The 110233-nt window shown below is 68.4% G+C and carries 109 protein-coding genes and 3 tRNA genes (2 of these 112 cut by a window edge); 57 read left to right on the forward strand and 55 right to left on the reverse strand.

Annotated elements, in window-relative coordinates; all coding sequences use genetic code 11:
• Positions 1-632: the 3' portion of a GntR family transcriptional regulator gene (locus J2P76_RS00275; RefSeq protein WP_207403659.1), read on the forward strand. It extends 91 nt beyond the left edge of the window; only the last 632 of its 723 coding nucleotides appear in the window; the start codon falls outside the window, past its left edge; it ends in the stop codon at positions 630-632.
• On the opposite strand, the gene J2P76_RS00280 is transcribed toward J2P76_RS00275, so the two are convergent.
• The 3 genes from J2P76_RS00280 to J2P76_RS00290 form a co-directional block, all read right to left on the reverse strand.
• Complete coding sequence (locus tag J2P76_RS00280) at positions 610-1182, reverse strand: TetR/AcrR family transcriptional regulator (RefSeq protein WP_207403660.1); 573 nt, start codon at positions 1180-1182, stop codon at positions 610-612. The genes J2P76_RS00275 and J2P76_RS00280 overlap by 23 nt on opposite strands.
• A gap of 125 nt (positions 1183-1307) precedes the next feature.
• Positions 1308-1646 carry a DUF4148 domain-containing protein gene (locus tag J2P76_RS00285; RefSeq protein WP_207403661.1) on the reverse strand — a complete coding sequence of 113 codons (339 nt, stop codon included), beginning with the start codon at positions 1644-1646 and terminating at the stop codon, positions 1308-1310.
• Between the two features lie 78 nt (positions 1647-1724).
• Positions 1725-2042, reverse strand: a complete 318-nt coding sequence (locus J2P76_RS00290; RefSeq protein WP_207403662.1) for a DUF4148 domain-containing protein — start codon at positions 2040-2042, stop codon at positions 1725-1727.
• A gap of 280 nt (positions 2043-2322) precedes the next feature.
• Here J2P76_RS00290 and J2P76_RS00295 point away from each other — a divergent pair, with 280 nt between their 5' ends.
• On the forward strand, positions 2323-3000 hold the full coding sequence (locus J2P76_RS00295; RefSeq protein WP_207403663.1) for a TetR/AcrR family transcriptional regulator: 678 nt from the start codon (positions 2323-2325) through the stop codon (positions 2998-3000).
• 21 nt (positions 3001-3021) lie between these two features.
• Here J2P76_RS00295 and J2P76_RS00300 read toward each other — a convergent pair whose 3' ends face one another.
• From J2P76_RS00300 to J2P76_RS00310, 3 genes are all read right to left on the reverse strand, one after another.
• On the reverse strand, positions 3022-3711 hold the full coding sequence (locus J2P76_RS00300; protein ID WP_347565276.1) for a GntR family transcriptional regulator: 690 nt from the start codon (positions 3709-3711) through the stop codon (positions 3022-3024).
• 237 nt (positions 3712-3948) lie between these two features.
• A complete protein-coding gene (locus J2P76_RS00305; protein WP_207403666.1) occupies positions 3949-5217 on the reverse strand; it encodes an NAD(P)/FAD-dependent oxidoreductase in 1269 nt (422 codons plus the stop codon).
• The gene (locus tag J2P76_RS00310; protein WP_207403667.1) at positions 5217-6881 is read right to left on the reverse strand and encodes a thiamine pyrophosphate-binding protein; all 1665 of its coding nucleotides are present in this window, start codon (positions 6879-6881) and stop codon (positions 5217-5219) included. Before J2P76_RS00310 ends, J2P76_RS00305 begins: the two co-directional genes overlap by 1 nt.
• Before the next feature lie 185 nt (positions 6882-7066).
• On the opposite strand from J2P76_RS00310, the gene J2P76_RS00315 reads away from it, so the two are divergent.
• The 5 genes from J2P76_RS00315 to J2P76_RS00335 all read left to right on the forward strand — a co-directional run bounded on the left by J2P76_RS00315 (position 7067) and on the right by J2P76_RS00335 (position 11486).
• Positions 7067-7813 carry a GntR family transcriptional regulator gene (locus J2P76_RS00315; protein WP_207403668.1) on the forward strand — a complete coding sequence of 249 codons (747 nt, stop codon included), beginning with the start codon at positions 7067-7069 and terminating at the stop codon, positions 7811-7813.
• A 40-nt stretch (positions 7814-7853) separates the two neighbouring features.
• Positions 7854-8777, forward strand: coding sequence for an NAD(P)-dependent oxidoreductase (locus J2P76_RS00320; RefSeq protein ID WP_207403669.1), 924 nt, complete (start codon positions 7854-7856; stop codon positions 8775-8777).
• Positions 8774-9124: a RidA family protein gene (locus J2P76_RS00325; protein ID WP_207403670.1), complete on the forward strand. Its 351-nt coding sequence runs from the start codon at positions 8774-8776 to the stop codon at positions 9122-9124. The genes J2P76_RS00320 and J2P76_RS00325 overlap by 4 nt, the downstream gene beginning before the upstream one ends.
• A 32-nt stretch (positions 9125-9156) precedes the next feature.
• Positions 9157-10386, forward strand: a complete 1230-nt coding sequence (locus J2P76_RS00330; protein WP_207403671.1) for a pyridoxal phosphate-dependent aminotransferase — start codon at positions 9157-9159, stop codon at positions 10384-10386.
• A 110-nt stretch (positions 10387-10496) separates the two neighbouring features.
• Positions 10497-11486, forward strand: coding sequence for a Bug family tripartite tricarboxylate transporter substrate binding protein (locus J2P76_RS00335; RefSeq protein ID WP_207403672.1), 990 nt, complete (start codon positions 10497-10499; stop codon positions 11484-11486).
• A gap of 120 nt (positions 11487-11606) precedes the next feature.
• Here J2P76_RS00335 and J2P76_RS00340 read toward each other — a convergent pair whose 3' ends face one another.
• On the reverse strand, positions 11607-12332 hold the full coding sequence (locus J2P76_RS00340; protein ID WP_207403674.1) for a GntR family transcriptional regulator: 726 nt from the start codon (positions 12330-12332) through the stop codon (positions 11607-11609).
• A gap of 199 nt (positions 12333-12531) precedes the next feature.
• On the opposite strand from J2P76_RS00340, the gene J2P76_RS00345 reads away from it, so the two are divergent.
• The 9 genes from J2P76_RS00345 to J2P76_RS00385 all read left to right on the forward strand — a co-directional run bounded on the left by J2P76_RS00345 (position 12532) and on the right by J2P76_RS00385 (position 20585).
• A complete protein-coding gene (locus J2P76_RS00345; protein WP_207403676.1) occupies positions 12532-13398 on the forward strand; it encodes a fumarylacetoacetate hydrolase family protein in 867 nt (288 codons plus the stop codon).
• Entirely contained in the window at positions 13391-14386 is a 996-nt protein-coding gene (locus tag J2P76_RS00350) for an ornithine cyclodeaminase family protein (protein WP_207403678.1), read from the forward strand. The genes J2P76_RS00345 and J2P76_RS00350 overlap by 8 nt, the downstream gene beginning before the upstream one ends.
• A gap of 71 nt (positions 14387-14457) precedes the next feature.
• Positions 14458-15558 carry a cupin domain-containing protein gene (locus J2P76_RS00355; RefSeq protein ID WP_207403680.1) on the forward strand — a complete coding sequence of 367 codons (1101 nt, stop codon included), beginning with the start codon at positions 14458-14460 and terminating at the stop codon, positions 15556-15558.
• A 103-nt stretch (positions 15559-15661) separates the two neighbouring features.
• Entirely contained in the window at positions 15662-16153 is a 492-nt protein-coding gene (locus tag J2P76_RS00360; protein ID WP_207403682.1) for an aromatic-ring-hydroxylating dioxygenase subunit beta, read from the forward strand.
• 21 nt (positions 16154-16174) lie between these two features.
• Positions 16175-17443 carry an aromatic ring-hydroxylating dioxygenase subunit alpha gene (locus J2P76_RS00365; RefSeq protein WP_207403684.1) on the forward strand — a complete coding sequence of 423 codons (1269 nt, stop codon included), beginning with the start codon at positions 16175-16177 and terminating at the stop codon, positions 17441-17443.
• A 2-nt stretch (positions 17444-17445) separates the two neighbouring features.
• Positions 17446-17766 (forward strand): non-heme iron oxygenase ferredoxin subunit, encoded by a 321-nt coding sequence (locus tag J2P76_RS00370; RefSeq protein WP_207403686.1) that lies wholly within the window; start codon positions 17446-17448, stop codon positions 17764-17766.
• Positions 17763-19007: an NAD(P)/FAD-dependent oxidoreductase gene (locus J2P76_RS00375; RefSeq protein WP_207403688.1), complete on the forward strand. Its 1245-nt coding sequence runs from the start codon at positions 17763-17765 to the stop codon at positions 19005-19007. The genes J2P76_RS00370 and J2P76_RS00375 overlap by 4 nt, the downstream gene beginning before the upstream one ends.
• A gap of 17 nt (positions 19008-19024) precedes the next feature.
• Positions 19025-19450: a nuclear transport factor 2 family protein gene (locus J2P76_RS00380; RefSeq protein WP_431603371.1), complete on the forward strand. Its 426-nt coding sequence runs from the start codon at positions 19025-19027 to the stop codon at positions 19448-19450.
• Positions 19451-19601: 151 nt separating this feature from the next.
• The gene (locus J2P76_RS00385; protein ID WP_431603372.1) at positions 19602-20585 is read left to right on the forward strand and encodes a Bug family tripartite tricarboxylate transporter substrate binding protein; all 984 of its coding nucleotides are present in this window, start codon (positions 19602-19604) and stop codon (positions 20583-20585) included.
• 10 nt (positions 20586-20595) lie between these two features.
• Here the strand turns inward: J2P76_RS00385 and J2P76_RS00390 are convergent, their stop codons facing one another.
• A complete protein-coding gene (locus J2P76_RS00390; RefSeq protein WP_207403690.1) occupies positions 20596-21063 on the reverse strand; it encodes a CopD family protein in 468 nt (155 codons plus the stop codon).
• Positions 21064-21214: 151 nt separating this feature from the next.
• Here J2P76_RS00390 and J2P76_RS00395 point away from each other — a divergent pair, with 151 nt between their 5' ends.
• From J2P76_RS00395 to J2P76_RS00410, 4 genes are all read left to right on the forward strand, one after another.
• Positions 21215-21697 (forward strand): YajQ family cyclic di-GMP-binding protein, encoded by a 483-nt coding sequence (locus J2P76_RS00395; protein WP_207403692.1) that lies wholly within the window; start codon positions 21215-21217, stop codon positions 21695-21697.
• A 159-nt stretch (positions 21698-21856) separates the two neighbouring features.
• A complete protein-coding gene (locus tag J2P76_RS00400; protein ID WP_207403694.1) occupies positions 21857-22237 on the forward strand; it encodes a COG4315 family predicted lipoprotein in 381 nt (126 codons plus the stop codon).
• 17 nt (positions 22238-22254) lie between these two features.
• Positions 22255-22770 carry a sigma-70 family RNA polymerase sigma factor gene (locus J2P76_RS00405; protein ID WP_207403696.1) on the forward strand — a complete coding sequence of 172 codons (516 nt, stop codon included), beginning with the start codon at positions 22255-22257 and terminating at the stop codon, positions 22768-22770.
• 1 nt (position 22771) lies between these two features.
• The gene (locus tag J2P76_RS00410) at positions 22772-23599 is read left to right on the forward strand and encodes an anti-sigma factor family protein (protein WP_207403698.1); all 828 of its coding nucleotides are present in this window, start codon (positions 22772-22774) and stop codon (positions 23597-23599) included.
• A gap of 69 nt (positions 23600-23668) precedes the next feature.
• Here J2P76_RS00410 and hutG read toward each other — a convergent pair whose 3' ends face one another.
• The 3 genes from hutG to J2P76_RS00425 form a co-directional block, all read right to left on the reverse strand.
• Positions 23669-24463: an N-formylglutamate deformylase gene (gene hutG / locus J2P76_RS00415; RefSeq protein WP_207403700.1), complete on the reverse strand. Its 795-nt coding sequence runs from the start codon at positions 24461-24463 to the stop codon at positions 23669-23671.
• A gap of 26 nt (positions 24464-24489) precedes the next feature.
• A complete protein-coding gene (locus tag J2P76_RS00420) occupies positions 24490-25194 on the reverse strand; it encodes an SDR family oxidoreductase (RefSeq protein ID WP_207403701.1) in 705 nt (234 codons plus the stop codon).
• 67 nt (positions 25195-25261) lie between these two features.
• Positions 25262-26107, reverse strand: a complete 846-nt coding sequence (locus J2P76_RS00425) for an EamA family transporter (protein ID WP_207409065.1) — start codon at positions 26105-26107, stop codon at positions 25262-25264.
• A 207-nt stretch (positions 26108-26314) separates the two neighbouring features.
• On the opposite strand from J2P76_RS00425, the gene J2P76_RS00430 reads away from it, so the two are divergent.
• Both J2P76_RS00430 and J2P76_RS00435 read left to right on the forward strand, forming a co-directional pair.
• Positions 26315-26890 (forward strand): chromate transporter, encoded by a 576-nt coding sequence (locus J2P76_RS00430; RefSeq protein WP_207403702.1) that lies wholly within the window; start codon positions 26315-26317, stop codon positions 26888-26890.
• On the forward strand, positions 26887-27417 hold the full coding sequence (locus J2P76_RS00435) for a chromate transporter (protein WP_207403703.1): 531 nt from the start codon (positions 26887-26889) through the stop codon (positions 27415-27417). Before J2P76_RS00430 ends, J2P76_RS00435 begins: the two co-directional genes overlap by 4 nt.
• A 33-nt stretch (positions 27418-27450) precedes the next feature.
• Here the strand turns inward: J2P76_RS00435 and J2P76_RS00440 are convergent, their stop codons facing one another.
• Positions 27451-29361, reverse strand: a complete 1911-nt coding sequence (locus J2P76_RS00440; RefSeq protein ID WP_207403704.1) for a bifunctional metallophosphatase/5'-nucleotidase — start codon at positions 29359-29361, stop codon at positions 27451-27453.
• A 187-nt stretch (positions 29362-29548) separates the two neighbouring features.
• Complete coding sequence (locus J2P76_RS00445) at positions 29549-30682, reverse strand: methyltransferase (protein WP_207403705.1); 1134 nt, start codon at positions 30680-30682, stop codon at positions 29549-29551.
• A 642-nt stretch (positions 30683-31324) separates the two neighbouring features.
• Here J2P76_RS00445 and J2P76_RS00450 point away from each other — a divergent pair.
• Positions 31325-32308, forward strand: a complete 984-nt coding sequence (locus J2P76_RS00450; protein WP_207403706.1) for an IS110 family transposase — start codon at positions 31325-31327, stop codon at positions 32306-32308.
• 326 nt (positions 32309-32634) lie between these two features.
• Here J2P76_RS00450 and J2P76_RS00455 read toward each other — a convergent pair whose 3' ends face one another.
• The 6 genes from J2P76_RS00455 to J2P76_RS00480 all read right to left on the reverse strand — a co-directional run bounded on the left by J2P76_RS00455 (position 32635) and on the right by J2P76_RS00480 (position 40522).
• Positions 32635-34296, reverse strand: a complete 1662-nt coding sequence (locus tag J2P76_RS00455; RefSeq protein WP_207403707.1) for an OFA family MFS transporter — start codon at positions 34294-34296, stop codon at positions 32635-32637.
• Positions 34297-34390: 94 nt separating this feature from the next.
• On the reverse strand, positions 34391-34645 hold the full coding sequence (locus J2P76_RS00460) for a formate dehydrogenase subunit delta (protein WP_207403708.1): 255 nt from the start codon (positions 34643-34645) through the stop codon (positions 34391-34393).
• A 4-nt stretch (positions 34646-34649) separates the two neighbouring features.
• Complete coding sequence (gene fdhD / locus J2P76_RS00465) at positions 34650-35480, reverse strand: formate dehydrogenase accessory sulfurtransferase FdhD (protein ID WP_207403709.1); 831 nt, start codon at positions 35478-35480, stop codon at positions 34650-34652.
• Between the two features lie 16 nt (positions 35481-35496).
• Positions 35497-38373, reverse strand: coding sequence for a formate dehydrogenase subunit alpha (fdhF, locus tag J2P76_RS00470; RefSeq protein ID WP_207403711.1), 2877 nt, complete (start codon positions 38371-38373; stop codon positions 35497-35499).
• Positions 38374-38390: 17 nt separating this feature from the next.
• On the reverse strand, positions 38391-39959 hold the full coding sequence (locus J2P76_RS00475; RefSeq protein ID WP_207403713.1) for a formate dehydrogenase beta subunit: 1569 nt from the start codon (positions 39957-39959) through the stop codon (positions 38391-38393).
• On the reverse strand, positions 39956-40522 hold the full coding sequence (locus J2P76_RS00480; RefSeq protein ID WP_207403715.1) for a formate dehydrogenase subunit gamma: 567 nt from the start codon (positions 40520-40522) through the stop codon (positions 39956-39958). Before J2P76_RS00480 ends, J2P76_RS00475 begins: the two co-directional genes overlap by 4 nt.
• Before the next feature lie 162 nt (positions 40523-40684).
• On the opposite strand from J2P76_RS00480, the gene J2P76_RS00485 reads away from it, so the two are divergent.
• A complete protein-coding gene (locus J2P76_RS00485) occupies positions 40685-41764 on the forward strand; it encodes a substrate-binding domain-containing protein (RefSeq protein WP_207403717.1) in 1080 nt (359 codons plus the stop codon).
• 39 nt (positions 41765-41803) lie between these two features.
• A complete protein-coding gene (moaA, locus tag J2P76_RS00490; RefSeq protein ID WP_207403718.1) occupies positions 41804-42916 on the forward strand; it encodes a GTP 3',8-cyclase MoaA in 1113 nt (370 codons plus the stop codon).
• 18 nt (positions 42917-42934) lie between these two features.
• Here the strand turns inward: moaA and J2P76_RS00495 are convergent, their stop codons facing one another.
• From J2P76_RS00495 to J2P76_RS00515, 5 genes are read right to left on the reverse strand one after another with little or no spacing between them, the layout of a single operon-like run.
• A complete protein-coding gene (locus J2P76_RS00495; RefSeq protein ID WP_347565277.1) occupies positions 42935-44410 on the reverse strand; it encodes a class I adenylate-forming enzyme family protein in 1476 nt (491 codons plus the stop codon).
• A gap of 19 nt (positions 44411-44429) precedes the next feature.
• Entirely contained in the window at positions 44430-45164 is a 735-nt protein-coding gene (locus tag J2P76_RS00500; protein WP_207403722.1) for a CoA-transferase subunit beta, read from the reverse strand.
• The gene (locus J2P76_RS00505; RefSeq protein ID WP_207403724.1) at positions 45161-45997 is read right to left on the reverse strand and encodes a CoA transferase subunit A; all 837 of its coding nucleotides are present in this window, start codon (positions 45995-45997) and stop codon (positions 45161-45163) included. Before J2P76_RS00505 ends, J2P76_RS00500 begins: the two co-directional genes overlap by 4 nt.
• Before the next feature lie 46 nt (positions 45998-46043).
• On the reverse strand, positions 46044-46766 hold the full coding sequence (locus J2P76_RS00510; protein WP_207403726.1) for an enoyl-CoA hydratase/isomerase family protein: 723 nt from the start codon (positions 46764-46766) through the stop codon (positions 46044-46046).
• Between the two features lie 5 nt (positions 46767-46771).
• Complete coding sequence (locus tag J2P76_RS00515; protein WP_207403728.1) at positions 46772-47932, reverse strand: CaiB/BaiF CoA transferase family protein; 1161 nt, start codon at positions 47930-47932, stop codon at positions 46772-46774.
• Positions 47933-48071: 139 nt separating this feature from the next.
• Here J2P76_RS00515 and J2P76_RS00520 point away from each other — a divergent pair, with 139 nt between their 5' ends.
• From J2P76_RS00520 to J2P76_RS00560, 9 genes are all read left to right on the forward strand, one after another.
• Positions 48072-49037, forward strand: coding sequence for a Bug family tripartite tricarboxylate transporter substrate binding protein (locus J2P76_RS00520; RefSeq protein ID WP_207403730.1), 966 nt, complete (start codon positions 48072-48074; stop codon positions 49035-49037).
• 67 nt (positions 49038-49104) lie between these two features.
• A complete protein-coding gene (locus J2P76_RS00525) occupies positions 49105-49875 on the forward strand; it encodes an IclR family transcriptional regulator (RefSeq protein WP_207403732.1) in 771 nt (256 codons plus the stop codon).
• A gap of 210 nt (positions 49876-50085) precedes the next feature.
• Positions 50086-51288 carry an enolase C-terminal domain-like protein gene (locus tag J2P76_RS00530; RefSeq protein WP_207403733.1) on the forward strand — a complete coding sequence of 401 codons (1203 nt, stop codon included), beginning with the start codon at positions 50086-50088 and terminating at the stop codon, positions 51286-51288.
• A 51-nt stretch (positions 51289-51339) separates the two neighbouring features.
• Entirely contained in the window at positions 51340-51681 is a 342-nt protein-coding gene (locus tag J2P76_RS00535) for a carboxymuconolactone decarboxylase family protein (RefSeq protein WP_207403734.1), read from the forward strand.
• A gap of 68 nt (positions 51682-51749) precedes the next feature.
• The gene (locus tag J2P76_RS00540) at positions 51750-52721 is read left to right on the forward strand and encodes a tripartite tricarboxylate transporter substrate binding protein (protein ID WP_207403735.1); all 972 of its coding nucleotides are present in this window, start codon (positions 51750-51752) and stop codon (positions 52719-52721) included.
• Positions 52718-54232, forward strand: a complete 1515-nt coding sequence (locus J2P76_RS00545; protein WP_207403736.1) for a class I adenylate-forming enzyme family protein — start codon at positions 52718-52720, stop codon at positions 54230-54232. Before J2P76_RS00540 ends, J2P76_RS00545 begins: the two co-directional genes overlap by 4 nt.
• The gene (locus J2P76_RS00550; RefSeq protein WP_207403737.1) at positions 54229-54975 is read left to right on the forward strand and encodes an enoyl-CoA hydratase/isomerase family protein; all 747 of its coding nucleotides are present in this window, start codon (positions 54229-54231) and stop codon (positions 54973-54975) included. Before J2P76_RS00545 ends, J2P76_RS00550 begins: the two co-directional genes overlap by 4 nt.
• A 90-nt stretch (positions 54976-55065) precedes the next feature.
• Positions 55066-56058 carry an MDR family oxidoreductase gene (locus J2P76_RS00555; RefSeq protein WP_207403738.1) on the forward strand — a complete coding sequence of 331 codons (993 nt, stop codon included), beginning with the start codon at positions 55066-55068 and terminating at the stop codon, positions 56056-56058.
• A complete protein-coding gene (locus J2P76_RS00560) occupies positions 56058-56669 on the forward strand; it encodes a cysteine dioxygenase (RefSeq protein WP_207403740.1) in 612 nt (203 codons plus the stop codon). The genes J2P76_RS00555 and J2P76_RS00560 overlap by 1 nt, the downstream gene beginning before the upstream one ends.
• A 9-nt stretch (positions 56670-56678) precedes the next feature.
• Here the strand turns inward: J2P76_RS00560 and J2P76_RS00565 are convergent, their stop codons facing one another.
• Genes J2P76_RS00565 through moaC form a run of 5 tightly spaced genes read right to left on the reverse strand, consistent with a single transcriptional unit; the run spans position 56679 to position 59616 of the window.
• Positions 56679-57884 carry a molybdopterin molybdotransferase MoeA gene (locus J2P76_RS00565; protein ID WP_207409066.1) on the reverse strand — a complete coding sequence of 402 codons (1206 nt, stop codon included), beginning with the start codon at positions 57882-57884 and terminating at the stop codon, positions 56679-56681.
• 8 nt (positions 57885-57892) lie between these two features.
• Positions 57893-58414 (reverse strand): molybdenum cofactor biosynthesis protein B, encoded by a 522-nt coding sequence (gene moaB / locus J2P76_RS00570; protein WP_207403742.1) that lies wholly within the window; start codon positions 58412-58414, stop codon positions 57893-57895.
• Entirely contained in the window at positions 58411-58899 is a 489-nt protein-coding gene (locus J2P76_RS00575; protein WP_207409067.1) for a molybdenum cofactor biosynthesis protein MoaE, read from the reverse strand. The genes moaB and J2P76_RS00575 overlap by 4 nt, the downstream gene beginning before the upstream one ends.
• A complete protein-coding gene (locus tag J2P76_RS00580; RefSeq protein WP_207403744.1) occupies positions 58896-59147 on the reverse strand; it encodes a MoaD/ThiS family protein in 252 nt (83 codons plus the stop codon). The genes J2P76_RS00575 and J2P76_RS00580 overlap by 4 nt, the downstream gene beginning before the upstream one ends.
• Entirely contained in the window at positions 59128-59616 is a 489-nt protein-coding gene (gene moaC, locus J2P76_RS00585; protein ID WP_207403746.1) for a cyclic pyranopterin monophosphate synthase MoaC, read from the reverse strand. Before moaC ends, J2P76_RS00580 begins: the two co-directional genes overlap by 20 nt.
• 128 nt (positions 59617-59744) lie before the next feature.
• On the opposite strand from moaC, the gene J2P76_RS00590 reads away from it, so the two are divergent.
• Positions 59745-63296, forward strand: coding sequence for a DUF748 domain-containing protein (locus J2P76_RS00590; RefSeq protein WP_207403748.1), 3552 nt, complete (start codon positions 59745-59747; stop codon positions 63294-63296).
• Positions 63297-63344: 48 nt separating this feature from the next.
• Here J2P76_RS00590 and J2P76_RS00595 read toward each other — a convergent pair whose 3' ends face one another.
• Positions 63345-63773: a hypothetical protein gene (locus J2P76_RS00595; RefSeq protein ID WP_207403750.1), complete on the reverse strand. Its 429-nt coding sequence runs from the start codon at positions 63771-63773 to the stop codon at positions 63345-63347.
• A gap of 183 nt (positions 63774-63956) precedes the next feature.
• On the opposite strand from J2P76_RS00595, the gene J2P76_RS00600 reads away from it, so the two are divergent.
• Both J2P76_RS00600 and J2P76_RS00605 read left to right on the forward strand, forming a co-directional pair.
• Positions 63957-64460, forward strand: coding sequence for a peroxiredoxin (locus J2P76_RS00600; RefSeq protein ID WP_207403752.1), 504 nt, complete (start codon positions 63957-63959; stop codon positions 64458-64460).
• A gap of 77 nt (positions 64461-64537) precedes the next feature.
• On the forward strand, positions 64538-65920 hold the full coding sequence (locus tag J2P76_RS00605; RefSeq protein WP_207403753.1) for an MFS transporter: 1383 nt from the start codon (positions 64538-64540) through the stop codon (positions 65918-65920).
• A 229-nt stretch (positions 65921-66149) separates the two neighbouring features.
• Here the strand turns inward: J2P76_RS00605 and J2P76_RS00610 are convergent, their stop codons facing one another.
• Both J2P76_RS00610 and bioB read right to left on the reverse strand, forming a co-directional pair.
• Positions 66150-67007: a DMT family transporter gene (locus J2P76_RS00610; RefSeq protein WP_207409068.1), complete on the reverse strand. Its 858-nt coding sequence runs from the start codon at positions 67005-67007 to the stop codon at positions 66150-66152.
• On the reverse strand, positions 67004-68035 hold the full coding sequence (bioB, locus tag J2P76_RS00615; protein ID WP_207403755.1) for a biotin synthase BioB: 1032 nt from the start codon (positions 68033-68035) through the stop codon (positions 67004-67006). Before bioB ends, J2P76_RS00610 begins: the two co-directional genes overlap by 4 nt.
• A gap of 442 nt (positions 68036-68477) precedes the next feature.
• Between bioB and J2P76_RS00620 the strand changes: the two genes are divergently transcribed.
• On the forward strand, positions 68478-69131 hold the full coding sequence (locus J2P76_RS00620) for a GntR family transcriptional regulator (protein WP_207403757.1): 654 nt from the start codon (positions 68478-68480) through the stop codon (positions 69129-69131).
• Between the two features lie 205 nt (positions 69132-69336).
• On the opposite strand, the gene J2P76_RS00625 is transcribed toward J2P76_RS00620, so the two are convergent.
• The 6 genes from J2P76_RS00625 to J2P76_RS00650 all read right to left on the reverse strand — a co-directional run bounded on the left by J2P76_RS00625 (position 69337) and on the right by J2P76_RS00650 (position 75303).
• A complete protein-coding gene (locus tag J2P76_RS00625; protein WP_207403759.1) occupies positions 69337-70818 on the reverse strand; it encodes an aldehyde dehydrogenase in 1482 nt (493 codons plus the stop codon).
• A gap of 10 nt (positions 70819-70828) precedes the next feature.
• Positions 70829-71704: a 4-hydroxy-tetrahydrodipicolinate synthase gene (gene dapA, locus J2P76_RS00630; RefSeq protein WP_207403761.1), complete on the reverse strand. Its 876-nt coding sequence runs from the start codon at positions 71702-71704 to the stop codon at positions 70829-70831.
• 76 nt (positions 71705-71780) lie between these two features.
• Positions 71781-73100: a TRAP transporter large permease gene (locus J2P76_RS00635; RefSeq protein WP_207403763.1), complete on the reverse strand. Its 1320-nt coding sequence runs from the start codon at positions 73098-73100 to the stop codon at positions 71781-71783.
• Positions 73100-73615 carry a TRAP transporter small permease subunit gene (locus tag J2P76_RS00640; RefSeq protein WP_207403765.1) on the reverse strand — a complete coding sequence of 172 codons (516 nt, stop codon included), beginning with the start codon at positions 73613-73615 and terminating at the stop codon, positions 73100-73102. Before J2P76_RS00640 ends, J2P76_RS00635 begins: the two co-directional genes overlap by 1 nt.
• Positions 73616-73636: 21 nt before the next feature.
• Positions 73637-74692 carry a TRAP transporter substrate-binding protein DctP gene (gene dctP, locus J2P76_RS00645; protein WP_207403767.1) on the reverse strand — a complete coding sequence of 352 codons (1056 nt, stop codon included), beginning with the start codon at positions 74690-74692 and terminating at the stop codon, positions 73637-73639.
• A gap of 302 nt (positions 74693-74994) precedes the next feature.
• On the reverse strand, positions 74995-75303 hold the full coding sequence (locus tag J2P76_RS00650) for a BrnA antitoxin family protein (protein ID WP_242697252.1): 309 nt from the start codon (positions 75301-75303) through the stop codon (positions 74995-74997).
• Positions 75304-75782: 479 nt separating this feature from the next.
• Here J2P76_RS00650 and J2P76_RS00655 point away from each other — a divergent pair, with 479 nt between their 5' ends.
• The 13 genes from J2P76_RS00655 (at position 75783) to J2P76_RS00715 (ending at position 88887) form a co-directional block, all read left to right on the forward strand.
• Positions 75783-76850: a TauD/TfdA family dioxygenase gene (locus J2P76_RS00655; protein ID WP_207403770.1), complete on the forward strand. Its 1068-nt coding sequence runs from the start codon at positions 75783-75785 to the stop codon at positions 76848-76850.
• Between the two features lie 41 nt (positions 76851-76891).
• Positions 76892-77767 (forward strand): ABC transporter substrate-binding protein, encoded by an 876-nt coding sequence (locus J2P76_RS00660; protein ID WP_207403772.1) that lies wholly within the window; start codon positions 76892-76894, stop codon positions 77765-77767.
• A 12-nt stretch (positions 77768-77779) separates the two neighbouring features.
• Positions 77780-78919, forward strand: coding sequence for an amino acid ABC transporter permease (locus J2P76_RS00665; protein ID WP_242697253.1), 1140 nt, complete (start codon positions 77780-77782; stop codon positions 78917-78919).
• A 15-nt stretch (positions 78920-78934) separates the two neighbouring features.
• Positions 78935-79684: an amino acid ABC transporter ATP-binding protein gene (locus J2P76_RS00670; protein ID WP_207403774.1), complete on the forward strand. Its 750-nt coding sequence runs from the start codon at positions 78935-78937 to the stop codon at positions 79682-79684.
• A gap of 121 nt (positions 79685-79805) precedes the next feature.
• Complete coding sequence (hutH, locus tag J2P76_RS00675; RefSeq protein WP_207403776.1) at positions 79806-81356, forward strand: histidine ammonia-lyase; 1551 nt, start codon at positions 79806-79808, stop codon at positions 81354-81356.
• 23 nt (positions 81357-81379) lie between these two features.
• Positions 81380-83107 carry a urocanate hydratase gene (hutU, locus tag J2P76_RS00680; protein ID WP_207403778.1) on the forward strand — a complete coding sequence of 576 codons (1728 nt, stop codon included), beginning with the start codon at positions 81380-81382 and terminating at the stop codon, positions 83105-83107.
• Positions 83107-83706 (forward strand): HutD/Ves family protein, encoded by a 600-nt coding sequence (locus J2P76_RS00685; RefSeq protein ID WP_207409071.1) that lies wholly within the window; start codon positions 83107-83109, stop codon positions 83704-83706. The genes hutU and J2P76_RS00685 overlap by 1 nt, the downstream gene beginning before the upstream one ends.
• Complete coding sequence (hutI, locus tag J2P76_RS00690) at positions 83706-84932, forward strand: imidazolonepropionase (protein ID WP_207409072.1); 1227 nt, start codon at positions 83706-83708, stop codon at positions 84930-84932. The genes J2P76_RS00685 and hutI overlap by 1 nt, the downstream gene beginning before the upstream one ends.
• 107 nt (positions 84933-85039) lie before the next feature.
• On the forward strand, positions 85040-85801 hold the full coding sequence (hutC, locus tag J2P76_RS00695; protein WP_207403780.1) for a histidine utilization repressor: 762 nt from the start codon (positions 85040-85042) through the stop codon (positions 85799-85801).
• A gap of 292 nt (positions 85802-86093) precedes the next feature.
• Entirely contained in the window at positions 86094-86855 is a 762-nt protein-coding gene (locus J2P76_RS00700) for an SDR family oxidoreductase (protein ID WP_207403782.1), read from the forward strand.
• 35 nt (positions 86856-86890) lie between these two features.
• Positions 86891-87388 (forward strand): DUF1097 domain-containing protein, encoded by a 498-nt coding sequence (locus J2P76_RS00705; RefSeq protein ID WP_207403783.1) that lies wholly within the window; start codon positions 86891-86893, stop codon positions 87386-87388.
• 20 nt (positions 87389-87408) lie between these two features.
• Complete coding sequence (locus J2P76_RS00710) at positions 87409-87915, forward strand: DoxX family protein (RefSeq protein ID WP_207403784.1); 507 nt, start codon at positions 87409-87411, stop codon at positions 87913-87915.
• A 63-nt stretch (positions 87916-87978) separates the two neighbouring features.
• The gene (locus J2P76_RS00715) at positions 87979-88887 is read left to right on the forward strand and encodes a LysR family transcriptional regulator (protein ID WP_207403785.1); all 909 of its coding nucleotides are present in this window, start codon (positions 87979-87981) and stop codon (positions 88885-88887) included.
• 86 nt (positions 88888-88973) lie between these two features.
• Here J2P76_RS00715 and J2P76_RS00720 read toward each other — a convergent pair.
• The 8 genes from J2P76_RS00720 to miaB all read right to left on the reverse strand — a co-directional run bounded on the left by J2P76_RS00720 (position 88974) and on the right by miaB (position 94952).
• A tRNA-Asp gene (locus J2P76_RS00720) sits at positions 88974-89050 on the reverse strand.
• A gap of 37 nt (positions 89051-89087) precedes the next feature.
• A tRNA-Glu gene (locus J2P76_RS00725) sits at positions 89088-89163 on the reverse strand.
• Positions 89164-89196: 33 nt separating this feature from the next.
• Positions 89197-89272, reverse strand: a tRNA-Ala gene (locus J2P76_RS00730).
• A gap of 145 nt (positions 89273-89417) precedes the next feature.
• Complete coding sequence (lnt, locus tag J2P76_RS00735; protein ID WP_207403787.1) at positions 89418-91052, reverse strand: apolipoprotein N-acyltransferase; 1635 nt, start codon at positions 91050-91052, stop codon at positions 89418-89420.
• Positions 91049-91945 carry an HlyC/CorC family transporter gene (locus J2P76_RS00740; protein WP_207403789.1) on the reverse strand — a complete coding sequence of 299 codons (897 nt, stop codon included), beginning with the start codon at positions 91943-91945 and terminating at the stop codon, positions 91049-91051. Before J2P76_RS00740 ends, lnt begins: the two co-directional genes overlap by 4 nt.
• Positions 91946-92027: 82 nt before the next feature.
• Positions 92028-92495, reverse strand: coding sequence for an rRNA maturation RNase YbeY (gene ybeY, locus J2P76_RS00745; RefSeq protein WP_207403791.1), 468 nt, complete (start codon positions 92493-92495; stop codon positions 92028-92030).
• Positions 92485-93513, reverse strand: a complete 1029-nt coding sequence (locus J2P76_RS00750) for a PhoH family protein (RefSeq protein ID WP_207403792.1) — start codon at positions 93511-93513, stop codon at positions 92485-92487. Before J2P76_RS00750 ends, ybeY begins: the two co-directional genes overlap by 11 nt.
• Positions 93510-94952 (reverse strand): tRNA (N6-isopentenyl adenosine(37)-C2)-methylthiotransferase MiaB, encoded by a 1443-nt coding sequence (gene miaB / locus J2P76_RS00755; protein WP_207403794.1) that lies wholly within the window; start codon positions 94950-94952, stop codon positions 93510-93512. The genes J2P76_RS00750 and miaB overlap by 4 nt, the downstream gene beginning before the upstream one ends.
• Before the next feature lie 236 nt (positions 94953-95188).
• On the opposite strand from miaB, the gene J2P76_RS00760 reads away from it, so the two are divergent.
• Positions 95189-95878, forward strand: coding sequence for a phosphatase PAP2 family protein (locus J2P76_RS00760; RefSeq protein ID WP_242697254.1), 690 nt, complete (start codon positions 95189-95191; stop codon positions 95876-95878).
• 649 nt (positions 95879-96527) lie between these two features.
• Here the strand turns inward: J2P76_RS00760 and J2P76_RS00765 are convergent.
• The 5 genes from J2P76_RS00765 to J2P76_RS00785 are packed head-to-tail and all read right to left on the reverse strand — an operon-like array spanning position 96528 to position 101162.
• On the reverse strand, positions 96528-97268 hold the full coding sequence (locus J2P76_RS00765; protein ID WP_207403798.1) for an ABC transporter substrate-binding protein: 741 nt from the start codon (positions 97266-97268) through the stop codon (positions 96528-96530).
• A gap of 17 nt (positions 97269-97285) precedes the next feature.
• The gene (locus tag J2P76_RS00770) at positions 97286-98056 is read right to left on the reverse strand and encodes an MBL fold metallo-hydrolase (protein WP_207403799.1); all 771 of its coding nucleotides are present in this window, start codon (positions 98054-98056) and stop codon (positions 97286-97288) included.
• A 3-nt stretch (positions 98057-98059) separates the two neighbouring features.
• Complete coding sequence (locus tag J2P76_RS00775) at positions 98060-99034, reverse strand: Bug family tripartite tricarboxylate transporter substrate binding protein (RefSeq protein ID WP_207403800.1); 975 nt, start codon at positions 99032-99034, stop codon at positions 98060-98062.
• A 54-nt stretch (positions 99035-99088) separates the two neighbouring features.
• Positions 99089-100135, reverse strand: coding sequence for an Ldh family oxidoreductase (locus J2P76_RS00780; protein WP_207403801.1), 1047 nt, complete (start codon positions 100133-100135; stop codon positions 99089-99091).
• Between the two features lie 34 nt (positions 100136-100169).
• Complete coding sequence (locus tag J2P76_RS00785) at positions 100170-101162, reverse strand: tripartite tricarboxylate transporter substrate binding protein (RefSeq protein ID WP_207409073.1); 993 nt, start codon at positions 101160-101162, stop codon at positions 100170-100172.
• Positions 101163-101285: 123 nt separating this feature from the next.
• Here J2P76_RS00785 and J2P76_RS00790 point away from each other — a divergent pair, with 123 nt between their 5' ends.
• Positions 101286-102218, forward strand: a complete 933-nt coding sequence (locus tag J2P76_RS00790) for a LysR family transcriptional regulator (RefSeq protein WP_207403802.1) — start codon at positions 101286-101288, stop codon at positions 102216-102218.
• 227 nt (positions 102219-102445) lie between these two features.
• Here the strand turns inward: J2P76_RS00790 and J2P76_RS00795 are convergent, their stop codons facing one another.
• Both J2P76_RS00795 and cadR read right to left on the reverse strand, forming a co-directional pair.
• A complete protein-coding gene (locus J2P76_RS00795) occupies positions 102446-103024 on the reverse strand; it encodes a nitroreductase family protein (RefSeq protein WP_207403803.1) in 579 nt (192 codons plus the stop codon).
• 108 nt (positions 103025-103132) lie between these two features.
• A complete protein-coding gene (gene cadR / locus J2P76_RS00800) occupies positions 103133-103567 on the reverse strand; it encodes a Cd(II)/Pb(II)-responsive transcriptional regulator (protein ID WP_207403805.1) in 435 nt (144 codons plus the stop codon).
• Between the two features lie 103 nt (positions 103568-103670).
• On the opposite strand from cadR, the gene J2P76_RS00805 reads away from it, so the two are divergent.
• The 4 genes from J2P76_RS00805 (at position 103671) to J2P76_RS00820 (ending at position 108322) form a co-directional block, all read left to right on the forward strand.
• Positions 103671-105905, forward strand: a complete 2235-nt coding sequence (locus J2P76_RS00805) for a heavy metal translocating P-type ATPase (RefSeq protein WP_207403807.1) — start codon at positions 103671-103673, stop codon at positions 105903-105905.
• 162 nt (positions 105906-106067) lie between these two features.
• Entirely contained in the window at positions 106068-106850 is a 783-nt protein-coding gene (locus J2P76_RS00810) for an amino acid ABC transporter substrate-binding protein (RefSeq protein ID WP_207403809.1), read from the forward strand.
• Between the two features lie 51 nt (positions 106851-106901).
• Entirely contained in the window at positions 106902-107582 is a 681-nt protein-coding gene (locus J2P76_RS00815; protein WP_207403811.1) for an ABC transporter permease subunit, read from the forward strand.
• Positions 107579-108322, forward strand: a complete 744-nt coding sequence (locus J2P76_RS00820; protein ID WP_207403813.1) for an amino acid ABC transporter ATP-binding protein — start codon at positions 107579-107581, stop codon at positions 108320-108322. Before J2P76_RS00815 ends, J2P76_RS00820 begins: the two co-directional genes overlap by 4 nt.
• Positions 108323-108354: 32 nt before the next feature.
• Here J2P76_RS00820 and J2P76_RS00825 read toward each other — a convergent pair whose 3' ends face one another.
• On the reverse strand, positions 108355-109362 hold the full coding sequence (locus tag J2P76_RS00825) for a Bug family tripartite tricarboxylate transporter substrate binding protein (protein ID WP_207403815.1): 1008 nt from the start codon (positions 109360-109362) through the stop codon (positions 108355-108357).
• Positions 109363-109425: 63 nt separating this feature from the next.
• On the reverse strand, positions 109426-110233 hold the 3' portion of the coding sequence (locus J2P76_RS00830; protein WP_207403817.1) for a citryl-CoA lyase. It continues 2 nt past the right edge of the window; the window shows 808 of its 810 coding nt (coding positions 3-810); its start codon straddles the right edge of the window (only 1 of its three bases is visible, at position 110233); its stop codon occupies positions 109426-109428.

Here is a 110233-nt window from a genome sequence, read left to right on the forward strand (position 1 = left end):
AGAACGCGCTGGCCGAAGAGTTCGGCGCCAGCCGGCATACCGTGCGGGCCGCCTTGCGGCAGCTGCAGGACCTGGGCCTGATCGCGCGGCGGCGCGGCAGCGGCACCACGGTCGAGGCCGCAAGCCCCAAGTCCGGATTCAGCCAGTCGCTGGCGTCGCTGGAAGACCTGGTCCAGCTGGCCGCCCGCACGCCGCGGCACATCCAGAAAATGCAGGAAATCGTGGCCGACATCGAGTTGGCCGCGCAGCTGCGCGTGGGCGCCGGCACGCGCTGGCTGCGCATCAGCTCCACGCGCGGCGAGACGGGCCAGCCGCCCATCGTCTGGACCGATCTATATGTAGACGCGCACTACCGGGGCATACGCAAGCTGGCGCAGCAGTTTCCCGACCGCCTGGTGTCGGAACTGATCGAAAGCCATTACGGGCGGCGCATCGCGGCGGTCGAGCAGACCATCGATGCGCGGGCGATTCCGGCCGCCATTGCGCGCGAGCTCGGCGTGCCGCCCGAGTCGCCGGGCCTGTTCATCTTGCGCCAGTATCGCGACCAGGCCGGCAAAGTGGTCGAAGCTTCTGTTTCGTACCACCCCGCCGGCCGCTACCAGTTTTCTTTCACGCTGATTCGTGAAGGCTGAGCGTGGCGGGCAGCAGGTCTTCCACGCGCTCGCTGTTCTTGAACAGGCGCGCGCTGACCAGGCTGCCCTGCAGCGCCGCGAAAGTCGAGCGCGCCGCGGTGCGCAGGTCGCCGGGCACGCGCAGGCTGCCCTCGCGCGCGCCTTGCTCCAGCACCTGGGCCAGCCAGTCTTCATTGGCGCGATAAAAATCCTGCACGGCCTGCCGCACGCCGGCGGGCAGTGAGGCCAGCTCGGCCGCCAGCGCGGCCGCCAGGCAGATGCGTTCGGTGCCGCAGAAGGCCTGCCGGTGCACGTCGACATAGGCGCGCAGCTTGGCGTCGGCGCTCAGGCCGGCGTCGATGGCCTGTATGGCCGCCTGCCAGCGCGCGTGGTATTGCTGCACAACGGCCATCAGCAAGTCTTCTTTCTGCGGAAAGTAATAGTGGATGCTGGATGTCTTGATGCCGATCAGCGCGGCCAGGTCGCGGTAGCTGAAGCCGTTGCAGCCGCGCTCCTGGATCAGGCGCTGGGCATGTTGCATGATCTGTGTGCGGGTGGTTTCGGTGTTCATGTCGGGAATGCTTCCGGGTGGCAAAGGGGCTGAAGGGCTCCTGTCAGTCAAAGAAAAGAAAAAGAACAAGGCGGGCCGCCATGCCGGGGGCAGGGCGGCGCCGCGGGGCGAAACATGCGCCGTCCTTAGCTGTTCGACGCGTCGAACGGGTTGTAGCTGGCCTGGTAGTCCTGTTCGCCGAACGCATCGGCACCGCTGTCGCGGGCGGCTTGCGCGTCGGCCCGCACTTCGGCACGGCTGGGAACGGGGCCGGCAGCGTAGGCGGCGGGCTGTTCCAGTTCGCCGAAGGTGACCTGGCCGGCGGCCTTGGCGGCCTGCAGTTCAGCCTGGATCTGGGCGCGCGTGACCGTGCTGGCGGTGTTCTGCACCGGCGGGTAATCCAGTTCGCCCGAGGGTTCGCCGGCGTAGGCGGCGGCGCCGATCATGGTCATCGACAACATCATGGCGGATACGAGGGTCTTCATGGCAATGCTCCAGAAAAAAGTGGCAGTATGTAAAACTATCTATTTATAGGTAGATGAACAAATAAAATAAAAAGCGGGTCAGGCGCCGGTGTCAGGGTAGCCTTCGCCACCGAAGGCGACCGGGCCATGTTCACGGGCAGCTTCGGCTTCGGCACGGACTTGTTCGCGGGTAACGGTGCTGGCGGCGGCCTGGATGGCGGGCTCTTCGGTTTCACCGAAGGTGACCTGGCCGGCGGCCTTGGCGGCTTGCAGTTCGGCCACGACCTGGGCGCGGGTCAGCGAGCTGGTCTGGCTGATGGCGGGCGGGTAGTCCAGTTCGCCCGAGGGTTCCTGGGCGTAGGCGGCGGTGCCGGCGAAAGTGGCGGAAATCAGCAGCAGGGAAGCAAGGGTTTTCATGATGGGTTCCTGATCGATTAAAGGTAAGTGGGAGCCTGCAAAACTATCTATGTATAGGTAGATAACCGGGGTCATAAAAACGCGCTTTTCGGCGCGGGTGGTTGGGAAATACTGCTTGCTCCCCATCCATGAGGCGTATCTTATCTACTACTAGATAGATGAGTCAAGTTCTTTTTGTGTGAATTTGTATCTGCAGGGGGGCAATAACGGATGGGAACACGGACGGTAAACGGAAAGTCGTATTTTCAGCGTGTACCATCCGCCTGTACTTGTGCCTTTCATGTCCGACAGTCACGTGTCTTCAGAACCCGCGATCGCTCACCGGCGGCCCCTTACCAAAGGCGCCCGCACCCGGCAGCGGCTGCTTGAAATCGCCAGCGCCGAATTCGCGCGGCACGGCTACGAGCGCACCCGCGTATCCGACGTTGCGGCCAAGGCGGCGGTTACCCAGCCGGTGTTCTATCAGTATTTCAGCAGCAAGAAGGCCATTTACGACGAGCTGGTGGAACTGTTCGCCAAGCGCCTGCGCGCCGCCGTGGAACAGGCCCGCATGCCGGACGATACGCCCATGGGCCGGGTGGATGAGCGGGTCCGCAACAGCGTGCACGGCATGCTGGCCATGCTGCAGGACAACCCCAGCCTGACCAAGATCGGCTTCCAGCAGTCGGCGCACGCCGAGGCGCTGAAAGACGAGCTGGTGGATCTGATCGCCGCGAAGGTCAAGAGCGAACAGCAGGCCGGCCTGCTGCGCCGCGATGTGTCGCCGTTCTGGTTCTCGCAGGCTTTCATGGGGATACTCGAACGCTACGCCATGCTGGAACAAAGCGCCGCCGACAGCCGCGACCTGGCGGTATTCATTGCCGATTTGCTGATGGACGGCATACGCGTGCCCGGCAGCCGCGCGGCCGCCAACGGCGCCGGCAGCCCCGGCGGCGCCGTGCGCCAGATCCGGCGCTAGCAGCGGCGGGCCGGCTGCGGGTCAGGCGGCCGCCTGGGCCTGCGCGCCCATATAGATCTGCGCGTAGCCTTCGCGGATGGCCGACGTGATCTGGTCCAGGCGCCGTTCGATGTGCTTTTCCAGCAGCGCCGCGCAGGCGGCTTCGTCGCGGGCCTGCAGCGCCTCTACGATGCGCCGGTGTTCGAGCTGGGAATTGCGCCGGTCGCCCCGCTTCATGTCGATCCAGCGCACGAAGCGGATACGCGCATTGATGTTGCGCAGCACGCGCAGCATTTCCGTGTTGCCGGACATGGCCAACAGGCTTTCATGGAAGCTTTCGTCCAGATCGACCAGTTCGGCCACGCTGCGGTCGCCGGGCTCGGGGCCGGTGGTGTCCAGGAAGTCCAGCAGCTTGCCGATGTCTTCGTCGCGGGCGCGCACGATGGACAGGCGCGCGCCGGCAACTTCCACGACCTTGCGCAGTTCGTACAGGTGGAAGATTTCGTGCACGTCGAGGTCGCGGCAGAAAAATCCCTTGCCGGGCTGGAAGCGCAACAGGCCCTCGATGCCCAGCCGGTTCAGCGCCTCGCGCAGCGGCGTGCGGCTGACTTCCATGCGCTTGGCCAGCGCGACTTCGTTCAGTTTTTCGCCGGGCTTGAACTCATAGCCGATGGCCATGGATCGCAGCTGGCTGTAGACACGGTCGACGGTGCTGTCGGATGCGGCGCTCACGGGATCTCCGAAAAGAGGGGCCGCCCTGGGTGTGGCGGCACGCGGCCGCGCCATGCCGCCTGGTGGGCCGGCCGGCGCGTCTTGTGATGCTGCGCCGCCAGCCGAAAGCGCGCGGCGGCTGGCCGGCATGGAACCCATGTGATCATCGAGTAGATGCCGTACACGGGCTGCCCGGTCGCGGCCCGCGGGGCGGCGGCGCAAGGGGGCATATTAGTACATTCGAGCACGATGGCGCGCTCAGCGGAAGCGCCGCGGGTCGAAGGGCGCCAGCGCGATCGACGGCGGCTGGCCCTGCAGCAGTTGTACAACCAGTTCGCCGGTGCGGGCCGACCCCACCAAACCCGTGTGCCCGTGGCCGAAGGCATGCACGATGTCGGCGCTGCCGGAGGCCGGGCCGATGCAGGGCAGCCCGTCGGGCATGCTGGGCCGCGCGCCCTGCCAGTAATCGACGCGCGTCTCGGGCAGCGCGGCCGGCAGCGCCGGGTAGATCGAGACCAGCAGGTCGCGCAGGATGTGGGCGCGCCGCCAGTCGGGCGCGGCGTCGATGGCGGCGATCTCGACCTGGCCGGCCACGCGCAGGCCGTCTTCCATGGTGTGGGCCACCACCTTGCAGTCGGCGAACATGGTGGAAGTGCGCGCGCCCGCTTCGGGCTGGCTGACGACGGCGTGGTAGCCGCGCTCGGCGGCCAGCGGCACCGCGTCGCCGGCCTGGCGGGCCAGCGCGCGCGAGCGCACGCCGGCGGCGATGACTGCCTTGTCGCAGGCGATGTCGCCGTCAGCGGTGCGCACGGCGCACAGGCGCCCGCCGCGGATGTCGAAACCGGTGGCGCGGGTGCGGCGCAGGTCGGCGCCCAGCGATTGCGCCAGCCGCACCAGCGCCGCCACATAGGCGCCGGGATTGCGGCAGTGGCCGGTTTCGGGCACCAGCACGCCGAAGGTGTAGCGCGGGTGCAGGTCGGGTTCCAGCGCGCGCAGCGCCTGCGCGTCGAGTTCCTGCCAGCGGATGCCTTCCTGGCGGCGGATGTTCCAGGCGCGGTGGTCGGCGCGGAACTGTTGCTCCGACAGGTAGGCATGCAGCAGCCCGCGTTGCTCGATCAATTGCGGCACGCCCGCCTGGCGGGCCAGCGCCTGGTGCAGCGCGGGGGCGCCGGCCAGCAGGGTGCGCAGGGCTTGCGCGGTGCGTTCCACGCGCGGCCAGCTGCGCGCCGCGGCCAGGTAGCGCACCAGCCAGGGCAGTGCGCGCGGCAGGTAGCCCCAGCGGATCGCCAGCGGGCCCAGCGGGTCTTTCAGCCACCGGGGCACCTGCTTCCAGGCCCCCGGCGCGGCCGGCGGCAGGATGGAGTGCGACGACAGCCAGCCGGAATTGCCGTAGCTGGCGGCCTGCGGGCCGCCCGGCTCGCCCGGTTCGACCAGCGTGACGCGCCAGCCGGCGTTCAGCGCCTGCACGGCCGTGGCCGCGCCGACCACACCGGCCCCGATGATGACGACGTGCCCGGGCGCGTTCATCAGCCTGCCGCCGGCGGCGTGAAGTCGCGCGCGTGCGACTGGGCGCGCGGGTCCAGCCGGCAGTGCAGAATGGCCGGCTTGCCCGACGCCAGCGCGCGCTCGAAGGCCGGCGCGAAATCTTCCGTGCGCTCGACCCGCTCGCCATGCCCGCCGAAGGCCACCGCCATGGCGGCGAAGTCCGGGTTGCGCAGCTGCGTGCCCACCACGCGGCCGGGGTAGTCGCGTTCCTGGTGCATGCGGATGGTGCCGTACTGGCTGTTGTCGAGCACGATCACAATGATGGCGGCCTGGTACTGGACCGCCGTGGCGAATTCCTGCCCGTTCATCAAGAAGCAGCCGTCGCCGGCGAAGGCCAGCACCGGGCGCTGCGGGAATTGCAGCTTGGCCAGCACCGCGGCCGGCACGCCGTAGCCCATGGAGCCGCTGGTGGGCGCCAGCTGGGTGCCGAACGTATGGAAGCGGTGGTGGCGGTGCAGCCAGCCGGCGTAGTTGCCCGCGCCGTTGCACACCATGGCGTCGCGCGGCAGGCGCTCGCGCAGCCAGGCCAGCACCTGGCCGTACTGGAAGTCGCCCGGCAGGGCGCGCGGCGTTTCGGTCCAGTCCAGATATTCGGCGTGCGCCTGGCCGGCGCTGCCCTGCCAGGCCGGCTGCGGCGGCACGGCCAGCTGCGCCAGCGCGGCGCAGAAGGCGCGCGGCCCGGCCTGGATGGCCAGCGCCGGCTGGTACACGCGGCCCAGTTCTTCGGCGCCCGGATGCACGTGTACCAGCTGCTGGCGCGGCACGGGGATGTCGAGCAGGGTGTACGACGAGGACGGCATTTCCGACAGCCGGCCGCCCACCAGCAGCACCAGGTCGGCCTGGGCCACGCGCGCTTTCAGGCGGGCATCCGGGCCGATGCCCAGGTCGCCCGCATAGCAGGGGTGATCGGCGGGGAACAGCGAGGCGCGCCGGAACGAGGTGGCCACCGGCAGGCCGGCGCGCTGCGCGAAATCGGCGAACTGCTCGCAGGCGGCGGCGTCCCAGCCCGAGCCGCCCAGCACGGCGATGGGGTTGCGGGCCTGCGCCAGCAGGCCTTCGAGCGCCTGCAGGTCGGCCGGGGCGGGCCAGGCCTGGGCCGGCTCGACGCGCGGCGCGTCGGCCACCGCGCAGGTGTCGACCAGCATGTCTTCGGGCAGGGCGATCACTACCGGGCCGGGGCGGCCCTGCATGGCCACGCGGTAGGCGCGGGCCACCAGTTCGGGAATGCGCTCGGCGCGGTCGATCTCGACCACCCACTTGGCCATCGAGCCGAACATGGCGCGGTAATCGATTTCCTGGAAGGCCTCGCGCTCGCGCATCGACCGGTCCACCTGGCCGATGAACAGCAGCATGGGCGTGGAATCCTGCATGGCGATGTGCACGCCGTGGCTGGCGTTGGTGGCGCCCGGGCCGCGCGTGACAAAGCACACGCCGGGCCGGCCGGTCAGCTTGCCATAGGCCTCGGCCATCATGGCCGCGCCGCCTTCGTTGCGGCAGATGACCACATCGACGCCGCTGTCATACAGCGCATCGAGAGCCGCCAGATAGCTTTCGCCGGGCACGCAGGTAACCCGTTCGACGCCCTGGCGCCGCAATTGATCGATCAGGATTTGCCCGCCGGTGCGGACGGGGTGGCCATTGGTCATGTGCAAGGTCTCGCTTTCAGGAGTGCGTTCGGAAATCGGCGCCCGCCGGGCTTGCCGGCGGGAAAAAGCAGTGTGCCGGCAGCATAACACTTGACTGTATACAAAACAATATTCATCATATGTGGACAATTTGGTGTACAAACAAGCCAGGCCATCAGACCGTTTCCGTGCCGCCCGCCACTGCAATGAATTCCGCGCTATCCGATACGCCCGCCGCGCCCAGCCATGTCTACGATCGCATCAAGGCCATGGCCACCACCTTTCGCCTGCGGCCGGGCGAACGGGTCAACGAGCTGGAACTGGCGCGCCAGCTGGGCGTCAGCCGCACGCCGGTGCGCGAGGCGCTGAACCGCATCGCCGCCGAAGGCTTCCTGGTGGCCACCCACCACCGCGGCTATACCGTGCGGGCGCTGGACGCCCAGCAACTGATGGCCCTGTACGAATACCGGGCCACGGTCGAACTGGGGGTGGTGCGGCTGGTGTGCGCGCGCGCGTCCGACCAGGCGCTGGCCGAACTGGCCCGCTACGTCGAGGGCAGCCGCGACGAAGTCGAAACCGACGCGCAGGCGCTGCGCCTGCTGTCGCGCGACGAGGCGTTCCACGAGCACCTGGCCGCCCTGGCAGGCAACCCCGAATTCCTGCGCTCGGTGCGCTCGCTGAACGAGCGCATCCGCTTTCCGCGCTGGATCGACCTGAAAGCCCGCCGCAGCCAGACGCGCAACGACCACCCCGACATCGTGCGCGCCCTGCAGGCGCGCGATGTGGCCACGGTACAGGCGCTGATGAGCCAGCATATAGACAAGCACCTGGACCACGTCGTCGAGCTGGCGCGCGCCGGCTTTGCCGAGATCTACATGGGCAACGCGCTGGCCGACTATGCCGAATCGCGCTTCATTCAGGCCAGCAACGAATCGGCCGCTGCCGCGCCCTGATCCTTTTCCGTCGAACCCTTACCCAGGATTCCCCTCCGCCATGAAAGCTATTTTTGTTGATGCCAATCCCACCCTGTCGGCCGTGGCCGAGCGGCTGCACCGCGCCGGCGACCTGCCGCTGACCATCAACCGCCAGCCCGACATCACCTCCGACCAGCTGCCGGGGGTGCTGGGCGATGCCGAGATTGCCATCATCGACCATACCCACCTGCCCACCGACATCGCGCGCCAGTGCGCCGGCCTGAAGCACGTGGTGTTCCTGGGCACCGGCCCGCGCTCTTATATGAACCCGGAAGAGCTGGCCGAGGCCGGCATCCAGGTGCACATCATCAAGGGCTACGGCGACACGGCGGTGGCCGAATGCGCCTACGCCCTGATGTGGGCGGCGGCCCGCGGCTTCGGCCGCATGGACCGCGGCATGCGGGCCGGCAACTGGCTGCGTTCCGACGCCGTGCAGCTTACCGGCAAGACGCTGGGGCTGGTGGGCTTCGGCGGCATCGCGGCCGAAGTGGCGCGGCTGGCGGGCGGCGCCGGCATGGACGTCATTGCCTGGAACCGCAGCCCCAAGTCGCATCCGGGCGTGCGCTTCGTCGAGCTCGATGAACTGCTGGCGGCCAGCCACGTGGTGTCGATGCACCTGCTGCTGACCGACGAAACGCGCGGCATCATTTCGCGCGAGCGCATCGCGCGCATGCGCGACGGCGCCATCCTGGTCAATACCGCGCGCGGCGCGCTGGTCGACGAAGACGCCATGATCCAGGCGCTGGAGTCGGGCAAGCTGGGCCATGCCGGCCTGGATGTGTACGTAACCGAGCCCATGCCCGCGGGCCACCCCCTGACCCGGCTGGACAACGTGACGCTGTCGGCGCATTCGGCCTTCCGCACGCCCGAGGCCAGCGACAACCTGATCCAGGCGGCGCTGAACCACTGCCGCCGCATCTCGGGCCAGGGAGAACAGCAATGACCGCCATCACCCGGCTGGACCAGAACGCCCGCCGTTCGCGCGCGGTCATCCATAACGGCACCGTGTACCTGGCCGGCCACACGGCCGACGACCGCGGCGCCGACGCGGCCGGCCAGACGCGCCAGGTGCTGGCCAAGATCGACGAGATGCTGGCCGCCGCCGGCACCGACAAGTCCAAGGCGCTGAACGTCACCATCTGGCTGCAGCGCATGGCCGACTTCCAGGCCATGAACGAGGTTTACGATGCATGGATCGCGCCGGGCCAGGCGCCGGCGCGCTGTTGCGGCGCCATCGAGCTGGCGGCGCCCGACATCCTGGTCGAGATCATGGTCACGGCCGCGCTGTAGGCGCGGCGGTTTTTCACACGGATCAAACAAGCATGTCCAACGATCTTTCACAGGTGCCCGCTTTCCGGCGGGCCGGCCGCATCGCCAGCATCGCGGTGTCCGAGATTCTGCGCATCGGCGCGAGCGCCGCGCAGCTCAAGCGCGAAGGGCGCGATGTCATCGTGCTGGGCGCGGGCGAGCCCGACTTCGACACGCCCGACAACGTCAAGGAAGCCGCCATCCGCGCGGTGCGCGCCGGCGACACCAAGTACACGCTGCTGGACGGCACCCTGGCGCTGAAGGCCGCCATCGCGCGCAAGTTCGAGCGCGACAACGGCCTGTCGTACGGCCTGGACGAAATCACGGTGGGGGCCGGCGCCAAGCAGGTCATCCACAATGCGCTGATGGCCACGCTGGATGACGGCGACGAAGTCGTGGTCGGCGTGCCTTACTGGACCTCGTACGCCGACATGATCGCCATTGCCGGCGGCAAGACGGTCGAGGTGGCCTGCCGCGAAGACAACGGCTTCCGCATGGCCGCGGCCGACCTGGAACAGGCCATCACGCCGCGCACGCGCTGGGTGATGCTGAATTCGCCGTCCAATCCCACCGGCGCGGCCTACGCCGAGGTCGACCTGCGCGCGCTGGCCGATGTGCTGCTGCGCCATCCGCACGTGTGGCTGATCTGCGACGACATCTACGAGCACCTGATCTACGGCGATTTCGCCTTCCGCACCATGGCGCAGGTCGAGCCGCGCCTGAAGTCGCGCACGCTGACGGTCAACGGCCTGTCGAAGGCCTACGCCATGACCGGCTGGCGCGTCGGCTACGGCGGCGGCCCCAAAGAACTGATCGGCGCCATCGCCGTGGTGCAGAGCCAGAGCACGTCGAACCCGTGCTCCATCAGCCAGGCCGCCGCCATCGAGGCGCTGGACGGCCCGCAGGACGTGCTGGCCGAGCGGCGGGCGTCGTTCCAGGCGCGCCGCGACCTGGTGGTTGACGGCCTGAACGCCATCGCCGGCCTGGCCTGCCGCCGGCCCGAGGGCGCTTTCTATACCTACGCCAGCTGCGCGGGCGTGCTGGGCCGCCGCACGCCGGGCGGCCAGCGCCTGGCCACCGACGCCGATTTCTGCCAGTACCTGCTGCAAGACCACGACGTGGCCGTGGTGCCGGGCACGGTGTTCGGGCTGGCTCCGTATTTCCGCATCAGCTATGCCACGTCGCAGGCGCAGCTGCAAACTGCCCTGGACCGCATTGCGCGGGCGGTGGCGCAATTGTCTTGATGGCCGCCCGTGCGGGCCTTGCGGCGCGCCGGGCCGCCGGCAACAGAAACCACTGCCTGCCCGTGGGGGCAGGCAGTTCATCGCAGCACAACTTCAAAAGGGGAATAACCATGTTGCGCATCTTAAGCATTGCCACCCTGGCCGCGGCCAGCCTGACGGCCGCCCTGCCGGCGGCCGCCCAGGATAAATGGCCGTCGCGGCCCATTGTCATTGTGGGCGGTTTCCCGAACGGCTCGGGCGTGGACCTGTACGCGCGCAAGCTGGGCCAGGGCATGACCGAGACCCTGGGCGTGCCCATCGTCGTCGAGGCCCGCACCGGGGCCGGCGGCAACGTGGCGTCCGATGTGGTGTCGCGCGCCGAGCCCGACGGCTACACCTTCCTGTTCGGCACGGCCGGCACGCACGCCATCAATGCCGCGCTGTACAAGAGCCTGACCTTCGACGTGTGGAAAGACTTCAGCCACATCGCACTGCTGGGCGACGTGCCCAACGTGCTGCTGGTCAATCCGCAGAAGCATCCCGACGTCAAGACCTGCAAAGACCTGCTGGCGCTGGCGCGCAAGAACCCCGGCAAGATGAATTACTCGTCCACCGGCAACGGCACGTCGGGCCACCTGGCCGGCGCGCAGTTCACCCACCAGGCCAAGGTCGACATCGTGCACGTGCCGTACCGCGGCCAGGGGCCGGCCATGACGGCGCTGCTGTCGGGCGAGGTGGATTTCTTCTTCAACCAGAGCGCGCCCAGCATCGCGGCCGTCAAGGCCGGCCAGGTGCGCGCGCTGGGCGTGACCACGTCCAAGCCGCTCGAAGCCCTGCCCGGCGTGCCCACGGTGGCCGAGGGCTGCGGACTGCCGGGCTATGAAAGCAGCACCTGGTACGGCCTGTTCGGCCCCGCCAAGCTGCCGGCCGACATCCAGAAGCGCTTCAGCGACGCGGTCATCAAGGAAATGTCCAAGCCCGAGTTCCAGCGCTGGCTGATCGACGTGCAGGGCATCACGCCCCCGGCCGACCCCAGCCCCGCGGCCTTCGAGCGCGTGCACAAGGCCGACATCAAGCGCTGGGCCGACGTGGTGAAACTGTCGGGCGCGAAGGTCGACTGAGAGAGCAGGCCCCCAGGTGTCTGACTCCCGCAGGGTGTCAGACACTGAACGATTGAGATAGCTGGCGTGCACTTCGGTGTCTGACACCCTGCGGGAGTCAGACACCTGGCAACACACTGCCTAATCGGATGGGGTTTGCGCGAGAACGCTGCGGTTCATGCGCAGGGTGGCCAGCAGGATGCGCTTGTTTTCGCGGCTGCGGTAGGCATGTTCGCGCATCAGGCTCTCGGCGCGCACCGCCTCGCGCCGCTCGATGGCGCGCAGCAGGTCTTCGTGGTCGGTCTGGGCGCGCAGCACGAAGGGGGTTTCCAGCTCGGAAGGAGTGGAAGGCAGCGTCAAGGCCGCGGGCCCGGCCAGCGGGGTCTTGTTGTTGTGTTCCAGCGCGGCGGTCAGCGCGCGGTTGCCCGCCGCGGCATACAGAATTTCATGAAAGCGCCGGTTGATGCGGCCCCATGAGCGCGCATCCACGGTGATGTTCGGGTCGTGTTCGGCCGGGGCCAGCAGCCTCTTGCCTTCTTCGACGGCCTCGCGCAGTTGGTCCAGCGTGGCCTGCGACGCGCCCCGTTCGGCCAGCAGCCGCACCGCCATGCCTTCCAGCACGCCGCGCACATCGACGGCGTCGGCGATTTCGTCCACGGTGAAGGCGCGCACCCGGAAACCGCGCGAAGGCAGGCGTTCGAGCAGGCCTTCTTTTTCCAGCTCGGTCATGGCGATGCGCAGCGGCGTGCGCGACACGCCCAGGCGTTCGGCGAACTGCAACTCGATGACGCGTTCGCCGGGCTGCAGTTCGCCTGACAGCACCAGGTCTCGGAGTTCGGAAATGACTTTGTCGATTTGTGCGGCCATAAGGCGGGGGTTCCTGAGCGGCGCTCCAGATTAAACAAAAATTGCATGCAATTTGCCATTTTGGTGGGGGCGCATGCTTGCGAAAGATCAAAATTGCATGCAATAATAATAAAAAACAGGCTTGCCACGGCAAATATTCCATGCAATGCATGCAATTATTGTTTTTCCGCGGCGGGCTTGTCTTTCACCAGGAGACAAGATGAAGCTGCTCAGCTTCCTGTACAACGGCCAGCCAGGGTGGGGCGCGCAGCAGGGCGATGAAGTGGCCGTGCTGACCGGCCGCTGGCCCGATCTGGCCGCCGCCCTGCAGGCCGGCCCGCAGGCCATCGCGCAGGCATTGCGCGGCGATGCGCCCCGCCTGCCGCTGGCGGGCCTGCAGTACCTGCCGCCTATCGTGGCGCCAGGCAAGATACTGTGCGTGGGCCTGAACTACGGCCGCCATGTGGCCGAAACCGGCCGCGAGCTGCCCGCGCATCCGTCCTTGTTCATCCGCTTCGCCGACTCGCTGGTCGGCCACCAGGCCGAGGTGTGGCGGCCCATGGCTTCGGCCAGGTTCGATTTCGAAGGCGAGCTGGCGGTGGTGATCGGCAAGGCGGGACGCCGCATTCCCGCCGCGCGGGCGCTGGAGCACGTGGCCGGCTACACCTGTATGGCCGAGAACTCGGTGCGCGACTTCCAGAAGCACAGCGCCCAGGTCACGCCGGGCAAGAACTTTGCGCGCAGCGGCGCGCTGGGGCCCTGGCTGGCCACCGCCGACGAGATTCCCGACCCCGCGGTCCTGCAGGTGGTTACCCGCCTCAATGGCGAAGTGATGCAGGACGGCCGGGTCGACGACCTGATCTTCCCGATTCCCGAACTGATTGCCTATATCAGCACGTTCACGCCGCTGGCGCCCGGCGACATCATCGCCACCGGCACCCCGGAAGGCGTGGGCGCGCGCCGCACGCCGCCGCTGTTCATGGCGGCCGGCGACGTGCTGGAAGTGGATATTCCCGGCGTGGGCCGGCTGGTCAACCCGGTGGCCGATGAGCCGGCCGCCTGTACTGAAGAGAACCCTCATGGCTGAAGCAATGCGATACCTGAGCGAGCAGGACGTGGTGTCGGTGCTGGACATGCCGCGCGCCATCGACGCCCTGCAGGACACCCTGGCCGCGCAGGGGCGCAACCAGGCGCGCAATCTGCCCAAGAGCCTGGCCACCTGGGGCGACGGCAGTTCGATGCACGCGCTGGGCTCGGTCATGACCGCCAGCGGCTATGCCGGTTTCAAGACCTGGGTGCACACCAAGGCGGGCGGCGGGTCGGTGTTCAGCCTGTTCGACGCCAATGCCGGCACGCTGCTGGCCATTATCGAGGCGCGCGCGCTGGGCATGCTGCGCACCGCCGCCATCAGCGGGGTGGCGACGCGCACGCTGGCGCCGCCGGCGGCGCGCACCGCGGCGCTGGTGGGAACCGGGCCGCAGGCGCTGACCCAGCTGGCTGCCCTGGCCGCCGTGCGCGACCTGCAGTCGGTGCGGGTGTACAGCCCCACGCCGGAAAAGCGCCGCGCCTTCGTCGAGCGTGTGGCGCCGAAGTACGCATTCGAGGTCGTGGCCGCCGACAGCCTGCCGCAAGCGCTCGACGGCGCCGAGATCGTCACCCTGATTACCCGCGCGGCCGAGCCGTTCGTGGCGGCCGCCGACCTGGCCGCCTGCAGCCACCTGAATGCGGTGGGCGCCATTCTGCCGGCCAAGGCGGAATTCGCCCAGGACGTTTTCGAGCGCGCCGATGCCGTGGTGGTGGACGATCTGGAAAACGCCCGCCGCGGCTCGCGCGAACTGCGCGAGCGCTATGGCGCCGACGGCGCGCCGTGGCAGGGCGTGACGGTGCTGAGCGAGCTGCTGGCCGCCGGCGCCGCGCGTCCGGCCGATGCGCGCCTGACCATTTTCAAGGGCATGGGCATGGGCCTGTCGGACCTGGCCATGGCCCGCGTGGTTTATGAAACCGCCTGCGCGCGCGGCCTGGGCCATGCCCTGCCGCGGCAGACGCGCGAGAACCTGTTGCTGGCGCAGCCCTGACCGCGCCGCAACCTTTTTTATCCATTGCGCCGGCGCCAGCCGGCATGGCACCAAACAGCCAGGAGACATCCATGTTCGTCGACGTCAGCGGGGCTTCGGCCCGGCCACAGCACCAATGGGACCCGGTGTTGATTTCCAGGGAAGAGATCGATCTCGAGATCGAGCGGCTGATCGCCGCGCCGCGCCCGGCCAACGGCCGGCGCGCCTCGCTCATCGTGCATCCGGCCGCGACCGCGCCGGGCCTGGGCCTGACGCCCGGCACCGATGTGACGATCAACGTGGTCAACCCGGGCGAGACCACCCTGAATCTGCGCAAGAATTCCAACATGCTCGAGATCTGTATCCGCGGCTCGGGCGTGGCGGTAGTAAGCGGGCGCGAGCTGCGCATCAACAAGTGGGACGTCTGGAACACCCCGTCGATGCAGGTGCACGCGTATCGCAACGACGGCCAGGAACCCTGGGTGCGCCTGTCGTATTCCAACGCGCCGCTGCTGGAAAAACTGGAAGTCCACTACGTTGAGGAATTCGAGGGCGATGTGCCGCCCGCCGACGCGAACACGCGCCGGCCCGAGCCCCGCGCGGCCGGCGCGGCGCGCGCGCGCGACCTGGCGCTGCGCGAACAGATCAGCCCCGATGGCGCCACCCTGCTGGGCTATGAATGGCTGATCGACATTGACGTGCTGGAATCGAAAGCGCTGCACTGGCCCTGGGAAAAAGTGGCGCGCCACCTGCCCAGCGTCGAAGACATTGCCAAGGGCTACAACGGCCGCCGCCTGTTCGTGCTGTACAACCCGGCCACCGAGCGCCGCATCGGCACCACGCACAGCTATTTCGCGACCATTTCGTCGTCGCCGCCGGACAACCACCACGTGCCGCACCGCCACAGTTCGGCGGCCATCAATTACTACCTGCGCGGCAACGGCTACAGCAAGGTGGGCAGCCAGCGCCTGGACTGGAAGGCGGGCGACCTGATTCTTTCGGCCCCCGGCTGGGCGATGCATTCGCACCATTCCGGCACCGAGACCACCTCGGCCCTGACGGTGCAGGACCATCCCCTGCAGATCGCGATGGAATCGCTGATCTGGCAGGAGCGCCTGCAGGAGCCCATCCTGGCGCTGGGCAGCCAGGGCGGCTTCGAAAGCAACCGCGCCCAGCTGGCGGCGGCGTCATGAACGCTGGCGCCAGGTGTCGGGCGCCGCGAGTGCCCGACACCGAGCGCCCGGCGCCGCTGACCGCCCACTGACGGCTTCCCTGAATTTTCGTTGGACTGATTTCATGACCGCTACCTCCGCCACCGACATGCCCGCCCTGCGGGCGCAGCTGCGCGATTTCTACGAAGACTACGCCGCCTGCCTGGACGACGGCCGCCTGGAAGACTGGCCCGCCTTCTTTACCGAAGACTGCCACTACCGCGTGCTGTCGCGCGAGAACTACGACGCCGGGCTGCCCATCGGGCTGATCTACTGCATGAACAAGAACATGGTGAAAGACCGTGTCACGGCGCTGCGCGAAACCACCGTGTACGAGCCGCGTTCGCTGCGCCATTTCATCAGCGGCGTGCGCGTCGCCCAGGCGGACGGTGACGAGATCGTGGCGCAGGCCAACTTCGCCATTACCGAAGCCCTGTCCGACCGCGAGCCCGTGCTGAACATGGTGGGCTGCTACATGGATGTCCTGGTGCGCAGCGGCGGCAGCTTCCTGCTGCGGCGCCGCGATTGCGTGCACGACAACTACCGCGTGCGCACGTCCCTGATCATTCCCGTCTGAATCTGCTTTGAAGGAACAGCCATGACCTGTCCCGATACCCCCATGCCCGAGGCCGCCGCGCCGGCGCCCATCCGCATCGAACGCCGCTGGCCCAAGGAAGGCCACACGCGCATCCCGAACTGGGTCTACACCGACCCCGATGTGTTCCGCAAGGAAATGGATGTGTTCTTCGGCGGCAAGACCTGGAACTACGTCGGCCTGGACTGCGAAGTGCCCGAGCCCGGCTGCTACAAGCGCAACTGGATCGGCGACCGCCCGGTCATCATGGTGCGCACCGAAACCGGCGAGGTCGCGGTGCTGGAAAACCGCTGCGCCCACCGCGGCGCGCAGATCTGCTGGCAGAACACCGGCAAGGTCAAGGACTTTACCTGCCCGTACCACCAGTGGAACTACGACCTGAACGGCAACCTGCAGGGCGTGCCATTCCGCCGCGGCGCCATGGGCAAGGGCGGCATGCCCAAAGATTTCGATCCCAAGCAGAATGGCATCCGCAAGCTGCGCAGCGTGAACCGCGGCGGCTCGGTATGGGCCACTTTTTCCGATGACGCGCCCAGCTTCGAAGACTACTGCGGCGCCGAAGTGCTGGCCGAAATCGACCACATGCTGCCGGGCAAGAAGCTGAAGCTGCTGGGCTACACGCGCCAGCTGATTCCCAGCAACTGGAAGATGTACCTGGAAAACCTGAAGGACCCCTACCACGCCACGCTGCTGCACACCTTCTACATTACCTTCGGCCTGTGGCGCGCCGATTCGAAATCGGAATGCATTCCCACCGGGGGCGGCGCGCACAGCGTGATGGTGTCGCACAACGAAGGCAAGAAGAAGACCGAAGCTACTTCCGAGATGAGCCGCTTCCGCGACGACCTGGAACTGCTGGACCTGGAAACCGTGACGCCGCGCGCCGAATTCAACCGCGGCCGCGTCGGCGGCGCCTGGGTGTTTCCGGCGGCGCAGTTCGGCATCCAGGCCAATTCGCTGAAGACGCGCCACGTCATTCCCCGCAGCCCCACCGAGCACGAGCTGGTGTTCACCTACTACGGCTACGAAGACGACGACGAGGAAATGACGCGCCTGCGCCTGAAGCACGCCAACCTGCTGGGCCCGGCCGGCTTCGTGTCGATGGACGACAGCGAAATGCTGAACCAGGTGCAGATCGGCGTGGGCGGCTATCCCAACGGGCAGGGCGTGGTCGAGATGGGCGGGCGCGACACGCAGCCGGCCGACTACATGGTGACCGAAGTGCTGATCCGCGCGTTTTACCAGTACTACCGCGAAGCAATGGGGCTGTAAGCATGGATACCTGGAAACCCGTGGCGGTGGTCAAGGACATTTCGCCCGACACGCATACGCTGCGCGTCATGCTCGATGGCGAGGCCGTGTGCCTGTATGACCTGGAAGGCGAGATCTGCGCCACGCAGGACCGCTGCCCGCATGGCAACGCCAGCCTGGCCGAAGGCTACCTGGAAGACGGCACGATCGAATGCCCGCTGCACCAGGGCGTGTTCGACATCCGCAGCGGCAAGCCGCAGTGCCCGCCCGTTACCACCGACCTGAAGCGCTATGGCGTGAAGATCGAGGGCGACACGATTTTGCTGCGGGCCGAGCCGGCATGAGCCGCGGCGCCATCGTGATCGTGGGCGCCGGCCAGGCAGGCGGCTGGGCCGCCCGCACGCTGCGCGACGCCGGCTATGGCGGCCGCGTGGTGCTGCTGGGCGCCGAACCCCATGCCCCGTACGAGCGGCCCCCGCTCAGCAAGGCCGTGCTGGCCGGCGAGGCGGCGCCCGAAACCACCGAGCTGTTTTCGGCGGACCAGCTGCGCGAACTGGATATCGACTTCCGGCCCGGCGTGGCGGCGCGCGCATTGCGCCTGGACGAGCACGTGGTGAGTACCGCCGACGGCCAGGACCTGGCCTACGACAAACTGCTGCTGTGCTGCGGCGGGCGCGCGCTGGTGCCGCGGCTGCCCGGCATCGACCTGCCCGGTGTGCACGTGCTGCGCACGCGCGACGACGCGCTGCGCCTGCGCCAGGCGCTGGGGCGGGGCAAGCGCCTGGCGGTGGTTGGCGGCGGCTGGATCGGCCTGGAAGTGGCAGCCACCGCGCGGCAGATGGGCTGCCAGGTCACGGTGATCGAGCAGGCCGAACGGCTGTGCGCGCGCAGCGTGATGCCCGGCGTGTCCGATTACCTGGCGGACCTGCACCGCGGGCAGGGCGTGGCGCTGCGGCTGGGCGCCGGGCTGCGGAGCATCGCGGCCGACGGCGCGGCGTTGGCGCTGGCCCTGTCGAGCGGGCCGGCCATCGCGGCCGACGCCGTGGTACTGGGCGTGGGCCTGCAGCCCAATGACGAACTGGCCCGCGCCGCCGGCCTGGCTTGCGACGGCGGGGTGGTGGTGGATGAATATTGCCGCGCCTCGGCGCCCGATGTGTACGCGGCGGGCGACGTGGCGGTGATGCCGGTGGCGGCCGCCGGGCGGCTGCTGCGGCTGGAATCGTGGCAGAACGCCCAGGACCAGGCCGTGGCCGCGGCGCGTGCGGCGCTGGGCCTGGGGGCGCCGTACGTGTCGTCCGGCGCCGTGTGGTCCGAGCAATACGACGCGATGATCCAGATTGCGGGATTTTTGCCGCGCGCGGCCGGCGAAGCGCTGCGGCCGCTGCCGGCGCAGCGCGGGTTGCTGTCGGTGGCCCTGGATGCCCAGGGGGGCGCGGTGGCGGCGGTGGCTGTCAATGCCGGCCGCGATTTCCGTCAGTTGCGCAAATGGCTGGCCGAGGGGGCCCGGCTGGACCCTGCCGTGCTGGCGCGGCCGGACGCCCCGCTGGCTACTGCATTGTGCCGCCCCGCCACGGCGGCGGCCTGAATCAGGATAAGGAAGACATGATGGAGCGAGACAACGATACCGCGGCGATCAAGGCCGCCTGTGAAGCGGTGGTGCTGGCGTTTTTCCATGCCCTGGACACGCGCCGCCACGAGGCGGTGGCCGCGCTGATGGCCGCGGACGGCGTCTGGCAGCGCCAGGGCAAGGCCCTGCGGGGCCCGCAAGCCGTGCTGCAGGCCCTGGACGCGCGCCCCGCCGGCCGCACGACCTGCCATGTGATCACCAATGTGCGGCTGCTTGAAGCGGCTGCCGACCGCGCCAGCCTGGGTTATTTTCTGACCGCCTACGAAAGCGTGGCGCAGGATGGCGCGCCCGGCGCGCCGCGCCTGGTGGCCATTCGCGATTGCCGCGATGCCCTGGTGCGCACCCCCGATGGCTGGCGGCTGGCCGACAAGCAGAGCCGGCGCCACTTGCCGCCCGAATGACCCCGGCGGCGTCCGCAAGCCGGGCGCTGCCGGACCGCAGCAGTAGTACCCCAGCAGTACCGCAGCACCACACATAACGAATCCTGCCTGGTGCCTGGCACCTGCAGCAAGCACAACCTCGATGTCGATTTCTATGAACAGGAGACAACCCATGAAAGCCACACGCACCCTGATGCGCTTCCTGACGGGGCTGCTGGCCGCCACCGCCGCGGTCGCCGGTCCGGCCCAGGCGGACAGCCCCTTCACGCACCCGCTGACCCTGATCGTGCCCTTTGCCGCCGGCGGCGGCGGCGACACGCTGGCGCGCCTGGTCGCCGATCCGCTCAGCCGCGAAGTGGGCCAGCCCATCGTGATCGAGAACCGCCCGGGGGCGGGCGGCAACATCGGCACCGCCATCGGCGCCCGCGCCAATCCCGACGGCTATACGCTGGTGTACGGCACCAACGGCACGCAGGCCACCAACCACTGGCTGTACAAAACGCCCGGCTATACGCCCAAGGATTTCGAGCCCATTTCCCGCTTCACCACCATCGCCGCCGTGCTGGTGGTCAATGGCAACGACGAGCGCTTCAAGTCGCTGTCGCAGCTGCTGGCCTATGCCAAGCAGCATCCCGGCGAGCTGACCTGCGGCTCGGCCGGCAACGGCACGTCGTCGCACCTGGCCTGTGAACTGCTCAAGCAGATGGCCGGCGTCGACCTGATGCACATCCCGTACAAGGGCGGCGCCGCCGCCATGACCGATCTGCTGGGCGGCCGCATTTCGCTGCTGATCGACGTGATGCCCAACGTGGCGGGCCAGATCGACGCCGGCAAGCTGCGCGCCCTGGCCGTGACCACGCCGCAGCGCGTGGCCTCGCATCCGGATATCCCCACCATCGACGAAAGCGGCGTCAAGGGCTACGGGTTCTTCGCCTGGGACGGCCTGTATGCCCCGAAGGGTACGCCGCCGCAGATGCTGGACGCCCTGAACGCCGCGGTGCAGCGCACGCTGCAGCGTCCGGAAGTGCGCCAGGCGCTGGAATCGCGCGGCGCCATGCCGGCCCCCACGTCGCGCCAGGAACTGGCCGAATTCGGCGCGGAAGAATACGAGCGCCTGGGCAAGGTGGTGCGCACCGCCGGCGCGGCGATCGACTGAGGCCCGAGGCTCAGCCCAGCACCACCGCGGCCACCGCCAGCAGGCCCAGGGCCAGGTTGACGGCCACCCAGGTCTTGATCGACCCCATGGCGGCGCCGGCGGCGGGCCACTGGCCGGCCTGCACGGCGTTCGCCAGGCGCGGGTACAGCGCGTAGCGGATGTGCCCGAAGATGACGGCCATGAGGATCCCCAGGGTGGCCATCGCCGTCCAGGACGGCGGCATGTGGAAGCTGCCGCCCGATTCGGCCGCCTGGCGGGCCGAACGGCCGATCATCCAGGCCCCGCTGGCCAGAACCACCACCACCGACCACAGCACGGCGTTCAGGAAGCGGCCCAGCACGCCGCGCATCAGCTGCAGCCGCTGGGGCGGTTCCAGCGCCGCGGCGGCCGGCCGCAGGAAACAGTACGCGAAAATCATCCCGCCCACCCACAAGATGACGGCCAGGATGTGCGCAAACTTCAATATGCTGTAGAACATGGGCCTTCCCGGTGAACGCGGCGCCGAAGGGGCCGCCTTGCCCGCATCATATCGCCGCCTGGCCCGGCGGCCGCAAATCGACATAAACTGCCAGGATATTGCCGGCGGCGGGAGGCCGCTGTTGATCCACCATTTTTCATAGGTTGCAGCCATGCCCAGTTTCGACGTGGTTTCCGAAGTGGACAAGCACGAACTCAGCAACGCGGTCGACCAGGCCAACCGCGAGCTGGCCACCCGTTTCGACTTCAAGGGCACCGACGCCAAGTTCGAGCTCGAGGAGTTCGTGGTGACCCAGATCGCGCCCAGCGCCTTCCAGCTGAAACAGATGCTGGACATCCTGCGCGGCCGGCTGTCGGCGCGCGGCATCGACCTGCGCTGCCTCGAGGTGGCCGATCCGCTCGAAAACCTGGGTGGCGCGCGCCAGAAAGTCACCGTGCGGCAGGGTATCGAGCAGCCCGTCGCCAAGAAACTGATCGCCGCCATCAAGGCGGCCAAGCTCAAGGTCGAAAGCCAGATCAACGGCGACAAGCTGCGCGTCAGCGGCAAGAAGCGCGACGACCTGCAGGAAGCCATCGCCCTGCTGCGCAAGACCGACGTCGACCTGCCCCTGCAGTACCAGAACTTCCGCGATTGAGTTTTTTTTTTGCCGCCGGGCCGCCCCAAGGCAAAAAGCGCCCCCTCGGGGGGCAGCAAGCGTAGCGCAGCGTGGGGGCTTTTTTTGCCTTGGAATAGGGAATAAACCGGCCGGCGCGGACGTCTGTAGCAGTGCAGTATCCCTTTTCAGGAGCCCACCATGACTGTCCGTATTGCCACCGCCCGCCGCGCCGCCATCCTGGCCGCCTGCGCCCTGTTCGCCGCCGCCGCCCACGCCCAGGCCCCCGTCAAGACGCAAGACGGCGTGCTGGCCGACCAGGCCGGCATGACCCTGTACACCTTCGACAACGACAGCGCCGGTAAGAGCGTCTGCAACGACAAGTGCGCCAAGGCCTGGCCGCCCCTGGCCGCCGCCGCCGATGCCAAGGCGCAGGGCGACTACAGCATCGTTACCCGCGATGACGGCGCCAAGCAGTGGGCCTACAAGGGCAAGCCGCTGTACCTGTTCGTGAAAGACACCAAGCCGGGCGAAAAGCACGGCGACAACGTCAAGAACGTCTGGCACGTAGTCAAGCCCTGACGCCGCCCGGCGGCCGCATGCGCGCCGAAGACGAGGCGCTGATCGTCGCCTGCATCCCCAGCCTGCGGCGCTATGCCCGCGGGCTGACGGGCGAGCGCGAGCGCGCCGACGACCTGGTGCAAGATACCCTGGAACGGGCCTGGAGCCGCTACTCGCGCTGGCAGCGGCGCGGCGAGCTGCGGGCCTGGATGTTCGGCATCATGCACAACCAGTTCATCGACAGCGTGCGCGCGCAGCGCCGCCAGGCCGATGCCCTGGCCGATGGCGAGCTGCCCGAGGTCGCCGTGCGGCCCACCCAGGCCGACGCGCTGGAAGTGCGCGACCTGGACCGCTGCCTGCTGCAGTTGCCGCCCGACCTGCGCGCGGTGATCCTGCTGGTGGGCGTCGAGGAATTCAGCTACCGCGAAGCGGCGCTGGCCCTGGGCGTGCCGGTGGGCACGGTGATGTCGCGCCTGTCGCGCGCCCGCGACCGCCTGGGCGCGCTGCTGCAGGCGCGCCCGGCCGCCGCGCCCGCCTTGCACCGGGTCAAATGATATGAACGACCAGACCCTGCCCCTCATGCCCGGCCCCGGCGCCCCGGTGACCGAGGCCGACCTGCATGCCTATGTCGACCGCCAGCTGCCCGACGAACGGGCCGCTGAAATTGCTGCTTTCCTGCAGCAGCACCCCGAGGCGCGCGAGCAGGTGCAGGCCTGGCGTGAACAGAACCGGATGTTGCGAGAGTGGCTGGCGCCGGTGGCCAACGAGCCGCTGCCATTGCGCCTGCCGCTGGCGCCGCCGGCCGCGCCGCGCCGCTGGGCCGCGCTGGCCGCGGCGCTGGCCCTGGCGGTGTGCAGCGCCGTGGCGGCCTGGTTCGTGCGCGGCGAGTTCGACAGCCGGCAGATGGGCGCCGTCCTGCAAGCCCGGGCCGCCGCCGCGGGCGAGGCCGCCTTCGCGCACCGCGCCGCCATTGCCCATGCCGTATATGCCGCCGACGCGCGGCGCCCGGTCGAGATCGGCGCCGACCAGGAACAGGCCCTGGTCACCTGGCTGACCAAGCGTCTGGGCGCTCCGGTGCGGGCCCCCGCGCTGGCGCAGGCCGGCTATGCGCTGGTGGGCGGGCGCCTGCTGCCCGGCGGGCAGGGGCCGGTGGCCCAGTTCATGTATGCCTCGGCCGAAGGCCGCCGCCTGACCCTGTACGTGACGCGCGAGGCGGCCGGCGGCAAGACGGCGTTCCAGTTCGCCCAGGAAGGCCCGGTCCGGGTGTTTTACTGGGTGGACGGCCGCTTCGGCTACGCCCTGTCGGGCGAAGTCGGCCGCGGCGAACTGATGCGGATCTCGACCGAAGTCTACCGCCAGCTGGATACCGCGCCGGCTGGTTGAGTCAGCTGCGGCTTGCCAGGTCCGTGCCAGGTGTCTGGCACCCTGCGGGAGCCAGACACCTGTCAGACCTCAAGGCCGCCAGGCCAGCAGGGCATCGACCAGGGCGCGCAGCACATGGCCCAGGGGCTCGGCGCGCTGCGGATCCCAGTTGAAGGGCTCGTCTTCGGTCATGTAGGCTTCGAGCGCCATTTCCAGCTGCACCGCATGGTAGCCGCGCTGCGGCTGGCCGTAGTGGCGGGTGATCCAGCCGCCCTTGAAGCGGCCGTTGACCACGTGGCTGAACCCGGGCGCCGTGGCCAGCGCGGCGGCCGCCGCCGCTTGCAGGGCCGGCGCGCAGCTGGCGCCGTCGGCCGTGCCCAGGTTCAGGTCGGGCAGCCGGCCCTCGAAGAAACGCGCGCAGCGCGAGATGATGGAATGGCCGTCCAGCAGCACGACATAGCCGTGCCTGGCATGCACGCGCTGCAGCTCGGCCGCCAGTTGCGCATGGTAGGGGTCGAAATACTGGCGGCGCCGCGCCGCCACGTCGAGCAGCGGATGGCCGGCCGCGCCCTCGTTCCAGATCGGGCCGCCATCGAAGCGCCCGGTGGGGCACAGTTCGGTGTTCGACGCGCCGGGGTACAGGTCGGCGCCTTCCGGGTCGCGGTTCAGGTCGACGACATAGCGCGAATGCGTGGCCGCCATCAGGGTGGCGCCGCGCTCGCGCGCGAAGTCGTACAGGCGGTCGACGTGCCAGTCGGTATCGGGCACGCCCAGCGCCGGGGCTGTCATGAGGGGGCGCAGTTCGGTGGGCACCCAGGTGCCCACGTGCGGGATGTTGATGACCAGCGGCGCATCGCCGCGGGTAAGGGTATAGAGCGTGGTCATGCGGTAAGGGATGTGGCTGAGGAAAATTAAACCGAGCGGGTGATGCCGCCGTCGATGCGGATGTTCTGCCCGGTGATATAGCCGGACTTGTCCGAGGCCAGGAAGGCGATCAGCTCGGCCACTTCGTCAGAGCGGCCGTAGCGGCCCATGGGAATGCGCTGGCGGCGGTCGTCTTTTTCGGGCAGGCTGTCGATGAAGCCGGGCAGCACGTTGTTCATGCGGACGTTGTCGGCCGCGTATTCGTCGGAAAACACCTTGGTGAAGGCGGCCAGGCCGGCGCGGAACACGCCCGACGTGGGAAACAGCGCTTCGGGTTCGAAGGTGGCGTAGGTGGAAATATTGACGATCGAGCCGCCGCGCTGCTGGCGCATGATGGGCGCCACCAGCCGCGTGATGCGCACGACATTCAGCAAGTAGTATTCCATGCCCAATTGCCAGTCGGCGTCGGGAATGTCGAGCAGCTTGCCCTTGGGGCCGTGGCCGGCGCTGTTGACGACGGCATCGACGCGGCCCCAGCGCTGCATGGCGCTGTCGACCAGCCGGGCGATGTCGTCGGGCACCAGGTTCGAGCCCGTCACGCCCAGGCCCTGCAGTTCGCCGGCCAGCGCTTCGCCCTTGCCGGACGACGACAGGATGGCGACCCGGAAGCCGTCGGCGGCCAGCTTGCGCGCCGCGGCGGCGCCCATGCCGCTGCCGCCGGCGGTGATCAGTGCGACTTTTTCAGTGGACATGTCGGATTTTCCTTTGCAATAAGACGGGGCGGCCCGGGGCGCGCCTGCCGCATCATGATAAACCCCGTCATGGGGCCTTGCCCGGCGCCGCCGCCTTGCGCGCGCGCGGCCGGGCAGGCTTGCCGCTGCCCGCGGTAATGCCGGCCGAGGCGGCCACGATGGCGGCCACCGCGGCCCATTGCATCAGGGTCAGCGTCTCGCCCAGGAACAGCAGGCCGGATACGGCCGCGAACACCGGCTCCAGGCTGAGCAGGGTGCCGAATACGCGCACCGGCATGCGCGCCAGCACGGTGATTTCCAGGGCATAGGGCAGCGAGCTGGACAGGATCGCCACGCCGACCGCCAGCGGCAGCAGGCCGGGCGAGAACAGGGCCGGCCCGGCCTGCGCCAGGCCGAACGGCAGCACGGCCAGCGCCGCCACCGACGCGGCCAGCGCGACGGTTTGCGTGCCGTGCCGCATGCCGGCGCGGCGGCCGAACACGATATACAGCGCCCAGCACAGGCCGGCGGCCAGGGCATACGCCATGCCGGCCGGGTCCAGCGTGCGCACGTCGGCGCCGTGCGGCACCAGCAGCAGCAGGCCGGCGGCGGCCAGCGCGATCCAGGCGAAATCGGCCAGCCGGCGCGACGACAGCAGCGACACCGCCAGCGGCCCGGTGAATTCCAGCGCCACGGCGATGCCCAGCGGAATGGTGCGCAGCGACATGTAGAACAGCAGGTTCATGGCGCCCAGCGACAGCCCGTAGGCCAGCACCACGCGCCAGCCCGAGGCCGGCAGGCGGACGTGCCAGGGCCGGAAATAGGCCAGCAGCATCAGCGCCGAAAACAGCAGGCGCAGCGCCGCCGTGCCCTGCGCGCCCACCGCCGGGAACAGGCTCTTGGCCAGCGAAGCGCCGCCCTGCATGGACACCATGGCGACCATCAGCAGCAGGATGGGATAGAGGGACGGCGAGGGCGGATGGGGGGCGGGCGTGGACATGCTGCGCGAGGGCCGGCCGCGGATGGCCGGCAGCCCCGCCATTCTACGGTACGGGCGCGCGCCGGCCGGCCGCCCGCGCCGGCCAATTGCGGTCCGGCGCGGGCAGGAGTAGGCTTTCGACCCTGTCACCGGTAGCCCGCCATGAATGCCCTGCTTCCCACTGATTCCGACGCCGCGCCCGACCCCGTCCCGCCCACCTCGTGGGCCTTGTTCACCGGCTTTTTCTGGCTGGGCCTCAGCGCTTTCGGCGGTGCGCTGCCGCTGGCCCGCCACATGGTGGTGGAAAAGAACCGCTGGCTGTCGCCCGAAGACTTCACCGAACTGCTGGGCCTGTGCCAGTTCCTGCCCGGCGGCAACATCATCAATATGTCGGTGGCCCTGGGCATGAAGTTCCGCGGCCCCAGGGGGGCCTTCGCGGCCATCATGGGGCTGATCGCCGCGCCCTCGCTGATCGTGATCTCGCTGGGCGTGGTGTACCAGCGCTATGCCGACGACCCGCGCATCCAGCATCTGTTCGCCGGCCTGGCGGCCGCCGCCGCCGGGCTGCTGATCTCGATGGCCGTGAAAATCGCGCGGCCGCTGCGCGGCAAGTGGGCCGCCATTGCCGTGGCGCTGGCCTGCTTCGTGTGCATCGCGCTGCTGCGCCTGCCCCTGCTGCCCACCATGCTGGTGCTGACGCCCATCAGCATTTTCGTTACCTGGAGGCTGGCGCGATGAGCGCGGTGCTGGTCTCGCTGTTCGTGATTTTCGCGCAACTGTCGCTGCTGGCTTTCGGCGGCGGCAACACCATCCTGCCCGAAATGCAGCGGCAGGTGGTCGAAGTGCACCAATGGATGTCCGATGCGGATTTCAGCGCGCTGTTCGCGCTCAGCCAGGCCGCGCCCGGCCCCAATCTGATGGTGGTGACCCTGGTGGGCTGGCACGTGGCCGGCTGGCAGGGCGCGCTGATCACCTCGATCGCCAAGTTCGGCCCGTCGTCGCTCTTGACCGCCGTGGCCCTGGGCCTGTGGGAACGCTTCAAAGACAAGCCCTGGCGCCGCGTGGTGCAGGCCGGCATCTTCCCCATGACGGTCGGCCTGATGGCGGCCAGCGCGTCGCTGATCACCGAGGCATCCGTGCATACCTGGATGCTGGGGATCATCACCGCGCTGGTGGCCGCGGTTACCATCTTCACCCGCGTGCACCCGCTGTGGATGCTGGCGGCCGGCGCGCTGCTGGGCCTGACCGGCATCGGGCAGCCCTGAGGCTGCCCGGCGCGGGCGGCGCGCGCCGCGCCGCTACTCGATATACGACTTGGTGCTGTACAGGTCCACCGACAGGCGGTGCAGCTCGGGCAGGCCGGCGGCATTCCTGGCCTGCATGTCGATGTAAGTCTGCAGCACGTCGGCATCCAGCACGCCGATGTCCTGCCGGCGCTCGGCGGGCACACCGGCCAGCGTTGCATAGCCGTCGCCGCCCGTGGCGTTGAAGCTCAGCACGAACAGCTTGTAGGTGCGGCCGGCATCCAGCGGCAGCCACTGGCTGGCGGCGGCGTCCCAGACTTCGGCGTTGGACACGCGGCTGCCTTGCGGCTGCAGGCTGTCCACATCGAAGCGCAGGCCGCCGGTGTAGGGGTACGGGCCGGTGGTGCCGCCCGGGCCATACACCGCCTGCAGGCCGTCTTCCAGCATGCTGCGCACTTCCGCGCCGGTCACGTCCAGGCGCCACAGCATGTTGCCGAACGGCAGCACCTCGATCACATTGGCAGCGGTCACGTTGCCCTGCAGGGGGATGCGCACGCCGCCGCCGCTTTGCAGCGTGATGTCGGCGCCGCCGTACTGCGCATTGGCCACTTCCAGGTAGGCCTGGGCCACCAGCTGCTGAATATCGCCGCCGCGCACATTGACGCTGCCTTCGGCGTTGCACGCCGCGCTGGAACGGCCGTAATCCACCGAGCCGGGGCCGCCCGGCACGCGGCGCGAGCACAGTTCCAGCGGCACCGAAGCCACCACGCTGCGGCTGTAGGCGTCGACCTGGTCTTTGTAGGGCTGCAGCACCGCGGCCGCGCCGGCGTCGGGTTCCTGCACCAACAGGAAGCCGGTGGCCGCGATCTCGGCGTCCATGGCCGCCTGGTCCGCCGCATTGGGCGCGGTGCCGCTCTGGGTCAGCGCGCTGCCGATCAGCACGTGCGGCGTGCCCGAGCATTGGGTGACATCGCCGTCGGCGTCGAAACTGACTTTCAATTCGCCCACCACTTGCGCGTATTCCCGCGCCTGCACCAGGCACACCTGCTTGCCGTCTTTGTCGGTCAGCAGGGTGGGGTAGGCGCCGGCCGGGGTGCCCACGCCGTACGTGGCCAGCGCGTCGGGGCCGAGCAGCGTGTGCGAGTCGCCCCCCACCACCACGTCCACCCCGCTGAGCCCGGCAATGACCTGCTGGTCGTAGCCGTAGCCGATGTGGCTGAGCACGATGATCTTGTTCACGCCCTGGGCGCGCAGCGCGTCGATCTGCTTTTGCGCGGCTTCGGTTTCGTCCGAGAACACGGTGCCGGGGTCGGGGCTGGACGACTGCTGCGTCTTGCCCGCAATGGTCAGGCCCACCAGGCCGATGGGCTGGCCGCCGCGCTGCAGCACGACCGAAGGCCGCACCCAGCCGGGCGCGCGCGCCGGGTTCAGCGGCGATGCGTCGGCAAACGTGACGTTGGCGCTCAGCACCGGCGTCTGGCAATCGCCCGCGTGCAGGAACTCGATGAAGCGGTGCAGGCCGCTGTCGCCTTTGTCGAACTCATGATTGCCCGCCGTCATGGCGTCGAAGCACACGGTGTTCATCATGGCCGCGTCGGCCTCGCCCGGTTCGCCGGCGCGGTTGAAATACAGCGTGCCGGTCATGGCGTCGCCGGCATGCAGCTTGAGCACGTTGGCCGACTGCCCGGCCAGTTCCTTGATGGCGGCGGCAACGCGCGGAAAACCGCCCGCGTCCACGCTGACATCCGTCACGTTGCCGGCGGCGTCTTTCAGCTGCAGCGTCCTGGCCTTGCTGTCCAGGTTCGAATGGTGGTCGTTGACGTGCAGAATGGTCAGGTCCATGGGCGCGCTGGCCACCGGCGGCGGCGCATCATCATCGTCGTCGTCGCTGCCGCTGCCGCAGCCGGCCAGCAGGGCCAGCCCGCTCATCATCAATACGCAGGTGTGTTTTTTCCAGCTTGCCATGGCGCCGCGTGCCTTCGGGTTTCGGAACCCGAATGATTGAAGAGGCAGATGACGGCGCGATGAATGCGCGATGAACGCATGATGAATGCGTAATCAGCGCGTCATGGACGCGCAATGAAGCGCATGGCGGCCACGGCCACGCGCTGCCGCGTGGCGCGGCGCCGGCCGGGAATGCGGCTTAAGGGGCTCAGCCGGCCGCGGCCAGCCGCCACAGCGAGGTGGTTTCAGCGGCGCGCGCGGCGTGCAGCGGGTCGTCGGGGTCGGAGGCGCGGGGGTGCGCGGGGCGCGTGTCCAGGCGGCCCGCCACGCGCAGGCCGGCATCGGCAATCCATGCCTGCAGTTCATCCGGGGCGCGCAGGCCCAGGTGCTCGGCCAGGTCGGACATGATCAGCCAGCCTTCGCCCTGCGGCGCCAGGTGCGCCGCCAGGCCTTGCAGGAAGCCGCGCAGCATGCGGCTGTCGGGATCGTAGATGGCGTACTCGACCGGCGCGCCGGGCCGGGCGGGCAGCCAGGGCGGGTTGCACACCACCAGGCCGGCGCGGCCATCGGGAAACAGGTCGGCCTGCGCGAGTTCGACCTGCTTGTGCAGGCCCAGGCGGGCCAGGTTTTCGCGCGCGCAGGCCAGGGCGCGCGGATCCTGGTCGGTGGCCACCACCCGCCGCACGCCGCGCCGCGCCAGCACGGCCGCCAGCACGCCGGTGCCGGTGCCGATGTCGTACGCCAGGGCGGGGGGCTGCCCGCCCGGCAGCGGCGCGCGCGCCACCAGGTCGATGTATTCGCCGCGCACCGGCGAGAACACGCCGTAGTGGGGGTGGATGCGGTCGTCCAGGGCGGCGATGGGCACGCCTTTCTTGCGCCATTCGTGCGCGCCGATCACGCCCTGCAGTTCGCGCAGCGACGCCAGGTACGGGCCGGGCGCCGGGCCATAGGCTTCCAGGCAGGCCTGCCGGGCATCGGGGGCGCGGCGCAGGGCAATACCGTGGTCGGCGTCGAAGGGCAGCAACAGGCTGCCCAGCAGGCGCGCGCGCTGCGACTGCGCCTGCCGGTGCCGGTTGAAGGCATCCAGCGCGCTGGCCGCGGGCTTGCGGGGCTTCTTGTCGATACGCCGCGCCAGCGCCTGCAGCAACTGCCGCGCATTGTGAAAGTCGCCGCGCCACAGCAGGTGCGTGCCTTCGCAGATCAGCCGGTACGCCGCATCCGCCGGCATCCGGTCGTCGGCCGCCTGGATGCGGGCGGGCGGCGGCGCGGCCGATTCCGAGCGCCACAGGGCGCTGAAGGCCTGGCCGGATTCGGTCCAGTGGACAGTGGGCAACGTGGGCATGCAGTGAAGGGGGGGCGAAGCTGAATAGAGTGGAATGTAGCAGCTTCTTTGGACGGGGCAGGGGTGGTTGTTCTTGCGGCGCCGCCGCGGTGTGGCATGGCTGCCTTGGCTTCACGAAGCCGTCCGGGCGCCCCGCGCGCCCGGGTCCGGCTCCGAGGCGCCGCGGCAGCCATGCCACACCACGGCGGCTCGCGCCAACGATCATTCGCCGCATCGCTGGGGCGAGCTGGGTTCTTGCGTTCTTGGGGGGCTGCGTCTGAGAAGAAAAAAATCGTGTGGGGCCGGCTGGTCCCGGGCGCCCCGCGCGCCCGCGACAGCCATTCGGGGTTGCCAGGTTGCCGGGTGGTGTCAGGTGTCAGGCTCCCGCAGGGTGCCTGACACCGTACGAGTGAGATAGCCGTGGCACACAACGGTGTCTGGCACCTTGTATCTTGGCACTTGTGGTGATTAGCTATCACCACAGCGGTTCCGGTGAGCTTGTTCTGGCACCGAAAGCGTGGACTTTGCTCCGCAGATGAAGCCCCGGAACCGCCCCCTGTAAGCCAGCTGAACACTGAACGGTAGCCTAGGGCCAGGACCCTGCATGTACAAGGTAAGTGGGCACAGTGGGTTGAGGGGATTCTTTTTGAGGAGCCCAAGTCTATGTTTTTTCTAGGAATTGACGTCTCCAAGGCGAAGCTCAATTGTGCCTTGCTGAGCGCCGAAGGCGACAAGCGCAAGACCAAAGTGGTGCCCAACACGGCCGCGGGCATCCAGGCCTTGGTGGGCTGGTGCGCCAAGCAAGGCGCTACACCGGAGCAATTGCACGCCGTGCTTGAGCCGACCGGCCCCTACCATGAGCAGGCCGGCACGGCATTGCACGACGCAGGAACCACGGTTTCGATGATCAATCCGGCACAGGCACGCGACTTTGCCCGCGCCTTGGCGGTGCGCTCGAAAACCGATGAGATCGACAGCTACATGCTGGCCCGCTACGGCCAGGTAGTGCGCCCACCGGCTTGGCAGCCCGCGCCGCTGCATGCGCGGCAATTGCGTGCACTGCTGGCCCGGCGTGAAGCCTTGGCCAAAGACCTGCAACGCGAGCTCAACCGCCAGGAGAAAAGCGAGTTTGGCCGCTCTCCGGAGCTGGTGGCCGGTTCGATCGCCAAGACCGTGGCGTTCCTGCGTGAAGAGATCAAGCGCCTGGAGCGCGCCATTGACGACCACATCGATCGCCACCCCGACCTGAAGGGAGACCGGGAGCTATTGAGCAGTATCCCGGCCGTTGGCCCGCAGACCGGCAATGCCATTCTGTCGATCATGCATAACCGGCGCATCGACTCACCGCAGGCGCTGGCCGCTTATCTAGGCGTTGTACCGGTGCAGCGCCAATCGGGCAGCAGCCTGAATGGCCGGCCTCGTCTATCCAAGACCGGCCCGGCGCGAGTACGGGCCACGCTCTACATGGCAGCGGTCGTCGCGGTACGGCACAACCCGCATATACAGGCGCTTTACGCTCGCTTGCTCAACGCGGGTAAAAGCAAAATGGCCGCGCTGGGCGCGGCCATGCGAAAGCTCGCTCACTTATGCTTCGGCGTACTCAAGAGCCGCACTCCATATCGCTCTGATTACGCCTTAAGCCCTTGACCGCCAAGACGGTATCTTCGGAGCCAGACACCTGCCCCAGCTCCAAACCTGCTAACCGCGCATTCCTTCATCGGAATGGCCGTCGAGGCCGCGCAGGGCGGCTTCGACGGCCGGCCCTGCGCGCTTTTCTTCTTTTCAGCCACCGTTGGCCAACATGCAAGAACTCAATCGGCCCCTGCGGCGCAGGGATATTGATTCAATGCAAGTCGTGGCGGGGTGGCGTGGATGCCGCGGCGCCTCGATGCCGGACCCGGGCGCGCGGGGCGCCCGGACGGCATCGTGAAGCCAAGGCGTCCACGCCGCCCCGCCGCGACGCCATAAGAAAACTAGAACAACACAGCCGTCTTGACCAAGGTAGTCCAGATCCCCCAGGCCAACGGAACCCCCACGCATGCCCAGGCGAAGAGCACCAGGGCCAGCGGGGTCTTGAAGGTGGAGGTCGATTCGCCGCGCACTTCGGCGGCTACGGCGCGTTCGTGGGCCAGGGCTTTTTCGCGTTCGAGCTCTTCGGGGCTCATGAAGTACTTGGGGTTGACCGGACGGATCGCCAGGTTGCACAGGAAGCCCAGCACCAGCATCCCGGCCAGGATGTACATGGTGATGTCATAGACCTGCGCGCGCGGCACGCCGATGGACAGCTGGTATTCGCGGATGTAGTTCACCAGCACCGGCCCGAAGATGCCCGCCGCCGACCAGGCGGTCAGGATGCGGCCGTGGATGGCGCCCACCATCTGGGTGCCGAACAGGTCGGCCAGGTAGGCCGGCACCGTGGAAAAGCCGCCGCCGTACATCGAGATGATGATGCAGAACGCGCCCACGAACAGCGCCAGCGCGCCCAGATGCGCCGACCACGGCACCGACGAATACAGCAGGAAGCCCAGCACCAGGAAGACGAAGTACGTCATCTTGCGGCCCAGCTTGTCCGACAGGCTGGCCCAGAAGAAGCGCCCGCCGATGTTGAACAGGCTGAGCAGGCCGGTGAAGCCCGCCGCGGTGGCGGCGATGGCGGCCAGCTGGGTCTTGTCGAGCTGGCCGTACAGCAGCTCGGGCTGGCCGAGCAGCGTGCCGCCGAACACTTCCTGCAGCAGCGGCGACGCCATGCCGATGATGCCGATGCCGGCGGTCACGTTCAGGCACAGCACCCACCACACCAGCCAGAACTGCGGAATGCCCCACACGCGTTTCACGTGCACGTGGCCCTTGGTGATCATCGCGTTGTTGGCGTGCTTGACCGGTTCGGTCCAGCCCTCGGGCTTCCAGCCGGTGGGCGGGATGCGGTAGCCCAGGGCGCCCGACACCATGAAAATGATGTAGATGATGGCCAGCGCCACGAAGGCCTGCCACACGCCCAGCCCTTCGGGAGTGGCGAAGTGGCGCATCAGCATGTCGGCCAGCGGCGCGCCGATCATTGCGCCGCCGCCGAAACCCATGATGGCCATGCCGGTGGCCATGCCGCGCCGGTCGGGAAACCACTTGATCAGCGTGCTGACCGGCGAGATGTATCCCAGCCCCAGCCCGATGCCGCCGATGACGCCCGAGCCCAGCCACATCATCCACATCTGGTGCAGCTGGATGCCCAGCGCCGAGATCACCAGCCCGCCGCACCAGCACAGCGCGGCCACGATGCCCGCCTTGCGCGGCCCGGCGCGTTCCAGCCAGCCGCCCCACAGCGCGGCCGAGCAGCCCAGCAGCACGAAGAACAGGGTGAACATCCAGCCCATGGTCGAAATGCGCCAGTTGCACTGGGTGGTGAACAGCTCCGCCACCAGGCTCATGTCGGCCGCGCAAGTGGCCGTGCCGGCGCCCAGCGACTTGGACAAGGGCAGCCAGAAAACCGAAAAACCGTAGGCCATGCCGATGCACAGGTGGATGGCCAGGGCCGCCGGCGGCACCAGCCAGCGGCTGAAGCCGGGACCCGCGATCGTGCGTTCCTTGTCCAGGAATCCCGGCTTGGCGCCGGGCAAATCCAATGTGGCGGTGTTGCTCATAGTGTCTCCTCTCAGGGCGGCGCAGGGGCCGGGAATGGGCGCTTGCGGGTCGTCCGCAGCTGCCTCTATGGTTGTCGGGGTGTTGTCGCGAGCTTCAGGCGGGCTGGGCGGGGGTGAGGCGCGCGCGATTGCGCGTCACCGCCTCCAGCACGATGTCATGCAGCCGGACGTCGCCGTCCTGTCCATCCGCATGCTGGTCCAGGAAATCCAGCAGCGCGGTGCGCATGCGGGGTTCCCAGGATTTGTGGATATGGTTGGCGATGCCTTCCAGCGCTTCTTCGCGGTCGGGCAGGGCCTCGAAAAAATCGCCGATGCGGTTGGCCATGCGGATCAGGTTGGCGATGTTCATCGTGTCAAGGTCGAAGGCGTTCGGGATGGGAGTAGATGGCGGCGTCGGCGTTGCGCACGAAGCCCAGCAGCGCCACGTTGGTGTTCTGGGCCACGCGGATCGCCAGCGCGGTGGGCGCCGAGACCGCCGCCAGGATGCCGATGCCGGCGGCGGCGCATTTCTGCACCATTTCGAAGCTGGCGCGGCTGGACACCAGCGCCATGCCGTTGCGCGGGTCGATGGCCTGGCGGGCCAGCGCGCCCACCAGCTTGTCCAGCGCGTTGTGGCGCCCGACGTCTTCGCGCACCAGGTGCACGTGCCCGTCGGCGTCGGCCCACGCCGCCGCGTGCGTGGCGCCGGTAATGTCGTGCAGCGCCTGGCTGCCGCGCATGGCCCGCATGGCGTGCAGCACGGCGGTCAGCGGCACCGGCGGCGCGCCGGCCACCGTGGGCACCTGGCGCAGCACCTCGGGCAGGGTTTCCACGCCGCACAGGCCGCAGCCGGTGCGGCCGGCCATGGCGCGGCGGCGCGTCTTCAGGCGCGCCGCGCAGGCGCTGGATATTTCCACCTGCATCACGATGCCGTTGAACTGCGGCACGACTTCGATGCCGCGCACGTCGGCCGGCCGGTCGACAATGCCTTCGGTCAGCGAAAAGCCCAGCGCGTAGTCTTCCAGGTCGGCCGGCGAGGCCAGCATGGTGGCATGGCTGATGCCGTTGTATTCCAGCGCCACCGGGGTTTCTTCGGCGACCCGGTCGATCTGCGTGGCGGCGCCCACGGCGCCGCCGCGCACGCGCAGCACCGCGGCGTCGGCGCAATCGGCGCGGCTGGGCGCGGGATGGTACAGGCGGTCCATGGCGCAGGTTCCGGCCTTATTTGCCGCTGAGCGTGGCCTCGGTTTCACGGGCGCGCTCGCGCAGCAGTTTCTGTTGCACTTCCGAGAAGCGCGACCACTGCCGCTGCCACTCGGAAGGCTGCGATACGCGCATCACCTGCACGGCCGTCACCTTGTATTCGGGGCAGTTGGTGGCCCAGTCGGAACTGTCGGTAGTAACCACGTTGGCGCCCGATTCGGGGAAGTGGAAAGTGGTGTACACCACGCCCGGCTGCACGCGGTCGGTCAGGGTGGCGCGCAGCACGGTTTCGCCGGAGCGGCTTTGCACGCCCACCCAGTCGCCTTCAGACACGCCGCGGTCCTCGGCGTCCTGCGGATGGATCTCGAGCACGTCTTCGCTGTGCCAGGCCACGTTGTGGGTGCGGCGGGTCTGCGCGCCCACGTTGTACTGCGAAAGGATCCGCCCGGTGGTCAGCAAGAGCGGGAACTTGCGGGTGCTGCGTTCATCCGAAGGCACGTACTTGGTGATCATGAATTTCCCCTTGCCGCGTACGAATTCGTCGATGTGCATGATGGGCGTGCCATCGGGCGCCGCATCGTTGCAGGGCCATTGCAGGCTGCCCATGCGGTCGAGCTTGGCATACGACACGCCCGAGAAGGTCGGCGTCAGCCGGGCGATCTCGTCCATGATCTCGCTGGGGTGGCTGTAGTTCATGGGGTAGCCCAGCGCGTTCGACAGCGCGGCGGTCACTTCCCAGTCGGACAGCCCGTTGCGCGGCTCCATGACCTTGCGCACGCGCGAGATGCGGCGCTCGGCATTGGTGAAGGTGCCGTCTTTTTCCAGGAACGACGAGCCGGGCAGGAACACGTGCGCGTACTTGGCGGTTTCGCTCAGGAACAGGTCCTGCACCACGATGCATTCCATGGCCGCCAGCGAGGCCGCCACGTGCTGGGTGTCGGGGTCGGACTGGACGATGTCTTCGCCCTGGCAGTACAGGCCCCGGAAGCTGCCGGCTATGGCGGCGTCGAACATGTTGGCGATGCGCAGGCCCGGCTCGGCCTGCAGGGTCACGCCCCAGTCGGCCTCGAACTGGGCGCGCACGGTGGAATCCGACACATGGCGGTAGCCCGGCAGCTCGTGCGGGAACGAGCCCATGTCGCACGAGCCCTGCACGTTGTTCTGGCCGCGCATGGGGTTCACGCCCACGCCTTCGCGCCCGACGTTGCCGGTGGCCATGGCCAGGTTGGCGATCGCCATCACCGCGGTCGAGCCCTGGCTGTGTTCGGTGACGCCCAGGCCGTAGTAGATCGAGCCATTGCCGCCGGTGGCGTACAGGCGGGCCGCGCCGCGCACCAGCTCGGCCGGCACGCCGGTGACCTCGGCGGTGGCTTCGGGCGAGTTTTCCGGGCGCGCCACGAAGTCGCGCCACTGGTCGAAGGCCTTGGCCTCGCAGCGCCGGGCCACGAAGTCTTCGGCAACCAGCTGCTCGGTGACGATGACGTGCGCCAGCGCGGTCAGCAGCGCCACGTTGGTGCCGGGGCGCACCGGCAGGTGGTAGTCGGCCTTGATGTGGGGCGAATCCACCAGTTCGATGCGGCGCGGGTCGATGACGATCAGCCGCGCGCCCTGGCGCAGCCGGCGCTTCATGCGCGAGGCGAACACCGGGTGGGCGCTGCTGGGGTTGGCCCCCATCAGGATGATCACGTCGGTGTGCATGACCGAGTCGAAGGTCTGCGTGCCGGCCGATTCGCCCAGGGTCTGCTTCAGGCCGTAGCCGGTGGGCGAATGGCACACCCGCGCGCAGGTGTCGACGTTGTTGGTGCCGAACGCGGCGCGCACCAGCTTCTGCACCAGCCAGGTTTCTTCGTTGGTGCAGCGCGACGAGGTGATGCCGCCGATGGCGTCGCGGCCGTGTTCGGCCTGGATGCGGCGGAATTCGGACGCGGCGTAGCCGATGGCTTCCTGCCACGATACTTCGCGCCACGGGTCGGTGATGCGCTTGCGGATCATGGGCTTGAGCACGCGCTCTTTGTGCGTGGCGTAGCCCCAGGCGAAGCGGCCTTTCACGCAGGCGTGGCCGCGGTTGGCCTGGCCGTCTTTCCAGGGCGTCATGCGCACCACTTCCTGGCCTTTCATTTCCGCCTTGAAGCCGCAGCCCACGCCGCAATAGGCGCAGGTGGTAATCGCGGAGTGCTCGGCCTGCCCCATCATGATGACGGTCTTTTCCTGCAGGGTCGAAGTCGGACAGGCCTGCACGCAGGCGCCGCACGACACGCACTCGCTGTCCAGGAAGGGCTGGCTCTGCCCGGCCGCCACGCGCGAATCGAAGCCCTTGCCCGAGATGGTCAGCGCGAAGGTGCCCTGGGTTTCTTCACAGGCGCGCACGCAGCGGTTGCACACGATGCACTTGGACGGGTCGTACGAGAAATACGGGTTGGACGCGTCGGTCTGGTCGTTCAGGTGGTTGGCGCCCTCGTAGCCGTAGCGCACCGCGCGCAGCCCCACCACGCCGGCCATGTCCTGCAGTTCGCAGTCGCCGTTGGCGGGGCAGGTCAGGCAGTCGAGCGGGTGGTCGGAAATGTACAGTTCCATGACGCCGCGCCGCAGTTCGTGCAGCTTGGGCGTTTCGGTGTACACCACCATGCCGTTTTCGGCAGGGGTGGTGCACGAGGCCGGATAGCCGCGCCGGCCGTCGATCTGCACCAGGCAAAGCCGGCACGAGCCGAAGGCTTCCAGGCTGTCGGTGGCGCACAGCTTGGGGATGTTGATGCCGGCCTCGGCCGCGGCGCGCATTACCGAGGTGCCTTCGGGCACCGAGATTTCCTGGCCGTCGATGGTCAGGGTAACGAGCTTTTCGGATACGCGCGCCGGCGTGCCCAGGTCGCGGTCGCGCTTGATGACGGTTTCGAGCATGGCGGGTCTCGCTCTGGTCAGGCCGGGTGCGCGGCCGCATTCGCGGCCACCCCGAAGTCTTCAGGGAAGTGGTTCAGCGCGGACAGCACCGGGTACGGCGTCATGCCGCCCAGCGCGCACAGCGATCCGCCCAGCATGGTGTCGCACAGGTCGCGCAGCAGGTGGACCTGCTGTTCGTGCTGCGCGCCGCGCGCCGCGATCTTGTCCAGCGTCTCGACGCCCCGCACCGCGCCGATGCGGCAGGGCGTGCACTTGCCGCAGGATTCCACGGCGCAGAATTCCATGGCGTAGCGCGCCATGCGGGCCATGTCGACGCTGTCGTCGAAGGCCACGATGCCGCCGTGGCCCACCATGGCCGAGATGGCGGCGTAGGCTTCGTAGTCCAGCGGCACGTCCCATTGCGACTCGGGCAGGTAGGCGCCCAGCGGGCCGCCCACCTGCACCGCGCGCAGCGGCCGGCCCGAGGCGCTGCCGCCGCCGTAGTCGTACAACAGTTCGCGCAGGGTCAGGCCGAAGGCCGCTTCGACCAGGCCGCCGTGCTTCAGGTTGCCGGCCAGCTGGAAGGGCAGCGTGCCCTGCGAGCGCCCCACGCCGTAGTCGCGGTAATAGGCCGCGCCGCGCGCCAGGATGATGGGCACCGAGGCCAGCGAAATGACGTTGTTGATGACCGTGGGCTTGCCGAACAGGCCGGCGATGGCCGGCAGCGGCGGCTTGGCGCGCACTACGCCGCGCTTGCCTTCCAGGCTTTCCAGCAGCGAGGTTTCTTCGCCGCAGATGTAGGCGCCGGCGCCCTTGCGCACTTCCAGGTCGAAGCGGCGGCCGCTGCCCTGGATGTCGCCGCCCAGCCAGCCGGCCTGGCGCGCGCGCGCGATGGCTTCGTTCAGCGTGGCAATGGCGTGGGGGTATTCCGAGCGCACATAGATATACCCACAGGTGGCGCCGACCGCCAGGCCGGCGATGGCCATGCCCTCGATCAGCACGTACGGGTCGCCTTCCATCAGCAGGCGGTCGGAATACGTGCCCGAATCGCCTTCGTCGGCGTTGCAGACGATGTATTTCTGCTCGGCCGGCGTGGTCAGCACGGTTTTCCACTTGATGCCGGTGGGGAAGGCCGCGCCGCCGCGCCCGCGCAGGCCCGAGGCGGCAACTTCGTCGACGATCTGCTGCGGCGCCATGGCCAGCGCGCGCCGCAGGCCCTGCAGGCCGTCGTGCGCCACGTAATCGTCGATGGACAGCGGATCGGTGATGCCTACCCGCGCGAAAGTCAGGCGCTGCTGCTTCTTCAGGTACGGAATGTCTTCGGTGGGGCCGTGGCACAGTGCATGCGGGCCGCCCTGCAGCCAACCGGCGTCGAACAGGCCGGGCACGTCTTCGGGCTGCACCGGCCCGTAGGCGATGCGGCCGGCCGGCGTGGCCACTTCGGCCAGCGGCTCCAGCCACAGCAGGCCGCGCGAGCCATTGCGCACCAGGCGCACCGCCACATTGCGGCGGCCGGCTTCCTGCTCGATGGCCCGCGCGACCGCGTCGGCGTCCATGGCCAGGGCCGCGGCATCGCGCGGCAGGTAGATGGTGACGGGCGCGTTCATGGCTGCACCTCGTCGCCTTGCGCGGCGCGGCTCAGCAGGCGGCCGAGCTTGTCGGGGGTGACCCGCGCGTGCGGCTGGCCGTCCAGCATCACGGCGGGCGACTGGGCGCACAGGCCCAGGCAATACACCGGTTCCAGCGTGAAGGCGCCGTCGGCCGTGGTGCCGTGGAAATCGCAGCCCAGCGATTGGCGCGCATGCTCGGCCAGGCGTTCGCCGCCCATGGCCTGGCAGGATTCGGCGCGGCACACTTCAAGCACGTGGCGGCCGGCCGGTTCGGTGCGGAAATGCGGGTAGAAGGTCAGTACGCCATGTACTTCGGCGCGCGACAGGTTCAGGGCCTCGGCGATGGCGGGCACCGCGTCGGCCGGAATACAGCCCAGTTCATCCTGCACGGCGTGCAGCACGGGCATCAGGGCGCCCGGCTGGTCGCGCAGGCGCTGCGCGGCGCGGGCCGCCGCGGCCACCGCGGCGGATTCGGAATGGCGCGCGGCCGACAGGGCCAGGGCGCCGCCGCGGGCGCCGGCGCTGCCGGGCGGATTTTGCTTTGCCTGGGGATTAGGCACGGCAGTCTCCTGGTGGCGGCCCCGGGCGTGGCGAGGCCGGCGTGATGTTGTTATTGCGGGCTGGCGCGATCAATAATATGCTGTTAAAAACATATAAAACGGCCGGCCTCGCTCGATGGCCGTACTCTAATCGCCAAATTTGCGCCGTTCAATAAGAAATTAATGACATATAAATTTCGCATCGGCCTGCGTCCCCAATGGCTGCTGGAAGGCAGCGCCGAGCAGCCCGGCCAGCCGTTGCACGACATGCTGTCGCTGCTGTCGGCCATCGACGCCACCGGCAACATCGCGGGCGCCTGCCGCGCCTGCGGCCTGTCGTATCGGCATGCCTGGGGGGTGCTGCGGCGCTTCGAAACCTTGTTCGGCACCCAGCTGCTGATTACCCGGCGCCGCCAGGGCACTGCGCTGTCGCCCTTCGCGCAGCGCCTGCTGTGGGCCAACCGCCGCATCGAGGCGCGCCTGATGCCCACGCTGGAAAGCATGGCGTCCGAATTGCAGGAAGAACTGGAAAAACTGCTGCCCGAAACTATCCCGCATTTGCGGCTGCACGCCAGCCACGGCTTCGCGGTCGAGGCCCTGATGCAGCACATGAGCGGCCATCCGCCCGGGCTGGAACTGCGCTATCGCACCGCCATCGAGGCGCTGGCCTCGCTGGAGCGCCACGAGTGCGACCTGGCCGGCTTCCAGGTGCCCACCGGCGCCTTCGAGGCGCCGATCATGGCGCGCTACGCCCAGTGGCTGGCGCCCGACGACTACCTGCTCATCCACCTGGCGGTGCGCAACACCGGCCTGTTCGTGGTGCCGGGCAACCCCAAGCACATACGCGGCATGGCCGACCTGGCGCGCCCGGATGTGCGCTTTGTGAACCGCCAGATCGGCTCCAGCACCCGCTACCTGGTAAGCCTGATGCTGGAACAGGCCGGCGTGTCGATCGGCGACGTGCAGGGCTACGAAACCAACGAATTCACGCACATGGCGATTGCCGCGCACATTGCCAGCGGCATGGCCGATACGGGCGTGGGGGTCGAGACGGCGGCCTGGCGCTTCGGGCTGGACTTCATTCCGCTGGTGCGCGAGCGCTATTTTTTCGCCATCCGCCGCACCTCGCTGGAAGCGCCCGCCATGCAGGACCTGCTGGGCATCATGCGCGGGCGCGAATACCTGTCTTATGTCCGCCAGCTGGTGGGCTACGACGCCACCGACACCGGCCGGCTGCAGACGCTGCAGGAAGCCTTCGGCTGAGCGCGCCCCGGCCGCGTTATTGCGCGATATGATGTACCGATGAGCAAAGTGATTTTTCTGGCCGACCGGTCCGCGCCGCGCGCGGGGCAACTGCCGCAGGCGCCCTTGCCGCCCGCCGGGCAGGCCGCGCTCGACACGCGCCTGCGGCCGATGCGCGACCTGCGCATCTCGGTCACCGACCGCTGCAACTTCCGCTGCACGTACTGCATGCCGCGCGAGGTGTTCGACGGCAACTACGCCTTCATGCCGCAGTCGGCGCTGTTGTCGTTCGAAGAAATCACCCGCCTGGCGCGCCTGTTGGCGCAGCTGGGCGTCGAGAAAATCCGCCTGACCGGCGGCGAGCCGCTGCTGCGCAAAAATATCGAAGACCTGATCGCCATGCTGGCCGGGCTGCGCACGCCGGCCGGCCAGCCGCTGGAACTCACGCTTACCACCAACGGCACGCTGCTGCATCGCAAGGCGGCCGCGCTGAAGCAGGCCGGCCTGACTCGCGTCACCGTCAGCCTGGACGCGCTCGACGCCGACATGTTCGCGCGCCTGAGCGACAGCACCTTCACGCCGGCCGATGTGCTGCGGGGCATCGACGCCGCCGCCGATGCCGGCCTGGCGCCCGTCAAGATCAACATGGTGGTGCGCCGCGGGCTGAACGATTGCCAGATCCTGCCCATGGCGCAGCGCTTCCGCCACAGCGGCCACGTGCTGCGCTTCATCGAATACATGGACGTCGGCACCACCAACGGCTGGAACCTGCAGGAAGTCGTGCCCAGCCGCGAAGTGCTGCGCCTGATCGGCGCGGCGCATCCGCTGCGGGCGCTCGACACCGACGCCATGGGCCGGGTGGCCGAACGCTGGGCCTACGCCGACGGCGGCGGCGAAATCGGCGTGATCTCCAGCGTCACCCAGGCCTTCTGCGGCGGCTGTACGCGCCTGCGGCTGTCGCCGGAAGGCAAGATCTTCCTGTGCCTGTTCGCCTCGCACGGCCACGACCTGCGCGAACTGCTGCGCGGCGGGGCCGACGACGAACACATCAGCCGCGCCGTGGCGGGCATCTGGGCGCAGCGCGACGACCGCTATTCCGAATTGCGCGGCCAGGGCGCGGCCCTGCCGCAGGCGGGCGAGCGCAAGGTCGAAATGAGCTACATCGGCGGCTGACAGCCGGGCGCGGCGGCTTCAGGGGCCGAACGAACGCGCCAGCGCCTTGCGGTCGACCTTGCCCACCGAATTTTCGGGCAGGGTTTCCATGAAAATCACCGCGGCCAACTGGTGGATGCGAGACAGCTGGCCGGCCACCAGTGCCTTGATGTCGGCATCGGTGGCGCGGGCGCCGGCGGCCGCCACGACGAACGCCACGGGCACTTCGCCCAGGTCGGCATCGGGCTTGCCGACCACGCAGCAGCTGTGCACCAGCGGGCTGGCGCTGATCGTCTGTTCGATCAGCGTGGGGGAAATATTCTCGCCGCCCCGAATGATCACGTCTTTTTGCCGGCCCGTAATGGTGAAGTAGCCTTCTTCGTCGCGCCGTCCCAGGTCGCCCGTGCGCAGTTCCGCCGGGGCGGCCTCCAGCACGCCGTTGCCTTGGGTGCCCAGGTAGCCCAGCATCAGGCTGTCGCCGGCGATGCAGATTTCCCCGTCGACGCCGGGCTGGGTGATTTCCCGCCCCTGGCTGTCGCGCAGCAACACACGCTGGCCGGGCAGCGCCTGGCCGATGGAGCCGATCTTGCGCTTGGCCGGCGGATTCATGGTGGACGTGCAGGTGGCTTCGGACAAACCGTACGAGACGATCAGCGGACGGCCCAGGAAGTGTTCGATTTTCGCGTGCAGTTCCCGCGTAATGGGGGCCGAGCCGCAGCGCGCGAAGCGCAGCGACGCCAGGCTGTCGGGCGGGAACGCATGGTCCAGCATGCGCGAATACATGGTGGGCACGCCGGTGATGATGCTGGGGCGGTGCAGGCGCATCAGGGCCGGCATGTCCTGGGCGCGGAAGCGCCCGCCCAGCACGATCGAGGCGCCCGCCAGCAGCGGGCTGAACAGCTGGTTGTTCAGCCCGTTGGTGTGGTACAGCGGCATTACGTGCAGCAGTTTGTCGTCGGCCGTCAGCCCGGTGGCCGCAATCACGCCGCGGGCGTTGTTCAGCAGGCCCCGGTGGCTTTGCAGCACGCCCTTGGGCCGGCCCGTGCTGCCAGAGGTGAACAGCAGCAGCCCGGGGTCGTCGGCGCCGGTGTCCGGGTTCCAGCAAGGCGGAGCGTCGGCCAGGGCGCCGGCGTCCAGGACCCGGATGCCGTCGACGGACGCAAGCGCGTTCAGGTCGGCGCCGTCGGCCAGCACCGTGCCGATGCCGGCCGTTTCGAACCGGGCCAGGATTTCCGGCCGGGTCAGCCGCGCTTCGAGCGGGCAGGGGCAGGCGCCGGCCGCCATGGCGCCCAGTATGGCCACCACGCTCGACAAGCTGCGTTCCATCGCGATGGCGACGCGTTCGCGCGGCGCGATGCCGGCCGCGCGCAGCCTGCCGGCCATGGCCGCCACGGCCTCGTACAGCTGCGGATAAAGAATGCGCGTGGCGCCTTGCGCGTCGATCAGCGCGCAGCGCCCGGCCCATTCGGGCGAGCGCCACAGGGGTCCGTAGGCGGCGAACAGGGTGGGGGCCACGGCTGCTGCTGTCCGGGTGCTAGCGCAAGGCGACGGCGGCATCGCGCTCGAATGCGCCTTGCGGGTCCAGCGCGGCCAGCGCCCGCTGTTCCCGCTCGGTGGGCAAGGCGGTGGGCGCCGCGCCGTCGTGCTCGAAGGCAAAGCCGGTGCGTTCCCGGACTTCCTGCAGGCTGGCGTCGGGGTGCCACGACTGCAGGGCCAGCCGGTCGTGCTTCTTGACGAATACCGCGATGGGCGTCACCACGCCGTGAAAGCCGCCCCACGAGGTGCGGAAATGCAGCTTGTCGACAAACGTGCGCGTGGAATGCTCGGTGCGCCAGGTGCAGGCGCGCCGCGCGGTGGGCAGCATCACCGCGCCGCCGCCGCCGCCGGGCAGGCGCACCTTGGGCTGGTGCCAGTCGCCGATGCACGAGTTGTTGGCGTTGCCTTCGCCGTCGATCTGCGCGGCGCCCAGGAAGGTCAGGTCCATGCGGCCCCGGCAGCACAGGTCGTAGAAGTCTTCGTTGTCGAAAATCGAGGCCGTGTGCTCGGCCAGCACCGGGTCCGAGCTGGACAGGGGCACCTTGGACGGCCGGGGGTCTACGCCGCCGGCCACGTTGATGTAGATGTAGTCCCAATCGTAGGCCTGCTTGGCCATCAGGCAGGCCAGCATGGGCAGGGTCGAATTCACGCCGCTGAAGGTGATTTCGTTCGGGCGGATGAAACGGGCCAGGTTGGTGACGATGTACGAAAAAGGCGACCAGCTCGTGCTCATGCTGCGTGCTCCTGCGAGACTTCGGGGGCGGCGTCCAGGTGCGCCTGCAAGGCATCGGCGCCGGGTTCGAGATACGCCTCGACGGCGGGGTAGTCGATCTCGTAATCGGGCCAGCACGACCCGGGCCAGGCGCCGTGCGGCGCGATGGCGTAGGCCTGCACCATGAAATACGGAATCAGCGTGACCTCGGGCTGCTTCTCGAAGACTTCAGCGGGCACCTGGCGTTCGGCCACCACCAGCACGCTGCGCGCCGCGCGGCTCATGATGCGGTCCCAGTGCGAAGTGCCCAGCACGCGCACGTTGCCGCGGCTGTCGACCTCGTTGGCGTGGATGACCGCGAAGTCGGGCTGCACGGCCGGGATCACCCACACGGGTTTGCCCGAGCCGTAGGGGTCGTCCAGGCGCTGCCAGCCGTTGATGTCGATGAGGTGGCTGCCCTCGATGCCCGCGCAGGGCTGGAACGGCACGCCGAAGGCGGCCGCCCGCAGGCCGGCCGTCAGGGTGGCGCAGGCGTGTTCTTCGAGCTGCAGCGCGCCGGATTCGATGGCCTTGCGATAGTGGGGCGCCAGCCCGAAATTGCCTTCCATGGCCACGATGCCGGTGCGCGCGCGCGTGGCCACGCCCGCGCGGCACAGCAGGTCGATGTCGTAGCCGGGCGATTGCTTGACGATTTCCAGCCCGATTTTCTTCTGCCGCACCAGTTCGCGCACCAGGGCGAACGGGCCCCGGTGCAGGAAGCTGCCGCCCAGCGCCACCGACGCGCCGTCGGGAATCAGCGCGGCCAGTTCCTGCACGGACAGTTGCTTGTCCTGTTGGTTGAATCCGGATGTCATGTGTGTCTCCTTGGTCGGGCGCGGCGCGGTTCTGCGTGGACGGGCCCTAGTCTTGCAGGTATTGGCGGATGCGCGCCTTCAGGCCCGGCCGCGATGCCGAGCAGGCCAGCGCGGCCATGTCGGCATCGGCCGCATGGGTGTCCAGCGCGCCGTACAGGGCGGCGCGCGTGGCCGCGTCCAGCGTCGCGGCGGCGTTGGCAGCCTGCTGAAGCAGGCCCGGCCATTCGGTTTCTTCGGCGGCCTGCGCCACGAAACCCATGCGTACGGCTTCGGCGGCGTCGAACGCGCGCGCGCTGCCCAGCACGGACAGCGCGCGCGCCGCGCCCACGATGTTGCGGAAGCGGCGGGTGCCCAGCACCAGGCCGAACTTCAGGCCCGGCATGCGGAAGCTGGCGGCGGGGCTGCAATAGCGCAGCTTGCAGGCCGCGAACAGGTCGACCCCCGCGCCGAAATTGCGGCCCTGCGCCAGCGCGACGGTCAGGCTGGGCGAGCCCGCCACCTGCTGCAGCAGGGTCTCGATGCGCACCATGCGCAGCAGCAGGTCGCCGTCGCTCTGGTCTTCATAGCCGGTGAAATCGAAGCCGGCGCTGAAGTTCTTGCCCATGCCCTGGAACACCAGCAGGGGAATCTGCCGGGCATGAGCCTGGTCGACCGCCTCGATCAGCGCCTCGACCAGGTCGGCGGACAGCGCGTTGCGCTTGTCGGGCCGGTTCAGGGTGAAGGTCCAGGCCTGCGCCTGCCTGTCGATTGCCAGCACGTCGTCGGACATGGCGTTTACTCCGGGGCGCAGGCGGCGAGTTCGGCCAGGACTTCGGCATTGTGCTCGCCCAGCGCGGGCGGGCGGCGGGCCACCTGCGCCGTGTGCCCGTCGAAGCGGATGGGCGAGGCAAACGTGCGGGTCTGCGCGCCGTTGGGCAGCGTCAGCCCCTGCACCCATTGCATGTGGTCGACCTGCGGGTCGGCCAGCACGTCGGAATAGTTGTTGATCGGCGCGCAGGGCACGCCGGCCTGCCTGAACTTATGCAGCCAGGTGGCGGCGTCGGCGCCGGCGAAGATGTCTTCCAGCAGGTCGCGCAGGGCTTCCTGGTTGGCGGCGCGCAGGCCGGTGTTGGCAAAGCGCGCGTCGGCGTGCAGGTCGGGGCGGCCGACTACGTCGCACACGGATTTCCATAGCGCGTCGTTGCCGGCGGCCATGCCGAAATAGCCGCCCTGGCAGCGGAACACCTGGTACGGCGCGTTGCGCGGATGGGCCGAGCCCAGCTTGACGGGATCGGCGCCGGTGCCGAAGAACTGCGAGGTCTGCAGCGCGGCAATGCCCAGCGTGGCGCCCAGCATCGAGATGTCGACATGGGTGCCCTGCCGGGTGGCCTGCGCGGTGCGCAGCGCGGCAACCACCGAGAAGGCGCCGTACAGCCCGGCCGCGAAGTCGCAGACCGGCACGCCGCACTTGACCGGCGCGCCGCCGGCTTCGCCCGTGACGCTCATCAGGCCGCTCATGGCCTGCAGGGTGAGGTCGAAGCCGCCTTCCTGGCTGCGCGGCCCGCTTTGGCCGTAGGCCGAGATCGAGCAATACACCAGTTTCGGGTTGGCCCGGGACATGGCCGCGTAGCCCAGGCCCAGGCGGTCCATGACGCCGGGGCGGTTGTTTTCGATCAGCACGTCGGCCTGGGCGATCAGTTGCGCGGCCAGGCGCTGGTCGGCCGGGTCTTTCAGGTTCAGCGCCACCGAGCGCTTGTTGCGGTTGAGCGAGGCGAAGTTCTCGCTGTAGCCGTCGGTAATGGGGGCCCAGCTGCGCAGGGTGTCGCCGGTGCCCGGAGGCTCGATTTTGACGACATCCGCGCCCATGTCCGCCAGTAGCATGCCGCAGAACGGGCCGGCGGCGACATTGCAGATTTCGATGACCCGCACGCCCTCGAGGGTGGATTGCTGCTTCATTCAGTGATGCTCCTGTGGGCCGGCAGGCGGCCCGATGCCGGATTTCGATTGACGTCTGGAATGTTATATGGGAGGCTATAAAAAATCAAATAATAGAATTTTCATCCCATTATTTGGGACAATCCACCGGAGACAAACCATGGCATCACTCTTTTCCCGCATCCTGGGCGCCCTGCTGGTCGTGGGTTGCGCAACGGCATCGGCGGCCACCTGGCCCGCCGCGCCCATCAACATGATCGTTCCGTACCCGCCCGGCGGCGCCACCGATTTCTCGGCGCGCGTATATGCCGAACAGTTGTCCAAAATCCTGGGGCAGCCGGTGGTGGTGGAAAACAAGGCGGGCGCGGCCGGCGAGATCGGCGCGCAGTTCGTCGTCAACGCCAAGCCCGACGGCTACACGGTGCTGCTGGGGGCCGTGGGCAGCCTGGCCATCAATTCGCTGCTGCCCTCGAAAAAGCAGCAGTACGAGTTTCCGCAGGCGTTCCGCGGCGTGTCGATGGCAACCGCCACGCCGCTGGCGGTGGTGGTGCGGGCGGACCTGCCCGTGCACAACATCCAGGAACTCATCGCGCTGGCCAAGAGCAAACCCGGCAAGCTGTCGTACGGCTCGGCCGGCTACGGATCGTCGCAGCACATGACGGCCGAGAAATTCCAGATCGCCACCGGCACGCGCCTGCTGCATGTGCCGTACAAGGGCAGCGGTCCGGCGCTGGCCGACCTGATGGGCGGGCAGGTGGACATGGTGTTCGACACCATGCCCACGCTGATGGCCCAGGTGGGCAACAAGAAGCTGCGCTTCATCGGTGTCACCACGCAGGCGCGCACGCCTTCGCTGCCCGATGTGCCGACCCTGCAGGAACAGGGCATCGCCGGCTATGACGTCAGCACGCGCTATGCGATGCTGGTGCCCAAGGGCACGCCCGACGATATCGTGCAGCGCCTGTCGGCGGCCATGAAGCAGGCCGCGGCGGTGCCGTCGGTGCAGAAGGCCATGGCCGGGCAGGGCGCCACCGCCACGCCCACCACGCCGCCGCAGACCGACAAGGCGCTGGCCGACGAGATCGCGATCTGGGCCGATGTGGTCAAGAACGCCAACCTGAAGTGACGGCGTCAGGCAAGGGGCGCCAGGGGGCAGGCATACAATGGCGTCCGTGGCAATCTGGTGACCGTACATGGACAAGACTCTACTGAAGGGATTGATGGTGCTCGAGACCGTCAGCAAGCTCGATGGCCGGGCGCATACGCTGGACGAGATCGCCAAAGTGTGCGGGCTGTCGCGCAGCAACACCCATCGAACCCTCCAGACCCTGGCCCATGCCGGGTATGTCGTGCGCGACCAGGATACGGGAAGCTACCGCAGCACGCTGAAGATGTTCGAACTGGGTGCGCGGCAACTGTCGAACATGGATGTCCGCGCCTATGCGCCGTCCTTCATGCGAGCCCTGGCGATACAGACCGGCGAGACCGTGCATCTTTCCGTGCTTGACGGCCTGGATGTCGTCTACATCGACAAGATCGACAGCCCCCAGCCCATCCGCGCCTATTCGGTCATCGGCGGGCGCGCGCCCGCCTATGCGGTTGCCACGGGCAAGGCCCTGTTGGCGTTCCAGCAGCTCGACTACATCTCGCACTACAAGAGCCAGCTGCATTCGCATACCCAGACCACGCGCGCCACCGAAGAAGTGCTCAAGCAAGAACTGGCCGAAGTCGCGCGCGCCGGCTATGCCATCAACCGCGGTGAATGGCGCGACGGCATCGGCGGCGTGGCCGCGCCCATCTTCAGCGGCCTCGAGCGGCCGGTGGCCGCACTGGGCCTGTCCGGCCCGCTGGACCGGCTGACCTCGGTGAAGATGGCCCAATATGTGCCCCTGATCCTCGACGCCGCCGAGGCCATCTCGCGTCAATTGGGATATTCCGGCCCCTACGCCCGGAAAGCCGGGTAGCACACCCTCCTTCTCCTGCAGCACCCCGTTTTCTTCCCGGCTGGTTCTTTTCATCGGCTGGCGAAGGCGTGCGCACGTTTGTGCGCATATCCCAAATAACAGGACATCATATTCAAAAAGTTGAACGCGAAAAATTTTGCGCGTAGTATTGCCTTCAATCCTGAATGAAAAGATATAAGTCCTAATATTTAGGAAATAAGGAGGCGTGGCGTGAAGATCGTGAATATCGAGACCCTGGCGTGCGATGCGGGGTGGCGCAATTACCACTTCCTCAAGATCCAGACCGACGAAGGTATCGTGGGCTGGAGCGAGTACGACGAAGGGTTCGGCTCGCCCGGGGTAAGCGCGGTCATCGCGCAATTGGCGCAAGGCCTGGTCGGGCAGCCCGTGCCTGGCCCGCAGCGCTTCTATGCCGAGGCCTACTGCCGCACCCGGCCCGCCGCCGGCGGGGTGGTGGGCGAGGGCATCGGCGCACTCGAAAATGCCCTGCTCGATGTCCGCGCGAAAGCGCTGGGCGTGCCATGCCACGAATTGCTGGGCGGCAAGGTGCGCGACAAGCTGCGCGTCTACTGGTCGCACTGCCCGGCGTGGCGCATCAACCATCCCAAGTACTTCGGCCCCGCCGTCACCGGGCTGGACGGGGTCAAGGCCATGGGCGCCGAGGCGCGCGAGCGCGGGTTCACCGCGCTGAAGACCAACCTGTTCCTGTTCGACGACGGGCCCGCGCACGCGTGGCGGCCCGGCTTCGCCGCGCCGTTCTACCCCGAACTGAACGTCGAGCGGCGCCTGATACGCAACTTGCGCGACAACCTCGAGGCGCTGCGTGACGGCGCGGGCCCCGACATGGATATCCTGCTGGATCTCAATTTCAATGCCAGGACCGAGGGCTATCTCAAGTTGCTGCGCTCCATTTCCGACCTGGACCTGTTCTGGGTGGAGATCGACAGCTACAGCCCGGATGCGCTGGCCTACATCCGCCAGCACAGTCCGCATCCCGTCAGTTCCTGCGAGACGCTGTTCGGCACCCGCGAGTTTCTGCCTTTCCTGCGCGCCAACGCGGTGGATGTGGCCATCGTGGACGCGGTATGGAACGGCGTATGGCAATCGATGAAGATCGCCGACCTGGCCGAGACCCACGAAGTGAACGTGGCGCCGCACAACTTCTACGGCCACCTGTGCACGTTCATGAACGCGCATTTCGCCTGCGCGGTGCCCAACTTCCGCATCATGGAAACCGACGTCGACCGGCTGGCCTGGGACGACGAGCTGTTCACCCATGCGCCCGAATACCGAGACGGGCACCTGATTGTGCCGGATCGGCCAGGGTGGGGCACCGACCCCATCGAAGAGGCGCTGCGCGCGCATCCGCCCAAGGCCGGCGGCGGATTGATACAGCCGCGCCCGCGGCACTGACCTCCGGGGGCCGCGACCGGCCGCCTTTACTCACGCAAGGAGACAAGCATCATGATGAACAACTGGAGCGACACGCTGACCAATCTGCGCAAGGCGGCTGGCGCCTTTGCCGACGCCAACCCGCCCGTGGTGGGCGCTTACCGCGGCTTGAACGAAGCCCTGGGCAAGGGCCAGGCGCTGGACGCCAAGACGCGCGAGCTGATCGCGCTGGCGGTGGCGGTGACCACCCGCTGCGACGGCTGCATCTCGTCGCACGCGTCCGCGGCGCAGCAAGCCGGCGCCACGGCCGAAGAAGTGGCCGAGGCGCTGGGCACCGCGGTCGCCCTCAACGCCGGCGCCGCCTATGTGTACTCGGTGCGCGCGCTCGAGGCCTTCGGCCAGTTCCAGCGCTGACCGGGAGCCGGGCCCTTATCCCCATAACCCACAACCGCCCCGCATGCACGGCGGCGGAGGAGACATCCATGAATACTGTTGTGCGCCGCCGCGGCGGCCTGCTGTTATCGCTGTTGATGATGGGACTGGCGCCGCTCGGCGCACACGCCGCCTGGCCCGAGGACAAGCCGATCCGCATGATCGTGCCGTACACCGCCGGCGGCGCGTCCGATACGCTGGGCCGCATGATCGCCGCGCGCCTGACCGAAAGCCTGAAGCAGACAGTCGTGGTTGAAAACAAGCCCGGCGCCGGCAGCATGCTGGGTTCGCAGTACGTGGCCCGCGCCGAGCCGGACGGCTACACCTTCCTGCTGGGCAGCATCTCCAACGTGCTCAACAATTTCTTTTATAAAGAACCGCTGTACGACCTGCGCAAAGACCTGGCGCCCGTGGCGCAGGTGACCTCGGTGCCGAATTACCTGGCGGTGGGCAACAAGGTGCCGGCGCACACGCTCGCCGAACTGATCGAACTGGCCAGGCGCAAGCCTGAATCGCTGAGCTGCTCGACCTCGGGCGTGGGCTCGTCGCCCTATCTGTCGTGCGAACTGTTCAAGGTCCTGTCGGGCGCGCAGATCATCAATGTGCCGTTCAAGGGCGGCACCCAGGCGATCCAGTCGGTGATCGGCGGACAATCCACGATGTTCTTCGCCAACGAGGCGCTGCCTTACATCTCGGCGGGGCAGGTGCGCGTGCTGGGCGTCACCACGCCGAAGCGGTCCAGCTATCTGCCCGACGTGCCGGCCATCGGCGAAGCCCTGCCCGGCTATGACGTGACGGCCTGGTACGGCGTGTGGGCGCCGGCTGGCACGCCCAAGCCCGTGCTGGAACGGGTCAGCGCCGACATCAACGCCATGCTGCAGACCGACGGGGTGCGCAAGACGCTGACTGCCCTGGGCGCCGAAGCCGCCGGCTCCACGCCCGAAGCCTTCGGCAAGTATGTCGAGGCGGAAATGCAGCGCTGGCAGAGCCTGACCCGGAAAATGAAGGTCGTGCCGCAATGACGGCGCCCGCGCCGAGCAGGCTGGCCGACTGCCTGGCCCATTGGGCACGCGCAACCCCCGCGCGGCCGGCGCTGTCCGATGCGAATGTCGCCTGGACCTACGCCGAGTTGGCGCAGCGCGTGCGGGACGCCGAAACGTTTTTGCGCGATCTCGGCCTGCGGGCGGGCGAGCGTGTGATGCTGGTCGGCGAAAACGGCGCGGCGCTGGCTGCGCTGATCCTGGCGGCAGGCCGGCTCGACTTGTGGGCCGTACTGGAGAACGCGCGCCGCGCGCCGCTGGAAGTCGACGCGGTGGCGGGCCTGGCGCAGCCGCGCCGCGTGCTGTATGCGCTGGACACGTCGCCCGATGCTGGCGCCCATGCCCGTCGCCGCGGCGCGCAGCAGCACGCCACCCCGTTCGGCGCGGTGGCGGCCGGCCCGGCCGATGCGGCCAGCACCGCCGAGCCCGTCCACGCCGACCCCGGCCGGCAGGTGGCCACCCTGATCTACACCACGGGCAGCACCGGCACGCCCAAGGGCGTGATGCTGACGCACGCCAATCTGCTGCACATCGGCAATCTGATGCGCACCTTGCGCTCTGTCACGCCCGACGACCGGGTGTACGGCGTGCTGCCCATCACGCATGTCATGGGGCTGTCCTCGGGCCTGGTCGGCACGTTGCGCTCGGGCGCGCATATCCGGCTGGTGGCGCGCTTCGACCCGCAGGCCTGCCTGCGCGCGCTGCGGGAAGAAGGCATCACCATCCTGCAGGGCGCGCCCGCCATGTTCGCGCGCCTGGTGCAGGCCGCCGGGCCGGATGGGCTGCCGGGGCCGGCGCTGCGCTTCATCGCCGCCGGCGGCGCGCCGCTGGATCCGACCTTGCGCGCGCAGGCGCAGGCGCTGTTTCGCCTGCCGCTGCACAATGGCTATGGCTTGACCGAGGCCTCGGGCACGTGCTGGACCCGGCTGGAAGACGCCGATCCGGGCACTTCGGTGGGGCCGCCCACGCCCGGCATGAGCGTGCGCATTTGCGATCGCGATGGGCGCGAACTGCCCGACGGCGCCGAGGGCGAACTGTGGCTGCGCGGGCCGAACGTCATGCAAGGCTATTTCCGGGCGCCCGAGCAGACCGCCGCGGTGATGCGCCCGGACGGATGGTTCAACAGCCAGGACCTGGCGCGCCGCCTGCCGGACGGACGCATCGAGATCGTGGGCCGCACCAAAGACCTGATCATCCGTTCGGGCTTCAACGTTTCGCCGCTGGAAGTCGAGCAGGCCCTCAACAGCCATGCCGATGTGCAGCTGTCGGCCGTATTCGGCCATGCGATCGCCGGCAACGAAGAGATCGTGGCGGTGGTCGAGCCGGCGCCTGGCGCGCAGCCGCGCGAGGCCGCGTTGCGCGCCCACCTGGCCGAACGCCTGTCGCCCTACAAGCGGCCCGGACGCATTCTGTTCGTGGCGGCGCTGCCGGTGGCGCCCAACGGAAAAGTCCTGAAACCCCAGTTACTGCAACAGATAGGAGACATGCTATGAGCGAGGCGGTGACATACGAATCGCGGGACGGTATCGCCGTCATTACCATCAACCGTCCCGATCGGCTCAATGCCATCGGACCCGAGGTCGAGGCGGGCCTGGCCGACGCATGGCGGCGGCTCAACGACAGCCCTGACGACCGCGTCGGCATTCTTACCGCCGCCGGCACCCGGGCCTTTTCCTCCGGCCGCGACCGCGATGCCCAGAGTCCGCCCGACTATCGCAGCTTCACGCCCAATGTGGGCGTGGCGCTGGACAAGCCGCTGATCGCCGCGGTAAGCGGCTGGTGCGTGGGGGGCGCGCTGGTGCTGGTGGCCATGTGCGACCTGTGCGTAGCCACCCGCGACGCCCGCTTCACCTATCCGGAGCCCAAGCTGGGCTTCGCCGGCGGCATGATCGCCTCGCTGGCCGCGCGCATCCCGCACAAAGTGGCGATGGAGCTCATGCTGCTGGGCGAAGTGGTGGACGCCCAGCGCGCCTACGAAGTCGGCCTGGTCAACCGGCTGGCCGAGCCCGGCGCGCACCTGGAGGAAGCCATGAAGCTGGCGCGGCGCCTGGCCGCCAATGCGCCGCTGGTGATGGCCATGCTCAAGCGTTTCGCCGCCGCCACCGTGCCGCAGAGTCCGGTGGAAACGGCTGGCCTGGCCTGGCGCGAAACCGAGCAGGTGTTCCGCAGCGCCGATTACCAGGAGGGGCTGGCCAGTTTCCGCGACAAGCGCGATCCGCGTTTCGCCGGCCGCTGAGGCTACGCTGTAGCCTGGCGGCCATCCCCGCATATGCCGGCCGTCGGCCGCCTGAAACGGCCGCCGGCCACAACCCACAAGGAGGTAGCCATGACTTTTGCGGCGCTGATGCTGACGCAGCAGGACAAGACCACGCGCGCCGGACTGGCGCGCGTCGAGCGCGCGCAGTTGCCCGAGGGCGAGGTGACGGTGCGCGTGCAGTATTCCACGCTCAACTACAAGGACGCGCTGGCGATCACCGGCAAGGCGCCGGTGGTGCGGCAGTTCCCGATGGTGCCGGGCATCGACTTCGCCGGCGTGGTCGACCATTCCGACGATCCCGGCTTCGCGCCAGGCGACGCGGTGCTGCTGAACGGCTGGGGCCTGGGCGAGACGCGCTGGGGCGGACTGGCAGGCTATGCCCGGGTGCCCGCCAAATGGCTGCAGCACGTGCCGCGGGGCCTGACGCCGCGGCGCTGCATGATGCTGGGCACGGCCGGCTACACCGCCATGCTGTGCGTGCGCCGGCTCGAGGCGCTGGGCGTGCGCCCGGACGGCGGACCGGTGCTGGTGACGGGCGCCAACGGCGGCGTGGGCAGCGCCGCCATCGTGCTGCTGGCGCGGCGCGGCTACGAGGTCGTGGCCAGCACGGGGCGCACCGATGCGCACGAGCGGCTGAAGGGCCTGGGAGCGCTGCGCATTATCGACCGCGCGCAGCTTTCCGAGCCCGGCAAGCCTTTGCAGAAAGAAGCCTGGGCGGCCGTGGTCGACAGTGTGGGCAGCCACACCCTGGCCAACGCGTGCGCCGCTATGCGCTATGGCGGCGTGGCCGCCGCCTGCGGCCTGGCTCAGGGGATGGACCTGCCGGCGACGGTTGCGCCATTCATCCTGCGCGGCGTGACGCTGGCCGGCGTCGACAGCGTGTATGCGCCCATGGCCCAGCGCCAGGCCGCGTGGGAAGACCTGGCGGCCAGCCTGCCGGGCGAACAGATCGACGCCATGGCCGAAGAGGTGCCGCTGGATCGCGTCGCCGACTACGCCGCGCCGCTTTTGGCCGGCCAGTTGCCGCACGGCCGGGTGCTGGTGCGCGTGGATGCATCCTGATGTCCGCCCATCCGCAGCGGTTGCGCGACTTCATCGCCCGTGCCACGCGCCTGGCCGACCAGCACGGTTCGGCGGGCATGGCCGGCGCGGCGCTGCAGGACGCGTTGGCCGCACTGGTGGCGCGGGACGACTGGCTGCCCGACTGCTGCGCGGTCCCGCATCCCGACCACTATCAGCAATACCTGCTGCATTGCGATCCGCTGGAGCGTTTCAGCCTGCTGAGCTTTGTGTGGGGGCCGGGCCAGTCCACGCCGGTGCATGACCACACCGTGTGGGGCTACGTAGGCATGCTGCGGGGCAGCGAGTTCAGCCAGCGCTACCGCGCCGCGCCGCCCGGCTATGCCCCGAACGGCCCGCCGGCGGCCTTGCAGCCCGGGCAGATCGAGGTGCTGTCGCCGGCCGAAGGCGACATTCATCGGGTATGGAACGCCCACGCCGATGCGGTGTCGATCAGCGTGCATCTGTACGGCGGCAATATCGGCGCGGTGGCCCGGCACGTGTACGACCCGGACACGGGGCGGGTCACGCCGTTCGTGTCAGGCTATTCCAGCGCCTGGCTGCCCAATTTGTGGGACCGTTCGGCCGAAGTCCGCCAGGCGCTGGACCGCTGAGGCCCGCGCCTACGCCAGCCAGTGCGCCACGTCGTAGTACGGCACGGTGTCGCCGTCCTGCACGGGCACGCCGGCGGGCAGCCGGGCCAGGCCGGTGGCCCAGGGCATGGAACTGATCACCGATGAATCCTGGTTGGGGTAGGGCACCAGTTCCGGCGCCTGGCCGGGCGGCTGGCGCCATTGCACCCGCACGAATTCCTCGCGGCTGTCCTGGCGGGGGCGATCGGTGCGCAGCGGGGCCGCGCCCACCGGCGGAAACAGCGTGGCCCGCCCTTGCATGCGCCGCACCAGCGGCGACACCAGCATGGCGTACACCGCATACACCGACACCGGATTGCCCGGCAGGCACACCACCGGCTTGCCGTCGATGTGCGCCAGCGCCACCGGCTTGCCCGGCTTCATGCGCACCTTCCACAGCGCCAGCTTGCCGCCCAGCGATTCCAGCACCGGCTTGACCAGGTCTTTCTCGCCCACCGACACGCCGCCGATGCTCAGCAGCAGGTCGCAGTCGGCCAGGATGGTGCGCACCGCCGCGCGCAGGTCGGGTTCATTGTCGCGCGCGTGCAGCACGTGCACGGCGTGCGCGCCGGTTTTCTGCACCAGGGCCGCCAGCATGGGGCCGTTGCAGTTGTAGATTTGCTGCGCCGCGCGCTCGGCGCCCGGCGGCACGAGTTCGTCGCCGGTGCTGAGGATGCCGATGCGCAGCCGGTCGACCACCTGCACGTGCGTCAGGCCCTGCGAGGCCAGCAGCGCGATGTGCGCGGCTTCGAGCAGCGTGCCGGCCGCCAGCAGCGGCTGTCCGGCGGTGGTGTCCATGCCGCGCTTGCGCACGAACTGCCCGGCGGCCGGCGCCTGCAGGATCTGCACCCGGCCGTCGGCCTCGCGGGTGTTTTCCTGGATGACGACGGTGTCGGCCCCCGCGGGGATCAGGCTGCCCGTGAACAGGCGCGTGGCCTGGCCCGGCAGCTGCGGCTGCGGCATGTCGCCCGCATAGCAGCGCTGCTGGATGGGCAGCGCCGCATCGGGCCGGTAATCGGCATGGCGGATCGCGTAGCCGTCCATGGCGCTGTTGTCGGCGGGCGGCAGGTCGAGCGTGGCGGACATGTCAACGGCCAGCACGCGCCCCACCGCGTCGGCCAGCGTCACCAGCTGCAGGCGGTCGAGGGGTTTGGCGGCCTGCGCCAGCAGCGCCTGGGCGCGGTCGAAATCGAGCAGTTCGTCTTTCATTCGGTGGGTGCCTTGCGGAACAAGGTGGCGAAATTGCAGGGTTGGTGCGTGCTGTCGAGCTGCTCGCGCAGGATGTGCGTCCAGGCTGTCCGGCAGGCGTTGTTCGAGCCCGGCAGGCAGAAGACCAGCGTGCCGTTGGCCATGCCCGCCAGGGCGCGCGACTGGATAGAGGAACTGCCGATCTCGGCGTACGACACCTGGCGGAACAGGGCTTCGAAGCCGGCGATTTCGCGGTCGAACAGCGGCAGCACGGCTTCGGGCACGCCATGGCGGTGGCCGAAGCCGGTGCCGCCCGACGTGAGGATCACCTGGATGTCGGGATCGGCGATCCAGTCGCTGAGCACGCGGCGGATCTGGTACAGGTTGCTTTTGACGATGTCGCGCCGCACGCAGTTGTGGCCCGCCTGGGCCAGGCTTTCGGCCAGCAGGTTGCCCGACGTGTCGTCGCCCGCGGTGCGCGTGTCGCTGACCGTGAGCACCGCGCAGGCCAGCGGAATCGGGGGCCCCGGCGTTTTCATGCCGGATCCCTGGGCGGGCCGCCGGCGTCCCATGACTGGGTGCGTTCGTGGTCGGCGTCGCGCTGCTCGACCCAGAAGCTGCGGCCGCCCGACAGGGTTTCGCGCTTCCAGAAGGGCGCGCGGGTTTTCAGGGCGTCGATCATGTATTCGCAGCCGCGGAAGGCGTCGCCGCGGTGCGCGCTGGCGGCCGCCACGAACACGATTTGCGCGCTGCGCGACAGCGCGCCCACCCGGTGGGCGATGGCGGTGCCGGCCAGGTTCCAGCGCTGCCGCGCCGTGGCGGCGATGTCGTGCAGTTCGCGCTCGCACATGCCCGGATAGTGTTCGAGGTACAGGGTTTCGGTGGCCTGCCCGGGCGCGAAATCGCGGACATAGCCGGTGAAGGTGACGATGGCGCCGGCCTCGGCGCCGACCTGTTCGCGCAGGCGCGCCAGCAGGGCCGCGCTGTCGAAGTCGGCTTCCTGGACGATGATCATGGCGTTCAGCCTCCGGTGACCGGCTCGAAAATGGCCACTTCGTCGCCCGGCCGGATCGGCGCCGACGGCTTGGCATGGGTCTGGTTGATGGCCAGCTTCAGGCGCGCCGCCGGGGCCAGCTGCGGGTAGCGGGCCTGCAGCGCTTCGAGCAGCTGCGCGCCGGTGGCCGGCTCGGCCAGCGGCCAGGCTTCGCCGCGCGTGCCGACCAGCTCGGCCACGCGCGCGAAGTACAGCAGGTTAATGGTTGCGCCACTCACCGCTTTTGCCTCCTGCCTTGTATTCAAGGCGTATCTGTTCAATGACGATGCCCTTGTCGGCCGCCTTGCACATGTCGTAGATGGTAAGCGCGGCCACGCTGGCCGCGGTCATGGCTTCCATTTCGACGCCGGTCTTGTACTGGGTGCGGCAGGTGGCGCGCACTTCGACCGTGTGGGCGGCGTCGTCGAGCGAGAATTCGATGCCCACGAAGGCCAGCGGCAGGCTGTGGCACAGGGGGATCAGTTCGGCGCAGCGCTTGGCGGCCAGCACCGCCGCCACGCGCGCCGTGTTCAGGACTTCGCCTTTGCCCTGGCCGGGCTGGGTCAGCAGGCCGTAGGCGTGGGCGTTCATGCGCACGGCGCCGCGCGCGATGGCGATGCGGTCGCTGGCGGATTTCGCACCGACGTCGACCATGCGGATCTGGCCGGATTCGTCCAGGTGGCTAAGTGCGGGAGAAGGCGAGGACATGGTCGGCAAAAGTGTTAAGTATTGAAAGTACGGGCCGGTTCGGGCCGTTATCGCGGCGCCTGCACCCTATGATAGACGAGCTGTGCCGCAGGCGCGATAATCCCCATGCCCGTACCAGGAGATCACGCATGGCCTTCAGGATGCCCAGGTTGAAATTTACTCGGCGTTTCGGAAAGATCCTTCTGGCCACGGTGGCTGTCATTCTCATTCTGTTCGGCGTGGCCGCCTGGCAAGTGCCCAAGGTGCTGCGCAGCGCGCTTACCGACGACGTCGCGGCCCTGCTGGGGCGGCCGGTGCAGGTGGGCGACATCAGCTTCAACCCCTTTACGCTCACCGTCCGGGCCCACGATCTTGCCATCGAACAGCCGGGCGGCAGCGCCGCGCTGATTGATATCGGTCAACTGGACGTCAGTGCATCCTGGATGTCGCTGTTCTGGTTCGCCCCGGTGGTCGACTCGGTGCGGGTGCAGCGCCCGCGCATCGCGCTGGTGCGCGAAGACGTCACGCGCTTCAATTTTTCCGATATCCAGCAGAAGCTGGCCGACATGGCCGCCGCGCAGCCGCAGCCCGAACAGCCCGACGACGACGGCGGGCTGCCGCGCTTCTCGCTGAACAACCTGGTGCTGGAAGACGGCGGCATCACCCTGGATGACCGCGTCACCGGCCGCAAGCAGCAGATCGACGAGATCGCGCTGGGGGTGCCGTTCATTTCCACCTTCGGCTACGCCACCGACATCGACGTGCAGCCGCGCGTGCACATGCGCATCAACGGCAGCCCGTTCGACCTGGACGGCGTGGCGCGGCCCTTCGACGAGGTGCCGGCCTCGACGCTGAACCTGAAGTTCAGCGGGCTGGAACTGGAAAAGTGGGCCGATGCCTGGCCCGCGCAACTGCCCATCAAGGTCGAGCGCGCCCTGCTCGATTCCGACCTGCAGATCGTGTTCGAGCAGCCGCGCGACGCCGCGCCCAAGATCCGGGTGGTGGGCGACCTGGGCCTGCGCCAGCTCGACCTGCGCGAAACCTCGGGCGAGGCGCTGCTGCAATGGAGCACCCTTAACGTGCGCCGCATCGCGCTCGACCCGATCGCGCGCCAGCTGGCCATCGGGCAGGTCGAACTGTGGTCGCCCATGGCGCAGACCCGGCGCGATGCCAGCCAGCGCATCAACTGGCTGCATGTCATCGACCGGCTCAAGGCGCTGGGCGGGGGCAAGCCGGCCGATCCGAAGGCCGGGGCCAAGGCGGCGGCGCAAGCGGGCCAGCCAAAGGCCCTCGCGGTCAAGGTAGCTGACACGAAGGCAGACGCGGCGAAGCCCGCCGAGGCCGCGCCCACTGAGGCAAAGCCCGCTGAAACGCAGGCGGCGGAAACGCAGGCGGCGGCCGCCAGCCCCGCCGCCCCGTCAACGGGCGCTCCGGCGACCGAGGCCGCGCCCGCCGCCGAGCCGGACGGCTGGCGCGTATCGGTCGACGCCATCAACATCAATGACGCCGGGCTGCGCCTGCGCGATGCGCCCACCGGGCTCGACTACTCCCTGGCCGGCCTGTCCGCCACCGCGGAAAACGTGCAGTTCCCGCAGCCGCCCGGGCAGCCCATCCTGCTGTGGCTCACCATGGACAACCCGGCCGATGGCGGCTGGATCCGCGCCAAGGGGCCGCTGCGGCTCAGTCCCCTGGCGCTCGACCTGGACCTGCGTGCCGGCCACCTGGCGCTGGCGCCGTTCGCCGCCGCCGTGCGCAGCCAGGCGCCCGTCCAGCTGCAGGATGGCCTGCTGGGCCTGCAGGCACAGGTCAAGCTGGCCGAGCAGGGCGGCGCCACCCAGGTGTCGGCCACCGGGGTCAAGGTCGAACTGTCGCAGTTCGCCGCGCGCGATGAATCCGTCAAGCCGGCCGTGGACCTGGCTCTGGCGCAATTGACGCTGACGGCCGACCGCCTGGCGCTCGACAGCCAGCCTTCGCCTTTTACGCTGCAGGCGTCCGGCATCCAGGGCGACGGCCAGCTGGCTCTGCAAGGCCAGCTGACGCCGCAGCCGCTGGCGCTGCAAACCAGCGTCGATCTGCAGAATCTCGACCTGGCGTCGCTGGCGCCTTATGTGGCGTCCAGCTTGAATGCCACCGTGCGCGCCGTGGCGGTCGGCGCGCGCGGCCAGGCGGCGTTTTCGGCCGCCGCCGGCGGCACGCCCATGAAGGCGCGCTGGCAGGGCGCGGTCGACGTCACCGGCCTGGACCTGGCCGACCGCGTCAACCGCGACGACTTCCTGAAATGGAAGCGCCTGGGCCTGGAGGGCATGCAGGTGTCGGTGGATGGCGACAAATACGCGGCCAACCTGGGCGACATCACGCTCGACGATTTCTACGGCCGCATCCTGCTCAGCGCCGAAGGGCGGCTCAACGTCATGGACCTGGTGGCCGAGCCCGGCCAGGCCGGCGGCTCGATCACGCAAGACACCCAGACCCGCGGCCGGTCGGCGCGCAAGCCCGACACCTCGGGCCAGCTGCCCGATATTTCCGTGGGCAGCGTCAACCTGAAAAGCGGCCGCATGACGTTCACCGACCGCTTCGTCAAGCCGAACTATACGGCCGAGCTGTCGCGCATCGAAGGCGGCCTGTCGGCGGTGTCGTCGCGCAATCCCAAACCCGCCAAGGTCAAGGTCACCGGCCGGGTGTACGGCACGGCGCCGCTGTCCATCAGCGGCACGGTGCAGCCCTTCGCCGAATTCCTGTCGCTGGACCTGAAAGCCTCGGCCAAGGGCGTCGACCTGCCGCGCTTCACCACGTATTCGGCCAAGTACGTCGGCTACCCCATCAAGCGCGGCAAGCTGTCGCTCGACCTGGAATACAAGCTGAAAGACCGGGCCCTGCAGGCCAGCAACCACGTGGTGCTGAACCAGCTCACCTTCGGCGACAAGACCGACAGCCCCGACGCCACCAAGCTGCCGGTGATGCTGGCGGTGGCCCTGCTCAAAGACAGCCGCGGCAACATCGACATCAACCTGCCCATTTCGGGCTCGCTGGACGACCCGCAGTTCTCGGTGGGCGGCATCATCGTGCGCGTGCTGGTCAATCTGGTCGTAAAGGCCGTGACCTCGCCGTTCTCGCTGCTGGCCTCGGCCTTCGGCGGCGGCGAAGAACTGTCGTACATCAACTTCGAGCCTGGCAGCGCCATCCTGGCGGCCGACGCCGACGAGCGCATCGCCACCCTGGCCAAGGCGCTGAACGACCGCCCCGGCCTGAAGCTGGACATCATCGGCCGCGCCGATCCGGCCACCGACACCGAAGGCCTGCGCCAGGCCTGGGTCGACCTGCAGATACGCAAGGCCAAGGCCGCCGATACCGGCAGCCGCGGCAAGCATCCCGATCCGGCCAGCGTCAAGGTGTCGGACGCCGAGCGCGCCGAGTATCTGGAAGAGGTCTACGACGACACCGACATCGAGAACAAGCCGCGCAATTTCATCGGCTTCGCCAAGTCGGTGCCGCCCGACCAGATGGAGGCGATGCTGCGCCAGGCCGCGCCGGTCGACGACGACGACCTGCGGCGGCTGGCCGATGCGCGCGCCCAGGCCGTGTACGAGAAACTGCAGGAAAGCGGCCCGGCCGACCGCATCTTCATCGTGGCTTCCAGCCTGGATGGCGCCGCCGGCGAAGGCGACGCCGCGCCCGCGCGGGTGGATTTCGCCCTGAAGTAAACCAGCGGGCCGCCGCGCCGCGCGCCGGCGCGGCGGCGGCTATCCGGGCTATTTGTCTTGCGGCTCGGGCAGGCCGTCGGTGACCTCGGCGATGCCCTGCTTCATCTCGTCGTAGCCGATGTCGCGCTCGTGCTGGAAGCTGCCCAGCATGCCCGGGCAGCCGTCCACGCCCGACTCGCGCATGTCCAGCATCATTTTCTTGCCTTCGCCGCGGCCCTGTCCGAACAGGGCGTCGAAGCGGTCGGCCTTGTAGCCGAATTCGGCGGCGTAGCGCCGCAGGTTGGCGCGCGCCGTGGCCTGGTGCCGCGCCAGGTCGGGCGGCGAGGCCCCGCACACTTGCGCGGCGCCATTGGTGGCGCCGGACGTGACGACAAGCTGGTCGAATTCCGCCTGGTTCTGCGCCTGGGCGGCGGGGGCGCCGGCCAGGCCCATGGCCAGCGCGAGGGCGGTGGTCAGGAGGTTGCGCATGGGTTCCATTATGGCAAGGCCCGGCGGCGCGGGGCACCCCCGCCCGGTGTAGAGTCGTATCAGTCTGTGCATGATTCTTTCCCGCCGGCGGGCCGGCGCGCGGCCGCTCACCCGAACCGCCGGACTGGCACTATGATGGCGGTTTGCCGGGCGATTCCCGCCCGAACCCCTGCCCGTACCTGGAGAGAACCCATGACCATCAAAGTCGGCGATCGCGTGCCCGACGGCACCCTGACCGAATTTTTCGAAACCGAAAGCGGCGGCTGCTCGGTGGGGCCCAATGCCTTCCAGGTGGCCGACCTGGTCAAGGGCAAGACCATCGCCGTGTTCGCCGTGCCGGGCGCCTTCACGCCCACCTGCTCGGCCAAGCACCTGCCGGGCTATGTCGAGCAGGCGCAGGCCCTGAAAAGCAAGGGCGTCGACGAAATCTGGTGCGTGGCCGTCAACGACGCCTTCGTCATGGGCGCCTGGGGCCGCGACCAGCAAACCGCCGGCAAGGTGCGCATGCTGGCCGACGGCTCGGCCCACTGGACCCGCGCGCTGGGCCTGGAACTCGACCTCGACGCGCGCGGCATGGGCGTGCGCTCGCAGCGTTATTCGGCCCTGCTGCAGGACGGCGTGGTCAAGCAGCTGAACATCGAGGCGCCCGGCAAGTTCGAAGTCAGCGACGCCGCCACCATGTTGTCGCAGATCTAGCGTATTGTTGTCATGTGCCGCGCGGCGCACAGGGCGCCCCGCGGCGCCGCCATCCCGGCGGCACTCCCCGCATTCCCATGCTATCCACGATTTCCTCCTTCTCGTCGCTGTACCTGGCGACACTGCTGATGCTGATCGGCACCGGCCTGTTCAATACATACATGGGGCTGCGGCTGACCGCCGAATCGGTCAGCGAGATCTGGATCGGCGCGCTGATCGCCGGTTATTACCTGGGGCTGGTCTGCGGCGCCCGCATGGGCCACAAGCTGATCATCCGCGTCGGTCACATCCGCGCTTTCGTGGCCTGCGCCGCCATTTCCACCAGCATGATCCTGGCCCAGATCCTGGTCGACTACATGCCGGTGTGGCTGCTGTTCCGCCTGGTGGCCGGCATTGTCATGGTGACCGAGCTGATGGTCATCGAAAGCTGGCTGAACGAACAAACCGAAAACCACCAGCGCGGCCGCGTATTCTCGGTGTACATGGTGGTGTCGGGCCTGGGCACGGTGCTGGGCCAGCTGGCGCTGACCGCCTATGCCACGCTCGACCAGCAGCCCCTGACCCTGGTGGCCGCCTGCATGGTGCTGTGCCTGGTGCCCATTGCCGTGACCGCGCGTTCGCACCCGCCCACGCCGCTGCCCGCGCCGCTGGACCTGCGCTTTTTCTTCCAGCGCGTGCCGCTGTCCATGACCGTGCTGTTCGTGGCGGGCAACCTGTCGGGCGCGTTCTACGGCCTGGCGCCGGTGTATGCCGCCAAGTTCGGCATGACGACCTCGCAGGCCGCCGTCTTCGTGGCGGCGGGCGTCACGGCGGGGCTGCTGTCGCAGTGGCCGATGGGCTGGCTGTCCGACCGCATCAACCGGGCCGGCCTGATCCGCTTCAACGCCTTCCTGCTGGTGCTGCTGCCGGTAGTCATGTGGGGCTGGCTCGACCTGCCGTTCTGGCTGCTGGTGCTGATGTCGTGCGTGTTCGGGGTGCTGCAGTTCACCTTGTATCCGCTGGGCGCCGCATTCGCCAACGACCACGTCGAGCCCGAACGGCGCGTGGGGCTCAGCGCCATCCTGCTCATGACCTACGGCGTGGGCGCCTGCCTGGGGCCCATGGTGGCGGGCGTGCTGATGTCCGCCGCCGGCCCCAGCATGTACTACGTGTTCGTGTCGGTGTGCGCGCTGATATTGGTGTGGCAGGTGCGGCCGGCGCGGGTCACGGGCGCGCACCAGGTCGACGAGGCGCCGGTGCATTTCGTGCCGCTGCCCGACAACCTGCAAAGCTCGCCGGCCGCCGCCGCGCTGGATCCGCGCGTCGACCCCGAAGTGGACGTGACCATGGAAATGGCCTCGCCCGAACCCGACGTGGTGCAGGCGCCCGAGCCCGCCGCGGCGGCTTCTGAACCGGCATCCGGGACAGACGCCGAACCGCCCGCCGACGGCGCCGAGCCGCCGGCGCGCACCGGCACTTGATTCGCAGGTGTCTGACTCCCGCAGGGTGTCAGACACCGCCGTACGCTACAGCCGTCTCAGTCGCACGGTGTCCGACACCCTGCGGGAGTCAGACACCTGGCCCAGGAGATACCTGGCAATAAAGCGCAAACTGCCCGATCGGGGACGCCGCGGAGCCGGCTTTGCCGGTCCGCCAGCGTCGCCCCCTTGAGGGGGAAGCGCGTAGCGCTTCGGGGGTGGGCCCGTCCTTTCAAGGCATCATCAGCAGGATCGCCGCCACCGCCAGCACCAGCCCCAGCAGGTTCAACCGGCTGAGCGGCTCGCGGAACGCCAGGGCGCCCACCACCGTGCCCAGCGCGATGACCCCCATGTTCATGGCCGAAAACACCAGCGCCGGATTGTCCGGCAGGGCCTGGTGGGCGCGGATGTAGGTGACGATGTTGCCGAAGTTCGCCGCGCCCAGCGCCACGCCGGCCAGCAGGTGGCGCGGCTGCCAGGCCGTGCGCCGCAGCAGCAGGTAGGCGGCCATGAACCCGCCGGCCAGGACGAAGGCGATCAGCAGCGCGCCCGGGAACGCGGCGCCGGCTCTGGCCATCTGCTTGAACAGAATGTCGACCAGGCCATAGGCGGCCCAGACGCCCAGCGGCCACAGCCAGGCATGCGGGCCGGCGGCCTGGCTGCCGGCCGGAGCGCGCCGGCGCAGCACGCAGAACAGGGCCGTGAAAGCCAGCGCGATGGCGCCCGCCTTGCGCGCGGTGATCGATTCGCCGAACAGCAGAAAGGCCGCCAGCAGGGGCAGGAACAGCGACAACCGCTGCGCCGCGTCGCTGCGCACGATGCCGGCGTGCCGCACCGACTGCGCCATGGCCATGAAGCCGCTGGGCAGCAGCACGCCCAGCGCCAGCAGCATGCCCCAGGCCTGGCCGGCCGACGCCAGCTGGGCGCCTGAGGGCCGCAGCACCAGCCAGCTCAGCGCCGCGGTGACCGCGTAGTTGGCGGCGATGGCCTGCCGCACGTCGATGTCGTGGCGGCGCGCCAGCTTCAGCAGCACCGCGACCGTGACGCTGAAGGCCACGCTGGCCAGCAGGTACAGCAGGCCGGGGCTCAGCGGGACCATGTCGGCGCGGCCTCGGGCGGGGGCGGCAGGGCGCCTTCCGCGTGCATGCCCAGGCGCGCCAGCAGGCGCTGGTCGGCCTCTACCTGCGGGTTGCCGGTGGTCAGCAGCACGTCGCCGCAGAACAGCGAATTGGCGCCCGCCAGGAAACACAGCGCCTGCAGCGTGTCGCTCATGGTTTCGCGGCCGGCCGACAGGCGCACGCGCGCCAGCGGCATGGCGATGCGGGCCACGGCGATGGTGCGCACGAATTCGAACGGGTCCAGCGCCTCGGTGCCGGCCAGCGGCGTACCTTCCACCTGCACCAGATTGTTGATCGGCACCGATTCGGGGTAGGGGTCCAGGCTGGCCAGCTGCGCGATCAGGCCGGCGCGTTCGCGCCGCGATTCGCCCATGCCGACGATGCCGCCGCAGCACACGTTCAGGCCGGCGTCGCGCACGCGCTCCAGCGTGTCCAGGCGGTCCTGGTAGGTGCGGGTCGAGATGATGCTGCCGTAGAACTCGGGCGAGGTATCGAGATTGTGGTTGTAGTAGTCCAGCCCGGCTTGCTTCAACTGTTCGGCCTGGCCGTCGCGCAGCATGCCCAGCGTCACGCAGGTTTCCAGGCCCAGCGCCTTTACCGCGCGGATCATCTCGGCCACTGCGTCCAGGTGGTGCGGCTTGGGGCTGCGCCAGGCCGCGCCCATGCAGAAGCGCTGCGCGCCGCCGGCCTGGGCGGCGCGGGCGGCCCGCAGCACGTCGTCCAGCGGCATCAGCTTGTCGGCCGCCAGGCCGGTGTCGTAATGGGCCGACTGCGGGCAGTACGCGCAGTCTTCGGGGCAGCCGCCAGTCTTGATGGACAGCAGGCTCGACAGCTGGATCGCGCTCGCGTCGAAGTGCTGCCGGTGGACCTGCTGGGCGCGGTACAGCAGATCCATGAAGGGCAGCTCATAAAGCGCCAGGATGTCGTCCGCCTGCCAGGCGCCGGCCGCGGGCGCGACAGGCCTGGCAATGTCGGAAACGGGAATGGTCGAGGTGTGCATGGCGATCCTCCGCTGAGTCGATGTGGCACGGCCATCAGCGGCGGATCGTAAGAACCCGCGCGGCAAAAATGCAATCGAGGAAAAAGCGGCAGGTTTGCCAGACGATGGGTGGTGTTGTGCGGGACATGGCGGTTTTTGCGGCGGCCGCGCCGCTAACCCGGCGCCATCTTCGGCCAGCCGGGGCGGCCGCTTTTTTGCGTCATTTTGTAACTGGTATGCGGCCGCCGCGCCGGTCCGGCAGCCGCAGCCCGTGTTGAAGCGGGCACGTGTATCGGGGGTTTATCCGGTTGGCATGGCCGGCGTGTCGGCGTGTACCGTGGTGGCCGGCCGAGCACGAGCTTGGCGAATCTAATATACTGACAGCATATTAACGATCGCTGCGGGGTTGCTCGCGTCCGCGGGGCGCAGCCCCGGCTTTGGCAGGATCCCGGCCATTGTTTTCATGAACCAAGTTCCCCCTATCAAGACACGCGCGACCGAAGCCGCCTACGACGCGATCGAGCAGATGATCGCCACGCTCAAGCTCGAGCCCAACCAGCCCATTGTGGAAAGCGACCTGGTCCAGCTCACCGGCCTGGGCCGTACGCCCATCCGCGAGGCGCTGATGCGCCTGGTGGCCAGCGGCCTGATCGAGCAGCAGCCGCGCCGGGGCCTGCGCGTCAGCGAGATCCGTATCGCGGAACACCTGATCCTGATCGAAACCCGCCGGGTGCTGGAACGCCTGATCGCCATGTCATCGGCGCGCCGCGCCACGCCCGAGCAGCGCGCCCAGCTGCTGCAGCACGCGCACGAGATGGTGGCCGCGGCCGGGCGCGGCGACCTGGCCGGCTACATGCAGGCCGACCAGGCGCTGGACCGCGTCAACCACGAAGCCAGCCGCAACCCCTACGCGGTGCAGGCCATCGTTCCCATGATCATCCAGTGCCGGCGCTTCTGGTATGCCTTCCAGCACGAAGGCGACCTCGAGCGCGGCGCCCAGTGCCACCTGATGGAGGCCGAAGGCATCCACGCCAACGACCCCGAGCGCGCCATGGCCGGCGCCGACGCCCTGATGCGCTATCTGATGGAATTCACCCACACCGTCATCGAAGGATAAGGGCCGCGCCGCGCGACCCGATCAGAATGACAACGGGTGCAGCGGAATCGGGGACGCCGCGGATCCGGCTCCGCCGGTCCGCCAGCGTCGCCCCCTGGGGGGATGAGCCCGGACATAGAACAGTCCTTGAGGACTGTTCTATGCCTGGCGAATCCGAGCGGCCTGCCAGCCGCGAGGTGGAAAGCGCGTAGCGCTTCGGGGGGGGTCAATTCACATACCAGATGGTCTTCACCTGCTGGTACTGGTCCAGCGCTTCCAGGCCGTTGTCGCGGCCGCCGAAGCCGGACTGCTTGTAGCCACCGAAGGGCGTGGTGATGTCGCCTTCCGAAAACCCGTTGACCGACACTGTGCCGGCCTGGATGGCCCGCGCCACGCGCTGCGCGCGGCGCACGTCGCGGGTGTACAGCGACGCCGCCAGGCCGTAGTGGCTGTTGTTGGCCAGCTCGACGGCCTCGGCCTCGGTCTCGAAGGGCGTCACCGCCAGAATCGGCCCGAAGACTTCTTCCTGGAACAGGCGCGAGCCCGCCGACACGCCGTCGAAGATCGTCGGCTCGACATACCAGCCGCTGCCCAGATCCGCATGAATGCGCCCGCCATGCACCAGGCGCGCCCCTTCGGCCGCGGCGCCGTCCAGGAAGCCGCGCACTTTGTCGAAATGCGCGCGCTCGATCATCGGCCCGATTTTCACCGAGGCGTCGGTGGGCACGCCCACTTTCCATTCCGACAGGCGCTGGCGCAGGCGCTCGAGCAGGGCGTCCTTGATGCCCGTCTGCACGATCAGGCGCGAGCCGCAGCTGCAGTTCTCGCCCATGTTCCAGAACGCCGCCGCCAGCACGTGGTCGGCCAGCTCGTCCAGGTCGGCGTCGTCGAAAATCACCTGCGGGCTCTTGCCGCCGCATTCCAGCACGATCTCTTTCAGGTTGCTCTCGGCCGAGTATTTCAGGAAATAACGTCCCACCTCGGTCGAGCCGGTGAACGACACCACGTCCACGTCCATGTGGCGGCCGATGGCCTGCCCCACTGTCTCGCCCAGGCCCGTCACCAGCATCAGGGCGCCGGCCGGTATGCCGGCCTGGTGGGCCAGCTGGGTCATGCGGTAGGCGCTCAGCGACGTCAGTTCGGCCGGCTTGACGATGACCGAGTTGCCGGCGGCCAGCGCCGGCGCCACTTTCCAGGCATACATCTGCGCCGGGAAATTCCACGGCAGCACGGCGCCCACCACGCCGATGGGTTCTTTCACGATCAGGCCCAGCGCCTCGGGCCCGGTGGGCGAAATGCGCCCGAAGCACTTGTCCACCGCTTCGGCGTACCAGCGGAACGTGTCCAGCGTGGCCGGCATGTCGGTGTTCAGGCATTCGGTAATCGGCTTGCCGGCGTCCACGCAGTCCAGCGCCGCCAGTTCTTCGGCGTGCGCGGCCAGCAGGTCGGCCCAGGCCAGCATGATGCGCTTGCGTTCGGCCGGCGCCAGGCCCGACCATTCGCCCGACTTGAAGCTGGCGCGCGCGATGCGCACGGCCCCGTCCGCGTCGGCCGCGCTGCCGGCCTCGATCGCGCCGATCACGCTGTTGTCGATCGGCGTGGTGTTCTCAAGGCGCTCGCCCGGCGACGCATGGCCGGGAATCAAGTGGCCCGCCCACAACCGGCCCGCGCGGGCCTGCTCGAAAATCTGCTCTTTGGTCTGCGGCATGGCGGTCTCCTTATCCCTGGTAGGCGTCGAGCATCGCCAGGAAGGCGCGCTCATCCTCGGCCGACAGCGGCGCCAGCGGCAGGCGCACGGTGCCGGCGTCCACGCCGTGGCGGCGGCAGCCGAGCTTGGCCTTCTGGTTGTAGTCGCCGGATTCCATCGCCTGGATCACGGGGTACATGCCGCTCATCAGCGTGCGGACCTCGTCCCAGCGCTGTTCTGCGGCGGCCTTGACCATTGCCGCCTGTTCGGCGGGAAACACGTTGGCCCCGCCGCTGATCCAGCTGCGCACGCCCCAGAACAGGAAATCGGCGGCCATGTCGTCCGAGCCGCTGATGATGTGGAAGTCCGGGATGCGGGCCTGGATCAGCGCCAGCGCGCGGTTGAAGTTGCCGCTGCTTTCCTTGATGCCGACGATATTGGGAATGCGCGCCAGCTCGATCACGGTTTCCACCGCGATCTGCACGCCGATGCGCGCGGGAAAGTCGTACAGGATGATGGGCAGCGGCGTGGCGGCGGCCACCGTGCGGAAATGCTGCACAATGCCGGCCTGCTCGGGCAGGCTGTAGGGGGGCGCGGTCAGCATCAGGCCTTCGTAGCCCAGTTCCCGCGCCTGATCGGCGTTGCGGATGGCCTGCGGGGTGGACAGCGCATTGATGCCCGCGATCAGGGTGATACGCCCGCGCGCCGCATCGGCCACGGTGCGCAGCACCAGTTCGCGCTCGTCGTCTTCCAGGGCATAGAACTCGCCGGTGGTGCCGCAGGCCACGATGCCGGCCACGCCCGCTTCCACGAAGCGGTCCACCAGCTGCCGCAGGGCATCGGCGTTCACGCGGCCGTCCGCGCCGAACGGCGTTACGATGGGTACCAGGACTCCTTCGATATTCATACGTCTTCCTATTGCAGAAAAAACGCCCGTGTCACCGGGCGGAAACGGGGCCGCGCGGGCCCGCAAACCAGGTTGTTCAGAACCCCACGATGCGCTGCGGCAGCCAGGTTGCCAGGGCCGGGAACAGCGCCACGATCGCCAGCGTCACGAATTGCACCAGGATGAAGGGCACCACGCCCTTGCACACCTGGCTGTATTTCATGTCCGGCGGGGCGATCGACAGCAGGTAGAAAATCGACGAGGCCATGGGCGGCGTCAGGTAGCTGGTCTGGATCACGATGATCACCAGCGCGCCGAACCAGATCGGGTCGACGCCCGCGGCCGTCAGCACGGGCAGGAACAGCGGCACGCAGATCAGCACGTTGGCTGTCCAGTCCAGCACGAAGCCCAGCAGGAACACGATGCACAGGAACAGGACCAGGGTGCCGTTCACGCCCAGGCCCAGGTCCGAGGTCAGGCCCTGGATCAGGCGCGAGCCGCCGTTGGCCGCGAAAATCCCGGTGAACATGATGCCGCCGGCCACGATCAGCAGGATCATGGCCGAGATGCGGACCGTGATGGCCAGCGATTCCCGCATCATCGACATGCTGAACTGGCCGTAGCAGATGCACAGGATCAGCGCGCCGACCGCGCCCACGGCCGCCGCTTCGGTGGGCGAGGCAATACCCGCCATCAGCGAGCCCAGCACGGCGAAGATCAGCAGCATCGTGGGCACCAGCCCGCTCAGGGTGATGCGCAGCTTGGCCGCCAGCGGCAGGCGCATGTCCTCGGCATCGGCGGGCGGGCCTTTCCTGGGGTTCAGCACGCACACGCCGATGATGTACAGAATGAACAGCCCCACCATGATCAGGCCGGGGAACAGCATGGCGGCGAACAGCTCGCCCACCGAGATCTGGGCCAGCGAGGCATACACCACCGCCACCACCGACGGCGGGATCATCGTGCCCAGCGAGCCGCCGGCGCAGATCGTTCCGGCGATCAGCGAGTTGTCGTAGCGGAAGCGCTGCATGGCCGGGATGGCCATCAGGCCCACCATGACCTCGACCGCGCCGACCACGCCGGCGGCCGCCGCGAAGGTTGCGCCCATGGCGATGGTGGCCACGGCCAGGCCGCCCGGCAGGCGCCCCAGCCACAGCTGCATGGTGCGGAACAGCCGCGCCGCGATGCCGGAACGTTCCAGGATCGCGCCCATGAGCACGAACATGGGAATCGCGGACAGGATGTAGTTGGTGGCGGCGGAATAAAGCCCGCCGTAGAGCTGGTTGAATACATTTCCGCCGAAAGCGAACCAGCCGGCGACGATGGCGGGAATGATCAGGGAAAGCGAAACCGGAATGCCCAGGAAAATCAGCAGGAACATTCCCGGGAACATCAGGGCGGCGACAGTCGGGTTCATCAATGCTCCTTCGCGGCCGGGGCGCGCCGCCCGGCGAAGGCGCGCAGCCCTTCGGCCGCGAGCTGCAGGGTCATCGCGATCAGCCCGATCGCGATCAGCAGATAGAAGGGCCACATCAACGGCGCCCAGGGGCTGACGGTTTCGACTTCATGGCGCACCCACGCGCGCCAGGTATGCGACAGGGCAATCGAAGACAGCGCGCCGAAGAACGGCGCCAGAATCACCAGGTAGGCGATACCCTCGACCACGTTGTTGAAGCGGGCCGGCAGGCGGTTGCGCAGCACGTCGATGCGGATGTGGCCGTCTTCGCGCAGCACGTAGGCCATGCCCAGCAGGAACACCGCGCCGTTGCTCATGTAGGCGATGTCGAACGCCCACACCGTGGGCGCATCGAACACATAGCGCGCAAAGACCTCGTACACCATCGCCAGGGTCAGCACCGCCGCCGACACACTGGCCAGCAGCGACGCGAACCGGGATACGCCGTTGGCGAACCGGGCCAGGACATCGAGCATGATCGCTTTCCTCGCCTGGCGTCAGTTGCGGACCAGGTAGCCGCTCTCGGCTTTCCAGCGCGCGTGATAGGCCTGGTAGTCGGCCAGCACCTCGGCCATTTCCGGCTTGCCGTCGGCCTTGCGGGCCTCGGCCGTCTTGCGCATCCAGTCGTTGCCCGCGTCGGAAAGCTGCTTCACGAACTCGGGGCTGAGCGTGATGATCTCGTTGCGCCCGCTGCGGTACTTCGCCATGGCCTTCATGTCGGCGTCGTAGAAGTAGTCCAGGCCCTGCTGCGTGGTGAGCTCGGCGGCCGCCTCGATCAGCGGCTTCAGGTCGGCCGGCACCTTGTCCCAGGTTTCCTGCTTGACCACCACTTCCCACATGAAGGTGGGCTGGTGCACGCCCGGCACCACGATGTACTTGGCCGCCTGGTGAAAGCCCTCGGGCATGTTGGCCGACGGCGGCGCCCATTCCACGGCGTCCACGCCCTTGCGCTGCAGCAGCGTGTAGGTCTCGCCCGGCGGCACCACGGTCGGCACCGCGCCGAAGTAATCGCGCATCACCTCGGCCCAGGGGCCCGAGGTGCGGTACTTCAGGTTCTTCAGGTCTTCGGCGTTGCGGATGGGCTTGTTGGCGTGCGCCATGATCTCGGAAGAGCCGATGCCCACGATCATGGTCTTCAGGCCCTGCTTGGCGCGCAGTTCTTCGAGCTTCTGCCTGCCGCCGCCTTCGTACAGCCAGGCCTTATAGGCGTCGGGCCCCATGCCGCCGGGGAAGCCCGAGAAAATGGCGTTTTCCGGGTTCTGGTTGACCAGGTAGCTGGACGTGGAATGGCCGGCTTCGACCACGCCGTCCTGCACGGCATCGAACACCTTCAGGGCCGGCACGATCACGCCCGCGCCGAACGGCTGGATCTCCACTCGCCCGGCGGTCAGCGTCTTGACGTTGGAGGCGAAGCGTTCCAGGAAATTCTTGTAGAAGGGCGATCCTTCCGGAACCGAGGTCGGAACACGCCAGGTGACATCCGCCGCGGCGGCGGAACCGGCGGCGCACGCCGAGATGACGGCGGCAGCCAGTGCGCGGAACAGTATTTTCATAGTCTCCTCTCGTGGATAGGGAAAGCGGAAGCACTTTCTTTGCGGCCACAGTCTAATATCCATTAAATATATTAACAACATATTTAAGGGTTAATCCTAGGCGGGGCGGTCACGCGCGCTGGTGGATGGCGGCGCTGCCGGAGCTTCTTGAGATAAGGGAAAGGGCCTGAACGTGGAGCGATTCCATGCCCAGGGGAAGAGGGCGGCTCGGGTGCCGGCCGCGAAGCTGCGTGCAAGCTATGGAAGCGTTGTTATTGCTTGCTTGTGGGGGCGATCAAGACAGGTAGCATGATCGGCGCCTATCAGATCTGTGCGGGCGAGTGATCTTTCAACCAATCTTTCAACGCGGCATTGATGCGCGTTTGCCAACCCTTTCCGGTGGCGCGGAAGGTTTCCAGCACATCGTCGTCGATGCGGATGGCGACTTGAGTCTTGACCCCGCTACCCGCGGGACGGCCGCGGGAGCGCCGCGCGGCCGCAAGAGCTGTTTCCAGTTCTTCCTTGGTCGCGGGACGGTCGTCCTGATCTTTGCCATCCCACGCAAAATCTTGCGCGGAATCCGTAGCGCGTGCTGCTGCCAGCACTTCGGCGCGGGTCATGTCATTGGGCATTCTCTTCTTCGAGCCAGGCATAGTAAGCCTCCCGTTCCTCAACACTTGCGTGGCGAAAACTGATGACCCTCGTTATGCCTTCTCAATGCTACGTAATTTATTGTAGATACGTTTATTTGGAAACACCAGCGAGCTTGTGCCGGGCTTCGGAGGGCGTTCTTGTACAGCCGTGTGAATGCTCCTAAAAAAATCGCATTCTGGAAATGGTCGGAATGACAAAAGGGTCTGTGGGCCAGGGCTGGGCCACAGGTGCCTGGTCGGCTGCCAATGCCTGTGCCGGGAAATCTGTGCTGAAATCCCCCCTTTGGTTCAGCGGCCTGAACGCCTGCCTAGGTATTTGCCCTAGCTGCCGTCCTTTATCGGTTGTCAGTCTGGGGGTGATGCCGTATTGTTCGATCCTGTATAGGCAACCTCGGGCTTCAGTTGGGTTTAATCACGTATTTCATTCATTTGAATATTTGGGTTGTTCTGGAGATTCCATGTCCGAATCGAAACTCTTGGAAGGCGCCTGTGTATGGACCGGCGCCGAGATGGTTGAAAATCAACGCTGGGTGAAGCGGTTTCCCGCGGCGGTGCTCGAGAGCATCGATAGCGCGGTCCACCAGGTCCGGGACATCGACTGGAAAGCGGTCACCCGGCGCAACTTCCCGCTGCCGGGCGCCGAGGCCTTTTTCGACGACGTGCGCGAAGAGCTGGAAAACGGCTCGGGCATGGTGAAAATGCAGGGCCTGGACGTCAGCCGCTACAACCCCGACCAGCTGCGCCGCATCTGGTACGGCCTGGGGGCGCACCTGGGCACGCCGCTCTTCCAGAACCGCCGCGGCGAGGTCATGCGCGAGATCAAAGACGAAGGCGCCGGCGTGGCCGTGAAGCTGTACGGCGCCACCGTGGATGCCGATGGCAAAGAGTTCCTCTCTTCGGGGGCGCGCACCCTGTCGCCGGGCCAGCTGCGCTTTCACACCGACCGTTGCGATGTGGTGGGGCTGCTTTGCGTGCGCCAGGCTTCCGAAGGCGGGGTCAGCAAGCTGGCCAGCAGCGCCACGGTGTACAACGAAATGCTCAAGCGCCGGCCGGACCTGCACGCGCTGCTGTGCAAGCCGATTCCCCGGGCCCGTTTCGGCGAAGAGGCCGGCGGCGAGCATATCGCGTACGACCTGCCGGTGTTCGGCGTGCGCGATGGTAAGCTCACCAGTCATTTTTCACTGACCTACATCGAGAACGCGCAGCTGATGCCGGGCGTGCGCAAACTGTCGGACGCCGAGCACGAAGCCTTGCGTCTGCTGCTCGACCTGGCGCAAGAGCATTGCTTCGAGATGCGCTTTGCCCCCGGCGACATCCAGCTGCTGAACAACCACGTGATTTATCATGGCCGCACCGCATTCAAGGACGATGCCTCCACCAACCAGGACCGGATGCTGATGCGTCTCTGGCTGGGCGTGCCCAACTCGCGCGCCCTGCCGAACGATCACGCCGTGCTGTGGGGCGATATCAGCGCGGGCAAGCCGCACGGCGGCATCGCGCAGCCCGCCGTGGCGATTGCCGATTGATCCATCCGAAAACAATATCTCTTCCATTACCAAGGAATGTCATGACGCGAAATATCTTCTCCGGCGCTTTTGCCGGACGCTCCGCATTGCGTTCGGCCGTACTGTCGGCGCTCTTGATCGCCGCGCCCGCCGTGGCCCTGGCCGCCCCCGACTACGGCAACTGTGAAGTTACCGGAGAACGCGGTTCGGTCAAGCTGCAGACGGTCGAGCCGGGCGTGCTGTCGGTGCGCCCGGTGCTGCCGGCCCCGGGCTGGTGGAATGGCGACTCGCTCGAAACCGTCAAGGACGGCTTCGAGTACTGCCTGGCGGCCAATATGGCTTACCGCGCGGGGCTCGACCGGGTGGTGCTGGTGAACCGCTCGTTCGCGCAGATCCTGACGGGCCGGTCGCAGGGCTTCGACATTGCGCTCAGCGAGGTCACGATTACCGACGCGCGCAAGAAGGTGGTCGACTTCACCGAGCCTTACTTCCATTCGGGGCAGGGCGTGCTGGTGAAGGCGGGCACCAAGCTCGACAAAGACAGCATCAAGAACGCCCGCATCGGCGTGCGCCAGGGCAGCACCACGCTGCAGTACGTCAACGAGCATGTCAAGCCCACCGAAGACCTGAAGGTCTATATGGACAACTCGTCCATGTATGCCGCGCTGGCCGCCAACCAGATCGACGCCGCCATCTACGACACCGTCAACGTGCTGGCGCGCGCGCACCAGTCCAAGGGGGCCTTCGAGGTGGTGGGCAACTACGACACCAAAGAATTCTGGGGCGGGCTGGTCAATAAAGACTCTCCCAACCTGGAAGCCTTCAACAAGATGATCAAGGACTTCAAGCAGGACGGCACGATTGCGCGCCTGACCGAGAAGTACCTGGTCCCCAGCCTGGGAACGGATCCCGACAAAGTGCCTGACTTCACGCGCTGAGATCGCGGACCAATGAGCAACGACGCAACGGATCGGGTACCGGACACTATTTCGGGCGGGTTTGCCATGGGGCGCAGGTTCAACATCGGCGGCATGCCCGCCGCCCCGACCGCATTATGGTTGCTGGCCCTGCTGCTGGTGCTGGCCGCCGTGGCGAGCAGCTGGCAGACAATCCATGCGGGCCGCGCCGCCCTGCGGGCGGCCGGCGTGCCGGGCGGGCCGGTGGACGCGGCGGCGGTGCTGCTGGGCCTGCTGTCGGTCATCGTGGTGTTGCCGCTGTGGCGCGGATACCGCCGCTGCGGCGAGGTGCGCCGGGCGGCAGCCGCCCAGGACATCGTGGCCGCCCGGACGGCCCGCGCGGCGGCCCGGGACGCCACCTGGATCGCCATCGGGTCGGCGTTCGCGCAGCTGATCATGGTGCTGGGCGGGCAGTTCCTGCTGGCCAACGACCAGACGGTCAGCAAGACGTTCTTCCTGGTCCCGCTGATGTTCAAGACCTTTCCGCTGGTGCTGAAAGCGTTCTGGGTCAACATCAAGATCTTTCTGATGGCCGAAGTCTTCGTGCTGATCTGGGGGCTGATCGTTGCCCTGGCGACCTTCGCGCCCGGCATCGCCGGCAAGCCGCTGCGCATCATGGCCACCATCTACATCGACGTATTCCGGGCGATACCGGCCGTGCTGGTGATCTACCTGGTGGGCTTCGGCATTCCGCTCACGGGCGTGCCGATTTTGAAAGACCTGTCGCTGACGGCTTTCGTGGTGATCGCGCTGACGCTGACGGTGGGCGCCTACGTGGCGGAAATCTACCGCGCCGGCATCCTCAGCATCCACTGGAGCCAGACCGCCGCGGCGCGCTCGCTGGGCCTGTCCCACATGCAGACCTTGCGCTACGTGGTGGTGCCCCAGGGCATACGGCAGATCATTCCGCCGCTGCTCAATGCCTTCATCGCCCTGCAAAAAGACACTGCACTGGTAAGCGTGGTGGGCGTGATCGATTCTTTCAACCAGTCGATGCTGATCGCCTCCAACTACTACAACCTGTCCGCCGTGACCACGGTGGCCATCCTGTTCATCATTATTTCGATTCCGCAGACCCGCTTTGTGGAGCGCATGATGAGGCGCGACCGCGAGCGCATACGCGCCCAGGGCTGAGGAGACACACCAGGCATGTCGTCTTTGTTCATCGAGATCAACGATATCTCCAAGTCGTACGGCGAACAGCCGGTCATCAAGCACCTGACGATGTCGGTGGACCAGCACCAGGTCGTCTCCCTGATCGGGCCTTCCGGCTCGGGCAAGTCCACGCTGCTTCGCTGCATCAACGGCCTGGAGTCCATCGACCAGGGCGAGATCCGCGTGCACGGCGACCGCATCACCGGCCCGGGAGTGGACGTGAATGCGCTGCGGCGCGACATCGGCATCGTGTTCCAGGGCTACAACCTTTTCCCGCACATGTCGGTGCTGGAAAACGTGACCCTGGCGCCCATCCGGGTGCTCAAGCAGCCCAGAGAAGAGGCCGAGGAAAAGGCCATGGCGCTGCTCAAGCGCATCGGCCTGGCCCACAAGGCCCGGGAATATCCCGACCGCATGTCGGGCGGGCAGCAGCAGCGCGTGGCCATCGTGCGGGCGCTGGCGATGGACCCGCTGGTCCTGCTGCTTGACGAAATCACCTCCGCGCTGGACCCGGAACTGGTGTCCGAAGTGCTGAACATCGTGCGCCAGCTGGCCGACGAGGGCATGACCATGCTGCTGGCCACGCATGAAATGGGCTTTGCGCGCGAGGTCTCGTCCAAGGTGTGCTTCCTGTACGATGGCGCCGTGTACGAAGAAGGCCTGCCGGAACAGATTTTCGGCGACCCGCAGCGCGATCGCACCCGCGCGTTCTTGCGCAGCATCCACGAGGCCAAGCGGATCTGATTGCGCGGGCGGGCGGGCGGACTTGCTCCGTCCCGCTTTGCGGCCTGCCGCGTTTATTGCGGTTTTTATTTCTGCTATCCTGTATATACATGTTTGTTCAGAACGTGACAGGCTAAACCAAATGACTATTCGACTGACCGCCCAGCCTCTGACGCTGGCCGACCTGCGCCGGATCTACCAGGGCGGGGTGACGCTGGAACTCGACCCGGCCCTGGAAGCGCCCCTGTGCCGGGCCCAGCAGGCCATCGACGCCATCGTGGCGGGCGGTCAGGTGGTGTACGGAATCAATACCGGCTTCGGCAAGCTGGCCAGCACGCGCATCGACAACGACCACCTGGCGGCGCTGCAGCGCAACCTGGTCCTGTCGCACAGCGTCGGCACCGGCCAGCCGCTCAGCCCGGCGGTGGTGCGGCTGGTCATGGCCACCAAGGCCGTCAGCCTGTCTCGCGGCTATTCCGGCGTGCGGCCGGAACTCGTGCAGGCCCTGCTGGGGCTTTTCAATGCGGGAATCGTGCCGGTGATCCCGTGCAAGGGCTCGGTCGGGGCGTCCGGCGACCTGGCGCCGCTGGCGCACCTGGCGTGCGTCCTGATCGGCCACGGGCAGGCCATGCTGGCCGACGGGCGCGTCGTGCCGGGGGCCGAGGCCATGGGCGAGATCGGGTTCAGCCCCTTCGCGCTGGGCCCCAAAGAAGGGCTGGCCCTGCTCAACGGCACCCAGGTGTCTTCGGCGCTGGGCCTGGCCGGGCTGTTCGGCGCGGAAAGCGTGCTGGCCGCCGCCTTGATGTCCGGCGGGCTCACGCTCGAAGCGATCCAGGGCTCGATCAAGCCGTTCGACGCGCGCATCCACGCCGCCCGCGGCCAGGCGGGGCAGATCGCCGTGGCGGGCGCCGTGCGCGCGCTGCTCGACGGCAGCGCCATCATTCCCAGCCATGCCGATTGCGGCCGCGTGCAGGATCCCTATTCCATACGCTGCATTCCGCAGGTCATGGGGGCCTGCCTCGACAACCTGGCCCATGCCGCGCGCGTGCTGGCCATCGAGGCCAATGCGGCGTCGGACAACCCGCTGGTGTTCGCCGACACGGGCGAGGTCATCTCGGGCGGCAATTTCCACGCCGAGCCGGTTGCCTTCGCCTCCGACATCATCGCCCTGGCCGTCAGCGAAATCGGCGCTATCGCCGAGCGGCGCCTGGCCCTGCTGCTGGATGCCGGCCTGTCGGGCCTGCCGCCTTTCCTGGTGCGCGACGGGGGGCTCAATTCGGGGTTCATGATCGCCCAGGTCACCGCCGCCGCGCTGGCGGCCGAAAACCAGTGCCTGGCCAACCCCAGCAGCGTCACCAGCCTGCCCACCTCGGCCAACCAGGAAGACCACGTGTCCATGGCGACCTACGCCGGGCGCCGCCTGGCGGACATGGTCGACAACACGGCCGTGATCGTCGGGGTCGAGGCCATGGCGGCCATCCAGGGCATCGAACTGCGGCGCACGGCGGGCACGCCGCGCAGTTCGGCATTGGTCGAGGCGGAAATCGCCCGCGTGCGCCAGCGCGTGGACTTCGTCGACAGCGACCGCTACCTGGCCTCCGATATCGAGACGATGCGGCAGTGGGCCCTGGCGGCCGCCTTGCCGCAAGCCCTGCTGTCGATTCTTCCCAGCCACGCCGAAGCCACGCTTTGATTTCGCCTTCCAGGACGACGCTCATGAACGCACACGACCGCACCAGCGCCAGCCACGACGGCGCCACGTTTACCCGCCATGACCCGGGCCGCCGCATCGCGGCGCCGACGGGCACCCGGCTGAGCTGCAAGAGCTGGCTTACCGAGGCGCCTTTTCGCATGATCCAGAACAATCTGCACCCCGACGTGGCAGAGCGCCCCGAAGACCTGGTGGTGTACGGCGGCATCGGGCGGGCCGCGCGGAACTGGGAATGCTTCGACCAGATTCTGGCCTCGCTGAAGGAACTGGAGGCCGATGAAACGCTGCTGGTGCAATCGGGCAAGCCGGTGGGGGTGTTCAAGACGCACGCCGACGCGCCCCGCGTGCTGCTGGCCAATTCCAACCTGGTGCCGAAGTGGGCCGACTGGGAACACTTCAACGAGCTCGACCGCAAGGGCCTGTTCATGTACGGACAGATGACGGCGGGCAGCTGGATCTACATCGGCAGCCAGGGCATCGTGCAGGGCACCTTCGAAACCTTCGCCGAGGCGGGCCGGCAGCATTACGGCAACGATCTGTCGGGCCGGTGGATATTGACGGCCGGCCTGGGCGGCATGGGCGGCGCGCAGCCGATGGCGGCCACGCTGGCGGGCGCCTGCTCGCTGACCATAGAGTGCCAGCAGAGCAGCATCGACTTTCGCCTGCGCACGCGCTATGTCGACAAGCAGGCCCGCGACCTGAACGACGCGCTGGCGCTCATCGCGCACCACACCGCGCGCAAAGAGGCGGTGTCGATCGCGCTGCTGGGCAACGCGGCCGAGGTCTTGCCCGAGCTGGCCCGGCGCGCGGCGGCGGGCGGGCCCAGGCCCGACATCGTCACCGACCAGACCTCGGCGCATGACCTGATCCACGGCTACCTGCCCCTGGGCTGGACCGTCCCGCAATGGAAGCAGGCCATGGCCGACGCCGGCCAGCACGCCAGGCTGAAAGACGCGGCCGCCCAGAGCTGCGCCGTGCATGTCCAGGCCATGCTCGACTTCCAGGCCATGGGCATTCCCACGGTCGATTACGGCAACAACATCCGCCAGGTGGCCTTCGACGCCGGCGTCAAGAACGCCTTCGATTTTCCCGGCTTCGTGCCCGCCTATATCCGTCCGCTGTTCTGCGAGGGCAAGGGGCCGTTCCGGTGGGTGGCCCTGTCCGGCGACCCGGAAGACATCTACAAGACCGACGCCAAGATCAAGGCGCTGTTCCCGGCCAACAAGCAGACCTGCCGCTGGCTGGACATGGCGCGCGAGCGCATTGCCTTCCAGGGGCTGCCCGCGCGGATCTGCTGGCTGGGCCTGGGCGAACGCCACCTGGCCGGCCTGGCCTTCAACGAGATGGTGCGCAACGGCGAGCTCAAGGCGCCCATCGTCATCGGCCGCGACCACCTGGATACAGGCTCGGTCGCCAGCCCGAACCGCGAAACCGAAGGCATGCGGGACGGCACCGACGCGGTGAGCGACTGGCCGCTGCTCAACGCGCTGCTCAACACCGCGGCGGGCGCCACCTGGGTCAGCCTGCACCATGGCGGCGGCGTCGGCATGGGGTATTCGCAGCATGCCGGCATGGTCATCGTGTGCGACGGTTCCGAAGACGCCGATCGCCGCCTGGCGCGCGTGCTGGTCAACGACTGCGCCTCGGGGGTGATGCGCCACGCCGACGCCGGCTACGAGCTGGCCATCGCCACGGCGAAGAAATTCGGGCTCAAGCTGCCGATGGTGAAATGATGCGGCGCTACGCACTGGCCGAGCTGCCTGTCACGCCCTGGAAAAACGGCGGCGGCAGCACGCGCGAGGTCGCATGCTGGCCGGCCGGCGCCGGCCTGGACGATTTCGATTGGCGCGTGTCGATTGCCAGCATCGATGCGCCCGGGCCGTTTTCACGGTTTCCGGGCGTGGACCGGGTGATCGCCCTGCTGGAAGGCGAGGGCGCGCACCTGCGGGGCGAAGGGGTGGACCACCGCCTGGATGTGCCGCTGCGGCCGTTCGCGTTTTCGGGCGATGCCGCGATCGATTGCACGCTGCTGGGCGGCGCCTCGACCGATTTCAATGTCATGAGCCGGCGCGGCAGGCTGCGGGCCGAGGTGCGGGTCTTTTCTTGCGCCGCGGCCATGCCCGCGGCGCGCCACGGCGTGCTGGTGGCAGTTCACGGGGCATGGCGCGCGGCCGGCCAGCGCCTGGCGGCGGGCGAGGGCCTGTGGTGGGCCGACGCGCCGAACGCATGCAGCTTGACACCGCTTGCCGGCCATGAGCAACTGCATGATGGCAAGCCTGCGCAAGCGCCGCGGCTGCTTGCGGTGATCTGGCGTAGCCAGCCGGAGGAATGATGCGCGATTTCGACAGCCTGCCTTCTGCCGATGGCGTGTGGTCGGGCCTGCGCGGCCTGGACGGCCAGCCCTGCGCCATTGTGGTGTCGCAGGGCAACATGGCATGGGTGGGCGCGCCCGAAGCCATGCCGGCCATCTACGCCGGCATGCCCCGCCACGACGGCGGGGGGGCCCTGGTGTCGCCGGGGCTGGTCGACTGCCATACGCACCTGGTCTATGGCGGCCAGCGCGCCCATGAGTTCGCCATGCGGCTGGCGGGGGCAAGCTATGAACAGCTGGCCCGGGCCGGCGGCGGCATTGTTTCCAGTGTGCGCGCCACGCGCGAAGCCAGCGAAGACGCCCTGTTCGAGTCCGCGTCCCGGCGGCTGCAGTGCCTGCTGGACGAAGGCGTGTGCGCAATAGAGATCAAGTCGGGCTACGGCCTTGCGCTCGAGCACGAGCGCAAGCAGCTGCGCGTGGCCCGCCGCCTGGCTGGCGCGCATGGCGTGACCGTGCGCGCCACGTTCCTGGGCGCGCACACGCTGCCGCCGGAATACGCGGGGCGCAGCGGTGAATATATCGACCGGGTCTGCAAAGAGATGCTGCCCGCCCTGCATGAAGAAGGCCTGGTGGACGCGGTGGATGTTTTCTGCGAGCGGATCGCTTTTTCCCTGGCGGAAACCGAGCAGGTATTCGAGGCGGCGCAGGCCCTGAACATTCCCGTCAAGCTGCATGCCGAACAGCTTTCCGACATGGGCGGGGCGGCGCTGGCGGCGCGCCATGGCGCGCTGTCGTGCGACCATCTCGAACATCTGTCGGGCGACGGCATCCGGGCCATGCAGGCCGCCGGCACCGTGGCGGTATTGCTGCCCGGCGCCTACTACACCTTGCGCGACACCTGCTTGCCGCCCATCGAGGCGCTGCGCGAGGCGGGCGTGCCCATGGCGGTCGCCACCGACCACAATCCGGGCACGTCTCCCGCCCTGAGCCTGCTGCTGATGGCGAACATGGCGTGCACTTTGTTCCGCCTGACCGTGCCCGAGGCCATCGCCGGCATCACCACCCATGCCGCGCGCGCGCTCGGCCTGGAACAGAGCTTCGGCGTGCTGGCCGCCGGCCGGCCCGCAAACTTCGTGCTGTGGGACCTGGCCGACGCGGCCGAACTGGCGTACTGGTTCGGGCAGCGTCCGGTGCGCGGCATCGTGCGCAACGGCAAACTGGCGCGAACGCCGTCCGGCGCCGCGTGATTCGCGCCGCTCGGCAGAGCGGGCCGGCGGCGGCCGGCGCAGACACGCCCTCTGCCGGCAAGCCTGAATAGACATGCATTATCATGTACCAAAATCCATGTACATCCATGTCTAAAAACTCAATCGCTCCCGGTCACCGGCTGCCCAAGTCGGCGCCCTCGGCCCTGTATCAGCAGGTGCGCAACTACATCGACGACAAGATCACTTCGAAAGAGTGGGTTGCCGGAGACCGCGTGCCGTCCGAGCACGAACTGGTGGCGCAGTTCGGCATTTCCCGCATGACGGTGAACCGGGCGCTGCGCGAGCTGGCGGAAGAGGGCCGCGTGGTGCGCGTCGCCGGGGTGGGCACCTTCGTGGCCGAAGAACGCCCGCAGTCGACCCTGCTGCAGATCGCGAACATTGCCGAAGACATCCGGCAGCGCGGGCATCGCTACCGGTGCAAGATCCTGTCGGTCGAGCTCGTGCCGGCCACGCCCGAGGTGGCCAGCGCCATGGGCCTGCACACGGGCCAGCAGGTGGCCCATTCGCGCTGCATTCATTTCGAGAACGACGTGCCGGTGCAGTTTGAAGACCGGTTCGTCAACCCGCGCATGGCGCCGGACTTCGCCAGCCAGACCTTTGCCGCGGAAACCCCGGCGGCGTACCTGCTGCGGGCGGTTCCGGTGCAGGAAATCGAACACGTGGTCGAGGCGACCTTGCCCAACAAGCGGCAAGCCGCGCTTTTGCAAATGGAAGAGACCCAGCCCTGCCTGGTCCTGTTCCGGCGCACCTGGACAGACCAGACGGTCGTGACGATGGTGCGCTGCTACCACCCCGCCAACCGGTACCGCCTGGGCAGCCGCTTTCCGGTAAACGGCGCCGGCCGGTAACAAGGGCGGCCGCCGCCGCGGCGCCCAATCGCAATTCCTCTCGGCATCCAGAGGCTCCAGCTACCCGCCGGGCCAGGGGCGAGCTCATGCTTGCGGCTTGATTGTTGATCATTTTTGAATTTACAAGCCAATTTCCCTGCATTTATTCGTTGTGGATCAAATGCCATCATGCTCTCCATGAGTTCGACGGCGCGGCGAGCATCGTGGCCGGCGACGGCTCGTCGCTGAGCCGGCACGCCATCCAGGCCCGGGCGCCGGCCGGCTGTTACCCACTTTATTCACCGGAGCCCACATGAATTCCAGCAATCCTCTGTCCCCATCGTCGCCTGGCCGCGCCGCCATCGTTACCGGCGCATCCAGGGGAATCGGCCGCGCCATCGCCCTGCGCCTGGCCGCCGACGGCTTTCGCGTCGTGGTCAACTATGCGGGCAACGCGGCCAAGGCTGATGAGGTCGTCGCCGCCATCGGCGCCGCGGGCGGGCAGGCCATTGCCGTGCAGGCGGATGTATCCCGGCCCGACGACGTGCAGCGGCTGTTCGCCACGGCAATCGAATCCTTTGGCGCGATCGGCGCGGTGGTGCACGGGGCCGGAATCATGCCGAGCGCGCCCATCGCGCCGGAAAGCATCGATGCCTTCGATCGCGCCGTTTCCACCAACTTGCGTGGCGCCTTTCTGGTACTGGGCCATGCCGCCCGCCATGTGCAAGCCGGGGGCCGCATTGTTGCAATTTCAACCAGCGTAATCGCGAAATCCTTTCCCTTGTACGGCGCCTACATCGCATCCAAGGCCGGGGTAGAAGGCCTGGTGCGCGTGCTGGCCAACGAAGTGCGTGGCCGGAACATCGCCGTCAATGCCGTGGCGCCGGGCCCGGTGGCTACCGAGCTGTTCATGGACGGCAAAACCGCGGAACAGATCACGCAGCTGGAAAAAATGGCGCCGTTGGAGCGCCTGGGGCAGCCGGAAGATATCGCCGGCGTGGTGTCGTTCCTGCTGGGCGTCGATGGCGGCTGGGTGAACGGCCAGGTCGTGCGCGCCAACGGCGGGTTCGCCTGAGCGCACGGATTCTTACCCAGCCAGGAGACAGACAAATGGCAAACCACCCCGCATCCACGCATCTGAAAGTGGTAATCGGCGAAGCCGTGATCGCATCATCGGCCGCCACGCTCAGCACCGTTGCGCTCGAAGTGCCCGTCTGGGCCATGTTCGTGGGCTGGATATCCTTCTTCACAAGAGGGCTCAACCTGAAGCAGGGAATGATCAACCTGGCCTGCGTGCTGATCGGGCTGGCGCTGGGCACGGGCGCCGCCCACGTCATGGCCGTGCTGACGCCGGTACTGGGCGACTATGCCATCAGCGCGGTGGTTTTCATCATCACCGGCGCCGCGCTTTCGCTGGCGCGGGCGCCGGTATTCAACAACCTGCTCGGCTGCTTCCTGGGGCTGGTTGCCTACTTTGCCTATCACCAGCCGCCATCAGTATCGAAACTGGCCGTGTTGGCGATGGCCACAACGCTGGGCGCGACCGCCGCGTTTCTTGCGCATGCGCTGCAGGCGCGCATCCGGCAAAGAGCGCCTTCGGGCGGATGAAGCTTCTCCAGGAGACTGATATGAACCTCTGCCAGCCCACGGCGCACGCCCAAAGCAAACCGGCGCAACCCGAGCGCCTGCTGTTTCCCGCGCTGAAGCCGCTATACAGCCGGGCCGAACCCGTCTTGTACGCCGTATTACGCCTGGTCTTCGGCATCATCATGCTCACTCACGGCCTGCCCAAGGCCCTGGGAACCTCTCATGGGTCGATGGCCGATCCGATGGGCGGTTCGATCAACCTGATCCAGAATGTCATGGGGCTGCCTTTCGCCCCGCAGCTGGCGTTTCTGGTCATGCTGCTGGAAACCGCCGGCGGGATCATGCTGGCTGCCGGCCTGGCAACACGCCCGGTCGCTCTGGCCATCTCTGTGCAGATGGCGGGCATCTGCTACGTGCTCGGTCCCACCTGGCCATGGATCGACCGCGGTATCGAATTTCCGGTGCTCATGTTGTTTCTTGCCCTTTACATCGCCGCGCGTGGCGGCGGCCGCTATGCCGTGGACCGCAAGCTCAAGGTCTCGGTATGATGCACGCAGCCCTTGCCGGGGTGGAAGGGCGCCTTGCGCCCAGCCCAACCACACTGGATCGCCATGGACCGCTTTCTGGCATTGCAACTGTTCAATCGCATCGTCGAGCTCGGCAGCTTCACCGAAGCCGCGGAAATGCTGAACGTGCCTCGCGCGACGGCGACCCACGCGATCAAGCGGATGGAAAGCCGGCTGGGAACGCGGCTGCTCGACCGCACGACGCGCCAGGTAAAGCCCACGCTGGATGGCCAGGCTTTTTACGAGCGCAGCAAGCGCGTGCTGGCCGAACTCGAAGATGCCGAGTCGTCGCTCAGCACGCATATCGCCGATCCGCGCGGCACGCTGCGGCTGGACGTGCACGGCGTGCATGCAACGACGATACTGCTGCCGCGCATCATCGAATTCCGGGAACGCTATCCGAATATCGATGTGGTGCTCAGCAGCGGCGACCGCCTGGTAGACCTGGTCAGGGAAGGCATCGATTGCGTGGTGCGGGCGGGCCAGCCGCGCGATTCGTCGTTGATCGCCAGAAAGCTCGCGGACCTGCCGGAAATCATCTGCGCCAGCCCGGAATACCTGAAGCGGCATGGAACGCCGCGGCATCCCCGCGATCTGGAGCAGCACCAGGGGGTCGGTTTCTTTTCCCGCGGCAATGACTATCGTTATCCGTTCTCGGTCATCATGGACGGCAATGTGCAAGAGTTCAAGGCCAGCGGCTGGATTTCGGTCAGCGACGCGGAATGCTATACCAGCGCCGCGCTGGCCGGCTGCGGGCTGATCCAGGTGCCGCGTTTCCGGCTCGAAGAGCACCTGAAGGCGGGAAGGCTGGTGCAGGTCTTGCCCGAATGGGCGTGTCCGGCGCTGCCCATTTCCGCGCTCTATCCCTTCCATCGCCAGCTTTCTCCCCGCGTGCGGGTGTTCATCGACTGGGTGCGCGAACTGTACGCGGAAAGATTCGGCGGCCCCGGCTGATCAGCCGCTCATGCCTGCGGGGCGCTACCGCGTGGAAAATGAAAAAGCCTGATGGCTCGTCGAGCGATCAGGCTTTTTGAATTTTTTGGCGGAGCGGACGGGACTCGAACCCGCGACCCCCGGCGTGACAGGCCGGTATTCTAACCAACTGAACTACCGCTCCGCAGCGGTGTACTGCTTTTACTGCTTGCCAGTAATACTGGCGTCCCCTAGGGGATTCGAACCCCTGTACTCACCGTGAAAGGGTGATGTCCTAGGCCTCTAGACGAAGGGGACCCGGACCTGCCGTACTGCTTCTTCGCTTTGGACTGGTGGAGGTAAGCGGGATCGAACCGCTGACCTCTTGCATGCCATGCAAGCGCTCTCCCAGCTGAGCTATACCCCCGTTTTCCTGAACATTGCCTGCATTTGGCGGTGTTTTTGACACCGTTGTTGCCGGTTTTGTTTAGTGCCGTTGGCGAAGAAACGAGATTATGCACGACTTTTTTGGGGTGTGCAAGTTGGGGTAAAAAAATTCATCCACTGCGCATTCAGGGCTTGCGGCGCCCCAGCGCGGCGGCCGCGACCAGGGCCAGCGCGATCAGCACCAGCACGGGCGTATCGCCGAAGCGCGCATAGGGCGTCAGCCCCGTCATGCCCTGCACCGATACCGGCAGGATGCCGGGCTGGTGGGCGGGCAGTTGGGCGGCCACGCGGCCGTGCGCGTCGATGGCGGCGGTGATGCCGGTGTTGGTGGCGGCCAGCATCGGCCGGGCGGTTTCCAGCGTGCGCAGCCGGCCGATCTGCAGGTGCTGGCGCAGCGCCCAGGTATCGCCGAACCAGCCCAGGTTGCTGACGTTGGCCAGGATGGTGGCGCCGGGCTCGCCGTTGGGGCCGGGCCGCAGGGCGGGCAGCAGTTCGACGCCGAACAGGTCTTCGTAGCAGATGTTGAAGGCCACGTGCTGGTCGCGGATGTGGAAGGGCGCCTGGCGGCGCCCGCCCCGGTCGAAATCGCCCAGCGGGATGCTGAGCATGTCGACGAACCAGTGAAAGCCCGGCGGCACGTATTCACCCCAGGGCACCAGGTGGCGCTTGTCGTAGCGCAGCTCGGTGGCGCCGCTGCGCAGCTGCGCCAGCGGCGTCGCGGCGTCGAAGCCGATGACGCTGTTGGTGTAGCGGGTTTGCCCGTTGGCGCCGGCGCTGCGCAGCGGCACGCCCATGGCGACGGTGGCCTGGTTGCGCGCGGCGACGGCGCGCCAGGCTTCCCAGACGCGCGGGTCGAGGCGGTCCTGGAAGACCGGCAGCACCGTTTCGGGCAGGATGATCAGGTCGGCCGGGGGGGCGGGCAGGGTGGCCAGTTCCAGGTGCCGGCGCAGGCCCAGTTCCATCAGGGCGGGGTCGAATTTCTGCGACTGCTCGACGTTGCCCTGTACCAGCCGCACCCGCAGCGGCTCGCCGCTGGGCCGCGACCAGGCGATGCCGTGCAGCGGCCAGCCGGCGGCGACCAGCAGCAGGGCCAGGGCGCAGGCCAGCGCGCGCCGCGCGTCGGGGCGCCCGGCGTGGCCGCCGGCGCGCACGGCCTGCCACAGCCCGGCCAGCGCGGCGGCCGCGAATGCCGCCAGCAGCGCCATGCCATGCACGCCCAGCACGGGGGCCCAGCCGGCCAGCGGGCTGTCGACGTGGGCATAGCCGATGTTCAGCCACGGGAAGCCGGTCAGCACGGTGGCGCGCAGCCATTCCAGCAGGGCCCAGGCGGCGGCCCAGGCCATGGCCGCCACCAGCAGGCGCCGCGACGGGTGGGGGTCGGGCTCGCCCTGGGCGGGCGGCGGGCACAGCCAGCGCGCCAGCACGCAGGCGGCGGCCGGGAACAGCGCCAGGAAGCCCGACAGCGCCAGCACGCCGGCCACCGCCAGCGGCGCGGCCAGGCCGCCGTAGCGGTGCAGGCTGATGAATATCCAGTACAGGCCCAGCGAATAGCTGGCGAAGTTGAACAGCCAGCCGCACAGCAGCGCCTGGCCCAGGCGGGGGGCCTGCAGCGTGGCGTGCGCGGCGCAGGCCAGGGCGATGATCTGCACCAGGGCCAGGGCCCAGGCCGGCAGCGGGCCGGGCGCGAAGGTCAGGGCGTGCGCGGCGCCCGCGGCCACCAGGCCCAGGGCTGCCCAGCGCGGGGTGCGGCCGGGCCTCATGAACCGGATGTGGCCGGATCGGATCCGGGCGTGGCCGCGGAAGACGTGCGCTTGGCGCGCAGCCACAGCGCGCGGCGCGCATCGGCGCGGATGACTTCGATCAGCAGGTCGCCGTGCGCGGCGCTGTCGCCGCGCCGCGGGATGCGGCCCAATTGGCCGCCCAGCCAGCCGCCAACGCTGTCGTATTCATCGTCGGGCAGGTCGGTGGAGAACGTGTCGTTGAAGTGGCTGATCTCGGTGCTGGCCATCAGGCGCCATTGGTTGTCGCCTTCGGGAAAGATGCTTTGCTCTTCGTCGTCGTCGAATTCGTCTTCGATGTCGCCGACGATCTGCTCGAGCACGTCTTCCATGGTTACCAGCCCCGAGATGCCGCCGTGTTCATCGATGACGATGGCCAGGTGGTTGTGGCTGGCGCGGAAGTCGCGCAGCAGCACGTTCAGGCGCTTGGCTTCGGGAATGAAGACGGCCGGGCGGATCAGCGAGCGCAGTTCGATGCCGGGCTCGAGCATGCCGCGCAGCAGGTCTTTGGCCAGCAGGATGCCGATGATGTTGTCGCGGTCGTCTTCGTAGACCGGGAAGCGCGAGTGCGCGGTTTCGATGATGAACGCCAGCTGCTGCGGCAGCGGCTGCGATACGTCGAGCAGGTCCATGCGCGAGCGCGGCACCATGATGTCGGCGACGCTGCGCTCGGACATGGCGAGCGCGCCTTTGATCATGCCGTAGGATTCGACGTCGAGCAGGTCGCGGTCGTGGGCGGCGTCCAGGACGGCCTTGATGCCTTCGCGGTCCTCGGGCTCGCGCCGTACGAGGGCCAGCATGCGGTCTAGCAGGGATTTGGTGGGTTTCTGGGCGCGCGCGGCGTTCGCGTCGTTGGCAGGGTAGGGGTCAGACATCGTCCGGGCGGACAAGTTACGAAGAGCCCAGCATAACCGAATATCGGCTGCGAATTGTTACGACGGCGCGGCGCCGGCCGGCTCAGGCGTACGGGTCGGCGATGCGCATGCCCGCCAGAATGGCGGTTTCCAGGGCTTCCATGCGGCGCGCGTCGCGCGCCTTGACGTGGTCGTAGCCCAGCGCGTGCAGCACGCCGTGCACCGTCAGGTGGGCGGCGTGGTCGAGCAGGGCCTTGCCCTGTTCGCGGGCCTCGCGCGCCAGCACCGGCACGCAGATGACGATGTCGCCGCGGGCGGTGCCCAGCGGGTCGGTGCCGTACTCGAAGGTAAGCACATTGGTGGCGTAGTCGCGCGCGCGGTAGGCGTGGTTCAGGCGGCGGCCCTCGGCCTGCCCGACCAGGCGCAGGCTGAATTCGGCGCGCGCGCATCCGGCCAGGCCTTCGCGCGCGGCGCCGTCGAGCGCCCGCTGCGCCCAGCGGCGCAGCCGCCAGCGCGGCAGGCGCGGCTCGGCCACGCCGTACTGGACCGACAGCGAGAGCTCAGGATTCATCTTCGGCGGCCCGGTCGTAGGCGTCGACGATGCGCGCCACCAGCGGATGGCGCACCACGTCGCGGCTGGTGAAGCGGGTGGTGGCGATGCCCTGCACGTCTTCGAGCACCCGCACCGCGTGCGCCAGGCCGCTTTGCTGGCCGCGCGGCAGGTCGACCTGCGAAGGGTCGCCGGTGATGACGGCCTTGCTGCCGAAGCCGATGCGGGTCAGGAACATTTTCATCTGTTCCGGCGTGGTGTTCTGGGCCTCGTCCAGGATCACGAAGGCGTGGTTCAGGGTGCGCCCGCGCATATAGGCCAGCGGCGCGATCTCGATGGTCTGCTTTTCGAACAGGCGCTGCACCTTGTCGAAGCCCATCAGGTCGTACAGGGCGTCGTACAGCGGCCGCAGGTATGGGTCGACCTTCTGCGCCAGATCGCCGGGCAGGAAGCCCAGGCGCTCGCCGGCCTCGACGGCGGGGCGCGTCAGCACCAGGCGCTGCACCGAGTCGCGTTCCATGGCGTCGATGGCGCAGGCCACGGCCAGCCAGGTCTTGCCGGTGCCGGCCGGGCCGATGCCGAAGGTGATGTCGTGCTTGAGAATGTTGTTCAGGTAGTCGCGCTGGCGCGGCGTGCGCGGGCGCAGGTCGCTGCGCCGGGTGCGCAGCACGATGCCGTCTTCGCCGCTGCCCTCGGCCGCGGGCAGGCTGGCCGGGTCGATGCCGCGCGCATCGGCCGGGGCGGCCTCGCTGCGGCCCACGCCCATTTCGACCAGCCCGAGCTGGATGTCGTCGACCGACAGGGCGCGGTGCACGGCCTGCTCGTGGAAGCGCCGCAGGGCGCGGCCGGCCAGTTCGGCGCGCTCGCCTTCCAGCGTGACCCGGCTGCCGCGCCGCGCCAGGGTGACGCCCATGCCGTCGGCCAGCTGGCGCAGGTTTTCGTCCAGCGGGCCGCACAGGTTGGCCAGGTGGGTGTTGTCGCCCTCGAGGTTGACGATGGTGGGCATGGTGCGGCGGGAACGGCTGCGGGTTGCGGTCATGCGTTGCCTTGTGCGGAACCGTCGACGTCCGCCACGCGGGCGCGCAGCGAATTGGGATAGGCCTCGGTGATGATCACGTCGACCATCTGTCCGATCAGCCGCGCCGGAGCGGGGAAGTTGACGATGCGGTTGTTTTCGGTGCGGCCCATGAGCTCGTTGGGATCGCGCCGCGACGGGCCTTCGACCAGCAGGCGCTGGCGGGTGCCGACCATGGACCGGGCGATGGCGGCGGCCTGGGTGTTGATCAGGGCCTGCAGCTGCTGCAGGCGGCGCAGCTTGACGTCTTGCGGCGTGTCGTCGGCCAGGTCGGCCGCCGGCGTGCCGGGGCGGCGCGAATAGACGAACGAGAACGAGGTGTCGAAGCCCACGTCTTCGATCAGCTTCAGGGTCTTGTTGAAGTCGTCTTCGGTTTCGCCGGGAAAGCCCACGATGAAATCGGACGACAGCGTCAGGCCGGGGCGCGCGGCGCGCAGGCGCCGCACCACGGACTTGAATTCCAGGGCGGTATAGCCGCGCTTCATGGCCGCCAGCACGCGGTCGCTGCCGGCCTGCACCGGCAGGTGCAGGAACGACACCAGCTTGGGCAGGTTGGCGTAGGCGTCGACCATGCGCTGGGTCATTTCTTTGGGGTGCGACGTGGTGTACCGGATGCGCTCGATGCCCGGGATTTCATGCACGTATTCGAGCAGGGTGGCGAAATCGGCGATGTCGCCGGTGTCGCCCATGGGGCCGCGATAGGCGTTGACGTTCTGGCCCAGCAGCGTGACTTCTTTCACGCCCTGGTCGGCCAGGTCGGCCACTTCGACCAGCACGTCGTCGAAGGGGCGCGAGACTTCCTCGCCGCGCGTGTAGGGCACCACGCAGAAGCTGCAGTATTTACTGCAGCCTTCCATGATGGACACGAACGCGGTGGCGCCGTCGATGCGCGGCGGGGGCAGGGCGTCGAATTTCTCGATCTCGGGAAAGCTGATGTCGACCTGCGAGGCGCCCGAGGCGCGGCGGCGGCGGATGAGATCGGGCAGGCGGTGCAGGGTTTGCGGGCCGAACACCACGTCGACATAGGGCGCGCGCTTGACGATGGCCTCGCCTTCCTGGCTGGCCACGCAGCCGCCCACGCCGATGACGAGGTCGGGGTTGAGCTTTTTCAGGTGCTGCACGCGGCCCAGGTCGGAGAAGACTTTTTCCTGGGCCTTCTCGCGCACCGAACAGGTGTTGAACAGGATGACGTCGGCTTCTTCGGGGTTGTTGGTGAGTTCCAGGCCCTGGTCGCCGCGCAGCACGTCGGCCATTTTGTCCGAGTCGTACTCGTTCATCTGGCAGCCGAAGGTGCGGATATACAGTTTGCGGGCGGAAGCCGGCACGGCGACGGTGGCGGCGGGGGCAGGGGCGGCGGGCGTGGCGGCAGCGGCGCCGGCGCGCTTGATAGAGGTTTCTTGCATGGCGTGCGCCGTGGCGGGTGTAGATCCCGGGGGCGAATGAAGAATAAAGGGAAAACGCGGATTTTAACGCGTGGATGCAAACATGGTCTTGGTGCGGACGCATTTGGCGTATACGATGTCAGCCGCGCGATCGCGCCCCGCTGCGGGGCGGGGCGCTTCGTCCCTTAATTCACGCCGCCCTCATGACGCAACCCCACGGCCTGTCCCCCGATTCCCTGCCTGCCGTTCCGACCGCCATGCCTGCCATTCCCCCCCGGCCGTGCCGCAGCGTGGCGCTTACCGTCTGCTTCGCCGTGGTGCTGCTGCTGATGAGCCGCTGGGTCGACGTGCCTTTGACGCAGGCCATCGAACGCCACATGCCAGAACAGGTCAACGAAGTCTTCGACCAGATCGGCGACCTGGGCGACAGCGAGGGCTACATCCTGGCCGGCCTGTTGTTGTATGCGGTGTCGCTGTTCGGCATGCGGCGCGGCTGGGCCTGCCCGGTGCGGGCCGGGTTCGAGCGGCTGGCGCGCTACAGCATGCTGCTCTTGGCCACCATGAGCGTGGGCGGGCTGATCACGCTGCTGCTGAAGAAAATCGTGTCGCGCGCGCGGCCCGAGGTCTTGCTGGAGCAGGGCTGGCACGGCCTGGGCGTGCCGTTCGCGGGCGACCCCTACGATTCGTTTCCGTCCAGCCATACCCTGACGGCGTTCGCCGTGGCGGCCGTCATCGGCCAGATCGCGCCGCGCTGGCGCCTGCCCCTGCTGTTGGTGGCGGCCATCGTGGCGGTCAGCCGCGTGGTCAACCGCGACCACTTCCTGTCCGACGTCACCGCGGCGGCGTTCATCGCCATCATGGTGGCGCACTACCTGGCGCCGTATATCCTGGGCGAGCGATACCGGTGGATGTTGCGGGCGCCTTGGCGGTGGGCCAGTCGTGGGTGACGGGCGTGGGTAGGGGGCGTGGGTAAGGGTGTCGTGGGTGGGTTCTTGAGGCGCCGGGCCGGGATGGCCTGAACGCCTTGGCTTCACGGTGCCGTCCGGGCGCCCCGCGCGCCCGGGCCCGGCCCCGAGGCGCCGCGGCATTCAGGCCATCCCGGCCCGGCTCGCATTGATTCTTGCCCGCGCCGCCGTCGGGGCGAGCCGGGTTCTTGAATGCTTGGCCCGCCGCGGTTGAAAAGAAGAAAAGCGTGCAGGGCCGTTTTTTCCAGTCGCCCTGCGCGACTAGAAAAAACATTCGGAAGGCGGCGTGCCTGGGGCGGTGGTTCAGGTTCGGTTCGGTCGGCTGACGTCTTCCGCCACTTTCAAGTTGTGGCGCCCCCCCGCATTCGCTGCACGAATGGCTATCGTGGTCGCGCTGGGCGACCAGGATAGCCGGCCCCATATGTTTTTCTCTTTCCCAAATCCGGTCGCAAGAACGCAAGAACCCAATTCGTGCCAGCAGCGCGGCGAGCGATATTCATTGCGAGTCTGCGTGGGCTGGCGTGAGCGCCGCGGCGCCTCGGGGCCGGGCCCGGGCGCGCGGGGCGCCCGGACGGCACCGTGAAGCCAAGGCGTTCACGCCAGCCCGCGCAGACGCCAGCAGAAAACCACATCACCCAGCAGCCGCAGGCGCCACAGCAGCCCCCTGGATATGATGCCGCCGCAAGGCATCCGCCACGAACCCGCTGGCCTTCATATCTTCCACGAACGCCCGAAGCACCTCCGCCGCCGCTTCGCCGCGCCCCTTGGGCACCCCCATGGCCTGGCGGATCTGCATGAAGCTGCCGGGCAGCATGCGCAGGCCGGGAAGACGGCCCATGTCGGCTTCCAGCTGCTGCTTGACGCCGGCCGCCACGTCGGCGTTTTCGGCCAGGAAGGTATCGACCACCGCCGGCGAGGTGGGGGCGCGCAGGATCGTGGCGTGCTTGAGTTCGCGCGTCAGGTACAGGTCGTAGGCGCTGCCTTTGCCGACCATGACACGGGTGCCCGCGCGGTCGACGGCGTCGCGTTCGCGCAGGGGCGAGCCTTCGCGCACCAGGTAGGCGCCTTCGATCAGCACGTACGCGTCGGTGAACGCGATGCCCGCGCCGCGCAGCGGGTCGATGGCGAAGAAGCCGATGTCGGCCTGTTCGGCCGTCACGGCCTCGACCGACTTGCCGGCGCTGTCCCAGACCACCAGTTCCAGTTCGACGCCCAGCCGTTCGGCGAAGGCGCGGGCCAGGTCGATGGACACGCCCGCCGGCTCGCCGGTGGCCGGGTCGCGGCCGGCCAGGATGGGGTTGCCCAGGTTGATGGAGGCGCGCAGCCGGCCGGTGGGCGTGAAGGCGGCGATGATTTTGGAATCGGGAGTCATGCTGGGTCCAGGTGGTGTCAGGCGCTGTAGCGGGCGGTTTGCCCGGCGCAGCACAGGTCGATGAGGGTGGGTTCCAGAGTATCGCCGAACCAGGCGTTCAGCGCAGCCCGCCGCTCGGCGGTATAGACGGGTTGGCCGGCATCGTCGAGCCGCATGCACACGTCGTGGCCCGGCACCAGCAGCGTGCCGGGCACGCGCCGCCACCATTGCCAGATCAGGTCCAGGCTGGCGCGGCTGACCTGCGCATCGTAGGTGTCGTTGGCGGTGCGCGACATCAGTTCGGCGCGGTTCTTGGCGGCGTCGCCGGTAAACAGCACCGGCTGCCCGGTGGCGGTAACGTAGAACAGCAAGTGGCCGGGTGTGTGGCCGGGCGCGGCAATGGCCGTGAAGCCGGGCAGGAACGCCTGGCCGTCGGCCACGCGCCGCACGCGCGGCGAGGCGGCCAGTTCGCGCACATACAGTTCCGGCAGCGGATTGAAGCCCGGCGGCTGCGCGGCCGCCCAGGCCAGTTCCTGTTCGCCGATCCACACGGTGGCGTTGGGAAACAGCGTGAAGTTCACCGCGTGGTCATAGTGGGCGTGGGTCAGCACGACATCGGTGATGTCCTGCGGCGCCACGCCCAGCTCGTGCAGCTGGTGGCCCAGCAGGTGGCGCACGCCGAACGCGCCCACGTCGACCAGGATGTTGGCGCCGTCGCCGCGCAGCAGGGTGGTGGTGCTCCAGCCCAGGCCGCCATGGCAGACGGCGCGGCCCGGATAGCCTTGTATCAGTACGTCGAGCTTGAGCATGGCTTACTCCGGATGCACGTTGGCCCGCTGCAGCAGCTGCCGGTAGCGCTGCAGGTCGGAACGCAGCAGGGCGGCGAATTGTTCGGGCGTGCCGGCCACGATCTCGTTGCCGCCTTCGTCCGCCAGCTTGCGCACCACGTCGGGCTGGCGCGCGGCCTTGACAGCTTCGTGATGCAGCCGCGCGATGATGTCCGGCGGCGTGCCGGCCGGCGCCAGCAGGCCCTGGAACTGGGTGACGTCGAACCCTTTGTAGCCCAATTCCGCCAGGGTGGGGACGTCCGGCAGCGCGCTGCTGCGCTGCGGGCCGGACACGGCATAGGCGCGCAGCCGGCCGGCGGCGATGTGCGGCGTGGCCGTGACAATGGTGTCGAACGTGAAGGACAGCTGCCCGCCCAGGATATCGGCCAGCGCCTGCGCGTTGCCCTTGTACGGCACGTGCGTGAGTTCGGTCTGCGTCATCATCGCCAGCAGCTCGCCCGCCAGGTGTCCGCCGGCCCCGATGCCCGCCGAGCCGTACGTCAGCTCGCCGGGCCTGGCGCGCGCCATGGCGACCAGGTCGTCCACGCTGTGGATGGGCGAAGCGCGCGGCACCACCAGCGCGTACTGATAGCGGGTGATCTGGCTGATGGGCGCCAGGTCGGCCAGGGGATCGTACGGCACCGACTTGTACAGCGACGGGTTGACCACCAGCGGGCCGCTGGCGTCCAGCAGCAGGGTGTAGCCGTCGGGCCTGGCCTTGGCCACCAGGTCGGTGCCGATCATGCCGTTGGCGCCGGGCTTGTTCTCGACCACCACCGGCACGCCCATGCTGCCCGCCATTTTCTGCGCGATGACGCGCGCCGTGATGTCGGCGGCGCCGCCCGCCACATAGGGCACCACCATGCGGATCGGCCGTTCGGGATACGTGCCGGCTTGCGCCGCCGGCCCGCCCGCCATCAGCAGGCAGGCCGCGGCGGCCCATGTGCAGAGGTGTTTCATGATGATGTCTCCTTTGGTGTTGTCATGGGCGGCCCGTGCCGCGGCCGCCGGGGGTCAGGCCATTGCCGCATGGCGCTGCAGCAGCGCCAGCACCGCGGGATCGACCGCGATGCCGTCGCGCTGCTGGCGCGCCATGTTGGCCAGCTCGATCTCGCCGGGCACGATGACGGGCCGGCCGGCCTCGGCGGGCGGGCTGTCGTGCAGGATGGCGGCGAAGTCCGCCATGCGTTCGGCCAGCCATGCCGCCGAGCCCAGCCGCGCGGTATCGATCAAAATGAAGAAATGCCCCAGGTTCTGCGGCTCGTCGGGCGCGTCGACCCACGATTTCACATGGGTCAGGTAGGCGGCGTTCGACAGCAGGCCCGCGAACAGATCCACCACCAGCGCCAGGCCATAGCCCTTGTGCCCGCCGATGGGCAGCAAGAAGCCGTCGAGCGCCGCGGCGGCGTCGGTGGTGGGGCGCCCGCCGCGGTCGGTCGCCCAGGTGTCGGGAATGGACGCGCCGCGCTTGAGCGCGTTGCGGATCTTGGCGCGCGCCACCACGCTCATGGCCATGTCCAGCAAGAACGGCGGGCCGTCGGGGTTGGGCACGCCGAAGCCCAGCGGGCTGTTGCCCAGCCGCGCATCGCTGCCGCCCCAGGGCGCGATGGTGGTGGTGGCGTTGCTGCCGATGATGCTGGCAAAGCCGGCCTGGGCCGCGATCAGCCCGTAGGGCGAGATGGGCCCGAAATGGTTGCTTTGCCGGGCGAAGGCCACGCCCACGCCGCACGCCCGGGCGGCCTCCATGGCGGCGCGCAGGGCGTGCATGCCCACCAGGGGCCCGACGCCGTTGTCGCCGTCGACCAGGCGCAGCGCCGGCGCGGGGCTTTGCACGGTGATCCGGGCGCGTGCCTGGATGCCGCCCACCAGCAGGCGTTCGCCGTACGATTCGACGCGGCTCAGGCCGTGGGTGCTCAGTCCGAACAGGTCGGCCTGCACCAGCACGCGCGCCACGTCGGCGGCGTCTTCCGGGGGCAGGCCCAGGCCGGTGAAGGCCCGCGTGCCCAGGTCCAGCAGCTCGGTTTCGGAAAAAACGGATGTAGAGGTCACGGATGCGTTCATGCGGGCGATGTCCTGTAGGGGTAAGTGGCGGCTGTCATTCGGTGCGCAGGTTGGCGCGGCGCACGACCTCGCCCCAGCGCCTGCCTTCGGCCTGGATGAAATCGGCGAATGCCTGCGGCCCCAGGCCGACGGGTTCGCTGGAGTCGTGCGCCAGGCGCTGGCTGACCGATGGCGAGCGCAGGGCGGCCAGGGCGTCTTTCTGCAGCCGCGCGATCACGGGCGCGGGCGTGCCGGCCGGCGCCAGCAGGCCGAACCATTGCGAGCTTTCGAAACCGGGGTAGCCCTGCTCGGCGACGGTGGGCACGTCGGGCAGCACCGGCAGGCGCCGCGCCGAGCCGACGGCGATGATGCGCACCTTGCCGGCCTGTGCGTGCGGCAGCAGGCCGGGAGTGCCGGCCGAGGCCGCGTCGATATTGCCGGCCAGCAGGTCGGTGGTCTGCGCGCCGGTGCCTTTGTACGGCACGTGCACCACGTCGATGCCGGTGGCCGTCTTCAGCATTTCGAACGCCAGGTGGCCGGCGCTGCCGTTGCCGGCGGATCCGTAGTTCAGGACGCCGGGCTTGGATTTGGCCAGCGCCACGAACGAGGGCAGGTTGGTGGCGGGCACCTTGGCGCCCACGGCGAAGATCATGGGCACCTTGGCCAGCAGCGCAATCGGCGCGAAATCGCGCTGGGGGTCGTAGGGCAGCCTGGGCATCATGGCCGGGTTGACGGCCAGCGTGCCCACATGGCCCAGCAGCAGCGTGTAGCCGTCCGGCGCGGCGCGGGCCGCCTCCATGGTGGCGATCACGCCCTGGCCGCCGCCCTTGTTCTCGACAATGACCTGCTGGCCCAGCGTGCGCGACATCTCGGCCGCCATGGCGCGCGCGATCACATCCGAACTGCCGCCGGGCCCGTAGGGCACCAGCAGGCGCACCGGACGCTGCGGCGTCCATTCCCCGGCGGCCGCGGCCGGGCCGGCGGCAAGCGCGGCCAGGCCGGCCAGCGCCAGGATGGGCGCGGCGCGCCACCGCAGGAATCGGTGCATCGGGTTCATGCTTGTCTACCTCCGTCTTGAGCGCCGCGACGCGCGGCTTGATGAGGCGTGATGATGCGCAAGCCTGAATATCCAGTAAAGTGCAAATATTCGATGGATTTTTGACGAAAACGCATGAAATTCGACCTCGCCGATTTGCGCGCCTTCCTGGCGGTTGCCGACCTGGGCAGTTTCCGCGCGGCCTCAGAGGCCCTGCACTTGTCGCAGTCGGCCCTGTCGCGGCGCGCCGACAAGCTGGAGCAGGCCCTGGGCGTGCAGTTGTTCACGCGCACCACGCGCAAGGTCGAGCTCACCACCATCGGCAGGGGATTCGTGCCGCGCGCGCGCAATGTGCTCAACGAACTGGAAAGCGCGCTGGTCGGCATCCAGGACGTGGCCGAGCGCATGTCGGGCCAGGTTACCGTGGCCTGCGTGCCGTCGGCCGTGGCGTATTTCCTGCCGGCGGTCATCCGTGAATACCACCGGCAGTACCCGCGCATCCGCATCCGCCTCATCGACGAATCGTCCTCGGTCGCGCTGACCGCGGTGGCCGGCGGCGATGCCGACTTCGGCCTGACCTACATCGGCACGCAGGATGCCGACATCGAGTTCCAGCCCCTGCTGGAAGAGCCCTTTGTGGTGGCGCTGCGCACCGACCACCCGCTGGCGGGCCGCCGCCGGCTGGCCTGGCGCGACCTGGCGGGCTGCGAATACATCAGCCTGGCCCAGGGCAGCGGCAACCGCTTCCTGATCGACCAGGCCCTGGCGCACAGCCCCGACCGGCCGCGCTGGTTCTGCGAAGTGCAGCACGTACCGGCATTGGTCAGCATGGTCGAAGCCGGCCTGGGGGTGGGTGTGGTGCCGCAACTGGCAATGCCGCCGGTGGGCCACACGGCCCTGGCCAGCGTGCCCCTGGCCGACCCCGTCGTCAGCCGCACCATCGGCCTGATCCACCGGCGCGGACGGGAACTCAGCCCCGTGGCCAGGCTGCTCTACGACATGGTGGTGCAGATGCGGGGGGGAGGCGGTTTGCGGGGCTCTTCAGGCGGTGGGGGGGTGATGTCGTAGTGTTGTTCTTCTGGCGTCGCCGCGGTGTGGCGGGGCTGCCTTGGCTTCACGAAGCCGTCCGGGCGCCCCGCGCGCCCGGGCCCGGCCCCGAGGCGCCGCGGCAGCCACCCCAACCCGNCGGGCCCGGGCGCGCGGGGCGCCCGGACGGCACCGTGAAGCCAAGGCAGTCACCCCAACCCGCCCCGACGCCAGAAGAACACGCACACAGCAGCACCGACACCCCCGCGCTATTCCCCAGTCCACTCCGTGACAAACTCCCGATAATCCGGCCGCTGAGCCACAGGCACTGCGCAGGCCGGCGTGCCGATGGCCAGGAAACCCAGGAACCGGTAATCCAGCGGATCGAAGCCCAGCGCTTCCTGGACTTCTTCCAGGTACGTTCCCATGCCGGTGCTCCAGAAAGCCGCGTAGCCCAGCATGTGCACGGCATTCAGGATGTTCATGACCGACGCGCCGGTGGCCAGCAGCTGTTCTTGCTCGGGCACCTTGGGATTGTCGTGGTCGATTTTCTGGGCCAGGCCCACGAACAGCGGCACTTCGCTCATCCATTGCCGCACCGATTTCTCTTTTTCGGGCGTCATGCGCGGGTCGCCGCTGCGCTTGACGGCGTCCAGCGCCCGGTCGGCCAGGCGGCCGATGGCGGCGCCGCGGATCAGCACGAACCGCCAGGGGCGCAGCTTGCCGTGGTCGGGCGCGCTCATGGCAGCTTGCAGGATCTGGTCAAGCTCGTCGGGCTTGGGCGCGGGCGCGCGCAGGAATTTCATCGAGCGGCGGGAAGTCAGGGCATGCAGGGGGGAAACGGTCATGGAGGGCTGCTGAAGTGTGGTCTATTCGAGAAACATTCTCATCATACGCCAGGCAGGGGCGCCTTCCGGCGTATCTCCCCGCGCCGGCCAAGGTCATCGGCGCCGCGCTCAGCCCAGGTGGGTGTGGCGTTCGGGGCGTTCCTCTACCTGCATTTCGGACAGGCCGTGCAGAATGCCGCAGTCGTCGGTGTCGGGCCGCGCCGACAGGCAGCGGCGGCGCAGCTCGGTAAGCTGGCCCTTGAGCTGCGCCAGTTCGGCCATGCGCGCGTCCACATGGGCGATGTGCTCATCGAACAGCTCGTTGATCGGCCCGCAGCCGGCCCGGTGATCGTCGGCCAGCTGCAGGATGGCGCGGATTTCTTCCTGCGTCATGTCCAGCGCGCGGCAGTTGCGGATCAGGCGCAGGCGCTCCAGGTGCGCCGAGCCATAGCTGCGGTAATTGTTCAGGCCGCGCTCGGGCGCGGGCAGCAGGCCCTCTTTTTCGTAATAGCGCACGGTTTCCACGGTCGTGCCGGCCGCCTTGGCGAGTTCACCGATTTTCATGGCTGCCTCCCGGACAGGAATGCGCCGCACGGGCGCCTTGACCCTATAGTAACTCCAGGGTGTGCAATGCAGCCATGTCACTCAATCGACCGAGATCCGCCTGATGCCGTCCTCTGCTTCCGACACCCAAGCCTGCTGCGGGCACGACCACGCCGCGCCATCGCACGACCATGCCCACGACCACGCGGCCGCCGGCGCGCGCGGCGACGCCGCGCCGCTGCGCGCCGGCCCCGGCCAGCAGCTGGCGCGGCTGCGCATCGGGCAGATGGACTGCCCCACTGAAGAAACCCTGATCCGTAAAAAACTGGGCCAGTTGCCGGGCGTGCACGACATGCACTTCAACCTGATGCAGCGCGTGCTGACCGTGGTGCATGCCGACGGCGCGCTGGAGCGCGTGGTGGCGGCCATCCGCGCGCTGGACATGACGCCGGAAGTGATGGCGCAGGAAGACGCGGGCGGCGCCGTGCCGGCCGCCGCGCCGCGCCGCGGCCGCTACCTGCTGGCGGCGGCGGGGATCCTGGCCGCCCTGTCGGAAGCCGCGCATTTCGCCGCCCTGCCTGTTGCGCTGACCGCCGTGCTGGCGGTGGCGTCCATCCTGACCTGCGGGCTGGGCACGTACCGCAAGGGCTGGATCGCCCTGCGCAACGGCAATCTCAATATCAACGCCCTGATGAGCATCGCCGTGACCGGCGCGGTGCTGATCGGCCAATGGCCCGAGGCGGCCATGGTGATGTTCCTGTTCAACGTGGCCGAGCTGATCGAGGCGCGCGCGCTGGACCGCGCCCGCCACGCCGTACGCGACCTGCTGGACCTGGCGCCGCAAGTCGCCACCGCGCGCCAGGCCGATGGCTCATGGGCCGAAGTCCCGGTGGCGCAGCTGCGGCATGGCGACTGGGTGCGGGTGCGGCCGGGCGAGCGCATCGCCGCCGACGGCACGCTGGCCGAAGGCAGTTCGGCCGTCGACCAGTCCGCCATCACGGGCGAGAGCCTGCCGGTGGACAAGGCCGTGGGCGACGTGGTTTATGCCGGCACCGTCAATACCACAGGCGCCTTCGACTACCGCGTCACCGCGGCGGCCGGCGAGACCACCCTGGCGCGCATCATCCATGCCGTCGAACAGGCCCAGGGCGCGCGGGCGCCCACGCAGCGCTTCATCGACCGCTTCTCGCGCATCTACACGCCCGTGGTGGTGACGCTGGCAGTGCTGGTGGCCGCGGCCCCGCCGCTGTTGTGGGGCCAGCCCTGGCTGGACGCCATCTACCGCGCGCTGGCCCTGCTGATCATCGCCTGCCCCTGCGCGCTGGTCATTTCCACCCCGGTCAGCATTGTCAGCGGCCTGACCGCGGCGGCCCGGCGCGGCATCCTGATCAAGGGCGGCGTGTACCTGGAAGAAGGCCGCAAGCTGGCCTGGCTGGCGCTGGACAAGACCGGCACGCTGACCCACGGCAAACCGGTGTGCACCGACCTCGAAACCCTGGCCGAACTGCCCGGGCAGCCGGCGGCCCTGCTGGCGGCCAGCCTGGCGGCGCGTTCCGACCACCCGGTGTCGCGCGCCGTGGCGCAGGCCCATGCCGGCCAGCCGGCCGCGCTGCCGGAAGTGCGCGACTTTGCCGCCCTGCCCGGCCGCGGCGTGCGCGGCCGCATCGGCGATACGGCCCTGCACCTGGGCAACCTGCGCCTGATGCGCGAGCTGGGCGTGGCCACGCCCGAACTGCAGGCCCGCATGCAGGCTTACGAACAGCAAGGCAAAACCGCCATCGCCCTGACCGACGGCACCGCCGTACTGGCGCTGGCCGCGGTGGCCGACACCCTGAAGCCGGGCAGCGCCGAGGCCGTGGCGGCGCTGCACCAGCTGGGGGTGCGCACGCTGATGCTGACCGGCGACAATGCCCGCACCGCGCAGGCGGTGGCCCGGCAGGCCGGCATCGACGAAGCGCACGGCGAACTCCTGCCCGAAGACAAGTTGCGGGCGGTAGCGGCCAAGCTGGGCCCCGCCGGCAAGGTGGGCATGGTGGGCGACGGCATCAACGATGCGCCCGCGCTGGCGCGGGCCGACATCGGCTTTGCCATGGGCGCGGCCGGCACCGGCACGGCCATCGAGACCGCCGACGTGGCGCTGATGGACGACGACCTGCGCAAGATCGGCCAGTTCGTGCGGCTGTCGCGCCGCACCCACCGCATCCTGGTGCAGAACATCGCGCTGGCGCTGGGCATCAAGGCGGTTTTCCTGGTGCTGGCCGCCACCGGCCACGCCACGCTGTGGATGGCGGTGTTCGCCGACGTGGGCGCCAGCCTGCTGGTGGTGGCCAACGGCCTGCGGCTGCTGCGCGCGCGCTGAAGCCGCAGGCCGCGGCCCGCCGGCTAATAACAAAAAGCAATATTCTTAAGATTCCTTATGCTTTGTGGAAAAATAGGGGTCTTGTTACAGTGCCCTATCCATTGCCGTGGGCGGCTCACAAGGCCGCCCTCGTGCGCATGACGACACCCACTGGAGCACCCTATGAAACCCCTGCGTTCCATCCTGCTGGCCGGCCTGCTGCAACTGACCGTGGCCGCCGGCGCCCATGCCCAGGACGGCCTGGCCGCCATCAAATCGGCCGGCGCCTTCAAGATCGGCACCGAAGGCACGTATGCCCCCTTCACCTACCATGACGCGTCGGGCAAGCTCACCGGCTTCGATGTCGAAATCGGCCGCGCCATCGCCGAGCGCCTGGGAGTCAAGGCCGAATTCATCGAAGGCAAATGGGACGGCCTGATCGCCGGCCTGGACGTCAAGCGCTACGACGCAGTCATCAACCAGGTGGGCATCACCGACGCCCGCAAGGCCAAGTACGACTTCTCGGATCCCTATATTTCGTCGCAAGCGGTGCTGATCGTGCGCGACGACAACACGGCGATCAAGAGCTTCGACGACCTGAAAGGCAAGCGCTCGGCCAACACGCTGACCAGCAACTTCGGCAAGCTGGCGCAGAAGTACGGCGCCCAGGTGGTGGCGGTGCAGGGCTTCAACGAAAGCGTCGACCTGCTGACCTCGGGCCGCGTCGACGCCACCATCAACGACAACCTGTCGTTCCTCGACTTCAAGAAGCACAAGCCCAACGCCAAGGTCAAGATCGTCGACAGCGACAAGAGCGCCGAATTCAGCGAGTCGGGCGTGCTGATCCGCCAGGGCAACCCCGAGCTGCGCGACGCCATCAACAAGGCGCTGGCCGACATCAAGGCCGACGGCACCTACAAGAAGATCTCGGTGAAATACTTCGGCACCGACCTGTCCGCCCAGTAAGCGCCCGCGCTTGCGCCCTTCGCGACCCGCCACCAAGGAACCCACGCCACCGTGCCCGCCTGGCTGCAGTTAATGATCGATTCGTTCTGGCCCCTGCTGCGCGCGGGGCTGGTGTTCACGGTGCCGCTGACCCTGCTGTCGTTCGCCGGCGGGCTGGTGCTGGCTTTCGTGGTGGCGCTGATACGGCTGTTCGGGCCGGCGCCGCTGGTGGCGCTGGTCAGGTTCTACGTATGGCTGATCCGCGGCACGCCGCTGCTGGTGCAGCTGTTCGTCATTTTCTACGGGCTGCCCAGCGTGGGCATCGTGCTCGATCCGCTGCCGGCCGCGCTGATCGGCTTCACGCTGAACGTGGGCGCGTACAACTCGGAAGTGATCCGCGGCGCCATCGAATCGATACCGAAGGGCCAATGGGAAGCCGCCTATTCGCTGAGCATGACACGCGGCCAGGCCATGCGCCGCACCGTGCTGCCGCAGGCGGCGCGGGTGGCCGTGCCGCCGCTGGCCAATTCGTTCATTTCGCTGGTCAAGGACACCTCGCTAGCGGCCGTGCTGACCGTGCCCGAGATTTTCCAGGCCGCCCAGCGCATCGCCGCGGTCACCTATGAACCGCTGATCCTGTATGTCGAGGCCGCCATCATCTACCTGATATTCAGCTCGGCGCTGTCGGCTGCCCAAGTGCGCCTGGAACGCCGCTTCGGCCAGCATGCGGTGTTTTCCGAGAGGAACCGATGATCTCGCTGACGCAGATCGACAAATTCTTCGGCGACAACCACGTCCTGGACAAGGTCGACGTCGCCATTGCCGAGGGCAGCGTCACGGCGCTGATCGGGCCGTCCGGCAGCGGCAAAAGCACCCTGCTGCGCTGCGTGAACCTGCTGGAAATTCCCGAAGGCGGCACGCTGCGGCTGGGTGAAGAAACCATGCAGTTCGAGCCGCGCCGCCGCCCCGATCGCGACGCCATCCAGCGGGTGCGCAAGCAGACCGGCATGGTGTTCCAGAACTTCCAGCTGTTTCCGCACCAGACCGTCATCGACAACGTCATGGAAGGCCTGGTCACGGTGCAGAAGTGGCCCAGGCCGCGGGCCCGCGAACGCGCCCAGGAACTGCTGGCCAAGGTCGGCATGCAGGACAAGGCCGACGCCTGGCCGCTCAACCTGTCGGGCGGCCAGCAGCAGCGCGTGGCCATCGCGCGCGCGCTGGCGCCCTCGCCGCGCGTGCTGTTGTGCGACGAGCCCACTTCGGCGCTGGATCCCGGCCTGGCGGCCGAAGTGGTCGACGTGCTGAAACAACTGGCCGGCGAAGGCATGACCATGCTGATGGCCACGCACGACCTGCGCCTGGCCGCGGCCATCTCGCGTGAAGCCGTCTTTCTGCAGAACGGCCGCGTGGTGGAATCGGGCGCCTCGGCCGAGTTGTTCAGCCGCCCGCGCGACCCGCGCACCGCGGCATTCATTTCCACGCTGACGCAGTAGGCGGCGCGCGTGGGCGCCCCGCCGGGCCGCGCTCAGTTCACCTGGGCGCCGGACTTGCGCACCAGGTCCGACCACTTGGCGATCTCGGCCTGCTCGAACTTGTCCAGGTCGCGGGTCGACTCGCCTCCCGGCTCCACGCCCTGTCCGCTGAGGCGCTTGGCCACCTGCGGATCGGCCAGGGCAGCCTGCGCCGCCTGGCGCAAGGCAGCCAGCACCGGCGCGGGAGTGGAGTCCGGCGCGTACAACATAAACCACGCCACCAGGTCGAAATCGCTGCCGGTCTGTTCGGCGATGCTGGGCACATCCGGCGCGGCGATGCTGCGGCGCGCGCTGGACACGCCCAGCGCGCGCAGCTTGCCGGCCTTGATGTGCGGCAGCACCGCGGCCGGGTGGTAAAACATGAACTGCACCTGGCCCGACATCACGTCGGACACGGCCAGGCCGCCTTCTTTATAGGGCACGTGCAGCATTTCGCCGCCCAACTGCGCCTTGAGCAATTCGCCGGCCAGGTGGCCCGACGTGCCGCTGCCGGCCGACGCGAAGGCCACCCCCGGCGGCTTGGCCGCGGCGGCGGCCAGGTCTTTCAGCGACTTGATGCCCGACCCGCTGCCGGTAACCAGGAAAGTCGGCGTCTGGCCCACGAAGGCCACCGGCGCGAAATCTTTCACCGGATCGTAGCCGGGGTTCTTGTACAGCGCCTGGTTGATGGCATGCGTTCCCACCGTGCCCATCACCAGCGTATAGCCGTCGGCCTCGGCGCGCGCGACCTGGGCGGTGCCGATGGTGCCGCCACCGCCCGATTTGTTTTCCACCACGACCTGCTGGCCCAGCGGCTTGGCCATAGCGTCGGCCACGATGCGCGTGATCGTGTCGGTGGTCGTGCCCGGACCGAACGGCACCACGATGCGCACCGGACGGTCAGGAAAACCGGCGGCCTGGGCGGACGCGCCGGCCAGCCCAAGCACGGCAGCGGCCAGCGCGGCCCCCAGCAAATTGCGGCGCGCCTGGCTCGGGCGGGAAAAATGTTCGAGCGGTTTCATCGTTGTCTCTCCTTATCATTGATGTATGCGGCGCGCCGCGGGCAGCGCGCCGGTAAGCCGGCGCTATGGCTGCGCCGTCCCGAATCCGGGGGGAACTTCGCCTTGGTACTGCACTTCGCGCGTGGCCTGGTAAGACAGCGCGAAGCCGATCGGGGTCTCTTGTTCTTCGGTCAGGTGGGCGATCAGGCCGGCCGTGCGCGCCAGGATCGGCACCCCCCTGAGCGCGGACAGCGGAAAACCGATGCCCAGCAGCACCGCTGGGATCGCGGCCGAGACATTCAGCCGCAGATCTTTGCCCACCACCCCGGGAATCGCCTGCTCCACCGCCTCGGCAATGGCCACGTAGCGCATGCCCGCGCCGCTGTCACGCGCCACCTCGAACAGGCGCGCCACGCGCGGGTCGCGCTCTTTGTGCAGCGGATGCCCGTAGCCGGGAATGGCGCGCCGCGCCGCGCGGTATTCCGCCACGATGGCGCGCGCCGCGGCGGCGATGTCGCCGCCCTGCCCGGCGCGCGCCTCGATTTCATGGAACAGCCGCCCGGCCGTCTCGGAAGCGCCCAGAATCACCGAGCCGCAGCCCAAGATGCCCGCCGCCACGGCGCCCTGCAGCGCATCGGGCGCGGCCGCCAGGGTCATGCGGCTGGCCTGCACGCTGGGCACCAGGCCGTGCTCGGCGATCGCCACCAGCGTGGCGTTCAGCACCGCGCTGGCAGGCGCATCCGGCTGGCGGCCGGTGACCAGCAGGTAGAAATAATCGCCGAACGCCATCTTGCCGATCAGGTCCTGGCACAGGTCGGCGCCGCGCACCACGATGGCGTGCTCGTCGGACGTGCAAATCGATGTGCGGGGCACGGTTTCCTTGCCGATTTTC

Origin of the sequence: Bordetella petrii, assembly GCF_017356245.1 — a bacterium.
GTDB lineage: Bacteria > Pseudomonadota > Gammaproteobacteria > Burkholderiales > Burkholderiaceae_B > Bordetella_A > Bordetella_A petrii_D.

Bases quoted from the DNA above. Each gene is read 5' to 3' on its own strand.
- J2P76_RS00770 (WP_207403799.1), bottom strand. From the start codon at position 98,056: ATGCTCAAGCTCGACGTACTGATACAAGGCTATCCGGGCCGCGCCGTC.
- J2P76_RS00715 (WP_207403785.1), top strand. From the start codon at position 87,979: ATGGACCGCTTTCTGGCATTGCAACTGTTCAATCGCATCGTCGAGCTC.
- J2P76_RS00790 (WP_207403802.1), top strand. From the start codon at position 101,286: ATGAAATTCGACCTCGCCGATTTGCGCGCCTTCCTGGCGGTTGCCGAC.
- J2P76_RS00700 (WP_207403782.1), top strand. From the start codon at position 86,094: ATGAATTCCAGCAATCCTCTGTCCCCATCGTCGCCTGGCCGCGCCGCC.
- J2P76_RS00420 (WP_207403701.1), bottom strand. From the start codon at position 25,194: ATGTCCACTGAAAAAGTCGCACTGATCACCGCCGGCGGCAGCGGCATG.
- J2P76_RS00370 (WP_207403686.1), top strand. From the start codon at position 17,446: ATGGATACCTGGAAACCCGTGGCGGTGGTCAAGGACATTTCGCCCGAC.
- J2P76_RS00380 (WP_431603371.1), top strand. From the start codon at position 19,025: ATGATGGAGCGAGACAACGATACCGCGGCGATCAAGGCCGCCTGTGAA.
- dapA (WP_207403761.1), bottom strand. From the start codon at position 71,704: ATGAATATCGAAGGAGTCCTGGTACCCATCGTAACGCCGTTCGGCGCG.
- J2P76_RS00485 (WP_207403717.1), top strand. From the start codon at position 40,685: ATGACATATAAATTTCGCATCGGCCTGCGTCCCCAATGGCTGCTGGAA.
- miaB (WP_207403794.1), bottom strand. From the start codon at position 94,952: ATGCAAGAAACCTCTATCAAGCGCGCCGGCGCCGCTGCCGCCACGCCC.
- dctP (WP_207403767.1), bottom strand. From the start codon at position 74,692: ATGAAAATACTGTTCCGCGCACTGGCTGCCGCCGTCATCTCGGCGTGC.
- J2P76_RS00340 (WP_207403674.1), bottom strand. From the start codon at position 12,332: ATGGCCGCACAAATCGACAAAGTCATTTCCGAACTCCGAGACCTGGTG.
- J2P76_RS00775 (WP_207403800.1), bottom strand. From the start codon at position 99,034: ATGAAACACCTCTGCACATGGGCCGCCGCGGCCTGCCTGCTGATGGCG.
- moaC (WP_207403746.1), bottom strand. From the start codon at position 59,616: ATGTCCTCGCCTTCTCCCGCACTTAGCCACCTGGACGAATCCGGCCAG.
- J2P76_RS00510 (WP_207403726.1), bottom strand. From the start codon at position 46,766: ATGTCCGACGACGTGCTGGCAATCGACAGGCAGGCGCAGGCCTGGACC.
- J2P76_RS00425 (WP_207409065.1), bottom strand. From the start codon at position 26,107: ATGGTGTCCATGCAGGGCGGCGCTTCGCTGGCCAAGAGCCTGTTCCCG.
- cadR (WP_207403805.1), bottom strand. From the start codon at position 103,567: ATGAAAATCGGTGAACTCGCCAAGGCGGCCGGCACGACCGTGGAAACC.
- J2P76_RS00520 (WP_207403730.1), top strand. From the start codon at position 48,072: ATGGCATCACTCTTTTCCCGCATCCTGGGCGCCCTGCTGGTCGTGGGT.
- J2P76_RS00665 (WP_242697253.1), top strand. From the start codon at position 77,780: ATGAGCAACGACGCAACGGATCGGGTACCGGACACTATTTCGGGCGGG.
- J2P76_RS00310 (WP_207403667.1), bottom strand. From the start codon at position 6,881: ATGACCAATGGCCACCCCGTCCGCACCGGCGGGCAAATCCTGATCGAT.
- J2P76_RS00450 (WP_207403706.1), top strand. From the start codon at position 31,325: ATGTTTTTTCTAGGAATTGACGTCTCCAAGGCGAAGCTCAATTGTGCC.
- J2P76_RS00660 (WP_207403772.1), top strand. From the start codon at position 76,892: ATGACGCGAAATATCTTCTCCGGCGCTTTTGCCGGACGCTCCGCATTG.
- fdhD (WP_207403709.1), bottom strand. From the start codon at position 35,480: ATGGACCGCCTGTACCATCCCGCGCCCAGCCGCGCCGATTGCGCCGAC.
- hutI (WP_207409072.1), top strand. From the start codon at position 83,706: ATGCGCGATTTCGACAGCCTGCCTTCTGCCGATGGCGTGTGGTCGGGC.
- J2P76_RS00825 (WP_207403815.1), bottom strand. From the start codon at position 109,362: ATGAAACCGCTCGAACATTTTTCCCGCCCGAGCCAGGCGCGCCGCAAT.
- J2P76_RS00605 (WP_207403753.1), top strand. From the start codon at position 64,538: ATGCTATCCACGATTTCCTCCTTCTCGTCGCTGTACCTGGCGACACTG.
- J2P76_RS00760 (WP_242697254.1), top strand. From the start codon at position 95,189: ATGCCTGCCATTCCCCCCCGGCCGTGCCGCAGCGTGGCGCTTACCGTC.
- J2P76_RS00330 (WP_207403671.1), top strand. From the start codon at position 9,157: ATGTCCAACGATCTTTCACAGGTGCCCGCTTTCCGGCGGGCCGGCCGC.
- J2P76_RS00635 (WP_207403763.1), bottom strand. From the start codon at position 73,100: ATGAACCCGACTGTCGCCGCCCTGATGTTCCCGGGAATGTTCCTGCTG.
- J2P76_RS00600 (WP_207403752.1), top strand. From the start codon at position 63,957: ATGACCATCAAAGTCGGCGATCGCGTGCCCGACGGCACCCTGACCGAA.
- J2P76_RS00390 (WP_207403690.1), bottom strand. From the start codon at position 21,063: ATGTTCTACAGCATATTGAAGTTTGCGCACATCCTGGCCGTCATCTTG.
- J2P76_RS00475 (WP_207403713.1), bottom strand. From the start codon at position 39,959: ATGAACGCGCCCGTCACCATCTACCTGCCGCGCGATGCCGCGGCCCTG.
- moaA (WP_207403718.1), top strand. From the start codon at position 41,804: ATGAGCAAAGTGATTTTTCTGGCCGACCGGTCCGCGCCGCGCGCGGGG.
- J2P76_RS00320 (WP_207403669.1), top strand. From the start codon at position 7,854: ATGAAAGCTATTTTTGTTGATGCCAATCCCACCCTGTCGGCCGTGGCC.
- J2P76_RS00385 (WP_431603372.1), top strand. From the start codon at position 19,602: ATGAAAGCCACACGCACCCTGATGCGCTTCCTGACGGGGCTGCTGGCC.
- J2P76_RS00620 (WP_207403757.1), top strand. From the start codon at position 68,478: ATGAACCAAGTTCCCCCTATCAAGACACGCGCGACCGAAGCCGCCTAC.
- J2P76_RS00305 (WP_207403666.1), bottom strand. From the start codon at position 5,217: ATGAACGCGCCCGGGCACGTCGTCATCATCGGGGCCGGTGTGGTCGGC.
- J2P76_RS00325 (WP_207403670.1), top strand. From the start codon at position 8,774: ATGACCGCCATCACCCGGCTGGACCAGAACGCCCGCCGTTCGCGCGCG.
- J2P76_RS00590 (WP_207403748.1), top strand. From the start codon at position 59,745: ATGGCCTTCAGGATGCCCAGGTTGAAATTTACTCGGCGTTTCGGAAAG.
- J2P76_RS00535 (WP_207403734.1), top strand. From the start codon at position 51,340: ATGATGAACAACTGGAGCGACACGCTGACCAATCTGCGCAAGGCGGCT.
- J2P76_RS00560 (WP_207403740.1), top strand. From the start codon at position 56,058: ATGTCCGCCCATCCGCAGCGGTTGCGCGACTTCATCGCCCGTGCCACG.
- hutH (WP_207403776.1), top strand. From the start codon at position 79,806: ATGACTATTCGACTGACCGCCCAGCCTCTGACGCTGGCCGACCTGCGC.
- J2P76_RS00360 (WP_207403682.1), top strand. From the start codon at position 15,662: ATGACCGCTACCTCCGCCACCGACATGCCCGCCCTGCGGGCGCAGCTG.
- bioB (WP_207403755.1), bottom strand. From the start codon at position 68,035: ATGCACACCTCGACCATTCCCGTTTCCGACATTGCCAGGCCTGTCGCG.
- J2P76_RS00545 (WP_207403736.1), top strand. From the start codon at position 52,718: ATGACGGCGCCCGCGCCGAGCAGGCTGGCCGACTGCCTGGCCCATTGG.
- J2P76_RS00455 (WP_207403707.1), bottom strand. From the start codon at position 34,296: ATGAGCAACACCGCCACATTGGATTTGCCCGGCGCCAAGCCGGGATTC.
- J2P76_RS00375 (WP_207403688.1), top strand. From the start codon at position 17,763: ATGAGCCGCGGCGCCATCGTGATCGTGGGCGCCGGCCAGGCAGGCGGC.
- J2P76_RS00640 (WP_207403765.1), bottom strand. From the start codon at position 73,615: ATGCTCGATGTCCTGGCCCGGTTCGCCAACGGCGTATCCCGGTTCGCG.
- J2P76_RS00670 (WP_207403774.1), top strand. From the start codon at position 78,935: ATGTCGTCTTTGTTCATCGAGATCAACGATATCTCCAAGTCGTACGGC.
- J2P76_RS00540 (WP_207403735.1), top strand. From the start codon at position 51,750: ATGAATACTGTTGTGCGCCGCCGCGGCGGCCTGCTGTTATCGCTGTTG.
- J2P76_RS00740 (WP_207403789.1), bottom strand. From the start codon at position 91,945: ATGTCTGACCCCTACCCTGCCAACGACGCGAACGCCGCGCGCGCCCAG.
- J2P76_RS00685 (WP_207409071.1), top strand. From the start codon at position 83,107: ATGCGGCGCTACGCACTGGCCGAGCTGCCTGTCACGCCCTGGAAAAAC.
- lnt (WP_207403787.1), bottom strand. From the start codon at position 91,052: ATGAGGCCCGGCCGCACCCCGCGCTGGGCAGCCCTGGGCCTGGTGGCC.
- J2P76_RS00705 (WP_207403783.1), top strand. From the start codon at position 86,891: ATGGCAAACCACCCCGCATCCACGCATCTGAAAGTGGTAATCGGCGAA.
- J2P76_RS00355 (WP_207403680.1), top strand. From the start codon at position 14,458: ATGTTCGTCGACGTCAGCGGGGCTTCGGCCCGGCCACAGCACCAATGG.
- J2P76_RS00405 (WP_207403696.1), top strand. From the start codon at position 22,255: ATGCGCGCCGAAGACGAGGCGCTGATCGTCGCCTGCATCCCCAGCCTG.
- hutU (WP_207403778.1), top strand. From the start codon at position 81,380: ATGAACGCACACGACCGCACCAGCGCCAGCCACGACGGCGCCACGTTT.
- fdhF (WP_207403711.1), bottom strand. From the start codon at position 38,373: ATGCTCGAAACCGTCATCAAGCGCGACCGCGACCTGGGCACGCCGGCG.
- J2P76_RS00765 (WP_207403798.1), bottom strand. From the start codon at position 97,268: ATGACTCCCGATTCCAAAATCATCGCCGCCTTCACGCCCACCGGCCGG.
- J2P76_RS00550 (WP_207403737.1), top strand. From the start codon at position 54,229: ATGAGCGAGGCGGTGACATACGAATCGCGGGACGGTATCGCCGTCATT.
- J2P76_RS00295 (WP_207403663.1), top strand. From the start codon at position 2,323: ATGTCCGACAGTCACGTGTCTTCAGAACCCGCGATCGCTCACCGGCGG.
- J2P76_RS00805 (WP_207403807.1), top strand. From the start codon at position 103,671: ATGCCGTCCTCTGCTTCCGACACCCAAGCCTGCTGCGGGCACGACCAC.
- moaB (WP_207403742.1), bottom strand. From the start codon at position 58,414: ATGAAAACGCCGGGGCCCCCGATTCCGCTGGCCTGCGCGGTGCTCACG.
- J2P76_RS00315 (WP_207403668.1), top strand. From the start codon at position 7,067: ATGAATTCCGCGCTATCCGATACGCCCGCCGCGCCCAGCCATGTCTAC.
- J2P76_RS00525 (WP_207403732.1), top strand. From the start codon at position 49,105: ATGGACAAGACTCTACTGAAGGGATTGATGGTGCTCGAGACCGTCAGC.
- hutG (WP_207403700.1), bottom strand. From the start codon at position 24,463: ATGACCACGCTCTATACCCTTACCCGCGGCGATGCGCCGCTGGTCATC.
- J2P76_RS00285 (WP_207403661.1), bottom strand. From the start codon at position 1,646: ATGAAGACCCTCGTATCCGCCATGATGTTGTCGATGACCATGATCGGC.
- J2P76_RS00515 (WP_207403728.1), bottom strand. From the start codon at position 47,932: ATGAAGCAGCAATCCACCCTCGAGGGCGTGCGGGTCATCGAAATCTGC.
- J2P76_RS00290 (WP_207403662.1), bottom strand. From the start codon at position 2,042: ATGAAAACCCTTGCTTCCCTGCTGCTGATTTCCGCCACTTTCGCCGGC.
- J2P76_RS00750 (WP_207403792.1), bottom strand. From the start codon at position 93,513: ATGACCGCAACCCGCAGCCGTTCCCGCCGCACCATGCCCACCATCGTC.
- J2P76_RS00785 (WP_207409073.1), bottom strand. From the start codon at position 101,162: ATGCACCGATTCCTGCGGTGGCGCGCCGCGCCCATCCTGGCGCTGGCC.
- J2P76_RS00460 (WP_207403708.1), bottom strand. From the start codon at position 34,645: ATGAACATCGCCAACCTGATCCGCATGGCCAACCGCATCGGCGATTTT.
- J2P76_RS00625 (WP_207403759.1), bottom strand. From the start codon at position 70,818: ATGCCGCAGACCAAAGAGCAGATTTTCGAGCAGGCCCGCGCGGGCCGG.
- J2P76_RS00430 (WP_207403702.1), top strand. From the start codon at position 26,315: ATGAATGCCCTGCTTCCCACTGATTCCGACGCCGCGCCCGACCCCGTC.
- J2P76_RS00350 (WP_207403678.1), top strand. From the start codon at position 13,391: ATGGCTGAAGCAATGCGATACCTGAGCGAGCAGGACGTGGTGTCGGTG.
- J2P76_RS00595 (WP_207403750.1), bottom strand. From the start codon at position 63,773: ATGGAACCCATGCGCAACCTCCTGACCACCGCCCTCGCGCTGGCCATG.
- J2P76_RS00780 (WP_207403801.1), bottom strand. From the start codon at position 100,135: ATGAACGCATCCGTGACCTCTACATCCGTTTTTTCCGAAACCGAGCTG.
- J2P76_RS00505 (WP_207403724.1), bottom strand. From the start codon at position 45,997: ATGACATCCGGATTCAACCAACAGGACAAGCAACTGTCCGTGCAGGAA.
- J2P76_RS00655 (WP_207403770.1), top strand. From the start codon at position 75,783: ATGTCCGAATCGAAACTCTTGGAAGGCGCCTGTGTATGGACCGGCGCC.
- J2P76_RS00500 (WP_207403722.1), bottom strand. From the start codon at position 45,164: ATGAGCACGAGCTGGTCGCCTTTTTCGTACATCGTCACCAACCTGGCC.
- J2P76_RS00810 (WP_207403809.1), top strand. From the start codon at position 106,068: ATGAAACCCCTGCGTTCCATCCTGCTGGCCGGCCTGCTGCAACTGACC.
- J2P76_RS00400 (WP_207403694.1), top strand. From the start codon at position 21,857: ATGACTGTCCGTATTGCCACCGCCCGCCGCGCCGCCATCCTGGCCGCC.
- J2P76_RS00820 (WP_207403813.1), top strand. From the start codon at position 107,579: ATGATCTCGCTGACGCAGATCGACAAATTCTTCGGCGACAACCACGTC.
- hutC (WP_207403780.1), top strand. From the start codon at position 85,040: ATGTCTAAAAACTCAATCGCTCCCGGTCACCGGCTGCCCAAGTCGGCG.
- J2P76_RS00650 (WP_242697252.1), bottom strand. From the start codon at position 75,303: ATGCCCAATGACATGACCCGCGCCGAAGTGCTGGCAGCAGCACGCGCT.
- J2P76_RS00440 (WP_207403704.1), bottom strand. From the start codon at position 29,361: ATGGCAAGCTGGAAAAAACACACCTGCGTATTGATGATGAGCGGGCTG.
- J2P76_RS00280 (WP_207403660.1), bottom strand. From the start codon at position 1,182: ATGAACACCGAAACCACCCGCACACAGATCATGCAACATGCCCAGCGC.
- J2P76_RS00365 (WP_207403684.1), top strand. From the start codon at position 16,175: ATGACCTGTCCCGATACCCCCATGCCCGAGGCCGCCGCGCCGGCGCCC.
- J2P76_RS00410 (WP_207403698.1), top strand. From the start codon at position 22,772: ATGAACGACCAGACCCTGCCCCTCATGCCCGGCCCCGGCGCCCCGGTG.
- J2P76_RS00395 (WP_207403692.1), top strand. From the start codon at position 21,215: ATGCCCAGTTTCGACGTGGTTTCCGAAGTGGACAAGCACGAACTCAGC.
- J2P76_RS00345 (WP_207403676.1), top strand. From the start codon at position 12,532: ATGAAGCTGCTCAGCTTCCTGTACAACGGCCAGCCAGGGTGGGGCGCG.
- J2P76_RS00795 (WP_207403803.1), bottom strand. From the start codon at position 103,024: ATGACCGTTTCCCCCCTGCATGCCCTGACTTCCCGCCGCTCGATGAAA.
- J2P76_RS00710 (WP_207403784.1), top strand. From the start codon at position 87,409: ATGAACCTCTGCCAGCCCACGGCGCACGCCCAAAGCAAACCGGCGCAA.
- J2P76_RS00445 (WP_207403705.1), bottom strand. From the start codon at position 30,682: ATGCCCACGTTGCCCACTGTCCACTGGACCGAATCCGGCCAGGCCTTC.
- J2P76_RS00555 (WP_207403738.1), top strand. From the start codon at position 55,066: ATGACTTTTGCGGCGCTGATGCTGACGCAGCAGGACAAGACCACGCGC.
- J2P76_RS00335 (WP_207403672.1), top strand. From the start codon at position 10,497: ATGTTGCGCATCTTAAGCATTGCCACCCTGGCCGCGGCCAGCCTGACG.
- ybeY (WP_207403791.1), bottom strand. From the start codon at position 92,495: ATGAATCCTGAGCTCTCGCTGTCGGTCCAGTACGGCGTGGCCGAGCCG.
- J2P76_RS00435 (WP_207403703.1), top strand. From the start codon at position 26,887: ATGAGCGCGGTGCTGGTCTCGCTGTTCGTGATTTTCGCGCAACTGTCG.